Genomic DNA, 115,343 nt, shown 5'->3' with positions numbered 1-115,343 from the left:
CAAAACGTGGGGAACATGTAAATGTGATCCTGCAACCTACCAATGGCTACCACCAGCCCATCCGGCTCGACAGGACCAACGAACCGGTACTGGGCTACGGGTTCATGGCCAAAGACGAATCCCTGCCACCGGTGAAATCCTCCATGACCCTGGAACGGGCCGTGCTGCGACGCCTCATCAACCTGGAAGTGGTGATGCCCGATAAGCCGGGCAAATACCAGCTGAAGTTCTCCGTGTTTGCCGGCGACATGCCGCCCACACACAACAGCCCGGTGATACCCGTGATTGTTGAGAAGTAATGCAGCGGAGGGACCGCCTTCGGCGGTTGTAAATTGTCTTGGAGCAGGATTACGCTGATTTTACTGATTAACTTGATTTGATCACTTTTGATTTTAATAGATTAAGGGAGATATAAGCGGATATATTCGCTCGTATCTCCCTTAATTATTTCTAAAATCTAATAAAATCCAAAGAATAAAAATCAAGCTAATCAGTAAAATCAGCGTAATCCTGCTCCAAGACAATTTACAACCGCCGAAGGCGGTCCCTCCGCTTACTGCTGGAACGCGTTCCAGCCCTGTGCCACCAGTTTGTACTTGTTGCCTCCTTTGGTGAGGATGTGCGCTCCTTCGGTGATATCGGTCATGTAGCCGATCACACTGATCTGCTCATTGAGTACAATTTTGTCGTAGTCTGCTTGCTTCATGGTAAAGAGCAGTTCGTAATCTTCGCCACCACTTAGCGCGCAGGCAGTGGGGTCCAGGCCAAATTTCATGGCTATTTCCTTGCTTTCCTGGGCGATAGGGATCTTTTCTTCATACACGATAACGCCCAGGTTACTCTGTTTGGCGATATGCAGTATTTCAGAGCTGAGACCATCGCTTACATCCATCATGGAAGAAGGCTTAATGTCTTCCTGCTGCAGGAATTCGATAATATCCTTACGGGCTTCCGGCTTCAGCTGGCGGCCAATGATGTAGGTCTGGTCTTCCAGGTCGGGCTTTACTTCCGGGCTTTCCAGGTATATCTTCTTCTCTCTTTCCAGGAGTGTAAGACCGAGGTAGGCCGCGCCAAGGTCGCCGGTAACGCAGAGCAGGTCGCCCTTTTCTGCGGTCGACCGTTTTACGAACTGGTCGGGGGTTACTTCGCCGATGGCGGTAACGCTGATAATAAAACCTTTTTGGGAGTTGCTGGTATCGCCGCCAACCAGGTCTACGCCGTATTTTTCGCAGGCAGCATACACGCCTTCGTAGAATTCATTGAGCGCTTCCAGGGAGAAACGGTTGGAGAAAGCAATGCTCACCGTGATCTGCGTAGGCGTGGCGTTCATCGCGTAGATGTCCGACAGGTTCACTACTACCGATTTATACCCGAGATGTTTCAGTGGCGTATACATCAGGTCGAAGTGAATGCCTTCCACCAGCATATCGGTGCTGATTACCGTTTGTTTGCCGAAGTGATCGATCACGGCGGCATCATCGCCCACACCTAATACGGTGCTGGCGTTTTGTATTTCTATGTTCCTGGTGAGATACTCGATTAATCCGAATTCTCCCAGGTCCTGTATTTCAGTTCTTTCCTGTTCCATCTTCCCAATACTTATTTACCGTTAACAAGATCTTGTAATGCGCTATGGATATGACCGTTGGTGGCCAGTATTTCTTTCTGATAGGGGGAGTAACGGTTGCCTGAAAAGTCTGTTACCTTTCCACCCGCTTCTTCTACAATGAGATAGCCGGCGGCAGAATCCCATGCCTGGAGATGGTGTTCATAAAATCCATCAAAGCGGCCGCAGGCCACCCAGCAGAGATCTATGGCTGCAGACCCCAGCCTGCGAACAGGAATGCCCTCCTTAATAACGCGCTCAAGTACCTGTAAGGGATTGTTGGCACTATCCTGCCATTGATAGGCAAAACCTGTTACCAGGCAGGAGGTTGACACATCGGCTTTGGTAGAAACCTGGATCGGTTTACCATTTAGCGTAGCTCCCTGCCCTTTTTCTGCCAGGAAAAACTCGTTCATAAAAGGGTTGTATACCGCTCCCAGTATCATTTCCCCGTCTTTTTCCACGCCTATGGATACACAACAAATGGGAATACCATTGGCGTAGTTAACGGTTCCGTCGATCGGGTCAATGATCCATTTCACGGAAGAATCCGTCTTCATCTCGCCCACTTCTTCACTCAGGATAAAATGATCAGGATAAGTTTCCCTGATAATATTGATGATAGCGGTTTCAGACTTTTTATCCACTTCTGTTACCAGGTCGTTAACCGTACTTTTACTGCTCACCTCGAAAGGACCGTTGAAATATTGTTGCAGTATTTTTCCGCTGGCTTCAGTAGCTTTGAGTAAAGTTGTTTTTAACATGCCGCAAAGGTAATTACGAATTACGAATTATGAATTGCGAATTATAACCTACATGTTTTGGATATTTTATATGTATAGATGACTTAATGATACTACATAATCTGTAATTCCGAATTATCAGTCAACTTATATTCAATATTCCACTTATTTTTGTAGTTCAATTAAAGAGAGGGAAAGTTAATGGCCATCATAGGTAATCTTATTTCCAGGTCACTACGCATCAGGAAGAAGTTCACATTTAAATTAGGAACACCGCGCCAATACCAGCTGCAGGTGCTGCATCGTTTGCTGGAAAAGGCCAAGGATACAGAGTTTGGCCGCCACTACCAATTTCAGGAAGTATTGGATAGCGCTAATTTTATTAGTCATTACCGCGATAAAGTCCCCGTGCATAACTACACTAAAATGCATGCGGAGTGGTGGTACCGCTGCCTGGAAGGTGAAGCAAACGTGAGCTGGCCTGAGAAGATCAAGTACTTTGCGCTGAGTTCAGGTACTTCGGAATCTGCGAGCAAACATATACCTGTTACCAAAGCCATGCTGAGAACGGTGAAGAAAGTGGGGGTGAAGCAGCTGTATTCCATGGCTAACTTTAACATCCCGCCACGCTCTTTTGAAAAAGGCATCCTGATGCTGGGCGGCACTACCTCGTTGTATGAAAAAGGCGACTATTATGAAGGTGATATGAGCGGCATTCAAGCCAAAAATATCCCGAAATGGTTCCGCCGTTTCTATAAGCCGGGAGGCAAAATATCCCGCAAACCCAACTGGGAGCAGCGTATCAAGTTAATCGTGCGCAAAGCGAAGGAGTGGGATGTAGGTACTGTTTGCGGTGTACCTGCCTGGGTACAGATCGTACTGGAAGAAATCATCAAATATCACGGCGTTAAAAATATTCATGAAATATGGCCCAACCTGGCGGTATATATTCACGGCGGGGTATCTTTTGAGCCGTACCGCGATAGCTTCCAGAAGCTGCTCGGAAAGCCCATTGCGTTCATTGAAACCTATATGGCTTCTGAAGGTTCTTTTGGCTTCCAGGCCCGTCCGGGTACAAAGGGCATTAAGCTGGTCCTGAATGCAGGGATCTTCTATGAATTCATTCCTTTTAATGAAGAAAACTTTGATGCAGAAGGAGAAGTAAAACCGAATCCTAAATCTTACATGATCCACGAGGTAGTGGAAGATGTGGAATATGCAGTGATGTTGTCGACTTGTGCAGGAGCCTGGCGTTACCTGATCGGCGATGTGGTGAAATTTACTTCAGTAAAAGAACATGAAATAGTGATTGTTGGCCGTACCAAACAGTTCCTCAGCCTCTGCGGGGAGCACATGAGTATCGACAACATGAACAAGGCGATAGATAATGTGCAGAAGAAACTGGGTATTAACGTCCGTGAGTTTACGGTAGCGGGGTTCCCTTATCAGAACCTGTTTGCACACCGCTGGTATGTGGGCACGGATACACCTGGTGTGGATGCGGAAAAAGTGCGCGAAATCATCGATCAAACCCTCGCGGAGGTAAATGATGATTATGCCGTAGAACGCTCTGCAGCACTGAAGGAAGTATTTGTAGAGATATTACCGAATGATGCGTTTATAGATTACCTCCGTTGCAAAGGCAAGGAAGGCGCCATGAATAAATTTCCCCGTGTAATGAAAGGAGAGAAACTGAAAGACTGGGAGAAATTTCTTGCGGGAAAAACCGTTAAGAGTTAAGTTGCACCTGTGACACGGAAATTATACGCATGATAGCATCAATTGTAGCGGGACTGGGACTGGGATTATTTCTTTCTTTATCAGTAGGCCCGGTAATATTCGCAATTATAAAATACAGCATCAATAACGGCTTTAAGGCAGGGATCAGTTTCGCACTGGGCGTGTCTTTCAGCGATATTATTTTTGTGTTGACAGGTAACCTGACTACCTCTTTTATCAGTGGCCTGGAAGAATATAAAAGGTCGATAGGTATTGTAGGAGGAGCGTTACTGATATGCATGGGAGTATACGGACTGTTGTTTAAAAAAGTAAAGATCAGTACGGGAGAAGAAAAACCGGAAATGTTCCGCACCCATGACTATCTTAAAATATGGCTTGCGGGTTTTTTGATGAATACCCTCAATCCCGGTGTTATTATCTTCTGGTTAGGGGTTTGTGTGGCGAACAGCGCCACCACAGCTGGTCACCGGATTATTATGTATACAGTTTGCCTAAGCCTGGTGTTATCGGCGGATATCCTGAAGGTATTTGTATCTGATAAGATCCGTCACAAATTAACGCTTGCCAATGTAGAGTGGCTGAACCGTATTGCCGGTGCCAGCATGATCATTTTTGGCGTGGTGTTGCTTTATAAAGTATTGTTCGACGTAGGCGCCATGGGACATTAAAAATAGTTGGATATAAAAAAGCCTTCCGTCATACACGGAAGGCTTTTTCTTTTATTGGAGGTGTTTATTATCCTTTGATAGTCCAGGTTTCGCTGCCAGCCAGCAATTTATCCAGGTCGCCGGGGCCTTTTTTAGCCAGCGCTTCTGTTAACTGGAAGCCCATGATATCTTCATAAGTAGGGCGGAAAGCCTCGTAGAAGAGGCCGAACGGACGGGGTAAATGCCCTTCAATACGTACATCATCAAACATACGGGTGAGCAGCTGTGCCTTGTAGAAATCATTTTCATCATGGATCCACAGGTCGCTTTCTGCATACTCACTGCCCAGTTCCACTACTACCGGTCTTAAACCATCGAGGCGGATTCCTTTGTTTTTGGTGGCGCCAAATACCAGCGGTTTACCGTGCTCCACAAAAATGGTTTCATCGGCTTTGCTGCTTTTTTCGGTAAAAGCTTCAAAGGCGCCATCATTGAAGATGTTACAGTTCTGGTATATTTCCAGGAAGGAAGCGCCTTTATGTGCATGGCTTCGTTTCAGCATTTCCTGCAGGTGTTTCGGGTCGCGGTCCATACTGCGGGCAATAAAAGTAGCATCAGCGCCCAGGGCCAGGGCCATTGGGTTAAACGGATGGTCAATACTACCCATTGGGGTAGATTTGGTCACTTTATTTTCTTCTGAAGTAGGAGAGTACTGTCCTTTTGTTAAACCGTAGATCTGGTTGTTGAACAACATGATGTTCACATCAAAGTTACGGCGCAGCAGGTGAATAGTATGGTTACCGCCAATGGATAAGCCATCGCCGTCGCCTGTTACGATCCACACGCTCAGCTCCGGGCGGGCTGCTTTCAAACCGGACGCAATCGCCGTAGCACGGCCGTGGATAGAGTGCATACCATAGGTATTCATATAGTATGGAAAGCGCGAAGAACAACCGATACCGGAAACGATCACAATGTTTTCGCGGGGCACGCCCAGCGTAGGCATAATAGTTTGTACCTGCTTAAGTATAGAGTAGTCGCCGCAGCCAGGACACCAGCGGACTTCCTGGTCCGTTGTAAAGTCTTTTGACGTAAGTGGCGCCTGCGGGGCTATAGTTGCTGTTGACATTAGTATGAGTTAAAATAATATATTATAGAGTCCGTAAAGTTACGATAGATAGCTGTAATTCTCAGCTCACTGTGCCTGTAATTCTTCCCAAAATTCTGCCGCCCGGCGGGTATGCGGGATCACAATCGTGCCACCTACTATATTGGCTACTGCAAAAATTTCATACATTTCTTCGGTGGTAACGCCCTGCTGAAACGATTTCTCCAGGTGATATTTGATACAATCGTCGCAACGGAGTACCATTGAAGCCACCAGTCCAAGCATTTCCTTCGTTTTGGTGCTCAGCGCCCCCTCTGCATAGGTATTGGTGTCCAGGTTGAAAAGCCTGTTAATCACTTTGTTCTGCTTTCCAAGTATTACCTCGTTCATCTTAGCCCGGTAGTTGTTAAACTCCTGAATCGCATTGGCCATATAACTGCTGTTTATGTGTTTTGTTTATCGTTTCACCCAATAAAGCTATGAAAGGATTTACAAATATAGATTAATCTACTGGTTAAGTAGACTATTTGGCCTATAACCTATATTTATGGATCATAACCAAAAGTTATTGCATCAAAAACATCCGTTAAATTAGTCTATTGATATAATAGACTATTTGTATATTGAGCAGATAAACCCTCTTTTTCAACAAGATCTGGATCGAAATTATGACAACAACCAACTTCTCCCTGCTCATAGCACTGCTATTGTGCACAGGCGGGGCAGCACGGGCGCAGGATAAAAAGCTCACCGGGTATGCCGGGAACGCCGCCGCCCAGCAGCTGGAACTGGAAAGCCGCTTCGATAAGCAGTTAAGCAGCAGTCACATTGGTGAAACTATCAAAGCACTCTCTTCCCAACCACATCACATTGGCTCCGCCCGCGGCAAAGCAGTAGCGGAAGACATCCTGCAACGCTTCAAAAGTTACGGCTGGGACGCGGAAATAGTGACCTACCAGGTACTTTTTCCCACTCCCAAAGAACGCCTCGTGGAACTTACAGGTCCTACCACCTATAAAGCACTGCTGAAAGAACCTGCCCTGAAGGAAGACGCTACCTCCGGCCAGGAAGGCCAGTTGCCTACTTATAACGCCTGGAGCGCCGATGGCGACGTGGAAGGGGAACTGGTATACGTGAATTACGGTCTCCCGGAAGATTACGAGTACCTCGACCGGGCAGGCATCAACGTAAAAGGTAAAATTGTAATCGCCAAATACGGCCGCTCCTGGCGCGGCAGCAAGCCGAAAGTAGCACAGGAACACGGCGCCGCCGGTTGCATCATCTACTCCGATCCGAAAGATGATGGCTACTACAGCGGCGATGTATACCCTAAAGGAGCGTTCAAAAATGAGTATGGCGTACAGCGCGGCTCCGTGATGGATATCGTCATCTATCCCGGCGACCCGCTTACCCCTAACACCGGCGCTACCACCAATGCCCAACGGCTCGATCGCCTGCAGGCGCCCAATCTCCTGAAAATACCGGTATTGCCCATCAGCTACCACGATGCCACGCCACTGCTGCAGGCCCTGGAAGGTCCCGTAGCACCGGACGAATGGAAGGGCGCACTACCGTTTACTTATCATATCGGTAGCGGCAAAGCGAGGGTACACCTGAAGCTGTCGTTCGACTGGCAGATACGCCCCTGCTATAACGTGATCGCCAAACTGAAAGGCAGTGAGCAACCCGACCAATGGGTGATCCGTGGCAATCACCACGATGCGTGGGTGAACGGCGCCGCCGATCCCATCAGCGGACTGGCAGCCCTCCTGGAAGAAGCCAAAGCCATCGGCGCGCTGCATAAGCAAGGCTACCAGCCAAAACGCACACTGGTGTACTGCGCCTGGGATGGTGAAGAACCCGGCTTACTCGGTTCTACCGAATGGGTGGAAGATCACGCTGCCGAATTGAAAGAAAAAGCAGTGGTGTATATCAACTCAGATAACAATGGCCGCGGATTCCTCAATGCCAGCGGTTCCCATGCCCTGGAAACCCTCGTGAATGAAGTAGCCCGTGATATTACCGACCCGCAAACGCAGGTCAGCATCCTTGCCCGTAAACAGGCGGCAGAGGTATTGAAGGCAACTACTCCCAAGCTGAAAAAGGAAAAGCTGGCCAAACAAGGCATCGCTATCGGGGCTATGGGTTCCGGTTCCGATTACTCTTCCTTCCTTCAGCACCTGGGCGTGCCCTCTCTTGATTTTGGTTTTGGGGGAGAAGATGCAGGCGGTGAATACCACTCCATCTACGATTCCTACGACGATTATACCCGGTTTAAAGACCCCGGATTTAATTACGGCGTAGCACTTTCTCAAACTGCCGGTCATACCGCTTTGCGTGTAGCCAACACCGTTACACTGCCATTTGATTACCGCAAACTCTATGAAACAGTAAACGGTTATGTGAATGAGTTAACGGAGCTCACCAGCAGCCTGCGCGAGTCTACTGCCATCGACAATCAACTGATCCGCGATCGTAAATACCAGCTCACCACAGATACCGCCAAACATTTGTCGCCTCCACTTCCCAAAACAGAAGTGCCGTATCTCGACTTTTCTCCATTGCAGAACGCCCTCACCGGTTTAGACACCGTTACCGCATCGCTCGCCACCAGGAAACTCTCCTCCACAGCCAACAAAGCGCTGTACCAGGGCGAGCAACAACTGCTGAACGATGCCGGCCTGCCGGCCCGCAACTGGTATAAACATACCCTGTATGCTCCCGGATTTTATACCGGCTATGGCGTTAAAACCATTCCCGGCGTAAGAGAAGCCATCGAGCAACGCCGCTGGAAGGAAGCCCAGGAACAGATAACGGTGGCGGCAGCTGCCATCAACCGGCTGTCTGCTTACTTAGGGAACATTCATTAGTATGGGCCGCCTTTGGCGGCGGAAATTGTCTTGGAGCACTGATTACGCTGATTATACTGATTAGCTTGATTTTTATTCTTTGGATTTTATTAAGATTTTAGAAAAGAAGGGAGATACGAGCGAATATATCCGCTTATATCTCCCTTAATCTATTAAAATCAAAAATGATCAAATCAAGCTAATCAGTATAATCAGCGTAATCAGTGCTCCAAGACAATTTCCACCGCCGAAGGCGGTCCTCCACTCACCGCGTCTTCACCGCCTCGCGAAGGTAATCCCTCACGCCTTCCACGATGCCGGTTACCAGTTCCCGCTGAAACGCGGGGTCCAGCACCTTTTCTTCGTCGCCGGGATTGCTTAGGAAAAGTGTTTCCACCAGTGCGTCAGGGAATTCGGTGGGGTTGTTGAGGATGAAGTTGAAGCCGGAGTTATTGCCGAAATCGTAAAGGCCGGTTTGCAGCAAACGTTCATGGATGGCTGCATTGAGCGGTTCGCAGAAAGGCTGTTTGTAATAGGTGGCGGTGCCGTATACATCTACAGGATTGCCGGAAGCATTGAGGTGGATACTCAGCAGCAGATCAGGATCGGCCCTGCGGAAAAAAGACAAACGGTCTTCGTTGGCAACAAATTTCTCGGTTGTGCGCGACATGATCACTGTAGCGCCTTCTTTTTCCAGCAACGCTTTCAGTTGCAGCGAAAGTACCAGGGTCATGTTTTTTTCCACGGCGCCGGTAAGACCGGTAGCGCCCGGGTTACTGCCGCCATGGCCCGGGTCCAGGCCAATCACCATATTTTTCAGCGATAAGTTTTGTGGTACACGTTTAACCTTCACCGTTATACGGTTATTGTCGTAGTACACCTGGTAGCCCCATGGCGCATGTTGCAGGGAAATTACCATGCGGCATACATCGGGCGATGGCTGCCCCCAGGCTACAGACGTGATTTCTTTGGTGTTTTGCAGCAGGGAGTTCAATCCTTTCTCTGCATAGGCGCCATGTATGTCGATGATGATCTTTTTGGAAGAAACCAGTTGCGTGGAAGTGTATGGCATTTTATCCGACAAGGCCACCGACACGTAATCATATTTTTCATCTCCCCATATTTTGGCATCGTCTGCAATGCTTACGGGAAGCTCTTCCTGTGGAATGTCGGTGTCTACCAGCGGCTCCGGAATAAAGGCGGTGGTGCGGGACGACAGCCTTACTTTGTAATAGTCGCCCTGTCTGCCTACAATATGTAAAAGCACATCTTTATCCAGGTAACCGATTTTATCGGGGCCCAGCCGGTCGCCATGCGGACTGGCAGTGAGGTAGGTCATATTATCGATCGTGCGGCCGGTGAATGGTATTTCATTGTGCATCATGCTGTAGCGGTAGGTGCTGCCGAGGATAGCGGTTTCGCCGCTTTGTTTGCGGAGGCGTACCATAATTTTTCCATTCAGCAGGGAGTCGCGTGGTTGTATAATATAGCTGCCGCTGTAAAAGCCAGGTACGCCACCTGTTTGCGAAACAGGCATTTCCTTCAGTGGTACATCATTGAACCAGCTGGCGCTTTGACCGGGATAACCTTTCATCTTTATCCGCAGCGTGTCGCCTTCCGAGAGTTGAACATTCCCCGAGGGGGATATTTCCATATAATCTATCCGGAAAACAGTAGTAGCAACCGGCGCTGGCGGTTGGTTATAGTAGTAGGTGATGTTCTTCGTGTATGTTTCTCCGTTAGGTGTGGTAGCGGTAACGGAAAAGGAATTCCTGCCGGTGGTCAGTTCATATTTTGCAGCAAAAGTGCCGGTGTTATAAACGTGTATAGTATCGTTATTGATCCTTACCGTACAGCCGGTACAGGTGCGGCCGGCGATAAATTGCCGGGAGGTGTTCACATTATTCTGATCCCTTGAAGGCTGACTGATACGCAGTGTTGCCTGACTGATTGCAAAAAAGGGGACACAAATAGTAATAAGAAACGTAGAAAAAAACTTTGCTGTTAGCGTCATACCCTGTCATCAATATCTTTGAAAGATGGTAAAGATAAGCAGGTGAGGGGAATAGGAAAAAAAGCATTTAGAAAAAATGCAGCGGGATAGTGTACCTGCTGTATTTTTTCTAAATGCCAGGCGCTGGTTGTTACCAGCTGTATTTATTATCTGCAATCAGTTTGTCCGCAATTCTTCTGCGGGCATCTTTAGCATTAAATGGTTCTGCTTTGGTAAAGCGTTTGAGGCCTAACAGCATCATACGTTGTTCATCGCCTTCTGCAAAGGCATTGATGGCATCTTTCCCGGATTTATTGATACGGTCGGCCGCATCATAAATGAAGGTGCGTACAATATCTGCCTGCAGGGAAGCGGCGCTTTCGCCTTTGTTGTTGGTGAGTTTAATTAAGCGCAGCAGGGCGCTTTCAGCCACAAAGGTTTCAATGGCCATATCGGCAATATCCATCAGGATTTCCTGTTCGTTTTCCAGCTTTACCATCAGCTTCTGCGCGGCAGCGCCGGCAGCCATCAGGATGGCTTTTTTGAAGTTAACGATCATTTTCCTTTCCTTGCTGAAGGCACTTTCATCATCGTTGCCGAAGTCGGGAATGCTCATCAGCTCCTTCATTACATTCATGGCCGGTGTCATCAGGTCCAGTTTACCTTTCAGGGCACGTTTCAGTGTCATGTCCAGTGTCAGCAACCGGTTGATTTCATTGGTACCTTCAAAGATGCGGTTGATGCGGGAATCGCGGTAAGCTTTTGAAATGATGTATTCATCGCTGAAGCCGTTGCCACCGTGAATTTGTACACCCTCATCCACTACATAGTCCAGTACTTCGGAGCCATTTACTTTCAGGATGGCGCATTCCACGGCATATTCTTCCGCGGCGCCCAGTAAGGCTTCGTTGAAAGGCTTGCCTTCTGCCAGCAGTTCCCTTTCCTTGTCATCGATCAGCTGCGCAGTACGGAACAGGGCTGATTCCGATGTCCAGGTGCGGATAGCCATTTCCGCCAGTTTATGTTTGATGGCGCCAAAGTTGGCGATTGGTTGTTTAAACTGCGTGCGGGTATTGGCGTATTGTACGGAGGTATTGATACATTTTTTGGAGGCGCCCAGTGCAGCCGCACAAAGTTTCAAGCGACCTATGTTCAGGATGTTGAAGGCAATGAGGTGGCCTTTGCCAATTACGCCGAGTACATTTTCTGCCGGTACTTTGGCGTCCTGGAAATAGATCTGGCGGGTAGAGGATCCTTTGATTCCCATTTTGTGTTCTTCCGCACCCAGTGTAAATCCGGGTGTGCCTTTGTCCACAATAAAAGCGGTGAATTTATCCCCGTCAATTTTTGCAAATACAGTAAACACATCAGCGAAACCGGAGTTGGTGATCCAGCTTTTTTGCCCGTTTAAGATATAGTACTTACCATCGTCGGTTAATTTGGCGGTGGTTTTAGCGCCCAGTGCATCGGAGCCGGAATCAGGCTCTGTAAGGGCATAAGCGCCTTTCATTTCACCGGTAGCCAGTTTGGGTATATATTTTTGTTTTTGTTCTGCGGTACCAAAATAAAGGATAGGTAAAGAGCCAATGCCCGTATGGGCGGCCATGGCAACGGAGAAAGAGTGACCTGCACCCAGTCCCTCGTTGATGATCGTTGCTGTCACAAAATCTTTACCTAAACCACCATACTCCTCCGGGAAGGAAGCGCCCAGCAGTCCCTGCTCGCCCGCTTTTTCCAGCAATGAGGGCATCAATCCTTCTTCCAGCTTATCTATCCGCTCTACTATCGGTGTTATTTCCTTACTGATGAACTGATCTGCCATGTCTTTAATCATCAGCTGCTCTTCCGAAAAATCTTCGGGAGTAAACACTTCCTCAGGAGCACTCTCCTTAACCAGGAACTCTGCGCCTTTTAACGCAGTCTTATTTTCAACTGTTGCGTCCATGTTACTGTATTTTTGGTAGTTCTGTAATTTACTGAAAAAAGCATTAGGCAAAACCGGTCACCGGGGGGCTAAACTGATTTCCCTGCTACCTGCCATATTAACTTACTGAATGTAAGTTAAATGCGGCACTCCTGTTGAGAGGCCGCTATTTTTAACAAAAAATAAATAGGACTGCCGGAGTAGATTACCTGGTCCTGGTTGAAGATATGCTCCCTTATCCACAGGTCACTGCCCCCTCGATAATCATATCCATCGTCATTAGGCATTTATTCTGTATCATTGTTGCCCTTTATGCCTGATTTTTATCTGTCATATTTGAAAAGCCGGTTTCATGGCACCGTAGAAGGTGCCGGGGAGGAACTATTGATCTGTTTACACGGGTTTGGCGAAAGTGCGGCTCATTTTCAGCCGTTAACCGCCACATTGGGCGATACTTTCACTTTAGTGGCGCTGGACATGCCCCTGCACGGAGGTACCCAATGGGAGGAAAACCGGGTGCTGGAGAAAGACGACCTGGTAGCGCTGGTGGAACTGATACTACAGCAGCACGGGAAGGAGCGTTTTTCCCTGCTGGGCTACAGCATGGGCGGACGCCTGTCGCTTTGCCTCGTGGAAAAGATGGCCAGCCGGATAAACCACCTGGTCATCGCCGCCGGGGATGGCCTGAGAAATAACCCCTGGCATATGTTTGTAACCCAAACCACTGCCGGAAACAGGCTGTTTAAATATAATACTTACCACCCAAGGCTGTTTTTTACGTTATTGCATACCTGGAGAAGACTAGGACTGCTGAACCAGAGCGTATACAAATTTGCGCTGCACCGTATGAATGAAACGGAGAAAAGGGAACTGGTATACAACGTATGGACCAATTTACGCCGGATGATGCCGGATAAAAAGCGGTGTAAACAATTATTAGGCAGATATAACGTTTTAACACTCCTGATATTCGGGAAATACGACCGTGTAATTCCACCTGTGCTGGGTACCCGCTTTGCAGATGGGTCTTTTCCCTGCAAAATACTGGTAATGGAAAAAGGCCACCAGTTGATTTCCGCCCAACTGGGGCTTATCATCAAAACAAACCTTTAACCCGGATGTATCTTTTTGTAATTATATTATTGGTGCTGGCTTTAGGATATGGTATACTGATGTTATGGTATAGCCTGGGCTGGAAGCGCCTGAAGAGTTTTTCACCGGCAGCGCCATCGGTTGGTCATACTGCGGTTACCGTGATCATTCCTGCCAGGAATGAAGCCGCCAATTTGCCCGCCTTGCTGGAGGCATTGAAGAAGCAAACGTACAACCCGGCCTTACTGGAAGTGATTGTAATAGATGATTTTTCTACAGATGAAACAGCCGCAGTGGTGCGCAATTTCGCAGCAGCAAATATTCACCTGCTGGAGTTAAAGCAGTATCTCAATGAAGAGGAGCGGCTGAATTCTTTCAAGAAGAAAGCAATAGAAATTGCTATTTCAAAAGCTGCGGGCGACCTTATTGTAACCACAGACGCTGATTGCGTAATGGGGCCGCGCTGGATTGAAACGCTGGTGCAGTTTTACGAACATCATCAACCTAAATTTATAGCCGCACCAGTCAGCTTCTATAAAGAACATAATTTTTTTAAGCGGTTACAGTCGCTCGATTTCATGACCATGCAGGGCATTACCGGCGCTGCAGCCCAACTGGCCTCCGGTACCATGTGTAACGGTGCTAACCTGGCCTATGAAAAAAAGGCCTTCCTGGAAGTGGGCGGTTTTAATGGCATCGATAATATCGCCTCCGGCGACGATATGCTGCTGATGTACAAAATTTACAGCGCATACCCGGATAAGGTCAGCTACCTGAAATGTGAAGAAGCCGTAGTGCGTACACTCGCGGTAGATACGCTCAGGGACTTTATGAACCAGCGGATCCGGTGGTCATCGAAAGCAGATAAGTATGAAGATAAACGACTGACCTGGGTATTACTGCTGGTTTACCTGTTCAATGCCGGCTTGCTGGCGCTGGCGGTAATGGCCTTGTTCCTGCCGGTATGGTGGCCCTGGTTCCTCATCATTTTACTGTTTAAAATAACCCTGGAACTTTATTTCCTGCTTCCTGTAGCCAGGTTTTTTAATAAAACAGAACTCTTGCTATGGTTTATTCCGGGACAGATATTTCATATTCCTTATATTGTTGTTGCCGGGTGGCTTGGGAAGTTTGGCAGTTATCAGTGGAAAGGCCGGCAGGTAAATTAAATCCTGGTTCTTTTGTCAGATATGCAGCCTTATTGGAAAAAGTTATACCGGAATAAAGGTGCGGTGGCCGGTTTGCTGGTGATTGCCGTGGCGGTGTTTATCAGCATAACCGCTTATTTTATTGCGCCGGATCATACACCCAACGCCAACAGGATGGTGCTGGAAATAGAGGGGCAGCATCCCGGCTTCCGCATCAATATGCTGGCCATGCGGAAAGAACAGCCCATCCAAAAGGTGTCTGTTTTTCACCGGTTGTTATACGGCCAGGAGTCTGATGTAAACTGGATCCCTGTCCGGTCGTGGCAATTCAGGGACAGCGTGCTGGTGGTACAACGGTACGTGGATGAATCTACCAGCAGGGAGGAAACCTACTCCCTGGAGCAGGTGTGGTACGGCCATCCGCCGGACCGCCCGATGTCATCGAAATCGTTACATGAAAAGATATTGGCAGAACGGATTTTCTCCCGCACTTACTGGCTGGGCACCGACAAATTTGGCAGGGATATCCTGAGCCGGCTGCTGATTGGCACCCGCGTGAGCTTAGGTGTGGGTTGTATTGCCGTAGTTATTTCGCTGAGCATCGGCGTATTGCTGGGCGCCATAGCGGGTTACTTCAAGGGCCGGACGGATGATTTGGTGATGTGGCTGGTAAACGTGGTATGGTCCATGCCTACGCTGCTGTTGGTGTTTGCGCTTACCCTGGCGCTGGGCAAGGGATTCTGGCAGGTGTTTATTGCCGTGGGGCTCACGATGTGGGTGGGCGTTGCCCGCATTATCCGTGGGCAGGTACTGGGCATCCGGGAGCTGGAATATGTGGAAGCCGCGAGGGCGCTGGGCTACGGGCATGTGCGGATTATAGTAAAACATATTTTGCCCAATATCATGGGACCGGTGATGGTAGTAGCCGCCGGCAATTTTGCCACCGCTATTGTGGTGGAGGCGGGACTCAGCTTCCTGGGCGTGGGGGTACAACCGCCGCAGCCGTCGTGGGGACTGATGATCAAAGAAAACTACAACTTCATCATCACCCATAATCCTTTACTGGCGTTGGCGCCCGGAGTGGCCATCATGCTACTGGTACTGGCTTTCAACCTGTTAGGTAACGGATTACGGGATGCGCTGGATGTAAGAAGTAAAATTTGATTTGCATATTAAAAAAAGCTAATTTCATGCTCCTATATAACTGGAAATATGTTATTGAAAACCTTTCTCCCTGCCTTCTTAGCTATTGCATTGCTTACTTTTTCTTCCTGTAAAAAGAAGAAGAAAGATAATCCTGCACCCAGTACGCAGGAAGAAACACTCGCTTTCGCGCTGCCTGAAGTACAGGTGGGAAAATATAATATGGCGCAGGACAGCACCTATGCCCTGAAGGTGAACATCACCAGCAAGTTGCCTGATAAAGGCGTGAAAGTTACGCTGAACGTAGCCACAGAAACGGGGCTTATTCCGCTGCCCCAGGACGATATAGCAGATATTAAAGCAAGCCCCTTTACCATTACGCTCCGTCACCTGAAGCCGTTGAAAACATACGAGGTAACTGTCAGGCTGGCGTCCCTTGGCAATACCGGCAATGTAACTCCTCCGCAGGTATTTTTCCTTACCAATAAGTCCGGAGAATAGCCGGGTCATTAAAATCCGGCAGTCCCGAATCTAAAATTGTGTAGGTTTGCAAGCTCGCAGACAAAGGAATCGTTTATGCAAATTGCTGTTAATGCCGCTTGTTTACGACAGGACATGCCTGCCGATACCGGGAATGTGGCAACGGAGATAATACTGGCGATGTGCCGGCAGCAGCTAGGCCATCAGTTCACATTTTTTTTTGACGGAAAGGTACCCGCCGGCCTGAAAGTACCGGCCAATGTGACCAATGTGGTGTTGCCCCTGAAAGGCAATAAACCCTGGCATTTGTACTGGTGGCAGGAGTGGCAGCTGGTACGGGCCATGAAGCCTTTCCGCCCGGACCTGTTCCTGGGGCTGGATGGCACGCTGCCGTTGCGTAGCAAAATTCCTGCGGGACTGTTGCTGAGAGACCTTTCGTTTTTGCGCAATGCCGGCCTGCAGCCAGGTGTGCAACAGCGGTCGCTTAAAAATAACATTACGAAATACCTCGACCGGGCGCGGCGTATAGCCGTGCTGTCTGATGCCGCACAGGAAGAATTGCTGCGTTATGCACCGGGCGTAAAAGATAAGCTGATCCGCCTGGAAACCGGTATCAGTGAGCAGTACAAACCCCTGGAGTGGGAGCAGCGCGAAACGGTGAAGCGGGCTTTTTCCGGTGGGGCGGAGTATTTCCTGGTAACAGGCAGTATGCATCCCCGGAACAATATTATACCGGTGCTGAAAGCTTTTTCAGCATTGAAGAAGCGGCAGCGGAGCAATATCAAGCTGGTGCTGGCTGGGAGTGTAACCCCGGCGGGAGCGGATATTGCCACGGCCCTGCAGAGCTACAAGTTCCGGCAGGATGTGGTATGTATAGAAGATGCCGATGAAGATACCCTTGCCCGGCTCACCGGGGGCGCTTATGCCCTCGTATATCCGTCGAGGTTGGAAGGGCTTGCATTGCCGGTATACGCGGCGCAGCGGTGTGAGGTGCCGGTGATTGCGCTGGACAGCGCTGCTGCCAGGGAGGCAGGTGGAGACGCGGTATTATATGCTGATCCGGCGAGTTTGGACGATTTATCAGAAAAAATGAGTCTTTTATATAAAGATGAACAATTAAGATCCCGTTTGCTGGCCAAGATCCCTGCGGCAAAGCCTTTCAGCAGCTGGGAGCATGCTGCGGAGCAGCTGTGGAGTCATCTCACCGGGACGGGTTTTTCCAAAATCAGCAAATGATGGCTATTTTTGCGCTTTAATTGAAAATCATGAGTAAAGTATCTACCATAAAGATCCAGGTTGGACTGGATGATCAAAAGGTGCCCGAGTCGATAGAGTGGAGCGCTACAGATAACAAGGAAGAAAGAATGATTAAGGCCAAGGGCATGATCGTATCTTTCTGGGATCCGGCTGAAAAGGTGGCGCTGCGCATCGACCTGTGGACAAAGGACATGATGGTGGATGAAATGGCGGACTTCTTTTTCCAGACCATGATGACCATGGCTGACACTTACGGAAGAGCCACTCCTTATAAAGACCAGGCAGACGACATGCGCGCTTTTGCAAAGGATTTCTTTAAGAAATTCCAGGACAGGCAGGCTGCCGAAGAAGCAGGAAAATAATCCATTAAACCTAACCATATGTCATTAGAACTAAATATCAACGCAGAAATCAAAGCTGCGATGCTGGGTAAAAAGGAAGCTGACCTGCGTGCGCTGCGTGCTATCAAAGCGGCTATCCTGGTGGCCAAAACAGCAGAAGGCGCCAGCGGAGAGCTCACAGAAGCGGATGAGTCCAAATTGTTGCAGAAGCTCGCCAAGCAAAGAAAGGATTCCCTTGAAATTTTCCGCGCCCAGAACCGTGAAGACCTTGCCGTGAAAGAAGAAGAGGAACTGGTGGTGATTGAACGCTTCCTGCCTAAACAAATGGATGAAGCAGAATTACGTACAGCCATTACTGATATCATCGCTTCCACCGGCGCCAGCTCACCCGCTGATATGGGTAAAGTAATGGGCGTTGCCACCAAACAACTGGCCGGTAAAGCTGATGGGAAGGCAATTTCCGCCCTGGTGAAAGAATTGCTTACTAAATAGTGCTGTCTGGTATTTAACCGGCTGATAAGCGGAAACCGGGCAGATAACATCTCCCGGAAACAAAAAAAATCAGCGAGTTAAATACCGGATTCCCTATATTTCAACCATGCCTATAGACATTATTTTTGCTATCATCATGGTTTTTGCCATCTACCGGGGATACACCCGGGGTCTGATAGTAGCCTTATTTTCTTTGGTAGCCGCCATATTGGGATTAGCGGCAGCCCTGAAATTAACAGCCATTACTGCATTATATGTACAGGAACACTGGGATATGCATTCCCGCTGGGTGCCTGTAATTTGTTTCGTGTGCCTTTTCCTGGGAGTAATATTGCTCGTGAGGTTGGGAGCAGGAGCTTTGCAGAAGTTGGTAGAGCTGGTAATGTTGGGCTGGCTGAATAAACTGGGTGGAATACTGCTGTATAGCGTTATATTTATAATAATTTACAGTGTAGTGCTGTGGATGGCTAACCAGGTATACTGGCTGAGTCCTGAAACAAAGCTGCAATCTGTGGTATATCCTTATATAGAGAATATTGGCCCGTGGGTATTGGATCATATGGGAAGTGTGATCCCGGTTTTTAAGAATATGTTCACCGAGTTACAGTCTTTTTTTGAGCAGGCAGCCCGGCATATTCAACCTGGATAACTCGTTCCAAAGATTATTTAGATTAATAAAAAGAATTATTTTAGCGTAAAATTGACTTTCAAGATTTGGCAATGGATTACGAAATCAAAACACAGGGTAAGTTTAATTTTATAGAAGAAGGAGAAGGAGAACCACTGGTATTATTGCATGGACTTTTTGGTGCTTTGAGCAATTTCTCGCACATGATCGAATATTTCCGGCAGTATAACAAGGTTGTGATCCCGATGTTACCCCTGTACGATTTAAACATCCTGGAAACATCGGTAGGCGGTTTGGCCAAATATGTGCACAAGTTTATTGAAGCCAGGGGGTACAAAAATGTACACCTGCTGGGCAATTCACTCGGAGGTCACGTAGCCATCGTATACCTGTTAAAACACCCTGAAGCACCCGTAAAATCCCTGATCCTAACCGGCAGCTCCGGCTTGTTTGAGAATGGAATGGGCGAAACCTATCCTAAACGCGGCGACTATGAATACATCCGCAAAAAAGCAGAACTTACTTTCTATGATCCGAAAATAGCTACCAAAGAACTGGTAGATGAAATGTTTGAGATAGTGAACAACCGCCTGAAAGTGATCAAGATCATTACGCTGGCAAAATCAGCCATCCGCCACAACCTGGGAGATGAACTGAAAGATATCCAGCAACCAACCTTACTGATCTGGGGCCAGAACGATACCGTTACTCCTCCTATGGTGGGCGAAGAATTTAAAAAGCTGATACCTAATTCTGAACTGCAGTTTATTGATAAATGCGGACACGCTCCCATGATGGAGGTGCCGGAAGAATTCAACAAAATTCTGCACGCTTTCCTGGAGAAACTGAAGTTTCAACCTGCCACTTAAACCGGCACTTTACCGGCAGCCCGACGACTGTACCAACCGGTGCAGCGATTTCGCGTACATGTAATTTCTTTTTCTGTTGGCATATTCTTTACTATTATTGTATCAGAATACGCTAACATGATCGCCAGAGAACTCATATCTTCAGTACCTGTTCTGCATCCCTCGGATTCAGGAACAAAGGCACTGCGCCTGATGAACGAATATCATCTCACGCAGCTCCCGATGGTAGTAGATAGCAAATACCTGGCCCTGGTGGAAGAAGACGATATCATGGATCTCGAAGATCCGGATGTACCCCTGGAATCTATGGAGTACAGCAGTACCCGCCCGGCTGTCATGGAATACGCTCATCTATTCGAAGCACTCAAACTTTTTTACGACTTTAAATTGTCTGCCCTCCCGGTAGTAACAAAGGAAAATGAATACCTCGGTATCATTACCAAAGATAACCTGCTGGCAGCTTTAGCAAGATATAACGGGGTAAAGGAACCCGGCGGTATCATCGCGTTTGAAGTAGACCCGCGCGATTACGCCCTCAGCGAAATTGCCCGTATCGCTGAATCAAATGATGTTACGCTCCTGAGCGTAAACACCATCACCAACCCCGTTACCGGTAAACTCGAGGTGGTACTCAAAACAAACCGGCAGGAACTGCAAGGTCTGGTAGCTACTTTCGAACGCTTCAATTATGTAATCAAATACATCTTTGCGGAAGAACCGGAAGAAGAGCTGCTGAAGAAAAACTACGACCTGCTGATGAATTATATCGGCATGTAAGCGGATTTTGTCTTTCTCGCTGATTACGTTGATTATACTGATTACCTTGATTTTACTTTTTGGATTTTATAAATGATTAAAAAAAGATTTGGGGAGACATAAGCGAATATCTTCGCTTGTATCTCCCCAAATCAGAAAAAAAATCACAAAGGTTCAAATCAAAAAAATCAGTATAATCAGCGTAATCAGCGAGAAAGACAAAATCCGCGCTATTGTCAACTTTTAAAATGTTTTAGGGACCTACATGCTGAGATGCTGTTACTACCTGCTGGCCTTAGTCTGCCTGTTTGGAATGGTGATACCGGAAAATGCGGAAGGACAGTCGGCGCCTGCAACGGATACCAACTACCTGGTAGTGCGCAACATCCTGGTTTCCGGTAACAAGAAAACCCGGACCTCCATCATTCTCCGGGAAATAAGCACTGTACCCGGAGATACCATCTATCTCCGCGATCTCTCCAATACCCTGGAAGAAAGACGAAAACAATTACTCAATACCTCCCTCTTTCTCAACGTTACCGCCAATGTGAAAAACTGGACCGGTAACGAAGCCGACGTGGTATTTGAAGTATGGGAACGCTGGTACACCTTCGCTTATCCCATTTTCAAGCTGGCAGACCGTAACTTTAACCAGTGGTGGGTGGAAAAGAACCATAGCCTTAGCCGTATCAACCTCGGTGTAAGCGGTACCCAGGAAAACCTCACCGGCCGCAATGATGCGCTGAACGCCGCGCTGCAGTTCGGCTATACCCAGCGATTCGCATTACAGTATAATATACCGTATATCGATAAACGTTTCCGTCACGGCCTGGGTATCATCGCTTCCTATAACCGTAACCGTGAGGTGAACGACAGCACCAGCAATAATAAACAGCAGTTTTTCCGGAAAGACGATTTTCTGCGCCAGGTATATATGATCGGGCTTAACTACAGCTACCGTAAGGCCATTAACACCCGGCACCAGGTATTTGTAAATTATAATTATGAAAAAGTGGCGGATTCGGTGGCTATCATCAACCCCAACTACCTGGGGAAAGGCCGCACCAATGTACGTTACATAGATATCACCTACCGTCTCACTTATATTAAGGCAGATAGCTGGGTATATCCTCTCAAAGGATTCCGGTTACTGGCAGAAGTTGGCAAAAAGGGGATAGGTCCTCTCAATGATGTGGATGATGTTCACTTCCGGCTTAACATGGCCAAATACTGGCAGCTACGGCCCAAAACCTATGCTGCATTAGGTATCCGCAGCGCGGCCAAGCTCTCCAATGAACAGCCATATATCAATCAGCAGGCGCTGGGTTACCGGGATGATTACCTGCGCGGACTGGAATATTACGTGATAGATGGCACCAGCTTCGCCATCCTGAAATCAACCCTCCGGCAGGAACTCCTTTCCTTTAAAGTAAAGTTGCCTATTGTTCCAAAGAAATTTAATACCGTTCCGGTGCGCATCTTCGCCAAAGCCTTTGGCGACGCCGGTTACGCCTACAATAAATTCCCCGGCAACAGCTTCCTGAATAACCGTTTCCTGTATACCGGCGGCATAGGACTGGACATCGTTTCCTTCTATGATACCTGCCTCAGGATTGAATACAGCTTTAACCAGTTAGGGCAAAAAGGACTATTTTTACACACGAGCGTGGATATGTAGCACTTCAGAGCCGATCGTTAAAAGCTTAAAAATTATGCAGGTAGCACTTTATAGCAGGGGATTTATTACAGAAGATATTTCAAACATCCGCTTATTGCTGGAGGAATTAAAGCGGGCAGAGATAGAGGCCATCATCTATGAACCTTTTTTTCATACGCTGCAGCAACACATTCCTTTCGATAACGTACCAACGCTGTTTTCCTGTGCGGAAGATCTGCCGGGAAAAATCGACTTCCTGGTAAGTCTTGGTGGAGACGGTACCCTGCTGGATACCGTTTGTTATGTGCGTGATACCAACATCCCGGTAATAGGGATCAATTTTGGCCGCCTCGGGTTCCTGGCCAGCATCGGTAAAAACGAGATTCATGCACTGGTGGAGGCGCTGCTGAACCGCACCTACGTGGTAGACCAGCGGTCGCTGCTTCACCTGGATGCCAACATCCCCTTATTTGGTGATGTTCCATACGCACTCAACGAATTCACCATCCATAAGAAGGATACTTCCGCGATGGTGAAAATACATACTTACCTGAACGGCGAATTCCTGAACACTTACTGGGCCGATGGATTAATTGTAGCCACCCCCACCGGCTCCACCGGTTATTCCCTGAGCTGCGGCGGTCCCATTGTGTTCCCGGACGCCGGCAACTTCGTGATTACGCCTGTGGCGCCGCATAACCTGAACGTACGGCCCATCATTGTGCCCAACAATAATATCATTTCCTTTGAAGTGGAAGGCCGCAGCGACCAGTTCCTTTGTACCCTCGACAGCCGTATGGAAACCATCGATAACCGGGTGCAGCTGGCTATTAAGAAAGAGGAGTTCAAACTGAGCCTGCTTCGGCTGGACGACAGCAATTTCCTGCATACGCTCCGGAATAAATTGCTCTGGGGAATTGACGCCCGGAATACGATTAAAATATAGAAATGTAAAATATATTGTTACATTTACAAATACATTCCATGCTGATTGTAATAGAAATTATGCCCCGTGAGGAAAGCAAACGCCAAATAAGTAAGCATAATCATCAGCCATACATTAAATAAATCCGGCATTTTAGCGTTTAAGTAGAACTGATTTATGCTGAAACCTTTTCTATATTCCAAATACATCGTTTTTATATGGCTGGTATCGGCCGGTTGTTTGTTCGCGGAACGTGCTTCGGCGCAAAATGAGCTGGAATATGTAGGAGAGTTGGGTTTTTCTGTGGGAGGCGCGCAGTATTTCGGGGATCTGAACACCCGGGGAGCATTAAATACCCTGAAGCCTGCAGTTGGCATTTACTACCGTAAATATATGAACGACTACGTGGGCCTCCGCGCCCATGGCCGGTTTATGCAACTCGGCTATTCGGATACCTACAATAAAAATGAATTCCAGAACCGCCGGAACCTCAGCTTTAATACTAATTTATGGGAGTTGTCCCTCCAGGGGGACTTTAATTTTTTCCGGTTTGAACCGGGCAGCTTATATGAGCGTTTTTCCCCCTATCTGACTGGTGGCGCCAGTATTTTTTATTACAATCCATATGCTTACCTTAACGGCGTCAAATATTTTTTACAACCCCTGGGTACGGAAGGGCAGGGTACCGCCCTTTATCCGGAGCGCAAGCCCTATAGCCTGGTTTCTTATGCCTGGTTGATCGGGGGAGGTTTTAAATATAATATTTCCAAAAAAGTAAATGTGGGCCTGGAAGCGCTATACCGGTTCACTCAAACGGATTACCTGGATGATGTAAGCACTACATATGCCGGCCCTGCCGCATTCCCGGCGCTTCCTGACGGTCAGCCTACGGTGGCGGCCCAGTTGCAGGACAGGTCGGCGGTGAAAGGCAGTCCTATCGGGGTGATAGGGAGGCAAAGAGGAAACAGCAGGGATAAGGATCAGTTCGTAACAATCGAATTAACCATTAGTATTCTTTTCACTTCTTACAATTGTAAATTTTAATTTACAATAAAAAATACTTTCTGCGGGTGGGCTTTCCGTACCTGCCAACCGCCCCGATAAGCCTCCCAATTTGCTAAAATCCCCACTGGTATTGAATTCGCTGTTAAAACTACGTTAAAACACCTTCTTAGGCTTTGCCAAAAAAGTCATTACTCTATTTTTGTATCTTTGCACCCTTTTAGTAAATCTGTTATAATCTGTTATAATACGCCTGACACAAATGAGCTTGAAGGAAAAATTGGACTTACAACGGTTGCCGCGCCATATAGCCATTATTATGGACGGGAACGGCCGTTGGGCAAAGGAGCGGGGACAAGACAGGCTGTACGGGCACCACGAAGGGGTAGAAAGTGTGCGTAATATAGTGACGACCTGTGCAGAACTGGGAATAGGTTATCTGACCCTATACGCGTTTTCTACTGAAAACTGGGACCGCCCGGTTTATGAAGTTAATGGCATTATGGAACTACTCGTAAACACTATCCGCATGGAAGTGAATACGTTATCGAAAAATAATATCCGGCTGAGCGTAATAGGTGACATGGGAATGTTACCTCCCCAATGCCAGCGGGAAATGGAGGAGGCCATTGCCCTTACCAGCCAAAATACCGGCCTCAATCTCATTATGGCTCTTAGCTACAGTGCAAGGTGGGAAATCGTGAATGCAGCCAGGAAAATAGCCCTGGATGTGAAAAGTGGAGCCCTGGACCCGGTAGCTGTGACGCCAGAGGTATGGGAAAAATATCTCTGTACCGCCGGCCTGCCGGACCCTGAATTAATGATTCGTACCAGTGGAGAATGCAGGATCAGTAACTTCCTACTATATCAACTGGCCTATGCGGAACTGTATTTTACAGATACCCGCTGGCCGGACTTCCGCAATGAACATCTTTACCAAGCCATCTTAAATTACCAAACCAGAGAACGGCGCTTTGGCAAAACAAGCGAACAAATTCAGCAGAATGAAGAAATTATTTCCTAAGGGCCTTCTGGCTATAGCATTATGTTGCAGTGCAGGCATTCGTGTATCCGCTCAGCAAAAAGATACCGTGCCTCCTACGCAGCCCCCTGCTAATCCGCCGGCCGTTTCTCCTATCAACACAGGTATTCCGCAACAGTATGAAATTGCCGATATCACCGTTGCCGGTACCCAATACCTGGATAAATCACTGCTGCTGTCGCTTTCCGGCCTCACTGTGGGCGATAAGGTTACTTATCCCGGCGGTGACCAGTTTACAAAGGCAATCCAGAGTCTCTGGTCACAAAGACTGTTTGCCGACGTAACCATTTATGTAACCAAGATAGAAGATAATAAAATCTGGCTGGAAATAGGATTAACGGAAATGCCCCGCATGTCCTCCTTCGTTTTCAGGGGAATCAAAAAAACAGAAGCAGACGATATTACCACCAAAGCCGGTTTACGTAAAGGAAATGTGATCACACAGGCCCTGAAACAAAACGTAATCGGGGTAGTACATAAATTTTATGCAGATAAAGGATTCGGAAATGCTACCGTTAAAATCGAGGAAAGAGGGGATACCGGCCAGGTAAACTCCAAACACCTGATCTTTAATGTTACCAAAGGTAGTAAGGTACGTATCCAGGATATCAACATCGTAGGTAATGAAAGTATAGCCGACTCCAAGATCAAGAAGAAGATGAAAGGAACCAAAGAGCGTTCCCGCTTCACGCTTCATCCGGATCTGGAACAGGTGTACGTGGATTCCCTGGCCCAACCGGATGATTTCTGGCAAACCTATGGCTTCCTGCAACCCACCCGCGCATTTGAGAAACTAGACCCTTATTTCCGCTTTAAACTGTTCAGCTCTGCTAAATTCAACGAAAACAAATACTTCGAGGATAAAGGTAAAGTGATCGGGCTCTATAACTCCAAAGGTTATCGTGATGCGGTGATTGTAAGAGATACCACCTATAAAACCCACTCACAGAATCTGAATGTGGATATGCAGATCTCTGAGGGTAAAAAATATTATTTCGGGGATATTACCTGGAAAGGAAATACCCGTTATTCCGACTCCGTACTGACCCGTATTCTCGGTATCAAAAAAGGAGATATCTATAACCTGGAACTGCTGGAAAAAAGAATCGGTAAACAAATGTCACAGGAAGGGGGCGATATCAGCGGCTACTACATGGACTATGGCTACCTCTTCTTCCAGATTGACCCGGTGGAAGTTGGTATCCGCGGCGATACTATCGATTACGAAATCCGTTTACGTGAAGGACCGCAGGCAACCATCAAGGAAGTACGTATAGCCGGTAACGAAAAAACCAATGAACACGTTATCCGCCGTGAACTGCGCACGATCCCGGGTGAAAAATTCAGCCGCCAGGATCTGATCCGTTCTAACCGTGAAATCGCCAACCTCGGCTTCTTCAACCCGGAAAAGATCGGCATGAACCCGGTGCCGAACGTACAGGATGGTACCGTGGATATTGATTATACCGTGGAAGAAAAAGCCAATGACCAGCTGGAACTGTCGGCAGGTTGGGGTGGTTATATCGGTTTAACCGGTACCCTCGGCGTTACCTTCAACAACTTCTCCCTGCGTAATATCTTCAAAAAAGAAACCTGGGATCCATTGCCAAGTGGCGACGGACAGAAATTGTCTGTACGTGTATCTTCCAATGGTAAAGCTTACCGTTCCTATAACTTCTCCTTCACGGAGCCGTGGCTGGGAGGTAAAAAAAGGAACCAGTTTTCTGTAAGTCTTTACAGCAGTTACCAGAACCCATACGCATACAACGATTATTATAAGCTGCCGGGTGATACCACTACTTCTACAAATGGTCACTTTAAAGTGTTGGGAGCCTCTGTATCACTGGGTAAACAGCTGAAATGGCCGGATGACTATTTCACCCTGATCTATTCCGTGAACTATCAGCAGTATAAGCTGAAGAACTACAACTACTTTGGTATTCCCGGATTTGAAAGCGGTACGTCCAATAACGTTAACATCAAGCTGACGTTGTCGCGTTCTTCTGTGGATCAGCAGATCTTCCCGCGCAGTGGTTCCAACTTCATGGTATCTGCGCAGTATACGCCGCCATACTCCCTGTTTAATCCCGACAAGGATTACTCCAAAGAGCCGGCTTCTGAACAGTTTAAATTTATTGAGTACCAGAAATACCGCTTTAACGCAGAATGGTACGTGCCTTTGAGCCGTCCGATGGGTAGCGATAACAAAACATTTGTATTGAAGGTAGCCGCGAAATTTGGTTATATCGGCCGTTACAACAACCGTACAACCCTGTCGCCTTTCGGCAGGTTTGAAATGGGGGGTGATGGTTTGAGTAACTTCGCGATCTACGACCGTGATATCATCTCCCAGAGAGGTTACCCGGTGTATTATACTTCCGATCCGAGCATCAATCCTGAAAACGGTCAGCCTGCCAACTATTCCGGCTTCACCGTATTTAATAAGTACGTGATGGAACTGCGGTATCCGTTCAGTTTGAATCCCAGCTCCACCATCTTTGGTTTGGCGTTCCTGGAAGCAGCTAACGGTTATAAAGACCTGAATGAATACAACCCGTTCAGATTACGCCGTTCTGCCGGTATCGGTATGCGTTTCTACCTGCCGATGTTTGGATTGCTTGGATTTGACTATGGTATCGGGTTTGACCGTCTCCAGCCAGGGGGTGGTTTGAAAGACGCTGCTAAGTTTACATTTATGCTCGGCTTCGAACCAGAATAATGTGGAAAATAATTATATATTGCAAGTTTAACCGTCATTTGGTTTTGCGAAAAATTATTGTAGCATGAAAAAATTATTTATTACAGCCGCCATTGTGCTGGCTATGGGCGGTGCAGCAAGTGCACAGCGCTATTGCGTGATAGATACAAAATATATCCTGGAAAGCATTCCGGAATACAAGGAGTCACAGAAAAAGCTGGATGCAGTTGCAGAGCAATGGCAGAAGGAAATTGACGCTAAGTTCCAGGAAGTGGATAAGATGTATAAGTCTTACCAGGCAGAACAGGTAATGCTCACCGAGGAATTGAAACGTAAGCGGGAAGATGAAATCGTAGCCCGGGAAAAAGAGGCAAAGGATTTGCAGAAGAAGCGTTTCGGTTACGAAGGTGATCTTTTCAAAAAAAGGGAAGAACTGGTAAAGCCCATTCAGGATAAGATCTATAATGCAGTGCAGAAGCTTTCTGCCGGCAGGATGTATGATTTTGTACTGGATAAGGCTGCAGGCGCCACCGTTATATTTTCTGATCCAAAGCTGGATAAAAGCGAAGAAATCCTGAAATCTTTGGGAGTCAAGAAATAAACCCGTACCTATTTTTTAACTATAAGTATTTAAATTTTTTTAAACACAGACAACATCATGAAGAAGTACGTAATTATTGCTTTTGTGGCGGTTACCGGTTTGTTCAGCGTGAATGCAATGGCACAATCCAAAGTAGCGCATATCAATGCACAGGCACTGGTAGCAAGCATGCCAGAAGCTAAAAAGGCAGAAACTGATCTGCAAACTTTTGCACAAGGACTGGAAGGTGATGGTAAAGCACTGGTAGATGAGTATACGAAGAAAATGAAGGAATTCGATGATAAAGCGGCCACTATGACCGACAACATGAAAGAAATCAAAGGCCGTGAAATCCAGGACGCACAGAAACGTATCCAGGACTACCGTGAAGGCGCTGAACAGAAAGTACAGGCTAAACAACAGGAGCTGCTGAAACCCATCTACGATAAAGCCCGTAAGGCAATTGAAGATGTAGCAAAGGAAAAAGGTTACAACTACGTAATCGACAGCTCTGCCGGTATGCTGCTGGTTTCTCCTGCTGCAGACGATATCCTGACTGCTGTAAAGACTAAACTGGGAGTTAAATAGTTAATAAGTTTAATACTTAAAGGTGGAATGTGGTGAAAACTGCATTCCACCTTTACATTTAAGAATTCGTATTTTAATTTTACTTTTCAAATATTTTCTGCTACCTTTGCCTTCCGTTTTAAAAACCACAATCCTTTAACACGGGAGTTTTAGTATAGTACAGGTAAAAACAAAAAAAAGAAATGAAACGTACTTTTCAACCGCATAACAGACGCAGAAAGAGCGTTCACGGCTTCAGAAAGAGAATGGAAACTGCTAATGGCCGTAAGGTATTGGCTTCCCGTAGAGCAAAAGGTCGTAAGAAGCTGACTGTTTCTGACGAGCGTAAGCTGAAATAATTATAGTAGCTAAATACTATTTGCCATAAAAACTTATTCTTTTACAAAGGAAGAAAGGTTAAAAAGCAGAAAACTTATTGAAACGCTTTTTCGTGAAGGAAAAGCGTTTTCTGTTTTTCCCTACCGGGTTGTTTACATGCCGTTGAAAGAACCGGGTAAATACCCCGTGCAGGTAGGCTTTAGCGCCGCTACCCGCCGGTTTCCCCATGCGGTGGACCGTAACCGCATCAAACGCCTGGGCCGGGAGGCCTGGCGTCTGCAAAAGCAGGAACTCTACGACCATCTCCGGTCCGAATCAAGGCAGATCGCCGTTTTCCTCATCTACACCGACAAAAAAATCGCCGGTTTTTCTACCCTGAAAGACAAAATTTCGGTAATTTTAAAGAAGCTGCAAACCAGTATTTAGCACTCAGTGGTTAGCTTTTAGCTGATTGCAGCAAACCCGGCATTCAACATGCTGTTAAATGCTCTGCTTATTTTTTACTGCTAAAAGCTGCTTATGAATCGTGTTGTGCGCTGGCTTAGTTTTCCTTTTATCTTCCTGATAAAAATTTATCAATGGTTTATCTCGCCCCTCCTGGGCAGTAAATGCCGTTATACCCCCACCTGCTCACAATACGGGCTGGAAGCATTTAAAAAATATGGCCCTTTCAAAGGTGGCTATCTCACCATAAAGCGTATCTTGTCGTGTCACCCCTGGGGCGGACACGGATATGATCCGGTGCCATAAATAGTCACCACCGGTTGCCAACTAATATCTTTCATCTTATACACTCGTTGCATGCGTGCGTTTTTTAATAAAAGAAGGAAACTGACAGCAGCCCTGCTCCTGGTTATTACTACAGCAGGGATCTTCGCTTTCAATGAAAACGATAAATATTTCCAGATTGCCAAAAACCTGGACATATTCGCCGCTTTCTACCGGGAACTGAATACGTATTACGTAGATGACCTTCCTCCTGAAAAGGTGATGCGAAAAGGCATTGAAGCCATGCTGGAGGAAACCGATCCTTTTACTGATTTCGTTTCCGAAGAAAACCTGGACGATCTTAAATTCATGGCTACCGGCAAATACGGCGGGGTAGGCGCCTCCATCAATACCAGCGGCGAATGGACCGCCATCACCGATGTATATGAAGGCAGCCCGATGGACAGGGCCGGCGTGAAACCAGGCGATATCATCGTGAGCATGGATGGCAAGTCCAGTAAAAATGTAGCCCAGGAAGAAATCAGCAGACAGCTTAAAGGCGCTGCCGGTACCCCGTTGGATATGGTGTTCCGCAACCCGGTAACCGGCGTGGAAACTCCGAAAAAAATCATCCGCGAAGAAATTAATGTAAAAGCGGTGAGCTATGCCGGCATCCTGAAAAATGATATCGGCTATATCAAAATGACCCAGTTCACAGAGAACAGCGGCGCCATGGTACGCACGGCAGTACAACAACTGAAACAAACCAACCCCGCGCTGAAAGGATTGATCCTCGACCTGCGCGGCAACCCCGGCGGATTATTGGATGAAGCCGTTGTAGTTGCCAACATTTTTGTAGATAAAAATAAACTCATCGTCAGCACCAAAGGAAAAGTAAAGAACTGGGACCGCAACTACGAAACATCCGAACAGCCGGTAGACCTGCATCTCCCGTTAACCGTGCTCACCAACCACTCCTCCGCTTCTGCTGCTGAAATAGTGGCCGGCAGCATACAGGATCTCGACCGAGGCCTGGTGATAGGACAACGCTCCTACGGCAAAGGCCTGGTGCAAACCACCCGCCAGCTGCCTTATAATACCAAACTGAAAGTAACCACCGCTAAATATTATACGCCAAGTGGCCGCTGTATCCAGGCCATCGACTACTCCCACCGTAACGACGACGGCAGCGTGGATTATGTACCGGATTCCCTGCGTAAATCATTTACCACCACAGGCGGCCGTGCCGTAAAAGATGGCGGCGGTATTGAACCCGATGCAAAGGTCGATCCCACCTATATCAGCCAGGTGGCCATTACCCTTATCCGTAAACAATTTATTTTCGACTACGCTACCAATTATTACTACAGCCATCCTAAAATAGCCGCTGCAGGCTCTTTTGCACTGTCTGAAAGCGACTTCGAAGATTTTGAGCGCTATCTCGATAACAAAGATTACAGCTACAAAACACGCAGTGAAGAAGCCCTGGATTCTTTCAAAAGCACCGCAAGAAAAGAAAAGTACTATGATGCGATCGCTAAAGAACTGGAAACGCTTGAAACGAAAATGAAGCACGATAAAAAGCAGGATCTGCTGAAAAATAAAACAGAAATAAAACGGTTACTGGAAGAAGAAATCGTGAACCGTTATTATTTGCAGAGAGGCCGTATTATCAGGTCGCTCGAGTGGGATAATGATGTAAATGCCGCCATCGATTTATTACATAGCCCATCAAAATATAAGCAGCTGCTTACCGCAGCGAAGTAACCGCTTTTAGCCCTGGTAATAATGAAGCCTGCAAATAAGCCCCGGTTGTCACCGGAGTTTGTTTGCAGGCTTCATTATTCCTCCTTTTCCAATTCTCATATAAATTATGAATTCCGGTAGAATAATTATATTTTGAGAGTCCAGTGAATAATAAACTTATATCATTTCTCAATCTAAAAGGGTTATCATGCCAGTAAATTCCAATGAAGACTCTCGCCGGAGTTTCATCAGTAAATTTGCCAAAGGAGTAGTAGGAGCATCGCTGCTGCCAAGTATCCTGACCGCAGCTGATAAGCAAAGAAACATTCAGTCACTTTCCCGCCTGAAAGAAAAATACAGTGCAAACGACCAGATACAGATAGCGCTGATAGGCGCGGGTGGTATGGGAACAGCAGATGCCAATACGGCAATCACCGTGCCCGGTGTAAAGCTGATAGCCGCCTGTGATTTGTATGATGGCCGTTTGGCAGATGCAAAAAAGAAATGGGGGAATGATATTTACACTACCCGCAATTACCAGGAAATCCTGGAGAGAAAAGACATTGATGCCGTGATCATCGCTGTGCCGGATTTCTGGCATAAAGATATTTCCGTGGCAGCCATGAATAAAGGCAAATCCGTGTATTGCGAAAAACCAATGGTACATGATATCAGCGAAGGACCCGCAGTAGTGGAAGCCCAGCAACGCAACGGAAAAGTAGTATACCAGGTAGGTAGCCAGGGTATGAGTTCCCTGGGTAATGAAAAAGCCAGGCAGCTCCTGAAAGATGGCGCTATCGGTAAACTTAATTATGCCGAAGGCTTCTGGGCACGTATGTCGCCCACCGGCGCATGGCAATACCCTATTCCTGCGGATGCCTCCACTAAAACAGTTGATTGGACCACTTACCTCAAAAACGCGCCCAAGCGCGATTTTGACCCATTGCGTTTCTTTCGCTGGCGTAATTATAAAGATTATGGCACCGGCGTTTCCGGCGACCTGTTCGTTCACCTGTTTTCCAGTCTGCACCTGGTAACCGGTTCACTCGGTCCCAATAAAGTAATGGCCACCGGCGGATTACGTTACTGGAAAGATGGCAGGGAAGTACCCGATATTATGCTGGGCATGTTTGATTATCCTGAAACCGAAATACACCCTGCGTTTAACCTGTCGCTCCGCGTGAACTTCGTGGATGGTACCGGTGGCACCAACTACCTGCGCATGGTGGGCAGTGAGGGCTCTATGACCGTAGAATGGGATAAGGTAACGCTGTTCCGCAATAATGTACAGGTAGATGAAAACGATCCGCTGGCTGCTGCCAATGCTGCTGCATCCAATAACGGAAAATCGTATGCCTATCACCGTGCGAACATGCTGGATCCTGAAAAGATGATCTATGAGGCAGAGAAAGGATACAAAGGAGCGCACTTCGATCACTTCTACAACCTGTTTAACGCCATGCGTACCAACGGTAAAGTAGCGGAAGATCCCACATTCGGTTTCCGTGCAGCGGCGCCGGCGCTGTTGTGCAACGAAAGCTATTTCGATAATAAGATCATCCACTGGGATCCTAAGAATCTGAAAGTAGTGAACAAGTAATTAAACACGTGTACATATGAAGCACCTTTTGGTTCCTGCGTTGTCCGTGATAACTATTGTGGTGGCGTCTTGCGGAGGTAATACGGTAAATAACGAGAACAAGAATGCCATTGCGGTGGCGGATTCTCTTGTAAGCACTGCGCTTGCAGATTCTACGGGAGCTGTGTTAAGTGAAGCGGAAAAGGCAGCAGGCTGGCAACTGTTATTTAACGGCCATACAATGGAGGGCTGGCGGACTTACAAAAATAAACCGGCCGACTCCTGGGTAGCGGAGAAAGGGATCCTGCATTGCCTGGGTAATAAAACAGACAAGTCTGATAAACGGGGGAACCTGATCACAGATAAGCAGTTTGAGAATTTTGAGCTGACGGCGGACTGGAAGCTGTCGCCGCAAGGCAACAGCGGCATCATGTATATGGTATCGGAAGAATTTGAAACGCCTCAGTTGAGTGGGCCGGAATACCAGATCATTGATGATAAAAATTTCCCGGAGAAGCTGGAGCCCTGGCAGAAAACAGGCGCCAATTATGCCATGAATCCTCCTTTGGCAGATGCTGCGAATCCCATCGGCGAATGGAACACTACCAAGATCATTGTAAACAAGGGTCATGTAGAGCATTGGCTGAATGGAAAGAAAACGGCCGATTACGAACTGTGGACGCCTGAATGGAAGAAGCACAAGGAGGACGGCAAATGGAAGGATGCCAAAGGCTACGGGATGTCTAAAAAAGGCCATATTGCATTGCAGGACCATGGCAGTGAAATATGGTTCAAAAATTTAAAGATCAGGGAACTATAAACAATTGGTCAAGCATATAAAAAATCCCGTCAAGGTTTACCTGACGGGATTTTTTTATGCAGTTCCATGAACTGGTGATAGCTTATACAGCTGCTTCGTAGCGTTTGCTGATGGCGTTCCAGTCTACCACATTCCAGAATGCTTTCAGGTATTCCGGACGGCGGTTCTGGTATTTCAGGTAGTAAGCATGTTCCCATACGTCTACACCGAGGATAGGTGTGCCTTTTACTTCAGCAACATCCATCAGTGGATTGTCCTGGTTAGGCGTGGAAGAAACTTCCAGTTTACCATCTTTTACGGTTAACCATGCCCAACCGGAGCCGAAGCGGGTAGCGCCGGCGGTGTTGAATTTTTCCTGGAAGGCTTCAAAAGAACCAAAAGTGCTGTTGATAGCATCTGCCAGTTTACCGGTTGGAGCGCCGCCGGCATTTGGTGCCAGGCTGGTCCAGAAGAAACTGTGATTCCAGTGACCACCGCCATTGTTTCTTACAGCCGGGCTGATTTTACCGGCATTAGCTACCAGTTCTTCCAGCGATTTGTTCTCGTTTTCTGTGCCTGCTACCGCTTTGTTCAGATTGTCTACATAAGCCTGGTGGTGCTTACCATGATGAATTTCCATTGTCAGTTTATCGAAATTCGGCTCTAACGCGTCTGGTGCGTAGGGTAAGCTCGGAAGTGTAAATGCCATAACTCAAAGTTTTATGGGTTTTAAAATATGATTTCTTGATAGTCGCCAAATTTACTGCCAATCCGTTAAAATTTAGACATTTAATTATTAAGTTAATGAGATAACCGGTTTAGTGATCAACGGGCAACCTTGTTAATTAGGTGAAATCAATCAACGCCAGGGCTTGGTCATATGGAAAATTATTTTATATTTACGGATACTCGGTTTAACAGAACATAACGTCAGGCATATTTTTTCAGCTGCGCCTGGCAGTTGTTTACCTATTGTTTGTTTAAAACTTATAGTATGCAGACAGGCTCGGACTCGGGGCTACATTTTTCCCTCAATGCCTTACAGAAGGAAAATGAGCATTTAAAAAATCGTATCCATTGGTTGGAGAGCGTTTTACATCATGTACCCGCCATGATTTACAGTTACGATAACAATAATAAATCTGTGACGTGGTGCAACGACCGTCTCGCAGAAACCGTTGGTTTTTCTGCTGATGAGATGACGGGTATGGGCATTGAATTTTTCCGGCACATCATGCATCCTGACGACTTTAAGCTGGCTGCGGTAGCGCAGCAATCGTTTATTAATAACAAGGCACAATTTGGCGGATTGGCCCGCATCCGTAAAAAAGGAGAAATTGATTACCGGTGGTTGCTTGGGCTGGAAGTGCCGTTTACGCACGATAAAAACGGAAGGGTGGTGGAAATTATCTGTGCCTTCCTGGATCTTACCAATGCTGTTGATACCAATGCCCAACTGTCTGAAGCGCTGGCTGCTATTATGCGCCGGCAAAATGAAACCCTTTTCAACAAACTGACCCCGCGGGAGAAAGATGTGTTGGGGATGGCCGTAAAAGGACTGAACAACAAGGAAATAGCCCAATCGTTGAACCTTAGCCGTTATACAGTGGAAACCCACCGGAAAAATATCCGGCTGAAACTGAAAGTACGTAACACCTCAGAATTGGTGGCCATTGCCCGTAAGATAGGATTTGAATAAAAATACCCAACATTGGGTATTTGCTCGTTTTTCAAACTCGACTAATTTAGTGGATTAAATATTACGTGTGTTTTTTAAACATCCGGGATGATTACTATCTGAAACACCCCTATAACTACTATGATAACCGAGGAAAGAGCATTTGACATCTTACAACTGGAGGAATCTGCCACTGCAGAAGAAATTGTTGCCCGCTACGAAATCCTTAAAGATCAATACAGAAGGATAAAAGATGAAACCGAGGACCTGAGAACACGGTTGGCGTACCAGTTGAAACAAATAGAGCTGGACGACGTATTTATATATTTCAGAAGAAAACAAAGAATATAGAGACTGCGACTAATCGCAGTTTTCGTCCACATCTGCCGTTGGCTTTAATTCATTATATTTACCAGCCTAAACCCTACCTAAACAATCATTCTATGAATGTTATCTTGATCGTTTTGATAGTACTGGCTTTAGTCGTCATACTATCATCGTTTGTAACGGTGCAGCAGGGAAACATTGCTGTTACCACTATATTCGGGAAATACAACCGGGTACTTTTTCCCGGGCTGAACTGGAAAATACCCATCATTGAAAAGGTATTTAAAAGGGTATCCATCCAGAACAGGTCTGTGGAACTGGAATTCCAGGCTATTACCATTGACCAGGCGAATGTGTACTTTAAAGCCATGCTGCTGTATGCCGTATGGAACCAGGAAGAAGAAACGCTTAAGAACGTAGCGTTCAAATTTATGGATGAAAGAAGCTTCATGCAGGCGCTGGTACGCACCATTGAAGGCTCTATCCGTGGATTTGTAGCTACTAAAAGACAGGCGGAGGTATTAGGTCTGCGTAAAGATATTACGGAACACGTAAAAGAACAGATCGACAAAACCCTGGAAGAATGGGGTTTCCACCTGTTGGATCTGCAGATGAATGATATCACTTTTGATGAAGTGATCATGAAGTCTATGGCGCAGGTAGTGGCTTCCAATAACCTGAAAGCGGCTGCTGAAAATGAAGGTCAGGCATTACTGATCACTAAAACCAAAGCGGCGGAAGCAGATGGTAATGCTATTAAAATTGCAGCAGAAGCTGAGCGCCAGGCTGCCCAGCTGCGTGGTATGGGTGTAGCCCTGTTCCGTGAAGAAGTAGCCAAGGGTATGAGTATGGCCGCCAAAGAAATGCAGCAGGCCAACCTGGATACCTCCGTGATCCTCTTCTCCATGTGGACCGAAGCCATTAAGCACTTTGCTGAAAACTCAAAAGGAAACGTCATCTTCCTGGATGGTTCTTCCGAAGGGATGGATCATACCATGAAACAAATGATGGGTATGAATAAGCTGATGGATTCCACCAAAAAATAATTATCTCCTTTGTTCAAAGAAGGTTTTCATCAGCTGTAAACTTTCTTCGCTGCACGGACCGGCCTCCAGTTTTGTTTTGGGATGAAATGGGGACCGGTCACCGGTGGCTCTCCGGTAGCTGTTCTTGTCATCTGCCGCTGCATAAACAATCCTGCCTATCTTACTCCAATACAGTGCTCCCGCACACATCAGGCAAGGTTCTACGGTTACATATAAAGTAGCTTCCATCAGGTACTTACTGCCGAGCGTATTGAACGCAGCTGTTAACGCAATCATTTCTGCGTGCGCGGTACAGTCGTTCAATCTTTCTACATGATTATAGCCACGGCCAATAATGCGGTTGTTTAATACCACTACGGCGCCAATAGGCACTTCTCCGTCTTCAAAGGCTTTGCGTGCTTCCTGCATCGCCTGCCGCATAAAATGTTCGTCTGTCATAACCGCTGTTGGTATTCAGCCTTTAATTGCAAAGCAACCAAAGGCTGATAATTATTTGTTGATCATTGCCAGGAACTCATCTTCCGACAGGATCTTAATCGTATTAATTTTCTTGGCCTTTTCCAGTTTACTGCCGGCATCATCGCCTACTACCAGGTAGTTGAGTTTGCTGCTCACGCCGCTCACTATTTTACCGCCTTCCTGTTCTACCATTTCCTCTGCCTCGGTGCGTTTCAGCTTATGAAGGGTGCCGGTAAACAAAAACGTTTGTCCGTTGAGGTGACCCGGCGCATGCGCTTCCTTTTTCGTATTGGTCATGCTGATACCCAACGCTGCCAGCCTGTTCAGCATTTCGATGTTATCATTGTTGGCGAAGAACAACCGGATGGAGCCCGCTACTTTAGGTCCTATATCTTCCAGCGCCAGGATCTGTTCTTCTGTCCAGTTTTGGAGGTCCATGATATGGTTCACTGCATTGGCCAGTGTTTTAGCGGTTGTTTCTCCAACGTACCGGATGCCGAGCCCGAATATCAGGCGGTGCAGCGGCTGTGTTTTGGATTGCTCAATAGCGGATTGGAGGTTGGTCAGTGATTTTTTACCAAAGCCTTCCAGCGCGCCTATCTTCTCAAAATCCAATTCATAAATACCGGGTATATCTTTCAGGAGTCCTAATAAAAAGAATTTGCGCACATTACTTTCGCCGAAGCTTTTAATATCCATGGCGTCTTTGCTCACAAAGTGGATCATTCTTTCTACCACCTGTGCTTCGCAGTTGATATTGGTGCAGCGCCAAACGGCTTCGCCTTCCGGCTTTACGAGTTTATCATGACATACGGGGCAGCGGGTAGGGAAAATGATTTCCTGTTCGCTGCCGTCGCGCAGGTCGGCTACGGACTTCACGATGTAAGGAATTACGTCTCCGGCTCTTTCTACCAGCACGGTATCCCCGAGTTTGAGATCTTTCTCTTTAATTACTTCCTCATTGAAAAGGGAAATAGATCCAACGGTTACCCCACCAATGGGTACGGGGTCAATTTTTGCCACGGGAGTAACAGAGCCGGTACGGCCTACCTGGAACTCCACGCTGCGGAGCTTACTGGTGGCCTGCCGTGCTTTAAATTTATAGGCGATGGCCCAACGCGGGTGATGGGTGGTCATACCCAGCCTGTCCTGCAGGTCATAGTCATTTACTTTGATCACCATGCCATCTATTTCATAAGGCAGGTTATCCCGTTCGGTTTCAAATTTTAATACGTAGTCGATAACACCTTGTATGCCTTTTATCACTTTCTTTTCTTTGGCAGGACTGCGGAAACCGAGTGTGGATAACAGCTCCAGTGTGCCGCTATGTGTTTTGAGCGCATCCGGTTCTGTTGTCCCGGTATTCATGTTATGATAGCTCATGTGATACAGGAAGGCTTCCAGTCCGCGTTTGGCCACTTCATTGGGATCTACCATCCGCAGTGAGCCGGAGGCCGCATTGCGCGGGTTGGCCAGCGGGGGGAGGTTGTCAGCAATACGTTTATCGTTAAAGGCTTTGAAAGTGTTTTTATTAATGAGTACTTCCCCGCGTATTTCTATCTGGTGAATGCCATATTTTGAGAAGGAGGCAGACAACGGGATGGAGCGGATCTGTTTGATATTGGTGGTGATGTCTTCTCCTGCTACGCCATCGCCGCGGGTGGCGCCACGTGTCAGCCGGTCGTCTTCATAAATGAGTGAAATACTGGCGCCATCGAACTTGGGTTCAACGCAATATTCAATTTCGGTAAGGCGGGCGCTTTCACGAGCTTTACGGTCCCAGTCCAGCAGGTCGTCTGCATTGTAGGAGTTTTCGAGGCTGAGCATGGGTACCAGGTGAGGTACCGTAATGAATTCTTTGGTGAGGCCTTGTGCTACCCGCTGGGTGGGGGAGTCTGATGTAACGAGGTCAGGATTTTCCAGTTCGAGTTTTTTCAGCCAGGCGTACAACTGGTCGTATTCATAGTCGCTGATCACGGGTTCACTTTCCACGTAGTAACGCCAGTCGTTATAACTGATTACACGGCGAAGGGCATCCAGGGTTTCATCAATGGATTGCAGCAGTTGTTCCTGCTTTAAATGGCTGAGCAGTTGTTTGGCCAGCTGCGTCAGGGTTATTTCTATCTCCTTTGTGTACATAATTGATATAACTGAGCCGTAAATTTAAACTTATCTTTCAGGTTAGAGATATCTGTTGAAAAAAATCCGGGCACTTTTGTTTTAAATGTGATATTTTTTTCTTTCATTTGGATATAGTTCCGCGTGTTATTGATAAACTGAGTTTTACTGTAATTCCACGTCTTTATGATGTCTATGTACACCAAGAACATCAACACGCACCTTGTTGAAATAAAGGATTATTTCAAGGTAGCCATTTCTGTCGACTGCGTCATTTTCGGGTTCAACAACGACGAGTTGAAAGTACTGTTGATAGAATCGGATCTCAAAGAGTTTAAGGGTAAGTGGTCGTTGCTGGGCGACATTGTACGGCCGGAGGAAGAGCTGGATGAAGCAGCTTACCGGGTGCTTAAGGCGCGCACCGGGCTGGATAACGTATACATGGAGCAGGTACAAACCTTTGGGGCGGTGGAGCGTCATCCTGCAGGCAGGGTGATTACTGTCGCCTACTATTCACTGGTGAATATTGAGCATGTGGAATTGAAGATGAGTAATAACGAATTGCACTGGCACAGTGTAAAGGAACTGCGTGAAATGGCCTTTGATCATAAGCAGATCCTGGATACCTGCCATGAGCGGCTGAAGCAGCAGGTGCTGGTGCAGCCTATCGGCTTTAACCTGTTGCCCCGCAAGTTTTCCCTCCGCGAATTGCAGAACCTGTACGAGGCGATCCTGGATATGGAACTGGACCGCCGTAATTTCAGAAAAAAGTTTTTGTCGATGGACTTACTGATGGATTTGAATGAAGAAGAGGAAGATGTGCCTCATCGTCCGGCAAAGCTCTATAAATTCAATTTCGACAAATATGACCAAAGAAAGAAGCGCTATCTAGGAATAGGCTTCTAATGATGACGATCTGGTATTTTTTTCTCCTTCACTTTTGCATTCTCTTGTATTCCTGTTAATTTGAATGAGGTTGAAATCCTTTGTCACGAAGGATTTGCGATGGCCTGTGTCTGTCAAAAAACAGCCAGGTTAATTTTCTATCTAAATAGAAAAAAAAGTTGGTTTTTAACAAAACTTTAAGTAAGATTGTGTAAGATATACACATCTTAGAAGCAAACAATAATCGTTATAAAACCAAAATTTAACTTGTTCGCCAAAAGCAATTTTTCGTTTGTTTATTTCCGTATGTAGAAGTTCCATTTAATAAGTTTGAAAAGCTATAAATCATTTATCATTAGTTTGATTTTATAGTTCCACGTTATGAAACAGAAGACCGCTAAGCATTAATGCCTTGTGTCTTACTTTATGCTTTCCCTTGTACAGGTAATGTACAGGGGAAAGTTGTTTTAGGGAAATACTAACCCGATCGGGGATCGGTTAAATATTTTGCAATAAGATCCGGTAGCTGTTCAATCAATTCTAATTCTGGGTAAACCCGCGCTATACCGGCAGTTCAGCTGCTTTTTCCGTAACTTGCATTCTTCGTGGATTTCATGCAGGAAGCATGAAACCCTGGTCAAAAATCCGGTAATTGATATGTCTTATACACCACAACATAAGGTTCGCATTGTAACAGCGGCAGCTTTATTCGACGGGCATGATGCGGCCATTAATATTATGCGGCGCATTATGCAGGCAAAGGGAGCCGAGGTAATTCACCTGGGGCATAACCGTTCTGCAGCTGAAATTGTAGACTGTGCCATCCAGGAAGACGCGCAGGGAATCGCCGTCACCTCCTACCAGGGAGGCCACGTGGAATTTTTTAAATACATGTACGACCTGCTCCAGGAAAAAGGTTGCGGCCATATCAAAATCTTTGGCGGCGGCGGTGGTACCATTCTCCCGGTAGAAATAGCCGAACTGCATGCCTATGGCATTGCACGCCTTTATTCACCGGACGATGGCCGGCAAATGGGATTGGAAGGTATGATTGAGGATCTGATTAGTCAGTGCGATTTCGCTATCAAGCCATTAACTGCCGGCGCCGGTGTGGAAGATATCCCGCAGCTGCAGGCAGATAAAAATCCTAAGATCATCGCGAGGGCCATCAGCCTGGCAGAAAACGATATGCCGGTAGCTATGCTCACCGGGCAAAAAACAAGAACCGCTGTTACTGTAGATGAAACTGCCGGCACACACATTACCCACACAGCGGCAGATCCGGAAAAATCTCCTGTACTCGGTATCACCGGAACAGGTGGCGCCGGGAAAAGTAGCGTAACAGATGAACTGGTGCGCCGCTACCTGAATCACACTACCGATAAAACGGTGGCTGTAATTTCCGTAGACCCTTCCAAGAAGAAGACCGGCGGCGCATTGCTGGGCGACAGGATCCGGATGAATGCCATCCACCATCCGCGTGCCTATATGCGCTCACTGGCAACCCGTGAAAGCGATAAAGCCATCAGCGAACATATCCAGGAAGCCATCGATATCTGCAAACTGGCCGCCTACGATTTTATTATCCTCGAAACATCCGGTATTGGCCAGAGCGATACGGCTATCACCGATTACTGCGATGTATCGCTGTATGTGATGACACCAGAGTACGGCGCCGCTTCCCAGCTGGAGAAGATCAACATGCTGGACTATGCCGACGTGATTGCCATCAACAAATTTGATAAAGCCGGCGCACTGGATGCCCTGCACGATGTGCGTAAACAATATAAGCGTAACCATAACCTCTGGAACGCCAAGGAAGAAGAATTGCCGGTAGTAGGCTCTATTGCTTCCCAGTTCAACGACGCAGGCATCAACCTGCTGTTTGAAAAAGTAATGGAAAAAGTGGAAGAGAAAACCGGGGCCAGCTTTGGCCCTATGGCGCATGAAAGCATTAAATCCACTTCTACCAAATCACAGATCATCCCCCCGGCAAGGGTACGCTACCTGGCAGAGATTTCAGAAGCCATCGGCGATTACAGCAAATGGGTGGATGAACAATGTACACTCGCTACACAACTATACCAGGTACAAGGCGTGATGGCGCTGCAGCCGGCATCAGCCGCTGCACTGGCCGACATTAAAGCCCACCTGGAAAAATCATTACATCCCGGGTGTAAAAAACTCGTGGAGGAATGGCCTGCGCTGGTAGAGAAATATACCGCCGATTTTTACGAATTCCAGGTAAGGGACAAAGTAATCAAACTGCCGCTGTACAGCGAAAGCCTCAGCCACAGCCGTATTCCGAAGGTGTCGCTGCCTAAATATAAAGACTGGGGCGATATTCTCCGCTGGCAGCTCACAGAAAACCTGCCTGGTGAATTTCCATACGCAGCGGGTGTGTTCCCGCTGAAACGCGAAGGAGAGGATCCTACGCGCATGTTTGCCGGGGAAGGCGGTCCGGAAAGGACGAATAAACGATTCCATTACGTATCACTCGACCAGCCGGCAAAGCGGCTGTCTACTGCATTCGACAGCGTTACCCTTTACGGTGAAGATCCGGCAATACGCCCCGATATTTATGGTAAAGTGGGTAACTCCGGTGTGAGCATTGCCACAGTAGACGACGCTAAAAAATTATACAGCGGTTTCGATCTCTGCGATCCGAAAACGTCGGTATCCATGACCATCAACGGCCCGGCGCCCATACTGCTGGCGTTTTTCATGAATGCCGCCATTGATCAGCAATGTGAAAAATATATCAAGGAGCAGGGGCTTGCAGAAAAAGTAAAGGCCCTCATTAAAACTAAATTCAAAGATCATCCGCTGCCGCATTACAGCGGCGACCTGCCCGCCGGTAACGATGGTTTGGGTTTGCAGCTGTTGGGAATTTCGGGAGAAGAGGTACTGGATAAAGACGTGTATGAAAAGATCAGGGCACATGCCCTCAGCACTGTTCGTGGCACCGTGCAGGCGGATATCCTGAAGGAAGACCAGGCACAAAACACCTGTATCTTCTCTACAGAATTTGCATTAAAACTGATGGGCGATGTACAGGAATATTTTATTACCCAAAAGGTACGCAACTTCTATTCCGTCAGCATTTCCGGCTACCACATTGCAGAAGCCGGCGCCAATCCTATCACCCAGCTGGCGTTTACCCTGGCAAACGGTTTTACCTATGTGGAGTATTACCTGAGCCGCGGCATGAACATCGATGACTTCGCGCCTAATCTGTCGTTCTTCTTCAGCAATGGGATGGACCCTGAGTATGCGGTGATTGGCCGTGTGGCCCGCCGTATCTGGGCTAAGGCTATCAAGTATAAATACAAAGGAAACGACCGCTCCCAGAAACTGAAGTATCACATTCAAACTTCCGGTCGCAGTTTACACGCGCAGGAAATTGATTTTAACGATATCCGTACCACCTTGCAGGCGCTGTACGCGATTTACGATAACTGTAATTCCCTGCATACCAACGCCTATGATGAAGCCATCACCACACCTACAGAAGAAAGTGTGAGAAGGGCAATGGCTATACAGCTCATCATTAACCGTGAACTAGGTACTGCTAAAAACGAAAACCCCGTACAGGGAGCATTTTTTATTGAGGAACTCACCGATCTGGTGGAAGAAGCCGTGCTAACGGAATTCAACCGCATCACCGAACGTGGCGGCGTATTAGGCGCCATGGAAAGAATGTACCAGCGCAACAAAATACAGGAAGAAAGCCTGTACTATGAATCGCTGAAGCATACCGGCGAATTCCCGATCGTCGGCGTAAATACCTTCCTGAATAAAAACGGCTCCCCTACCATTATTCCGGCAGAAGTGATCCGCTCTACTACAGAAGAAAAGGAATTCCAGATCCATACCCTCGAAGCTTTCCAGCAAAGGCACCAGCATAAGAGCGCTGCTGCACTTAAGCAATTGCAGCAGGTAGCGGTCAGCAATGGCAACCTCTTTGCAGAGCTGATGGAAACAGTGAAGCATTGCTCATTGGGGCAAATCACGCATGCACTGTATGAAGTAGGAGGGCAGTACAGAAGAAATATGTAATACGGATGCCGGCGCCGGGAAGAGCGCTTTTTTGAGTTGCCGGCTGCCGAAGATGAGGACGATTGATAAATCGATTAAGCAAATCCACAAAACTTTTCTATTTTAGGGTTTCCTAAATTCAAAAACGTTATGGTTGCAAGGAGAGATTTTCTTAAGAACGGCGCCCTGGTAGCAGGCGTTGTTGGGCTTGGATTGCCCAAAACCGTATTTGGCTGGAATGGGTATACCTCCCAACGTCCGCCCCTGGCAAAGCGGAAATTCACCAGCGAAGCGGTGGAAAAGACAATTATCAAGGTAAAGTCCCAGATTGCGGATACCAAATTGGGATGGCTGTTCGAAAACTGTTTCCCTAACACGCTCGATACAACGGTTAACTTTAAGAAAGAAAACGGCCGGCCCGATACTTTCGTGATCACCGGTGATATCAACGCCATGTGGCTGCGCGACTCTTCTGCCCAGGTATGGCCTTACCTGCCACTGGTAAAGGATGATGCGAAACTGAAAGAAATGGTGGTGGGCGTTATCAACCGTCAAACGAAATGTATCCTCATTGATCCGTATGCCAACGCCTTTAATGAAGGCCCTACCGGCAGCGAATGGGATAAAGATCTGACCACCATGAAGCCGGAGCTGCATGAACGCAAATGGGAGATTGATTCCCTGTGTTACCCGGTGCGATTGTCTTATAATTACTGGAAAATCAGCGGGGATAATACCCCCTTCGATGATAAATACAAACAGGCGGCGCAGCTCATCGTGAAAACATTTAAGGAGCAGCAGCGTAAAGACGGCCACGGTCCTTACAAATTTCAGCGTAATTCACCTGTACAATCAGATACTGTTGCCAACGGAGGCTGGGGGAATCCTATTTCTCCGGTGGGACTGATCGTTTCTATATTCCGTCCTTCAGACGATGCTACAGTATTTCCTTTCCTGATTCCGTCCAACATGTTTGCCGTGGTATCCCTGCGTCAGCTGGCGGAAATCAGTGAAACAATATATAAAGATGCGGCCTTTGCGCACGAATGTACGGCGCTGGCTGATGAGGTAGACCGTGCTATTAAGGCGCATGCCATTGTGGAGCATCCTAAGTTAGGTATGATGTATGGTTTTGAGGTAGATGGTTTCGGAAACCGTTTATTCCTCGATGATACCAATGTGCCCAGTCTCCTGTCTATTCCTTACCTGGGATATACCGGCATTGACGATCCGTTGTACCAGGCATCCCGGCACTTTGTATGGAGTAATTTCCAGCCCTGGTTTTACAGGGGTAAATATGGCGATGGGGTAGGCAGCCCGCATACCGGCAACGACTATATCTGGCCAATGAGTATTATCATGCGGGCGTTGACCAGTCATGATAAGGAGGAAATAGCTTCCTGTATTAAAACCTTGCGCAATACCGACGGTGAAACCGGCTTTATTCATGAATCTTATCACAAGGATGATCCCTCTAAATTTACCCGTCCGTGGTTTGCCTGGGTGAATACACTCTTTGGTGAACTGATCCTGAAGGTAAGCCAGGAGTATCCTGATCTGCTGAAGAGACAATACGCATAAATAATCCAGTTATTTCTACCAGGGATTTTGTGGTTTATGTTCAATATATTGCGAACATACATCATGAAATCCCTGATTTTTTTAGTTATTAATACCAGATAAATGACGCCAGCAGATATTTACCAGCAAAGGATTCACCAGTTCCGGGAAGCGATAAAAAAAGAGAAGCGATTAACCGCCAGCCTTTCATGGGCCCGGCTGGCCAGTTTCCTGGTGATGGTAGCCGGCATCGTGTTTTTTATCCGGAGCGGCTGGGAAGCGCCATGGCTGCTGGTAACAGCTGCCGGTATGCTTGCGTTTATAGTGTTGCTGATATGGTATTCCAAAGCGCAGCAGAAGCTGCAGCTTTTTAAATCCCTGCTGGAGTTGAATGAGAAGGAGTGGCAGTTGGTCACTACCGGGCAATCGGCTTTTGACGACGGGAATGAGTTCGTGGACGACAGCCATGATTTCAGCAGCGACCTCGATGTTTTTGGGCCATCTTCTGTTTTTCAGCATATTAACCGCACGGGTACATTGTCCGGCAGACGCCAGCTGGCGGCTGCGCTGCGTGACCCGCTTGAAGATGCCCCGGCTATTCTGGCCACACAGGAGGCTTTGCAGGTACTTACACCGGAACTGGAGTTCCGGCAGCTGCTTACTGCCAATGCCATGCTGGCGAAAGAAGAGGAAAGCGATCGTCGCGAGATCCGTGCATGGCTGGAAATGCCTTTCCACTTTCTGCACAACAAATTTATAAATGTGGTTATCTGGCTGAGTCCTTTGCTGGTAACCGGCTCCATTGTGTATTATGCTATCACCGGGAAATATTACCTGTTGTTGATACTGATCATGTTAAACTGGTTGCTGCTGGGCGCTAGTCAGAAAAAGATCATGACGCAATATGTATTGATTTCGCATAAGGAAAGGATACTGGATAAGTTTTCTGTCTTATTACATCTTATAAAAAACGGCAGTTTCAGGAAATCCGCTTTACTGCAGCAACAGCAGGATAAGGCGAAAGAGGCCGATGTAGCATTGCGGCAGCTATCCAAAATATGTAATGCCTTTGATCAGCGGCTGAACCTTTTGGTTGCGCTGGGGCTTAACTCCCTGATGCTGTACGACCTCCATTGCATCCTGCGTTTGGAACGGTGGAAGAAACAGCATAAGCAGCACATTACCGGGTGGTTTGATGTGATTACCCAGCTGGAAGTGTGGAACAGCCTGGCTACCTACGCCTTTAATCATCCGGAATTTTCGTGGCCGGCGCCGCAGGCGGAAGGTCGTGTCCTGGAGGCTACGGCACTGGGGCATCCGTTGATCCCGGCCAATGAATGCGTAAAGAATGACGGCGCCACTGGCCGTAAAGATCATTTCCTGATCATTACCGGGTCCAATATGTCCGGTAAAAGTACCTTCCTGCGGAGCGTAGGCTCCAACCTGTTGCTGGCTATGTGCGGCGCTCCAGTGTGTGCGGACCGTTTTGTATTCAGCCCTATGCGTATCATGACTTCCATGCGAATCAAGGATTCGATTGCCAGTCATACTTCCTATTTCCAGGCAGAGTTGCTGCGGTTACAGCATATTATCCATCACCTGAAAACCGGTGCGCGGGTTTTTATTTTGTTAGATGAAATTCTCAAAGGCACCAATTCTGAAGATAAATTATCGGGCTCGCGCAGCCTGATTGAGCATTTCCTGCAATATAACTGCCTGGGCATGATTGCTACGCACGACCTGGAACTGGGGCAGCTGGAATCGGCTTATCCGCACCAGATCAGGAATTATTGTTTTGAAAGCACTATACAGGACAACCGTTTGTTTTTCGACTACCGCATCCGGGAGGGTATTGCAAGGAATAAAAATGCCACTTTCCTGATGAAGCAAATGGAAATTATTTAAATCCTAAATATTTTAGTATTTTTACTAAAATATTTAGTCTATGACTTTGCCATTCCAGGAGGGCGCACCGGAAAATCCATACTATAAAGGGCGCGGAGCACAGATTAATCCCAAGAATAAATACCTGGCAGATGAATATGCGCAGGAGCATGCCGAAGGCATTGATGAATGGTGGCAGGCAGATGTACCTACCCAGGTGTTCGAGGAACATGCGAAAAATCTCGTGAATAAGGTGGACAGTCCGGATGTGGGGATGTGGTATTCCATGAACCCCTACCAGGGCTGCGAACATGGCTGCATTTACTGTTATGCCCGTAACTCCCACCAGTATTGGGGTTTGAGCGCGGGTTTGGATTTTGAAAGAAAGATTATTGTAAAACATAACGCCCCGGAACTGCTGCGCAGGTTCCTGGATAATAAAAAGTGGGACCCCAAGCCGATTTCCCTTTCGGGGAATACGGACTGCTATCAGCCGGTAGAACGCAAGATGTGGCTTACCCGGCAGTTGCTGGAGGTGGCGCTGGAATACAAACAGCCCATAGGGATCATTACTAAAAACTCGCTGGTATTACGGGATCGTTACCTGTTACAGCAGCTGGCACAGGATAACCTGGTATGCGTGTACCTGTCTATCACCACGTTGCAGGAAGACCTGCGGCAGAAAATGGAGCCCCGTACCGCTACGGCGGCGCAACGGCTAAAGGTGGTGAAGGAGCTGAGTGATCTTGGGATACCCGTTGGCGTTATGACGGCCCCGCTCATCCCGGGACTCAATGACCATGAAATTCCCCGCCTGCTGGAAGCTGCAGCAGCCAATGGCGCTAAATATGCAGGGTATACGGTAGTGCGGCTCAACGATGCGGTGAAGATCATTTTCAACGACTGGCTCTATAAAAACTTCCCCGACCGGGCAGATAAAGTATGGCACCATATAGAAAGTATGCACGGGGGAAAGGTGAATGACAGCGACTTTGGACGGAGAATGAGGGGAGAAGGCAACATTGCGGACCTCATAAAGCAGCAGTTTAAAATTCATACAAAGAAGAATGGCTTGAACCAGGAACGCTTCGAATTCAATACAGCAGCCTTCCGCCGGCCGAATTCACAATTAAGCCTGTTCTGATTATCAATGATATGTAGTTGCACTTTAAACTAATTGTTAAGTCTGGGAAAAAAGTAGGGTGTTTTTTTGTGTAATAAAAAAAATAAAAATTACCTTTGCTTCAAGAACAAAAATAACTGTGCAACTTATATCAACATACGAGATTTCAGCGATGGCCTGCCAACACAAGCAGGTCAAGGCCAGAATGCGGGCATGTTGCACCGATTGTTAACGAACGAAAAGTTATCAAACGATATAAACAAGAGTCCCGCACTAGAGAAAAGTGTGGGACTTTTTGCTTTTGAAGCAGTAATGAAATGACGACATTGAAAGAATTTCAAGCGATAACTGTAATGCAAGAAAAATGCGCCTCATGGCGTAAACGGAATGGCTTTGCCTTAAAAAAGCCATACGGACAAGGTATGCGATAATGTGAGATAACCCCTCTACATTATTTATCCCGGTCCGTAAATACGGCCGGGTTTTTTTGTGGCCAAATCCGGCATAAAAATGGCAAACAAAATATTTATTCAAAGATGTTATGCGCTAACCCGTTTGATTAGCAAAGAAGTAAAGTGCATAATCCCAAAAACGTTAGATGATGAGAAACGTTATTCAAGTTGTAAGAGAGGCCTTACTCACCAATTTCAGGGAGTTGGATCAGTGGTTTGAAAAAGAACCGGCATTACTGGATTTCAAACCAGACCGTGATCAATGGAGCATACGGGAAGTACTGGAGCATATTACGCTCACCAATTACTTTTTGCTGCTGATCATCAATAAGAGTACCCGCCGGGCGCTGGAACGTAAGAAAACCGGCCACTCCGTGATACTCCCGGCAGATTATGCCAATAAATTAGAACAAATAGATGTCATCGGCAGCAAATCCTTTGGTTGGGTAAGACCTGAACATATGGAACCTACCGGACTTAAAAATATGCAGGAAGTAAAAGCCCTCCTGAAGCAACAGTATGCACAGTGCATGTACAACCTGTCTTTACTGAAAAACGGTGAAGGAGTGCTGGTGTTCACTAACATGTCTGTAAATCAACTGGGCAAGCTGGACATCTATCAGTATATCTATTTCCTCACCAAGCATATCGAACGGCATATCCGTCAGATGCAGCGCCTTCAGAAGGAATTCGAAGAAAGCGCGGTGTTAATATAACTTAGGTCGACCACCACCATCTGTTTTTGTTAATCCTGATCATAACTACAGCCGGAAGTTTATCACTTCCGGCTTTTTATTGCGCTTATATTTTGTGACCTGCTGCAGATCATTGACATTGCTTCAGATTTCGAAAATCAAAAAAACATAAATAAAATAGTTGAAAATATTTTGTTAAAAATTTGCAAATTCAAAATATATCCTGTTATCTTTGCATCGTTAAAATTGATAATAAACAAATTGATAAACATGAAACGCATTAATCTATATATGGACAACGCAACACCTTGCTCAGAGCAAGATGGCAGCGGATTCCGGGCGTTTTATGATTACAGGTAGATAAAAAATATTTGTAAGTATAACAGCAGCCCGGGTCCTTGGATCCGGGCTTTTTTGTTATCGATTTATTGGAATGATGAATTTACCGGGAATGACAGAACGGATTCAAATCCGCCGCAGTAAATGGTTTAGAGATAGCATTAATTCAATTAATGCTAAACGGACGAGGTATGTCTTGACGTAGTGTATACGTTAACGTTATATGACCCGGTCCGTTTTAAACAGACCGGGTTTTTTTATGCGGCAGTATAAAGATTATTTGAGGAGGTACATAAAAAACAGGCAGGCGGAGTAATCCTGCTCCGCTTTCATCTCCTTTTTAAGATATTTTTTTTCGTCTCTGTTTGCATTTTTAACCCCTTATCATCAGGTTATCAGAAGGATAACCTGTAATTTACCCCATGATAAATACGATTTACCCGGGCCCGGCCTGGTCCCGGGAAATCTTTATCATCAGGACAACATCACATTAAAGAGAACAAGCAGCTATGAAGCAGATAGTTAATAATAATATAGATATCACAGATGGTGAACATTTTGATCCGAAGGGAGTGTATACCGTTCATTTTAGTGCTATCCCCGATATCAATAACATTTACGAAGTAGATGGTGATAAAGCCGCCGCAGCCTTTGCCAAGAAATATGAAAGTATTATTGTTCATACGCACCGCTATACCGATTATGACAACAAGAAGAAAAAGTATAAGCATAATCAAACGCTGTTTGTATTAAGTAATAACAGCGTGGTAGCGTTCTGGCAATCGTGGTGCGAGATATTGCATAATGGTGCTATTCCTGCCTTTGTATCAGAGGTAACGGAAACGGTTACACGATATAAAGAAAAGCAACGCAGGGAACCGCATGAAATTAACCTGATCACCAGCGGACGTAAAGGACTGGAGCTGAAAAGCCTGGAAATAAAACGTACCAAGCTGGATATAAGTATGTTTTATGAAGATGATTTTAAAGAGATAGACAAGGTAATCCAGCAGCGGCTGAAGAAGGATAAAGACAAGGGGATCGTATTGCTGCATGGCTTGCCGGGAACAGGTAAAACTACTTATCTGCGTTACCTGATTGGCCGGATAAAGAAGCGGGTGCTTTTTGTTTCGCCGGACCTGGCAAACAACATTATGAATCCTGAGTTCATGGAACTGCTGATCGATAATCCTAATTGTGTAGTGATCATTGAAGATGCTGAAAATGTAATTATGGATCGTAAGTTTTCCGGTAACTCATCTGTTTCAAATTTGTTGAACCTGTCGGATGGATTATTGGCAGATTGTTTGAATATACAGCTGGTTTGTTCTTTCAACAGCGACTTATCCGCTATCGACAATGCGTTGCTGCGTAAAGGCAGACTGATTGCAAAGTACGAGTTCAAACGGCTGCCGGTGGCTAAGGCACAGGCATTATCAAAGCACATGGGTTTTGATACGGTGATCAATAAGGCAATGACTATTGCAGAAATTGCTAATCAGCATGAACCCTCTTTTGAAACAAAACAACATGTGATCGGGTTCAGGCGGGAAATGCTGGAAGAGATCGCGTAAATAGTATTTATTCATCTTGAAAAATTAATAAAAATGAAAAAAAATCAATTGTCCATATATATCAGCGGAGTAAACAATATTGAACATTTAATGACTGATGATGGACAATCAGGAAATCGAAAATTATATGGCAGCCTCACGGATAAGAACGTGCAGGCGCAGGAAGCGCGATGCGCTTAAACAATACGACAAGCAGTTATTGCAATACAGCAGAAGGCGGAAGGAATTGCGGCAGGCATGGAATCAACGTGGTTATACGGAGCTGGATCCGCCGGTAATGAAAGGTTACAAGCGGTACTTTGTTTTACGGGAAGATGTGGCCAGGAGCCGCGATGGTGAGTTTTTCCAGGAGCTGTTGAAAAAGATCAATACGTATGATTATAGTCACCGGAAAGATTTTAAAGTAAAGAAGCGACAGAGAGGAAGGAAGATACATGTGCTGAGGGAGCAACATTTACTGCAACCGGTGGCTTATCATTTTAAGAAGATGAAACTCTCCCCAAAAGAGATCAACTGTTTTGAAGAACGGGTCCGTTATTGTAAGAACGGTATTGATCAGATAAAGTATTTTGTTGTAAAAGAACCCTGGCGATTTGTGTTGCAGGTACGCCCCAATATGATCACCAAACAGCGGGTAGCAGCGCCCGAACTGCAATCAGAGATGGACCGGTTGGATGACTTTCTGAAGCAGCATCAATTGGAACACAGGATATGGAGCCTTACGAGGAGCCAGCAATCCAGCCGGAGAAAATGGTTACCGGAGTATAAGAAGAAATATCAATTTAAGCAATTTACCCTGCAGCAGCTGTTGCAGGAAGAATGGTACGAATAAATTAACCCTTTATGTCAAGTTTAAAAATCAATGGTAAAAAATTACTGGAGATAGGTTACCCCCAAACTCCTGTTTTCCGTATAGCCATGAATGTTATAGAACAACATTATGGACACTTAACGGAAGAAGCAGCAATTGAATTATTAACCAAGGTATTGGCGGATCCTGCTGCCTATGCAGAGGATGCGGCACTGGGCGAAATAGCCCGTGAACTACTGGTGCCAGCAGCGCCGGCGGTGATTGCCTTGCGTGAAACGCCGGTACCTTATTCCGTTTACGGGGAGTCCTATATAGAGGAGGGCGCGGTGAAGCAATTAAATAACGCGGTTCGTTTGCCCGTTGCCGTTGCCGGTTCGTTGATGCCTGATGCCCACCAGGGATACGGGTTACCGATAGGTGGTGTGTTGGCGGCGGATAATGCAGTGATACCGTATGGAGTGGGCGTGGATATTGGTTGCCGTATGTGTTTGAGTGTATTGGATTTGCCGGTGCAAACGTTGTTAATGAATGAAACATCGTATGCTAAGCAGCTGATGACTTTCACAAAATTCGGAGCCGGCGCAGAGTGGAAAAAGCGGGAGGCGGACCCGGTGCTGGAGAGAAGTGAATTTAAGGAGATAAAGTTTGTCAGAAACCTGTTTGATAAAGCGGCGGGGCAGCTTGGAACCTCCGGATCCGGTAACCATTTCGTGGAATGGGGAATTGCCACAATTACGGATCCGGAGAATGAATGGCAGCTGGCGCCTGGTGAGTATGTGGCATTGCTGTCGCACTCCGGTTCACGTGGAATGGGTGCGCAGATAGCGGGGCACTACACCCAGCTTGCCAAAGAGATCTGCCCGTTGCCGGAGCAGGCAAAGCACCTGGCTTACCTGGACCTGGATACAGCGGAAGGGCAGGAGTATTGGCTGGCGATGAACCTGGCGGGTGACTATGCGTCTGCCTGTCACCACCTGATTCATAAGCGGTTGATTGCCGCTACGGGCGCCACTTTGCTGGCGAGGGTGGAGAATCATCATAATTTTGCCTGGAAAGAAATATACCGGGGAAAAGAGGTGATTGTGCACCGGAAAGGGGCTACGCCGGCAGGTAAAGGAGTACTGGGTGTAATCCCGGGATCCATGACAGCGCCCGGATTTATTGTGCGTGGAAAGGGTGAAGAGGAAAGTTTACAATCTGCATCGCATGGCGCCGGAAGGCTCATGTCGCGTACACGGGCAAAGTCATCTATCACTGAACAGGTGTTAAGGCAACAATTGCAGGAACATGGTGTAACACTGATTGGAGGTGGTTTGGATGAGGCGCCGGGTGCGTATAAGAATATTGATACGGTGATGGCGGCGCAAACAGCGCTGGTGGAAGTAATTGGCCGGTTTGTACCGAAGGTGGTAAGGATGGCTGATGGCGGACCTCCGGAGGACTGATAAAAATATATGCAATGAAGCGAAGGCGGATAACGACGAAAGTTGTTTCCGCCTTTCGTTTTTATTAGTCTATTAAAATAGTAGGATAATTAAATTTTATTCCTTATCATTGTGGTAATTTACCACCACCAGTTTTACCAGTTAAACCTATGCATGGGCTGGCACCGTGTATTAGCCTATGTCTTACTATTTGGATTTCCGGATTTAAAATTATATCAAGTGCATTTAAACTACCTGGCATTGGCAGTTCCTTTTTTCCTGACTTTTATTGGGTTAGAATACCTGGTGGCGCGAAAAAACGGAAAGACTTATTTCAAGTTTAATGATTCTATTACCAACTTGAGTGTGGGTATTGCGGAACGCTTACTGGATACTTTTACAGTAGGGCTTTTTTATTTTGTATACGACTACTTGTATCGTCATTTTGCCATTTTTGATATTAAATCCAGTGTGTTGTTATGGGTGGCGTTGTTGATCTGTACAGATTTTATCTGGTACTGGTATCACCGGTTGGCGCATGAAGTTACCGTGTTCTGGTGCGCGCATGTGGTGCATCACCAGAGTGAAGAGTTTAATTATACGGTATCTGCGCGGATTACAGTGTTCCAGGCGTTCATACGTACGGGTTTCTGGGCTATACTTCCTGTAATCGGTTTTCCTCCGGCTATGATTACCAGTATGCTCCTGGTGCATGGACTGTATCCATTTTTTATTCACACGCGTACCATTGGGAAGTTGGGGATACTGGAATATATATTGGTAACGCCTTCGCATCACCGGGTGCATCACGCGAGTAACCCCCAGTATCTTGATAAAAATTATGGTGATGTATTTATAATATGGGATAAGTTATTTGGCACTTTTGTAAAAGAAGAAGAAGAGCCGGTGTATGGTTTAACCAAGCCACTGGAAAGCAATAGTTTTTTGTGGCAGCATTTCCATTTTATCCTGGAGATGTTGTATTCTGCCCGGGAGGCCAAGGGCTGGCGGAATAAGCTGCGCGTGGTTTTTGGTAAACCGGACAATGTAGATCCGGGGGCGCGGAAGATCCTGGAGGAAAAGTTCCTGCTGCGTAATCCCCATATCACGGAGGCGCCTAAACTGTTTAATTATGTTTTGTGGCAAATTGTGGCCACATTGGTTGTATTGTTTTCCTTTCTGTTGCTGGAGCACTATGTGCCGGTATTTATACAGGTATGTGTAGCGCTGCTCATCCTGCTTACGCTGATTAACTGCGGCGCTATTATGGAGCAGAAGAAATGGGTGTTTTACCTGGAGTATGCGCGTTACCTGGTATTGTGCCTGGCAGGTTATTATTGCTGGCCTCATCCTGCATTTCTCTGTGCAGCTGCTATTATTATGATTACTGCTTTTTATTTCCAGTCGCACCTCAAGGAGCATTACCTGCGCCTGGTGTACGGTTATCCCCGTTCATAGCAATGCTTATCCGGCGTTTGGGCCGGACGGATGCGTGTGGGATTTTCGGTAAGGGTAAGGGATTATTGTCTTGGAACCTGTGATTTGAGAATTTTGCGGGCGAAATGTATTCTGCTTTTAATGGTGCCCAATGGTTCTTGCAGCATATTTGCAATCTCGAAATATTTGTAACCCTCGTAGTAAAGCATAAAGGGTTTTTTGAAGATGCCCGGCAGATGGTAAACTGCCACATGGATATCTTTCATCTGTAAGTTAGAGGCCGCTTTATTGCTGACGATGTTCTCATGATGGTTTATAAAGAATTCACTGGCACTTGGTTCTGCGACGGTGCGATGTTTTAATTTTTTCCGGTAATGATTTATAAAGATATTCCGCATGATGGTGAATAGCCAGGCGCGGATGTTTGTGCCTTCCAGGTATTTTTCCCGGTTGGACAGGGCTCTGAAAAGCGTTTCCTGGTAAAGATCTTTTGCCTGTTCGGCATCTTTGGTGAGGGTAAAAGCAAAGGGTTTCAGGAAATCAGCGTTTCCGACAAGCAAGGTGTTAAATTCAACAGACGACATAATGTTTAAGTTTTGCCTTAACTAATTTAAACAAGAAAACAGGGTAAATAGTTTTCAAAGGATACCGCGGGGCGGTTAATACATGATTTTTCCGTTATATTTTATTGATTATCAAGCAATTTGTCTTATGCCTAATATTTAGATCGGTAAAACAGCTGGTAGTTTAAGTAGTGATCCAAATTTTCTCAAACAGGTAAATACAGGTGACTCTCTATATGCATTAACGTAAAAGAGAGGGAAAAGGATTTGATTTATTGTATTAACAATATTTACATATTATAAATAACTTAAAATTAATAGATAGGTGATATTTGGATGCATATTTGCAGCGGGGTGTGCCCAACACCCGGGAAGATGTTTAAACGTATATCAGACAGCACATAAGGTTTTCAGGTTAAAAGTGTTAGGAACTAACATTTATATGTTATTTTTAATAGATTTGCACCTTATTTGGCCGGCGCCGGATAAGATTGTTTCCAAAAAAGGTATTCGAGAAAGTTTTAGATCCTATTATACATGTTAAGAAAAATACTGTTGGTCCAACTGTTCCTGTTTGTAGGGTTTTGTGTAATGGCACAGGTACCGTCCCCAGCTCAGATAAAACAAGTAAACGTAGATAATTTATCAGATGATCAGATCAGGCGTATCGTTGCTGAGATGAAACAGAATAATATGTCTATGGATGATATTGACTCGTATGCGGAGCAGAAAGGGGTGCCTCCGGCCGAGGCGGCGAAATTGAAAACGAGGATACAGGCAATGGGACTGGATAAATCACTGGAAAAAAAGAAAAGCGGTGAGATTTTTCAGCAGGACACGCAATATTCAGGAAGGTCATTCAATGATTCGGATACCACTCAGGTTGATTTATTCAGGCAAAATGCGAGTCCGTCGGAAATTAAACGAAAGAAGATATTTGGCGCTGAATTGTTTACAAATAAGAATCTGACTTTTGAACCTAACCTGAGAATACCAACTCCCTCTAATTACAGACTAGCTGCAGATGATCAGGTAATGATAGATGTGTATGGCTACTCTGAGGTGCAGTATAAATTGACGGTCACTTCGGAGGGGTATATCCGTGTTCCTAATCTGGGACCGGTATATGTGAATGGCCTGACAATGGATGAGGCTAAGAACAGAATAACAAAGCAGTTGTCTACAATATACTCTACTATTTCCAGTGGTAAAACCTTTGTACAGGTATCACTGGGTAACATTCGTAGTATAAGGGTGTTGCTTATAGGTGAGATTCAGCGGCCGGGAACGTACACCTTGCCGTCATTGGCTACTGTAGCCAATGCCTTGTATGTGTCGGGAGGTCCGGATGAAAATGGTTCCTTTCGAAGTATTCAGGTGATCCGTAATGGTCATGTAGCTGCAACATTTGATTTGTATGATTTTCTTACGCAAGGTGATCTCACCAATAACATTGTGTTACAGGATCAGGATATTGTGAAAGTGAATCCGTATAAGACCCGTGTTGAATTAGTCGGGGAAGTTAAGCGGCCCGCAATTTTTGAGGCAAAGGAAAATGAGACATTGCAGAATATACTGGATTATGCGGGCGGATATACGGATGGTTCGTTTAAGGAGAACATAACAGGGTATCGCATTAATAATAAGGAAAGAGAGGTCATCAATGTCCCTGCTGATCAGATTGCCACGTTTAAGCTCAAGTCGGGAGATCAGTTTTTTGTAGATTCTATTTTGAACCGGTTTAGTAACCGCGTGACTATCAGCGGTGCTGTTTTTCATCCGGGAAATTATGGTTTGGAGCCAGGAATGACGGTGGCCGATTTGATTAAAAAAGCAGATGGCATAAGAGAAGAGGCTTCTTTGAACAGAGGTATTATACGGCGTTTGCAGGATGACTTTACGCCAGCTATCATTAGCTTTAATGTACAGGATATTGTCAGTGGTAAATCCAGCATTCCTATTAAGAAAGAAGACAGTGTAATTGTATTCTCTAAGCTAGATCTGAGACAGCAATATTTTGTATCAATAGGAGGTGAGGTTAACAAACCAGGGGCGTTTCCTTATGCTGATAGTATGCGGCTGGAAGATCTGATTTTGTTATCCGGAGGGCTCAGGGATGCAGCATCATTGAAACGTGTAGAAATATCAAGGAGAATCAGGAAGGGTGATTACAATGGCAAGGACAGTGCAAAGGCTATCATTAAACAATTTGATATCAATGCAGATTTGAATGCTATTGCGGGTGAACAAGTATTACTGGAGCCGTTTGACGAGGTTAGTATTCGTAAATCTCCGGTTTACAGTGAGCAGGCTAATATTTTAATTGATGGAGAAGTAGTTTATCCAGGACAATATTCCATTGTTAATAAAGGAGAACATATTTCTAATCTTATTGAGAGATCTGGAGGCCTTAAGCCAGAAGCTTTTCCTGAAGGAGCGGTATTGTTGCGTAAAACCTACATAAATGGTTCAGATTCGGCTCTGCTTACGAACAAGCTTGCTTTATTCTACAATAAGCTGGAAGACAGCTCAAGTATTAATAGCGTTAAGAGTATGATGGAGCGGAAGTATCAACTATTAGGGATTAATCTGGCAGATATCATAAAGAAGCCGGGATCGAAATATGATATTCTGTTAGAAGAGGGGGATGTATTAAAAATTCCTAAAAAATTACAAACTGTTCAATTATTTGGAGAGATTTATTTTCCGAAGAAAATTCGTTTCGATAAAGCTTATGCATTTAGGGATTATATAAGAGGAGCAGGTGGGTATACATCGGCGGCTTTGAAAAGAAGAAGTTACGTTGTATACGCAAATGGGGAAGTAAAAAGTACCAGGAAGATATTCTTCTTTAATAAGTATCCCAAAGTAAAGCCAGGTGCAGAAGTATATGTTCCGAGCAAGAGAGAGAGGAAAGGTTTATCAGGACAGGAAGTAGTTGGACTAAGTAGTGGTATTGCGTCCATTGCATTAATAATTGTTACAATCCTGACAAGAGTTAAATAAACACCGTATAAAAAACAGGAATTGCAATTAAATATAACCAAATGGAGATTTCTAATATAAATACGAATGTTAGTGATAAAAATAATGATGAAATTTCTGTCAGAGAACTTGTTATAAAATTGGGCATTTGGTGGAAATACTTCCTTAAGAACTGGTATATTATTTTGCTGTTTGGTATTTTAGGTGGAGCTACGGGATTAATATTATCGTTTATTTTAAAAACCAAATACGTCGCTGAACTTACCTTCGTTGTGGAGGACAATAGCGGCAGTCCGTTAGGAGCTTATGCCGGACTTGCCAGCCAGTTTGGGATTGATCTTGGTGGTTCGGGGAGTAATGGTGTTTTTCAGGGTGATAATATCATGACTTTTCTTAAGTCAAGGTTAATGATTGAAAAGGCTTTGCTTTCTACTGTGATGATAAATGGTAAAAAGCAAACGCTCGCTGAGAGATATATAGATTTTAATGAGCTTCGTTTAGGGTGGGCCGCCAAACCTTCGTTGAAAGGCATTTCTTTCCCACCGGGTGGCGATAGAAGACGATTTTCCCTGCTTCAGGACAGTATTCTGCAAACATTGCAGGAGTCAATTGGAAAGTCGGTATTGAAAGTAGAAAAGGTTGACAAGAAACTTAACTTTATTGTAGTCAGGAGTACAACCAGAGATGAGCTTTTCGCGAAAGCATTCACAGAGCGTTTAATGACTGAGGCAACCAATTTTTATATTGACACAAGGACACAGCGGTCCAAAACGAATGTTGACCGTTTACAGGCAGAAGCGGATTCGTTGGAAAAAATGTTGAATCGGAAAACGTATTCCGTAGCACTTGCCCAGGATATTAATATGAATCCGGCCCGTCAGGTAGCGAGTATAAATACACAACTGGCGAGTAGAGATAAAATGGTACTTGAAACAATGTATGGTGAAGTTGTCAAAAATCTTGAGTTAGGTAAAATTGCTATGGCGCAGGAAACTCCGATCATCCAGGTTATTGATACGCCCATTCTGCCGTTGAAAAAAGAAAAACTGGGAAAAACGAAGGGTGTGATTATTGGAGGTTTGATGGGTGGTTTCTTCATTGTTATTTTTCTTACGCTGAGGAAGGTACTCAAAGATATACTGGCATAATTATACTATTCAGAGTGGATTGAAATCAGGAAATAATTTAGAATAATCATGGAACTAAAGAATAAAAGGGTTTTAATAACAGGTGCAGATGGCTTTATAGGAAGTCATTTGACAGAACGTTTACTAGAAGAGGGTTGTAAAGTGAAGGCTTTTGTATATTATAACTCTTTTAATAGTTGGGGTTGGCTCGATACATTATCGCAGGATCAGCTGTCCCAACTCGAAATATTTTCAGGAGATATCCGGGATCCTAACGGTGTAAGAACCGCCATGAAAGACATTGATGTGGTGTTTCACCTGGCGGCATTAATTGCAATTCCCTTTAGTTATCATTCTCCTGACTCTTATATTGATACGAACATCAAAGGAACATTAAATATTATACAGGCGGCTAAAGATCTCAATATAGAGAGGGTACTTGTCACCTCTACCTCGGAGGTATATGGTACTGCCCAATATATTCCTATTGATGAAAAGCATCCGAGGCAGCCGCAATCACCGTATTCCGCCTCAAAGATTGGTGCTGACTGTATTGCAGAATCGTTTTACAGGAGCTTTAATTTACCGGTAACAATTGTAAGACCCTTCAATACTTTTGGGCCGCGGCAATCGGCGAGGGCAGTAATACCAACTATTATTTCACAATTACTAAATGGTAAAACTGAAATAAGTCTGGGAGACCTTACGCCTACCAGGGATCTTTTATACGTGAAAGATACCGCAAATGGATTTATTGAGATTGCTAAAGCGGATTCCCTGATCGGACAGGATTGTAATATTGCAACTCAATCTGAAGTGAGCATCGGTGATCTTGCTGCCAATCTGGTGAAACTCCTGAATCCAGCTGCAAGAATCGTTCAGGATGAAAACAGATTGAGACCTGAAAAAAGTGAAGTGTTTCGCTTGTATGGATCCAGAGAGAAGATTAGTCAGCATACAGCCTGGAAGCAAAAGTATACATTGGAAGAAGGGCTAAAAGAAACGATCGAATGGTTTTCTATCCCTGGTAACCTCAGTAGCTATAAGGCAAACATATACAACATTTAAAGAATGGTTATGGATTTTGAGCCCATTATAAATTTCATCAGGACAGTTTTTAACCAGCAAGATACTTTTATACCATTACATGCTCCCCGTTTTACAGGTAACGAGAAAAAGTATGTTTTAGATACAATAGATTCCACTTTTGTTTCCTCTGTAGGTGCTTATGTTACGCAGTTTGAGAAGATGATGACTGAGATTACAGGCGCAAAATATGCTGTTGCTACCGTAAATGGCACAACAGCCCTGCATCTGGCACTTTTGCTGGCTGGTGTGAAAAATGGAGATGAGGTGATTACGCAGCCGCTTACATTTGTAGCTACGGCCAATGCCATTGTTCACGCAGGTGGAATACCTGTATTTGTAGATGTGGACAGGGATACAATGGGGATGTCGCCAATAAGCCTGGAACAGTTTTTACACGATCACACTTATATTGATAGTAGCGGAAATTGCATCAACAAAGTATCCGGGAAGCGGATCGCAGCGTGCGTGCCGATGCACACTTTTGGGTTTCCATTGAGGATCCAGGATATTTCAAATATTTGCAGGAAATACAATATTGCTTTGGTTGAAGATGCTGCGGAGTCACTCGGTAGCTATTATAATGGCAAGCATACAGGTACAATCGGAAAAATAGGCACCTTCAGTTTTAATGGCAATAAAACCGTAACCTGTGGTGCGGGAGGAGCAATTGTTACTGATGATGAATCCATAGCATTGCATGCGAAGCATTTATCCACAACAGCAAAGCAGCCCCATGCCTGGGAGTTTGTACACGATGAGGTAGGCTATAACTACCGAATGTCGAATCTTAATGCAGCTTTGGCCTGTGCACAGCTGGAACAACTGGAAATGATGTTGCAGAACAAACGGGAACTCGCTGATTTATATGCTGAATTCTTTACGGGAACGGACATAAAGTTTGTAAGGGAAATTGAGAACACAAAGGCTAATTACTGGTTAAATGCAATCATTTTGCCGGATCATACGGCCCAGCATTTGTTTCTTAAAGAAACGAACGAGCAGAAGGTAATGACAAGGCCAATCTGGAGATTGATGAATAAATTGCAGATGTATGCTGCATGCCAATCTACAGATCTCACAAATGCTTTATGGCTGGAAGAAAGAGTCGTTAATCTGCCAAGCAGTGTTAGATAATTATATTAAATACTAATAAATGGGAATACAAGAGTTTATTACAAAATTTGAGCAGCAGCTTGAAGATGTTGAGCCAGGCACAATCACAGCCGCCACTAACTATCGTGAATTAGAGGAGTGGGATTCAATGACCAGTCTCGTTATAATTGCTATGGTCGACAGGGAATATAATAAACAGATCTCAGGAAATGATATTATGAATGCTGCTACTGTTGAGGAGTTGTATAATATCATTGCGAAATAGAAGATAGTTTTCAACTATATAGTAATTGCATAATAATAGTTTGATTGATGCCAGAATCCCCGTTTAATCTTCAAGAGAAAACAATACTTATTACCGGAGCATCGTCCGGTATCGGTAAGCAAATTGCGATCTCGATTGCGTCGATGGGCGCGAAAGTTATTTTAGTGGCAAGAAACGCTGAGAAACTAACGAACGTTAAGGAGCTGCTTGATGGGGCCGGCCATGTTGTGTTATCATTAGATATTACAGATGAAATTGCAATTGCTGCGGCTGTTGATAAGATACCTCCTCTAGATGGAATTGTTCATGCAGCTGGTATATTGAAGCTTGCTCCAATAAAAATACTGGACTTCGATCAGTTAAAGCAGATTACTGAAACCAATTACCTGGCTCCTGTTAATCTTACACGCCTTTTGTTGAATAAAAAAAAGATTCAATCAGCCGCCTCGGTGGTTTTTCTGACTTCTGTGAATGGAGTCTATACTGCAGTTAAAGGTTTTGGAGCCTATGCCGGTTCAAAAAGTGCACTTAACAGCATAAGTAAAGTAATGGCGCTGGAATACGCCTCCCGGAAGATCAGGTTTAATACCATCGCTCCTGGCATGATAAAAACAGAGATGTATCATGAGATGATAAAACAAGTGTCTGACGAGAGCGTGAAAGAAGATAAATTGAAGTATCCTTTAGGCGATTATGGTGAGCCGGAAGATGTTGCGAATGCAGCTATCTTTCTGCTTTCAGCTGCCAGCAAATGGATTACCGGAACAACTTTGGTTGTGGATGGAGGTTTAACAATTATATGAGGTTAAAGATGATAACACTTGATGCAATTTCATATTATTTACCGGAGGAAACATTGACCAATGATGACCTTCATGAATTATTTCCTGATTGGTCAGTAAATAAAATAGCTGCCAAAACCGGTGTGATAGAGCGTCGGATTGCAGCAAAAGATGAGTTTGCTTCGTCGATGGCTATTAAGGCAGCAAGCAAGTTGTTTGAGGAACATAAAATAACTCCTTCGGAGATACAATTTATTTTACTGTGCACGCAGAGCCCGGATTATTTTTTACCTACAACGGCTTGTATTGTGCAGCACGCTTTAGGTATTCCAACCACGGCAGGTGCCCTCGATTTTAATCTTGGTTGTTCCGGCTACGTATATGGCTTGAGCCTCGCTAAAGGATTAATTTGTTCCGGAGACGTGGAGAACGTTTTATTGATAACTTCAGAAACATACAGTAAGCATATTCATGATCACGATAAAAGTGTAAGAACTATTTTTGGAGATGCTGCCAGTGCAACTTTCATTAAAAGAAACGGTCACGGGGCAGACATACGGGCCATTACTTTTGGTACTGACGGTAGCGGTGCGGAAAACCTCATAGTGAAAGGAGGTGGTATGCGCCATCCCCGTGTTTCGGATTCTGAAGGTACCATTCCCAGTCCTAATGGCTTATCTGGTACCACCTTATTCATGAATGGCGCCGAGATATTTTCGTTTACCCTCAGATCTGTGCCGGTGATGGTGAAACAGGTATTACAAAAGAATAGTCTGGAACAAGAGGATATTGATCTGTTTGTTTTTCACCAGGCCAACAAGTATATGCTTGATCATTTACGACTTAAACTTGGAATCCCGGAAGAGAAGTTTTTTGTTAGCATGGCCAATTGTGGAAATACGGTTTCATCTACCATTCCCATAGCCCTTAAACAGGCGGAGGAGCAGAAGAAGATTAAATCAGGTATGAAGGTTTTGGTGGCTGGTTTCGGTGTGGGATATTCCTGGGGCGCAGGAATTATACAGTATTAACAGCTTAAATAGTCCTTTGTCGGAAAAAATAATGATATGGGGAAACCACTGATTTTAATAGGAGGAGGAGGACATGCAAAATCATGTATCGATGTAATTGAGGAATCAGGGAACTTTACAATTGAAGGAATTATTGATGTTCCGGATAAATTGGATTCGCAGGTATTGGGTTACAGGGTTATTGGAAATGACAATGATATTGCCGGACTGATAAAGCAGGGCTACTGGTTTCTCATAACCATTGGCCAGATTAAATCAGCACTGCCACGAACAAAGACGTGGCAATTATTGTCATCAAATAATGCAAATATAGCCACTGTGATTTCTCCATTGTCGCATGTTTCAAAATATGCTATTGTAAACAAAGGCAGTATCATCATGCATGGAGCTTATATCAATGCGGGAGCAGTAATCGGATGCAATGCTATCATCAATACAAGGGCTGTGATTGAGCATGACTCCACCATCGGTGATCATTGTCATATTTCTACCGGTGTATTGGTGAATGGGAGTTGTAAAATCGGCGAAGAAGTATTTGTGGGAAGTGGTGCAACAATTAACCATGGTGTAAATATTGTCAATGATGTCAGGATAGGTTCCGGCTCATTAGTCCATAAAAATATTAAAGAACCGGGCACTTACATAGGTGTTCCATTTACAAGAATTGCATGAGCATGAATAGTACGATTATAATTGCAGAAGCAGGTGTTAATCACAATGGCAGCATTGAACTGGCAAAGGCGCTCATCGATGCGGCTTCCGATGCAGGAGTTGATTACGTGAAGTTTCAAACATTTAAAGCGGAAAATATAGCCAGTAAGCATGCACGTAAAGCGGATTACCAACTGAGAAATACCGGAATACAGGCCGAAGATCAGGTGAGTATGTTAAAGAAGCTTGAACTGACCCCCGAAGCCCATGACGAGCTTATTTTATACTGCAACGAAAAGAATATCAGTTTCCTTTCTACCCCATTTGATCTCGAAAGCATTGATTTACTCAAGTCAATGGGAATTAAGTTAGGAAAGATCCCATCAGGAGAAATTACCAATATTGCCATATCTGAGAAAAATGGCGCAAAGTTTTAAGGAGCTTATTCTCTCTACGGGTATGGCCACGATAGAGGAAGTAGCAGCGGCATTGGATGTTATATTTGCCGAAGGTAAAACCGCGAAAGAAGTTACTGTACTGCATTGTACCAGCGAATATCCGGCACCGGTTGAAGATATCAATCTTAAAGCTATGCTTCAAATGAAAGAGAAATTTGATATTGCTGTTGGATATTCTGATCATACCCTGGGAATAGAAGTGCCTGTTGCTGCTGTTGCATTAGGTGCCACTCTTGTGGAAAAACACTTCACGTTGGATAAGACTATGGAGGGACCAGATCATGCAGCCTCGCTCGATCCTACTGAGTTGAAGCAGATGGTAGCTGCCATCCGGAATATTGAAAAAGCACTTGGTACAGGAAATAAGGCTCCTACTGCTATCGAAGAGAAGAACAAATTGGTGGCAAGAAAAAGTATTGTGGCCGCTGCTGATATAAAGAAAGGGGAACTGTTTTCCGAAAAAAACCTCACTGTTAAACGACCGGGGAATGGTATCAGCCCCATGGAATGGGATCATGTTATTGGCAAAATAGCCGTGAAGGATTTTGAAGCAGATGAACTGATCACACTTTAAATAAGATAACTATGGAAATCCGTGATTATACAGGTGGAGATGAGAATGAGATAATAAAACTGTTCGAACTGGTTTTTGGGAAACCAATGCCTATAGCATACTGGCGCTGGCGGTTTAAAGATAATCCATGTAATAAGTACGCAATAAAATTGATGTGGAATGAACAGAAACTGATTGGTCATTATGCTGTTTCCCCCGTGTTATTGGATGTCGCAGGAAAACAACAGCTAACAGGTCTTTCCATGACCACCATGACACATCCGGAGTACACAGGATTAGGAATATTCCAGCAATTATCTGAGGCACTATACAAGGATATGATGCAGATTCACGGGATGACGGCAGTATGGGGATTTCCTAACAATAATTCCCATAGAGGATTTATTAAAAATCTGGACTGGAAAGATATAACAACCATACCAATGATGTCTTGCGATGTAGCCGTTATAACAGCTAAAAAGTCGGCATCGCTTAGTATCGTTACTAAGTTTACAACTCAGCATGAAGATTTGCACACAGGAATATTTAATAACTACAGTGTAAAAGTGAAGAGAAGCACGGAATATTTGAACTGGAGATATATTAATAATCCCTCCAATAAATATGTGATTCTGGAAAACACTTCCGGGGATGAAGGATTTGTGGTGCTAAAAGAATTCCAGCTTTCCGGTAAGAAAAAGCAATTAGATATTGTCGAATGGTGCTTCGCAGGTAATGAGAGAATTACAAAAGTAGTACTTCAGCATCTTGCAGCATTATTTCCTGCGGAAGAGTATGAAAAATTTAATATTTGGATACCGCTGAAAGATGGCAGGCATTTATCTTTTGAGAAGCTAGGATTTAGCAACGGTCTGCCGGTAACTTATTTCGGAATCCGGAGCTTTGCTTCCCAGACGGTGGAATCCGCAGATAATTGGTGGTTCCAGCTTGGAGATTCAGATGTTTATTAATAACCCCCACTGCAAATGATTCAAAAACGTAAAATATTATTTGTCACAGGCGCAAGATCGGAGTATGATATTATGCAGCCGGTACTTGAACAGTTAAATAACTGTAATGATATTGAACTGAAGTTAATAGTAACGGGAGCTCATCTTTCCGAGACATTTGGCAAAACAGTTAAGAATATAGAAAACGATGGATATGAAATTGCTGACAGGATCTATAATCTAGTTAGTAGTGAAGATAAAGTAGGAAGAGTGGTAGGAATAGGTACCCAGATTACGGGCCTGGCTCATGCTTTTGCACGGGAGCAACCGGACATTATTGTGGTGGTTGGTGACCGTGAGGAGGCTATTACCGTGTCTATGACAGCTGCGTATTTAAGTATTCCGGTAGCTCACCTGGCTGGTGGCGATATTGCTAATGATGGCAATATCGATAACGCTGTCCGATATGCAACTTCCAAGTTTGCGCACATCCATTTTACTTTTCTTGAACAGCATGCCCAGGTATTAAGATTGCTGGGAGAAGATGACTTCAGGATTTTTAATACAGGGAATCCTGCATTGGATAAATTTGTTCATTGCCCGGTGATTCCAAAAAATGAAATTGCGCCGCTAAAGGTATTGAAAACAGGCGACGAGCCATATTTGGTTTTAATACAGCACCCAATTATAACCGAAGCCACTGATGCGGGTAAGCAGATAGTGGAAACGTTGGAGGCAGTCGTTGATCTGGGCATAAAGTGTTTTATTAATTATCCCAATTCTGATGCAGGGAACTTCGCCATCATAGAGATGATAGGTAAATATGCCGGTGAGTATCCTGAAATTTTTTACCTGTTTAAAAATCTGGACCGGGTCAATTATATTAACTTACTCAGAAATGCCGCTGTGCTGATTGGAAATTCAAGTTCCGGTATATTGGAAGCGCCTTCCATTGGCCTGCCGGTTGTAAATATTGGTAGCCGTCAACGCGAACGGTTTAGTGCCGGAAATGTAATTTATGTTGACTATAACAGAGTGGAAATTGCAACAGCCATCCGGGAATCGATTTATAACCCTGTTTACCGTGCTGCCGTAAAAGGCATAGTGAATCCTTACGGAGATGGCAATAGTGCAAAGAAAATAAGTGATGTGCTGAGAAGTATTTCTATAAATGATAAGTTGATATATAAAAATATCACTTATAAGGTTTAGTGATTTTATCTGATATAGCCAATTGGTTATATTTTAATATCTATAGTATTATGGCAAATATTATTATTATATCTGCACATCCTGATGACGAGGTAATAGGTGCTGGAGGTACATTACTGAAGCATACGAAGAATGGCGATAACATTTTTTGGCTGATTGTTACCAAACTGTTTGAAGAGTATGGATTCAGTCAGGAAAGAATTCATAGCCGTCAACAGGAGATTGAAAAAGTTGCCAGCTTATTGGGGATAAAAGAGACCTTTCAACTCGACTATCCTACAATGCATTTACATGGCGCCTCGCTAATAGAAATGGTTCCGAAGATCTCAGATATTTTTAAACAAGTGGACCCGGAATATGTATATGTTATGAATCGGTCGGATGCACATAGTGATCACAGGGTTGTTTTTGACGCGGTTGTGGCATGTACTAAATCATTCCGGTATCCCGGAATCAAAAGAGTGCTAATGTATGAGTGTCTCTCGGAAACAGAGTTTGCACCTGCCTTGCCAGAGAAAGTATTTATGCCTAATTATTATGTGGATATTTCTGCATTTATAGAAGATAAACTCTCCATAATGGAAATATATGAATCAGAATTAGGAGAACATCCGTTTCCCAGAAGTCTGGAAAATATCAGAGCACTAGCGCATTTCCGGGGTGCGAGTGTGGGTGTAAGATACGCGGAAGCTTTTCAATTGATCAAATTTATTGATAAGGTCTAATGGAATTTACTAAACATCTTATATCAGGGAATGCCAGTATTAAAGATGCGCTTAATAAACTGAATTTATTGGCGATTGATGCTGTACTGTTTGTCGTAGATGATAGCAATAGACTGATCGGATCACTTACTGATGGTGACATCAGGAGAGGATTTATCAAGGGCCTTACATTTGATACTCCCATAATGGAGTATATCCAACCAGATCCTATATTCATTTATAAGGATAACTATTCTATTGATCAACTGGAAATATTCGCAAAAAAGAATTTAAAAATAATCCCGATAATAGATAACAGCCGTAGGATTATTGACATTCTGAACCTGCGTATTAAGTCATCGTTGTTGCCGCTGGATACTGTATTGATGGCAGGGGGAAGAGGAGAACGTTTGATCCCGCTGACAGACAAATGTCCCAAGCCGTTGTTGAAAGTTGGGAATAAACCTATTATTGAACACAATATAGACAGATTAGCCAGTTACGGAATAAACCGTATCATCATAAGTATCAGGTATCTGGGTGATCAGATAAAAGAGTATTTCAATGATGGCTCTTCCAAAGATGTGAATATTCAATATGTTGAGGAAGATGTTCCTTTAGGCACCTTTGGGGCGCTAAGCCTGGTCGAGTCGTTCAATACAGAGAATATTTTATTAATGAACTCTGACATTCTGACCAACATTGATTTTGCTGATTTTTACAAATCGTTTATTGATGCCGACGCAGATTTAATGGTGGCGAGCATTCCATACCAGGTGAAAGTTCCTTATGCCGTATTAGAAATAGATAATGGCCAGGTAATTTCATTTGATGAAAAGCCTACCTACAGCTATTACTCGAATGGGGGAATCTATCTATTTAAAAGAAGCCTGCTTGAGTTCCTGCCAGTAGGTTCTTTCTATAATGCTACCGATTTTATGGAAATGCTGATTTCAAAAAAACGGAAAGTGGTTCATTATCCAATTCTTGGCTATTGGTTGGATATAGGAAGACATGAGGATTTTGAGAAGGCCCAGAATGACATTAAACATATCAAATTCTAAAATGAGTATATTAATTACCATATGTGCCAGGGGAGGGTCCAAAGGAATACCAGGAAAGAATATACGTTCCATGGCAGGTAAACCCTTGATCGGTTATACCATTGAGATGGCGAAGAATTTTGCATCAACAAAGAACTGTGTAATAGCTCTTTCTACGGACTCGGAGGAGATTATTAGCACCGCGGCGGGTTTCGGACTGGCTACCGATTATAAAAGGAGCGCTGAACTTGCAACAGATACTATTGGTAAAATGCCGGTGATTATCGATTTGATGCATTTTGAGGAGAAGAAAAGGGGAGTAACATTTGACTATCTGATTGATCTTGATATAACTTCTCCTTTCAGAACAGCCAACGATCTCGACATAGCGCTGCGGATGCTGACGGCTGATGAGGAAGCAGTGAATATTTTTTCTGTTAGTCCAGCTAAACGGAATCCGTATTTCAACATGGTAGAAGCGAATAAAAACGGGTATTTTGAACTGGCAAAAAAGGGAGAATTTGTAACGAGGCAGTCAGCACCCAAGGTTTACGACATGAACGCTTCATTCTATATCTATAAGAGAAGATTTTTTGATGGCGGGTTTCATACGGCTGTTACGAATAGATCGCTTGTATATGAAATTCCTCATATGTGCTTTGATCTTGATGATGAGGTTGACTTTGACTTTATGGAATACTTGTTGGTCAATAATAAACTGGATTTCATATTATGAAAGTACTGATCATTGGCCTCGGATCAATTGCTCAAAAGCATATTCAGGCATTAACAAACATCAGTAGCGGTGAAATTTCGTTATATGCCCTTCGTAGTAGCGCGTTACCCAATCAAGTTCCTAACATTACCAATATTTCTTCTATCGGGGAGGCGGGAGTCTCTTTCGATTTTGTTATAGTTTCCAATCCTACTTTTTCTCATTACGATACGCTCCGCAAATTACTGGATTACAACATTCCGCTTTTTATTGAAAAACCACTTTTTCATACACTTGACCGTGGGCAGCAGTTGGTTGACCAGATCATTAGTAGTAAAGTAAAAACTTATATAGCCTGCAATCTGCGATTCCATCCATGTATTGTATTTATTAAAGATCTGCTCCGCCAAAAGAGTCAACGGATAAACGAAGTGAACATCTATGCTGGTTCGTATTTACCAGACTGGAGGCCGGGAATTGATTACAGACAGGTTTACAGCGCAAATGAAAAAATGGGAGGCGGAGTACATCTTGACCTGATCCATGAACTCGACTATGTGACCTGGCTTTGGGGAACACCTAATTCATCAGCCGCTACCCTTAGAAGCACTTCTTCATTGAATATCGATGCCGTTGATTACGCTAATTATCTCCTTCAGTATGAGCAATTCACCGTTAATATTGTACTGAATTATTATAGAAGAGATACAAAAAGGACCTGTGAAATATTATTTGAAGACAATACTGTTTCTATAGATTTGATAAAGCAAAAGGTCTGGTGTAATGAGGAATTGATATTTTCATCAGACATAGATCCACTATATACATATAAAGAACAGATGAAGTATTTCATTTCAGCTATAAAAGAGGATAACGGTTATATAATGAATGATATCCAATCTGCTTTTAATGTTTTAAAAATTTGTTTGAATGATGAGCAAGTTAAAAGATAAGGTGATTGCTGTTACAGGAGGAAACGGGCAATTGGGCAGCAATTTTGTTACATATCTGCGTGGCCATGGTGCAAAGGTAATTGCTATTGATAAGGTAATTACCACTGAAGATGACTTTAACCTGTGCGCTGACGTGACAGATGAGCAATCCATCAAACAGGCTTTGCAGATAATTCTGGACAGGTTTGGCGCTATTGATGGATGGGTGAATAATGCTTATCCAAGAACCGACGATTGGGGTAGACTTCCTTTTAACGAGGAATCAATGGAATCGTTTGAGAAGAATGTTAACTGGCATTTAGTCGGCTACGTAAAATGCTGCCAGATTGTACTGAATCAGATGATGAAGCAAAAAAAGGGCTCCCTGGTAAATGTTGCATCTATTTATGGTATTACCGGACCGGATTTTACCATATATGAAGGAACACCAATAATAAACCCTTCTGCATATGCAGCTATAAAAGGTGGGGTCATTAATTTTACCAGATATCTTGCAGCCTTTTATGGTCCTCATAATGTTAGGGTAAACTGTATTTCCCCGGGCGGCATATTTAATCATCAGCCAGAGAAATTCATTGAACAATATGAACATAAAGTTCCTCTAAGAAGACTTGGCACACCTGCAGATATTTCGCCTTCTGTTGGATTTTTGCTAAGTGATGATGCCGTATATATCACGGGGCATAATCTGGTTGTTGATGGCGGGTGGACTGTCATTTAATGACCTAATACTAAAAACGTAATTCAAACGATCCGCGTAATGTTGGGTAAGTACATCAAAATATATTTGTGGCAGTTTATTTCTATCCTGCTGAATTTCGGAACTTTATTCGTAGTAACACCTTTTTTGTCTTCAAATAAATCGTTATTTGGTATCTATACCATTATAGTTTCATTGAACATTTTCCTGTCTTACGCGGATTTTGGCTTCATTTCCGCCGGGTTAAAATATGCAAGTGAATCATACGCCAGAAACGACAGGAAAGGAGAAATAAAGATTGTGGGATTTGTTGCATTTATCTTCACCGTATTTGTGGGATTATTCCTGGTTATTATGCTGGGCATTTCTTTTCGTCCTGATTTAATTGTTAATGGTCTGAAACCTGACGAAACAAAAACTGCCAGTACCTTACTGGTTTTATTGGCTTTGTTTTCTCCAACCTTTATCCTGCAGCGTATGTTGCAGGTCATTTTTTCGGTAAGGATGGAGGATTATCATTTTCAGCGCCTGCTGATAGTATCCAATTTGTGCAAAATATTGTCTACTTTTTATTTCTTTGGAAGAGGAGAATATTCGCTGGTGGGGTATTTTCTATTTACCCAAATATGTAATGCGGTAGCAATGATAGCCGGATTGTGGCAGGTGAAAAAGCGACTGAATTATGATCTGTTTTTTTTACTTGGCTCGTTTAAATATTCCAGGGAGTTATTTGATAAAACAAAGAAGCTAGCCTTTAGCTCCGTTTTTCTCACAGTCTGCTGGATACTTTATTATCAGCTTGATCCTTTTGTAATTGGGAAAATGATAGGCGCGGATGCGGTAGCGGTGTATGCAATTGGTCTTACTATGCTGACCTATATCAGGTCGTTGTATGGGATCTTGTTTTCGCCATTTACAGCAAGATTTAATCACTATCTCGGAGCCAATGATATTGAGGGGCTGAAGCGGGTTTTTGTGAATGTCCTGGTAATAACCCTACCATTAACGCTTTTTCCCGTTATTTGCCTTTCCATCACTTCTGAGGCGTTAGTTATTAACTGGGTGGGACATGGCTATGCTTCCTCTGTATTTATCACACAATTGCTGATACTTTGTTATAGTTTAAGTTTTATCTCGTCTCCGGCGGGTATCCTCATTATGGCGTATGAAAAGGTGAAGATGATATATGTTACAAGTGCTATGTTGCCAGTTATTTTCTGGGTTGGTATCGCCGTTACCTATTCATTCTGGGGACTTACTTCCTTTGCGATATTCAAGTTGTTGTCGTTTGTTTTGTCGGCACTGGCGTATTTTTTTATGAGTTGTAAATTATTACAATTCAATGTGAAGGATACAATAAGAACCGTATTATTACCGGCAGTTTTACCAGCTCTGGCGGTAATAATATCATGTATATTTGTTAAATCGTACATACCGATAGGACATAACAGGTTAAACCTGTTCTGGTATTTACTTATCATTGGTACTATTTGTCTGATGGGATTATTTTTATATTACATCTGTTCCCGTATTTTCAGAAAGTATGTATTAGAGATGATAAGCCAGCTAAAACCAAAACTTTTTTTTAAATAGGACTAAATGGAACGTGCATTTGTTGGTATTCCTGAAAGGGATTTTAACAGGGTCTTTATTGTGGAAGACAGGAACCACTGGAATTCTTGTAAACCATTGTTTAATGAAGAAACAGATCTCGTGTTGGTAATAGATCTGGGCTTGATGAAAATGCTGGAAAAGGAAAAAATAGAAGTTTTTTATTTAGATAATATACTTGACAGAAATTACCTTGAAGAGAGAAACTATGAATTGCATCATTTTCTGAATAAGTGGTATCTCGACAAAGATGGAAATGACATTATTGTTTATAAAGGAGTGCCGGTTGGAAGCGCTTATCTTTTAAACATACTTAATGATGTGACCTATAACTTTCACTTCTTTATTTATTTGAGTGCAGTCAAGGTTGTATCATGCAGGGAAATCATTTGTGCGGTAACGGATGAAGTAATCAAAAAGTGGGTGAAGATACTTCTCCCCGCGGCAAGATTTATAGAAGAAGTGGATGGCAGCGAAGTGCCCGCTTATTATTTCCCGATATCTGCCTGGATGGAGGAGAAAATGAAAACGGACACATTTGTAAAAAAAATAAAGCGTTGGGGGGTAGGCCTATTCGAGTATATAGGCAGGGTAAGAGAAACCTTAATGAGAAACGACGCTCCCGCCATTTACCTGCAAAATTATCATCCAACTTTTCCTATCATTGATGAATTAAAAAAGAATCGTGATGTCAAAGTCATCATGGCAAATTATTCGAGCCCGGTTAACGCGTTGAAAGAACGGAGGGTATTTTACCGTAACAGAACGATACCCGCTGATATAATAGAATCCAGCCTGACCGCTTTCAAAAACAGGTCATTTTACGACTGGAAAATTGATGGCTTTGATATAGGCGCCAATTTGCTGGAATTGATTGTTCCCAAATTGCCCAAACTTCTGCAAAGTGCTTTTTCGCGGATTGAGGATATTGAGAATTATTTTGGTCCGCAAGATGTGCGGCTAATGGTACCTGTAACAGAGCTGTGGCTTGAGAATAACCTCATTATCAATTATTGTAAGTTAAAAGGTATCCCGGTTTATATGATCATCAATGGCTTATTGGTGAATAACTTTTCCTATGATGCGAGAAGAGTCGATTGGGTAAATAGTTATAGTGAGGCGATTAAGGAAGATTACTTTGGAGGAATGGATAATGCAATCTGTCTTGGCGACCCGAGAATGGACCATTATAGCAATCAGCAGCCTAAGGTTATTGACAGGGAGAATCCTGTTATTATTATTGGTGCGGGAGGTTATAATCTTATTGATATGAACTCCTATTTAGCCTACGAATTTGACTTCCTATATGATTTACTGGAGGTTTTATCGGATCTTGAAGGGGAGGGCTACAAACATAGTATTGTGTTGAAAGTCAGGGAGAATGGCTATGTTTCACAGTATAGTCGTTTTTTGGATGAGTACTTCCCACATATGAAAGTGCGGATTGAACAGCAAAAACCATTTAAAGAGGTAATAGCAGAAGCTGACTTTTATCTTTCTTTTTTATTCACAAACATTGTTTGAGGCATCTATCCTTGGAATACCAGCATTGTACTATAAGAAAGACCAGCATATCATCAACAAACCATTTGATGGTAAATCAGAACTTGTAACGGCGTTTGATAAAACGTCCCTTAAAGAGAAGATCATTGCGTTCTATAAAAAAGACCCGATTTATGATGTTTTTCTTAAGAAATCAGTTCTTGAGAAATATATTGGTAAGCTTGATGGAAAAAACCTTGACAGAAATCTTCAGTTTATCAACAGATTTTTGAGTAAGAACAGAAAGGAAAATAACTAATCTGTTCACCTGACTATTTAACACAGAAGAAGTATTCCAATGAGAAAAGTTCTGATTTACAGTGATTGTTTTGTTTATAGTGGAAGTGAAAATGTCATTGAAAACATTTTGCGCTCAGAAGAAATCCAGGAGGAGTTCTTGTTGAATTTCTATTATGCCTATAATAAGGAATACGAGAAGGGGATCAAAAGAAAGTTTGGCGGAGCCGAAAATGTAAAGTCAGTAAAAAAACTTATCAATCCGTATCCGCAATGGGGACATCCATTGCAATCCGGAGAAATAAAAGGAAAGGCAAAGCGCGTTTATACGAGGGTGTTATATACATTAGGACTGGTTTTTAATAAGATAGGGCTTCTTCAGTTGCATAACGGCCTAGTGTTATTCAGGCTTTTCAAAAGGGAACGGCCTGATATATTATTGATCAATAATGGGGGGTATCCCGCAGCTGAAACATGCAGGATAGCTGCAATTGCCGCCAGGATGGCAGGGATCAGAAGTGTGCTTTTTGTAGTCAATAATATGGCATATCCGCAAAAGAATATTTGGGATAAATGGAAGGACAGATATATTAACAAGTATGTCAGTTACTTTATAACAGCTTCAAAAGCTGCGAGTGACCGGCTGGCTGAGGCCAGGAATTTTGATCAGCAAAAGTGCTTCAATATTCCCAATACTTTATTAACCCAGACAGAAGAAACGAGTATTGCCGGATCAGGGATTTTAAGGCGTGAGTTTGGTGTTGATGATGATAGTATCGTAATGGGGGCCGTGGGGCTGTTGACCCGTAGAAAAGGCTATCACGTTTTAATTACAGCAGTGGCCATGTTAAGACAAAAACAACCATTGGCCAGGTATAAGCTGGTAATATTTGGTGAAGGAGAGGAAAGGTCAGCACTCGAGAAGCTCATAAAGGATTATAATCTGGATGATGTCGTTATTTTGCCGGGCTTCAGGCCAAATGTGATGGAGTATGTGAGGGATATGGATATATTCATAACGCCTTCAATTGCCAATGAGGACTTCCCGTATGTCATCATAGAAGCAATGATGATGGGTAAACCAGTAGTTGGCTCAAGGGTAGCCGGTATCCCGGAGCAGATTGATAACGGGGTGACTGGCTATGTTGTTGCTCCCGATGCTCCGGACGAATTGGTAAATGCTATTCAAAAGATGTTGGACAAAGAAAAAATAGCAACCATGGGGCGTAGCAGTCGGGAGCGATATTTCGAAAAATTCAGCAATCGTCTGATAATGAAACGTTATCTGGAAGTTTTTCGATCAATTTAAACTTTACTGGCGGTTAGCCGTTTTTTTCGCATAAAACAATGTTGTTCAGATATAGGGTTTTCCGCTTAGGCAGGATCTTACTGAGCAGCAGGGCAGAAAGATTCATCCAGATAACCACCACCCTCCAGTAGATACCATTGATGATTCTTATCCTGGATTTGTAGGAAACCATATGGATAATCTGAAGTTGCATGATGGCCTGAATACTGTCACCGGTTTTCTCAATAGATAACACATTAAAACCATGTTTACCCAGCAGCTCCTTTAGTGCGAAAACAGTGTAACGGGCATAGTCATAAGGCTCTTCGTGTTCGGGGAAGGCAAAAGGACAGGTGATCAGCATTTTTCCACCTTTTTTCATCACCCGGTTAATCTCTTTAAGTATATCATCCAGGTTGAAAACATGTTCAAAAACCTCACTACTGAACACTGCATCAAAATGCTCATCAGGAAAAGGAATGGTTTTCCCGTCATAGAATACGTCTACCGGCTCGTCATCATGCAAGTGTGCGGGGTTGTACAGGTCAACACCAACATATTCTTTTACATCGAATAAGCTTCGATATGGTTTGGATCCGCAACCAAAATCCATTAAGGTGCCTTTCAATTGCGGACAGTATTTCTTTACAGCCTTTAGGATGCCATTACGGACAAGATAAATAGGGTAACGGATATCCGGATTAAAATTATACGGTACTTTATCAGCAGACATAATATAGCGAAGTTATTATTGCTTAATGGCGATTCTTCCGGTATCATCAATACGACTCAGGAAAACAGGAAATTGATATTCATCGAAATACTCGTCTACAGCTTTTCTGGCGCCCTTCCAAAAGCCGTAGTCGTCAATAATAAGAATTCCCCCTCTTTGAAGAAGAGGGAAAAGGTGAATTAATTCATGCTTGGTTGATTCATACCAATCTGTATCCAACCGGAGTAAGGCAATTTTTTGAGGCATCCTGGCAGGAATAGTGTCTTCTACCTTTCCGGCTATATAGTTTATTTTTTCAGGGTTGTATTGGCTCAGGGCCATAGTTTGCTTTACGGTGTCCAATGCAGAGTAAGCCCATATAAGTCCTTTTTTCGCCTGATCCTGTTGCAAAAGGTCAGAGGCATCTTCTCCATTAAAGGTTTCGTCTTCGGCTGAGGGGGCAGACATTCCTTCAAACGTATCGTACAGAAACAATTCCCTGTCGGTATCATTTACGGCCTTCAGTGTCTCAGCAATAGCCAACATACTGCCACCTTTCCAGACACCACACTCCACAATATCCCCCTGAATTTTATATTTATGTATATACTTTACTGCTTCAATAAGACTAAAAACCCTTTCCTGGCTGGTCATTGTAAATGGGGCAACCTTGGCGCAGATACGTTGGTGCTCAGCTTCAAAATCTGCTGGAAACTTCGGTGAAGAATCAAGACGGTTAATAATTTTTCGATAGATTTTCTTTATCATAGTCGTAAACAAATATTATATGCTGAAATAATGAAACATAAATTGGCTTTAAGCCGGTTTTATGTACTATATGCTTATTAAAATAGTTGTATAAATGCAATGGCCTATATTTGTCAGCACATCTCGATTTCCGGGCATCTAATTATCTTTGGCAGACGTTGCTCATCCTTTCGACGGGAACCTCAACGATATAATATACAGAGATATCGTTTTCATAAGATTTAAAGATATTGAAAAAAAATGATCTCTTCTTGTTTATCCCTGTTTTTTGCTGTAAACTTGCGCTAGCAAGGTATTTTGTCTCTGCTGAGAGCGTTTTATTAATTGTAAACAATTTCACCCTGACTTGTTTCCTTTTAAGGAACGGAATCCGGAATTCTCAGTATAGTTGCCGGACTAGTTGCACAAGGTATGGGAAGGACGTCAAGCTTTAAAATCATCAAAACAAGCACGCTTAGATATTTATCATGTTCATCAAAGAATTGAGCGATAAACTGAAATTTTGGAGGCTAGCCGACAGGATAGGGCCTGACATACCTTCTACACATTGGAAGCTACATTTTCAGTCGACCATGTTGAAACTTTGCCAGAAAAAGTTTTATCATTTTGATAAAACCGCCCAGTTCCGGGCCGGAGCATATGCTGTGGGTTGTTCACAGATATCGATAGGGAAGCGGGTGGTTATCCGGCCATGTTCACACTTACATGGGGCGTCTGCCAATCTTGACGTTAGTATCACTATTGAAGATGATGTGCTGATAGGGAGTGGTGTTCATATTTATGTAACAAATCATAATTTTGACAATCCTGAAATACCAATTTATTACCAGGGACATTATCCGTCCAGGCCTGTAGTGCTGAAAAAAGGATGTTGGATAGGAGCTAATGCAATTATTCTTCCCGGGGTAACTGTCGGGGAAAACAGCGTGATTGGGGCCGGATCAGTTGTAACCAGATCTGTACCCGATAGAGTGGTTGCCGGGGGAATTCCTGCCAAAGTAATAAAATCGCTGGAAGATGCAGCTAAGAAAAGCTGAGGTACGGAACGGTTTTCAAGGCCTTTTGCCATTATCGATTGGATATCAGCAGTTTGTGCCAGGGGCACAGGGCTTTCCGACCTTTTATAATTGGTTAATCCAAATATTTTTATGAACCGTCAGCAGGCGAATATATCAGTAGTATCGGCTAATTACAATAATGGAAAATATCTCCGTCAGTTTATTGACTCATTGATGAACTCCTCGTTGCTACCGAGGGAGATCATAGTAGTTGACGATGGATCTAAAGATGATTCTGTAAGGATCCTGACAGAAATTGCAGAAGAAACTGAGATACTAAAACCGGTATTCCTGAACAAAAACCAGGGTTTTGCCAATGCACTTAATGCAGGATTAAAAATAGCCTCTGGTGATTATATCTTAAGGCTTGATCCGGATGATTTCGTACACGAAGATCGCATCAGGTTACAATATGAGTTGTTGGAGCGTAACCGGGAACTGGATGTGGTGGGTAGCAATGCTGCTTATTTTGATAGTGATACAGGTAAAATTATTTTCAAAACCAACTTTCCAGCTACTTACGAAGAAATAAAAAAACGCTACCATACTGCTATGCATGGAGTATTGCATGGAACCGTAATGGGTAAAACGGCGCTTTTCCAAAAATATGGTTATCAACAGGAATATGTCCCTGCCGAGGATTATGCTATCTTTGCCAGGATGATTGCGGATGGTGCTGTTATGCAAAACCTGACAGCACCACTTACATTTGTTCGCATACACGCAGGAAGCGTTTCAAACGACCTTAAATACAAAGCAATCCGCGAACCTTATGCTATTTGTAATGAATTGTTTCACACCAGCTATGGGCCGTTGAGATCAAAGCTTACATATTATCATCTGAAATTTTATCGCAGGTTTCTCTTTCAGAAAAATCTTTTGAAACGGATGTGGTATCTTTTCCTGGCAATTAGCCTTAATCCGGCTAAATTAGTGGCTAGAATAAAACGCCAGTAACAAGTAAGTTAAAAGTATGCAGCATCTAATTTCAGTCATAGTACCTGTTTATAACGCGGAGGCATATATTGCTGATACTATTGATTCAGTATTGCAACAAACATATACTAACTGGGAATTGTTATTAGTGGATGATTGTTCTACTGATAATAGCGCATCAATTATCAGGGCATACGTGGAAAAGGATAACAGGATTAAGTACTTTAAACCTGCACAGAACTTTGGAGGCCCCGCCGGACCGCGTAACATGGGAATCAGAGCGTCAGCCGGCACTTATCTGGCTTTTTTAGATGCAGACGACATTTGGCTTAGCGATAAACTGGAACGCCAGTATCAGGTAATTACTACAGAGAATGTGGACCTGGTGTCTACTAACATTTTCTTTTTCGGAGATCGTGTAAAAACCTGGTCTCCAAAGTTGCCGGCATTACCTACACTTGAGGAGATGTTGCTGCATAATAAAATCTGTACCTCATCGGTAATGGTACGAAAAACGCCGGATGTTATATTTGAAGAAGAGAAAAGGCTTATCAGTGTAGAAGATTATTATCTCTGGCTAACTTTGTTTTTTAAAGGATATAAAGTCAGGATCATTACGGAGCCATTAGTCAAATACAGGGTAACAGCCAACTCGCTGATACATAAAAATGAATTTATTTCAATTCTGAAGGCCAATTATGTCGTATCCAGACTGGTAGTTGATTTCAAGTATACCAACTGGATAATGATGAGGGTGTTTTTTAGAGCAGTTAAGGATCTTGCAAAGTTGCGGGTAAAAAAAGTAATCGGTAAATGAATACAATACAGATCAATAAGGAGCTCTCTGGCGGAATAGTGTGGTCGAAGCAAAAGCTCCGGGAAAAGATCCTGCTCTCTTTATTGACTTTTCAATTATTACTGCCGGTCATCTGTCTTTTAGTATTTATTTATCTGGGCAAATTTTTTAAACCCGTTCGGGGCATATTTTCTTATTTCGGTATCCGTTCTTGTATTTACATTTATTTGCATTTCAAGAGCGGCGAGTCCCGCAATTTATACTCATTTCATTGGCTTTTTGTTGTTGCAGGCGGTTACAGTGCTCGGTCATATTGCAGCTTTAGGAGTTGCCGATGGTGCACTGGAAGGCCTGAGAACAATTTCTAATTTTTATTTTTACTGGTATCTCGGTTATGCCTGCTATTTCACGTTTTACAGAACCGGTAGAATGGAAGTTTTGCTCAGGTGGATTATCAGTGCAGGACTTTTTATAGCAGCAGTAAATATTATTCACTTTTTCTTCAATACGATATTGGGTAATTATGCGGCTGTAAAATCATACCTGGAAATACTGAACCAGAATCTCGCTGATTACCTGGATATGGAAGGAACTAATGGTTTTTTGAGGCATGCAGGGTATTTTCTGGATACGCACAGCCAGTTTTATATCCCTCTTGCCACACTTATTATCCTGCAGATAGAGAAATTCCCCGTTAAAATGAAGGGATGGAAGATTGCCCTGATCGTTGTGTCTATCTTACTGTCGGGAGTAAAAACTGCCTATCTTATCATGCTGCTGATGTGGCTTATTATATTGATGAGAACCAATGTTAAAGCCGCTGTTAATTTTTTTCTGGCATTGATTGTGCTCAGTATTGCGGTCATGTTGTTTTTTAATGAAATGATAGTGAATATGGTTGTAATGATCTTCACGCATGATATGGATATTTTGGTGGAGCATATTTATCACAACCCTATCCGTTTGTTTAATGACTATACGCTGGTTTTTTTTCTGGGGGGAAACCCGGGACTTGTTGAAAAAATCTATTCAGAAGTATATCTGATCACTACTATGTACTTCATTGGATTGGCGGGACTTCTTTTATATTTGTCACCTTTAATTGTGTTGCTTTTTAATAGGAATAAAAAATATTTTCTGGGTTTAATCATTTTTGTTTATTTCATTTTTACGTTGTCGCATTACCCTGTCTTTAAGGTAGGGATTAACAATATTGTGAGTGCACTGCCAGTGGTGTACTTATTAGCCGCGATTAATGATTTTAAAATTAAGAAATGATAAATAGTAGAGTAAGATGAAAATAGCCATATTAGGCACAAGGGGGATTCCCAATAATTACGGAGGATTTGAACAGTTTGCCGAGTATATTTCTGTGGGCCTTGTTGAGTTAGGACACGATGTAACTGTATATAATCCGCATTTTCACGGTTATCAGGAAGATACTTTTAAAGGGGTAAAGATTGAGAAAGTGAAAAGCCCCGAGCAGAGTATCGGAGCTGTTGGGAACTTTATTTATGATTACAGATCCCTTAAGCATGCGCTGACAAAAGACTTTGATCTCATTTATGAGGCAGGATATGGTACGGCATCTCCATCTTACTTTCTACTGAAGAACAGTAAAATTCCGGTGTTAACCAATATGGATGGACTGGAATGGAAGCGTTCTAAATGGAATTTTATTACCCGCCGGCTGATGCGGTATTTTGAGACGTTGGCTATAAAAAAATCTCATTACCTGATTTCCGATAATCTGGGAATTCAGCAATATTATAAGGAGTTTCATAATACGGATACGATTTATTTGCCATACGGTGCAGATGCAGTTTATGATTTTGAGGAGAAACTGTTGACAGAGTATGATCTCAAGGCTAATGAATACTTCCTTCTGGTTGCCAGGCTCGAGCCTGAAAACAGTATTGCTATGATATTGGATGGATACCTTGAATCAGGGCATTCTTCTCCATTTATTGTTATCGGAAACCATCAGAACAAATATGGAAATTATCTGAAAGAAAAATATAAAAATAAGAATATAAGATTTCTCGGAGGGGTATATGATAAACAAAAGCTGGATTCGCTCAGGTGTTATTGTAAGGCCTATCTGCATGGGCATACCGTGGGAGGAACCAATCCTTCATTATTAGAAGCAATGGCTTCAAATGCTTTTATTTTTGCGCATGGTAATAACTTTAACAGAGGGGTATTGGGCGCAAACGCGCTTTATTTTACTAATAGCCGCGAGCTTGCAGTATGTATTTCAGAAGTAGATATGCTCGCTGCAAAAAATAAAGATGGTTTTCTGTCGGGTAATAATAGCAAGATTAACAACTATTATAATTGGAAACGTGTTATTAAGCTTCATGAAGAAGTTTTTGCTGATGTAATAGCGGGAAATAGAAAAACTTTTTCCCGGCGTAAAAGTTAGAAAAATGAATCATATGAAAATTAGATCTTTTCAGCTGCTCCTGCTTTTGATGAGTGCGATAGTCGCCATTCCTGTTTCAGGCCAAAGAACAAAAAAGAAAAAGAAAATAACCCAAACTACTAAGTCTGCGGCTACTGCCCCGTTTAGAATCATTGGGTATTTCTCAAATTGGGGACCGGTAACAAAAATTAAATATGATAACATTACCTGCGTAAATTTTGCTTTCCTAAAGCCAATGCCAGATGGTACAATTGCCAATGATAAGACCTATGACAAGCTATATGATATTGTAGCCAATGCAAGGCCTAAAAAAGTGAAAGTAATTGCGGCGCTTGGCGGACAATACACAGATAAGACATTCTCAAAGATTGCCGAAAGTGACGCGCTGATGGATAAGTTTGTTGATAATGTAATGGCTATCGTGGACAAATATCAACTGGATGGTATCGATTTAGACTGGGAATATCCAAAATTTAATTCAGATGAGCCTCAGAAGTTGGTACAGTTAGCTAAAAAGTTTTCTGTGAGGCTTCACCAGAAGGGGAAATTATTAACCATGGCTGTATCAGGTAAGCCTAAGTGGGGCGCTTTAGCGCCAGATGAACTATATCCGGTGGTAGACTATTTTAATATTATGGCTTACGATGATATGGAACAAGCTTCGCACTCAAGCTATGATTTCGCTGTAAATTGCCTGAACTATTGGATTATTGACCGCAAGCTTCCCCGGGAGAAGGCGAATCTAGGTTTACCTACTTACGGCCGTAACCCTAAGGTAGTGCCGCCGTATTACAAAGACCTGATAAGTAAAGGTGCTGATCCCAACGCAGATTCTTTTAATGGAGTCTATTATAATGGCATAAACACCATCAAGAAGAAAGTTGATCTTGCCATGAGAAATGTGGGTGGGATTATGATATGGGAGATAAATGGTGACACCGACGATGACAAAACTTCACTCATCAGGGCCATGAAAGAGGAGACCAAAAGTAAACCAAGCTCACAAATTAATAAAAGTAAAAATATGAAGGTTATTCAATAACAATAACCATATCTTGTGAGTATTTTTGCGGAGAATTAATATCAATAATGAAAAAAGCTATTATAACTGGAATTACTGGCCAGGATGGAGCCTACCTGGCACAGTTACTTTTGGATAAGGGATATGAGGTTCATGGTATTAAAAGAAGGAGTTCCCTTTTTAATACAGACAGGATCGACCATATCTATCAGGACCCACATGAAAGAGGGGTCAGGCTTAAACTGCATTATGGGGATCTTACCGATTCCACCAATCTTATCCGTATCATCCAGGAAGTACAACCTGATGAAATTTACAACCTCGGCGCCATGAGCCATGTACAGGTTAGTTTTGAATCACCCGAATATACGGCAGATGCAGATGGGATTGGTACACTGCGGGTACTTGAGGCTGTTCGTTTGCTCGGCCTTACTAAAAAGACAAGGGTATACCAGGCATCCACCTCAGAATTATACGGGCTGGTTCAGGAAGTACCGCAATCTGAGAGAACACCCTTCTATCCCCGTTCTCCCTACGCCGTAGCTAAAATGTATGCATATTGGATTACTGTCAATTACCGCGAGGCTTATGATATGTTTGCCTGTAACGGTATATTGTTTAATCATGAAAGCCCTTTGAGAGGGGAAACTTTTGTGACCAGGAAAATAACCAGAGGCGTTGCCAAAATATCTCTCGGTATGCAGGAGAAGTTGTATATGGGAAATCTGGATGCTAAAAGAGATTGGGGACACGCTAAGGATTATGTGGAAGCGATGTACTTAATCCTTCAGCAAGACAGACCGGAAGATTTTGTGATAGCTACAGGAGTTACTAATACAGTGCGTGATTTTATTAAAATGGCCTTTTTAGAAGTAGGGATAGAAGTGGAATTTAAAGGTGCAGGTGTTGATGAGAAGGGAATAGTGAAACATGTTAACTCATCCGGTTCACTGCTTAAACCTGGCCAGGAAGTTATTGCCATTGACGAGCGCTATTTCAGACCCACAGAAGTGGAGCTGTTAATAGGAGATCCGGCAAAAGCGAAAAGACAGCTTAATTGGGAGCCCAAATATAACCTGGCTGCACTGGTAAAAGAAATGGTGGAAGCGGATGTTGAGCTGTTCAAACGTGAGAAATTATTAAAAGATTCGGGTTATAAAGTATTAAACCAGTTTGAGTAAGAAGATGCAAAAGGATAGTAAAATATATGTTGCAGGACATCGTGGTATGGTAGGCTCAGCAATCATGAGAAGATTGGCAGCTGCCGGATTTCACCATTTTATTACACGAACGTCTTCTGAATTGGATCTTCGTAATCAGCAGGCTGTAGCCACATTTTTTGAAAACGAGAAGCCCGAATACGTATTTCTTGCAGCAGCAAAGGTCGGTGGTATCGTAGCTAATAACACCTACCGGGGAGATTTTATTTATGAAAATCTGATGATCCAGAACAACGTGATCCATCATTCTTTTAAGGCAGGGGTAAAGAAGCTGATGTTCCTGGGATCTTCCTGTATTTACCCAAAAATGGCACCGCAGCCATTAAAGGAAGAATATTTGCTAACCGGTCCGTTGGAACCAACCAACGAGCCTTATGCCATAGCCAAGATTGCAGGCATTGAGATGTGTGACGCATACAGGGCGCAATATGGATGCAATTTTATCTCGGTAATGCCGACCAACCTATACGGCCCCAATGATAATTACGATTTGAATAATTCACATGTTTTACCTGCGCTGCTTCGAAAAATTCATGAAGCACACGTTAAGAGCGTACCGGAAGTAGTTATATGGGGAACCGGAACACCGAGACGGGAGTTTCTTCACGCGGATGATATGGCGGATGCTTGTTTCTACCTTATGGAGAACTATGATGAAAAAGGATTGGTTAATATTGGTGTTGGAGAAGATATCAGTATTGTAGATCTGGCAAAGCTGATTTGCGGGATTGTTGGCTACGAAGGTCAACTGAAATTTGACCATACCAAACCTGACGGCACTCCACGTAAATTGATGGATGTAAGTAAACTTCATTCTTATGGCTGGAAGGCAAATATAGAGCTGGAAACAGGTATAAAGAATGTTTACAGACAATTATTAGAAACCGGCTGGTCCTGACCGGCGGCTTTAACGGGATTTTTTTTGCTTAAAAAGTATTCCCTGTTAAATTTTGACAACAGTTTATGACCACCATCTTCCTTCCCGCTAAAATATGTTACCTATACCTGTAACTTTTCCTTTCCCAGGGCGTTTTAAATTTTAGCTGAGACGCTATGCCGTGAAAAAAGCGGGGTCTGGTTTAATATATCCTTTATCCTGAGGGTTGTATTGTTATTTCAGGAATCCAATATTTATGAATTTATCCCTAAAAGTAAGCTGCCTGTTGCTGTTTTCTTTTTTGCAGGCGTGTAACTGCGGTACCGGCACCATTGTAAAAACTGAAGAGGTACAATATTATTACCTCGAACACCTTAAGGGTACAGATGCAAAAGTAAAGGAATTGGATAGAGCAGTCAGAAATAAGGCTTCCCTTCCTCAGATCCGGGAACTATTCAGACAAGCCAGGCTGCACTATAAAAAGGTGGAGTTTCTAACAGCGTACTTAAATCCTGAATTGGCCAAAGTAATTAATGGCGCTCCAGTTCCTGAAGTGGAAGAAGAAGATAATGCCAATACCATTCAGCCCCCTGAGGGTTTTCAGGTGATAGAAGCATTATTGTACCCTGAATATAACAGTAAGGATAGCACTGAATTGTCGGGGCTGACAAAAGAACTTATTATAAGCTTACGACAAGCTATTTATATTTCTGAAAAAAAGCAACTCACAGACACTATAGTTTTTAAGGCACTTAGAAAGGAATTATTCCGGTCTTCTGTACTTGGACTTGCTGGATATGACACTCCGTTGAGCGGAAATGCTATACAGGAAGTTGCTTCGGTTTGGTCGTCATTCCATGATATTATTGCTATTTACAACGACGAGTTAGGTAAATCTGATCCTGCGGCGTGTAAGAAGATGAATAATCTTGTAGACAGTGGCATTGCTTATTTACAGCATAACCAGGATTTTGATTCATTCGATCGGCTGCATTTTTTTACGACGTATGCAAACCCTCTGGGGACAATGCTTGTAGGTGTGTTAAAGCAGGCAGGGATAGTGATAAGCGGTTCAAAAGAACTTGTGAGTACCTCAGCAGGGAGTCTCTTTGATAAGAATGCTTTCTCTTTTGATTTTTATATCAGTGATGAAGAAGAATATCCCGGTGAAGAAAAAGAGGCGCTTGGGCGCTATCTGTTTTTTGACCCGGCTCTTTCCGGAAATGGCAAACGTTCATGCGCCACCTGCCATCAGCCGGGGAAAGCATTTACAGATGGCTTTGCAAAAAGCCCGGCTATCAGTGGCCAGGTTTTCATAAACAGAAACACCATTACCTTGTTGAATGCAGGTATACAACCGGCACTATTCTATGATGCACGGGTAACTTACCTGGAGGACCAGATCTCCGACGTGTTGTCCAACCCCAACGAAATGCACGGTTCTATTGCAAAAACAATGGATGTAATACGTGGAAGTAAGGCATATACCGCACTTTTTAAGAAAGCTTTTCCCCGGTCGGCAGAGGCACTTACGCCATATCATCTGCAAAATGTAATTGCCACTTATATTAGATCCCTGACCAGCTTTAATTCGCCATTTGACAAATATATGCGCGGTGATCATTCGCAGTTAAACCCTGAGGAAATACATGGTTTTAATCTCTTTATGGGGAAAGCTAAATGTGGCACATGCCATTTTGCACCTTTATTTAATGGCTCGCTTCCTCCTGATTTTGCCAAGGCAGAGGTGGAAGTCATAGGTGTTCCCCGGTTTCCGGGATCAAGAGAGGTTGACGAAGACCGGGGACGCTACAACCTTTACCCGGCGGCCCCATACCTATATGCCTTCCGTACACCAACACTTAGAAATATTGCGCTTACTGCACCATACATGCATAACGGAATCTATTATACTTTGAAAGAAGTACTGGATTTTTATAATGATGGTGGAGGGATTGGACAGGGTATTGCGTTAGTAAATCAGACGCTCCCTCCGGAAAAGTTAAATCTTACAGAGGAAGAAAAACAAAGTATAATCTCTTTTCTAAAGAAATTAACAGATACCACTGCAGCCCATAAGTTACCAGTCGCGTTGCCTCCCCTGGATAGTGAACAGGCTGTATTCAGAAAAGTAAATCTGTATAATTGATATCCTTTGATGTCCGATTTTAAGTTTAGCTATTAGTAATCAAATTTCCTAACCCAAGCAATTGTTGCTTCATGTATCATCTGAAAATTAAGCAGGTAGCCGTGCTGGCTCTACTTACTGTTACTGCTGTTATTTATTCCTGTAAAAAGTCTTCCAACAACGAATCAGTAGCGCCACCAATACAACCCGGCGCAGATTCAGTTATTAGTGACGGTGCTATACTAAATGGTTATCCCGATAAGATGTCTTATTTCCCCGGAGATAGCGCTGCGCTCTTTATATCCACAGATAGTGTACATAAAAAGAAATCAGTTAACGTATATGACATGGCTGGTGACGTGAGTTTTGTTGTAAAAGTTGAGCAGTCATATCACCAAAGTCCTAAGGGAGAACTCCCATCAGAAGATGGTTTCCAATATGAACATCCCATTCGCTTCAGGATTCCAGCCAACGCGAAGACGGGCGTCTACCTGGTTGGTAAGAAAATTCCCTTTGTAATTAAATCAAAAGATGCTGCGGACTTTACAGTAGTATACCCATCCAACACCGAGAACGCCTACTCGGAATCCGGCAGGAGAAGTCTTTACACGCTTCCTGTAGCAAAGAAAGTTTCCTTTCTTCGACCTATCCGTTTTTCCGAATATGGTGGCCCCGGCTTCCTTAAATGGATGTTAACGCAAAACTATAAATACACGGTTATCTGCGACCAGGATCTGGAAAACTTCGATAACATAAAAGGCAAAATCCTGATCATTATTGGGCACAGTGAATACTGGTCAAGGCCAGCCAGACGGAACTTTGACAGGTTTGTAGCCGAAGGGAAGCATGCGTTGGTACTTTCCGGTAATGTAATGTGGTGGCAGGTTAGAGTGGACAGCCTGCAACATCAGCTTGTTTGTTATAAAGGATTGGGTGAACCCCCTATTGCCGATAGTCTGAAGACAATTTACTGGAAAGAATCAAAATTAAAATATCCTATTATCGCAAGTATTGGATGCGATTTTGACGGAGGTGGCTATGGCACTATTGCTAAGAATGATGGTTGGGAAGGATTTAAGGTAACCAGTCCCAATTCCCCTCTTTTTGCCGGTTTGGGTCTTAAAAAGGGGGATATTATCAGATGTCCCAGCAGAGAGTATGATGGCGCCCCTCTGACTGGTTTCGAGGCGGATGGCACACCGATTCTTAATACTAAACTGCTCAAATTTGAAAAAGTAGAATTATTGGGATATGATTTTGCTTTCAGAACAATAAAAACGGTGCCTACGGCTATTGTGTTTAAAAAAACGCCCGCATCCGGAACGGTTATCAATATACCGACCACCGACTGGTGTACCATGTATTCCTTTACACTGCCACGGATACCGCAAATCACTACCAATGCCATAAATGGGTTACTAAAAGACCAAAACATGTTTTCAAGGTAGTTTTCCTGTATCGGATTTATGAACAAAGACAGCCGGGTCCATTAGCGCTTCCGGCTGTCTTTGCTTTTCAGAAAGGTGGCTGCTAACTTAATTCTCATTTATAGTAGTGATACTAATGTGCTTAAAAGCATATATTTGCGTCTTGCAAGCACACATTAATACATGTTACATACAAAGATTGTTAAAGCCCTTTTCACTTTAAGTTGTCTCGCTATTAGTTTTGGATCATTTGCGCAGAGTGCCGGCAGACAGTTTTCCTTAGGCTTTTATAAAGCCACCGCTGATACCAATAGTTTCAGCTATCATTCTTCCCAACGGGACTACATGATACAACCAGAGTTTCAACTCCCCCAGGAAGATTCCACCAAGAAGAGAAGCTGGTTTCACCGTAAGCTCTTCAACGAACACCTGCTCCAGTATAGTACGGCAGACTATGATTTTTATGCCAGTTTTTTACCTGATCTGCTTATTGGGAATAGTTCTGATAATGGCACTACGTGGTTGAATACACGAGGTGTGATTGCCGGAGGACGTTTGGGGAAAAACTTTACATTTCGTACAGAGTTTTACGAGAACCAGGGCAAGTTTCCAGAGTACATTGATCGCTACGGTCGTCAAACGATGATTGTTCCGGGGCAGGGGCAATGGAAAGACTATAGCAATGGGAAAGCTTTTGACTTTGCGTATTCATCTGCCTTACTCAGTTATAAGGCGGGGAAATTTCTCGATTTCCAATTGGGATATGACAAAAATTTCATAGGCGACGGATACAGGTCCATGCTCCTTTCTGATAATTCGTTTAACTATCCCTTCCTTAAGGTAATAGCTAATGTAGGAAGAGTACAGTATACCACAATGTGGGCACAGTTTATTGATATGAAATATCCGAGGGCCTCATACGACAATGGCTATCGGAAAAAGTGGGGGGTGTTTAACTACCTCGACTGGAATGTATCAAAGAAAGTTACGATTGGCTTTTTCGAGGCTGTTATTTGGCAGGACTCCGATTCAACAGGAAAAAGAGGGTTTGATATGAGTTATCTCAATCCTATTGTTTTTCTGCGCCCGGTGGAATTCTCAGTAGGCTCTCCGGATAATGCACTCATGGGGCTGAATGTAAAATATGCACCTTCGGTTAATTCTACCATATATGGGCAGTTTTTGCTTGATGAATTTAAATTCAGTGAAATGACCAGTGGAAAAGGCTGGTGGGCAAATAAATTTGGAGGACAAATAGGGTTCCGTTCAAACAATATCTTTAAGGTGCCCAGGCTGAATGTTCTGACTGAAGTAAATGCAGCACGACCATATACTTACTCACAGCGGTCTACGTTAAACAACTACGGACATTATAATCAACCACTGGCACACCCAATGGGCGCTAATTTCATCGAGTGGGTTAATATCGCAGACTATCAATACCGTAGATGGTTCTTTAAAGGCGAATTAATGGTGGCAAAATATGGCCTGGATACTGCGGGTATAAATTATGGGAAAGATATTTTTAAGTCTTATAATACACGTAACGAAGATTACGGAAACCATATTGGTCAGGGCTTGAAAACTAATTTAACGTATGTTCAGGGCTCAGTAGCCTTTTTGCTCAATCCAAAATATAACTTGCGTTTGGAACTGTCTGTAACAGGTCGAAGAGAAAAAAATAGCCTGTACGACAACAAAGAGCTGATATTTCAGTTTGGCCTACGCAGTAGCTTCAGACAACTTTATTACGACTTCTGATGAAATTATATACAGACACAAGCCCTTCCGCACCAGCGCAAGGGCTTTTTTTATTTTTCATCGCAAAGAGGGGAGGATAATAATGGACAAAGGCCGAAATAACAATTTGTCGAAAAAAATGTCAGGTACAGGAAACCCTGATTATCCTGTAATGAATATACGAAAAAAATCATAATATCAAATACATAATCCCTGTTCCCTTCCAGTGTTGCCGATAATTTATAACTTCGCACCATGCATTACGTTACAGTAGAAGGGCTTACCAAATCTTTTGGAACCAAACCATTATTCAGGGATATTTCTTTTCATATCGAAGAAGGAGATAAAATAGCGCTGGTGGCGCTTAACGGAACAGGAAAATCCACCTTGCTCCGCATTTTATGCGGAAAGGATGTGCCCGACAGTGGGAAAGTCTGGATTCATAAAGACGTAACCGTTGTAATGTTGGAGCAACAATCCGACTTTGATCTCTCCAAAACCGTAATCGAAAACATCTTCAATCATAATAACCCGGTACTAAACGCTATCAAAGAGTATGAACTGCTTACAGAGGAAGGACACGAGCCTGATCTGGATAAGTTGACCGACTCCATTGCTAAAATGGACGAGTTGAACGCCTGGCATTTCGATACCAAAGTGAAACAGATATTAGGAAAACTTAATATCCATAACCTGGATCAACCAGTCGGCTCCCTTTCAGGCGGCCAGCAAAAAAGGGTAGCACTGGCTAAGGTGTTGATCGAGATTGGCTTCGAGCATAAACACGTATTGCTTATCATGGATGAGCCCACCAACCACCTGGACGTATCTATGATTGAGTGGCTGGAGAATTACCTGGATCAGGAAAAGGTAACGCTGCTGCTTGTTACGCACGACCGGTACTTCCTGGATAGCGTTTGTAACGAAGTCATGGAACTGGACCAGGAACAGCTTTTTATCTACAAAGGAGATTATGAAAATTATCTCGAAAAGAAGGCTGCCAGGGAAGAAAGCGAAAAATCAAGTGTGGACAAAGCCCGTAACCTTTACCGTAAGGAACTGGAATGGATGCGTAAACAGCCTAAAGCCCGTACCACCAAATCCAAATCCCGCCAGGATGCTTTTTATGAGGTAAAGGAAAAAGCCAGCACCAAAGTAGCTGACCAGCAACTGGAACTAAATGTGAAGATGACCCGCCTGGGCGGAAAAATCCTGGAGCTAAAGAAAGTCTATAAATCTTTTGGAGATCTGAAGATCCTGAAAGGGATGGATTATACCTTCAAAAAAGGAGAACGGGTAGGCATTGTTGGTAAAAACGGAGTTGGTAAATCTACCTTCCTGAATATGTTGTTGGGTACAGAACAGCCCGATTCCGGGAAGATCAATATCGGGGAAACCATTGTGTTTGGTAATTATTCCCAAACGGGTCTGGTGGTAAAAGAAGATATGCGGGTGATAGAGTTCGTAAAGAATATTGCCGAGAACTTCCCATTAGCAGATGGCACTAAAGTAAGCGCCGCACAATTCCTGGAGCTATTTCTGTTCCCGGCGGAAAAGCAATACACCTACATCTCAAAACTGAGCGGTGGTGAGAAAAGAAGGTTGCACCTGTTATCGATCTTATTCCGCAATCCAAACTTCCTGGTATTGGATGAACCTACCAATGATCTCGATTTACCAACCCTTAGCATCCTGGAAAGTTTCTTACAGGAATTTCAGGGTTGTGTAATCATTGTGAGCCACGACCGGTATTTTATGGATAAACTGGTGGAGCACTTGTTTGTTTTTGAAGGAGATGGCGAAATCCGCGATTATCCTGGCAACTATACTCAGTACCGTGAATGGCAGAAGGAAGAAGACAAGAAAAAGACCATTGTACCTAAAAAAGAAGCGGTACCAGAACCCATGGTAACAGTGACTCCTGTTGTAGAGAACAAAGGCCGCAAGATGTCTTTTAAGGAGAGACGGGAACTGGAGCTGCTGGAGAAAGAGATGGAGCAACTGGAAACAGAAAAGAAAAGAATTGAAGCCTCTTTGTCAAGTGGAGAATTGCCCTTTGATAAGATGGAACCCCTGACCCACCGGATTGGTGAAATTATTCAATTACTGGATGAGAAGGGAATGCGTTGGCTGGAGCTGAGTGAAATAAATGGATAATAGCGCCATTATCTATAGAGGAGGACTGATATCTTCCTCTATAGATAAAATAAAGGTCATCAGATCGAATCAATAAGTGCTGAAAGAACATCTCCCAATATGCTTATCCTTTGTGCTGTTTCTTCTTCCAGTTTATTAACGTCTAATTTCCAATGGCTGCTTTTATGTTGTTCAAGCACCGTTTTCATTTTATCTGCGAGGTCAGCATGATTATTTACCTGGAAAAAAGTTACCAGCGGATCATTGATTTCTTTATTAATATCTATATCAGAGATGATGGCTGGCTTTGAAAAGGCAATAGCGTCATAGGTAGCTCCGCCACCGGGTCCACCTTCGAAAAGAGTGGGCTGTATCAGCGCTACTGAATGCAATAACAGCTGGATCTGATCGGGCTTTGAAATGTACCCCAGGAAAAATACGTTGTCTTCAATTCCTAAATCCCGGATTTCTTTTTTCAGCGAGTCAAAATAATCAGCGCGCCTGGAATCACCGGTATCACCTGTGCAGACAATAGCAATCCGGTCATTCGATATGGAATGTAAAATGTGCAGGGCACGGAAAGCTGTAATATGTGATTTGTGTATCCAGAACTGGTTGGAGATGATGAAATACTTATCAGGTAAGGCATACCGTTGCTTTATCTCCGTAAAATCACTGCTAAGTAATTGCCTGTTGAACAAAGGCGTAAAAGGAAGATTGGTGACTTTGGCAGTACTGTCCGGATAAAACTTTTCAATATCTTTTTTTACTGCGTATGAGTTTACAATTACATTTTTGGCGGTGTGTACAGTGTTGCCAAATTGTACTTGCCGGTGTTTAATTTCTTCAGGGGTGAAAAACTGTGTAAGATATTCATGCTGGAAATCGTAGATGTAGCCCACCCAGGGAATATCAATATCCGGGTTTACAGCCTCTATGCAGGGAATGAGCAGGTCAATACGGTGTTGCTTTACGGCTTTCTTTAAGCTTTTCTTATAGGTAACACTTTTCGCTTCCTGGCTAAACTCCTTAAATAAATTCCGGTGATCGCTGAATTGCCTGGGGGCATTATTTTTTTTATTTGCGGTTAAACTGAAATGTGACAAACTTCTTCTTACTCTATCCCTGAAGCTTAAATGATCAGGTAGTAATATGACTACCTCATATTTCTTTGTAGCAAGAATACTTCGAATGATCATCCTGAGAAAATCAATTCCACCTCCCCATCCGATAAAGCCTGCAGCATGTATGCCTATTTTCCTTTTCTGCATAACCTCAAACGGTTTCCCTGTTTTTATAATAGTCAAGAATGAGATTAGAGATGTAGGTGATCTCTTCAAAAGTCAGTTCAGGGAAGCTTGGAAGATTGATACCTCTCCAGCCTAAGTCTTCGGCTATGATATGTCGTTCATATTTACCGGAGTACATCGGCATGGTGTGGGCGGGATAAAAGAGTGGTCTTGTTTCAACGCCGGCCTTTTTAAGGACGTCCCGCAATTCGTCCCGTTCATCGGCATTTTTTACCAGGATGGAGCACATCCAATAGGAATGAAAAGCATTTTCAGCTTCGGCATGAAAAGTAACACTGCTGCCGTTAAAGACATTTTGGTATGCTTTTGCAATTTCTCTTTTTCGGGTGATGATTTCTTCCACCCTTGATAGCTGTGCCACTCCGATAGCCGCACAGATGTTTGTCATGCGGTAATTATAGCCGATCACATCGTGCCAATACTCCCGGTGCTTAGCCAGCCCTTGCCCTTTGAAATGCACCATGCGGTCGTAAAGGGTCTGGTCGTTTGTTACTACCATGCCACCTTCGCCTGTCGTGATTGTTTTATTACCGAAGAAACTGAAGGTAGAAATATCGCCAAAGGTGCCGGCATACTTGTTTTTGTATTTACTGCCAATGGCTTCTGCGCAGTCTTCTATGAGAAAAAGGTCATGCGCTTTACATATAGCAGCCAGTGTATCCATTTCACAGGGATGTCCGTACAAATGAACCGCAATCACTGCTTTGGTTTTGCTGGTGATCTTTTTCTTCACGTCTGCCGGGCTGATCTGCCAGGTTTCCGCTACTGAATCAACGAAAACGGGTGTGGCGCCGGTATAGGCGATGGCGTTTACAGATGCGATGTAGGTTAAAGTAGGTACTATCACTTCATCTCCGCTGCCAATACCCAATGCTACCAATGCCAGGTGCAGCGCAACGGTGCCGTTACAAACAGCTGCTGCATGATCCATACCTAAATAGTCAGCAAACCCCTTTTCAAATTCGGTGATGAATTTTCCTTTTGATGAAATCCAGGTAGAGTCCAAACACTCGAGCACATTTTTCTTTTCCAGTTCTCCTAAAGAAGGTCGGTAAACAGGTATTTTATAATTATTCATGGATAATTATTATCAGGATGAATGATTTTAACCGGCATTCAGCGCCCAATTAGCGCTTTATGGATTTCCGCGGCTTAATGAAATTCAGGATATACATTTACTTCTAAAAATCCCCTGAAAATCGCTTGCAAAGCTAAACATTAACATACAAATAAACGCTTTCCTGCTGTAAAAATCGCTTTGTTGAATATGTTTTTTATTATATGCAATGCTTCACGAATGCAGTGGCAAGTCTCGATTTTCAGCACCGGGCATAGAGAGGTAAGACTTTCCGTTATGGAAGGGTTATAAAAATAAACTACCGGCAATCCTGGAAGTTGCCGGTAGCTTACAGATTAATAGTATGTCCTGGTAATTATGGATGAACAGGGAGTTTTTCCTGCTGCTTCTTCCATTCTTCCAACGCCGTGATCTTCTTATTCTGTTCTATCAGGTACAACGTTAATTCCTCTACTTTCGCCAGTAACTTCTTATTCATCTCTCCTACATCTATACCTTCTTTTTCTACTTCGGCTGCAGAAGGAATGCCTTCCAGGTGCTGGTTAGAGCGCACATAGCGTTCTACTTCCGCTAAAGAAGGAAGCTGATAACTTTGATGGAATACATAATCTGCCCAACCAGCCTGGGTTACTTTTACCCGCTGGGCGGTAATGGTGCCTTTAACGGAAAGCTCCGACTGTGGAGTATATGTTCCGATGCCAACGCCAACATCGGTAATAATGAGCGTTTTTTGATTATTTGCTGTGGTACCTCCAACAAGCAGCACGGGTAGATATTTCGTGGCTCCGGGTGTCCGGTCAAATCCAATGAAGGATGCCCGTCCGCCAGACATCCCTATTTCTGCAGCAGGGCCGGTTCCGTTGGCGGTATACCAACCTTTAAACCTGCCTTGTCCTTCCCAATCGGTTGCTCCCATGCCATCAATTCTGCCAATCTGCGTAATACCTCCATAAAATTTAAAGCCCTGGGTGTTTAAAGCTGCAGGGATGCCAAACCACATATGACTATTTTCCATCCCGATGTCCCAGCCGGAAGTAGTAGCATTCAATGGGGAATTCCACAAAATAACTTTACTGCCAATGCTCCTCGTGGTAAAAGAGGGTCCGGCCAAGCCCACTGCATTGAAGCTTATATTATTGGAAGTTGCATTATTCAACAACAAGCCGTATCCCATCGTAACTAATCCATTGGCATTAATACGCATTCTCTCCGGCTGTGATGTACCACCACCGCCTATCCCTGTATGGAATGACATTTCACCGGGAGTGGTGCTGTATCCGCCACCACGAAGATCTATTTCTGCGCCGCGAAGGCTGTTAACGCTGGCCGCGCCGGCGAAAATGCTTAACGCCCCGGCACTATTATTCGTATTAATAATGTTGGTGGCGAGAAAACCAGGGATGGTTACATTTCCGGTTGCCCTTTCTATAGCCAATCCGGTTCCCAGGAAAGCACCGGTGTTTGAATACCGGAATATTCTGAAGTCGGCCCCCGCATCAGAAGCCCCCTCAGCCCCAATAAAGGCTTGGGTCCATCTGAGATTAGCAGGCGTATTGCCGTCGCCGGTGAACATATGGAAGTGGGCCGTTCCTGTGGCACTTGTACCCGCCGTTGTTTTCAAGGTGTTAGATTGCGCTGTTCCGGAAATGTAAAAATTTGACGAAGGCTGCAGCGTAGTCTGATTGTTAATATAGGTTTGCGCGTGACCTATAGACACGATACCTGTTAGCAATAACAGCGATGATAATGTTTTCATAGATTAAATCAGGGATGGGTTAATCGTTAAATCCGGTACTTTAATTTTTCAGGTGACCGGTGTCGTCCGAAGTTAATAAATGATTCAGATATTGCAAACTTCAAAAAGCTGCTGGGATCAAATGAAAAACGCCCAATTCCAGTTATACTGCAATTGGGCGTTGATGTGGTAGCCTCGTCAAGAATCGAACTTGAATCTGGAGCTTCGGAAACTCTTATACTATCCATTGTACTACGAGGCCATAAAACTCGCGCAAATCTACATTTTCTAATGTAGAATCCCAAATTGCATTAAAGATTGATATTACTTTTAAAGATTTTTACGGCAATAGCCAGCAGGATCACCCCGAAAAATTTACGGAGGACCATCAGCCCGGCCTTGCCCAGCAAGCGTTCTATATAGTTCAGGCTACGGAGCACGAGGTATATGATCACCAGGTTGAGGCAGATGCCTGCCAGGATATTATATTGTCCGAAGTTGGCCTTGAGCGACATAATCGTGGTCAGGGTACCGGATCCGGCGATCAGCGGAAAGGCTATAGGTACCACGCTGCCGGCTTTGGCATCAGGGTCTGTTTTAAAAAACTCCAGCCCCAGGATCATTTCCAGCCCGATTACAAATATTACGATAGAACCCGCTACAGCAAAGGAGTGTACGTCTACGCTCAAAAGTTTAAGGAAAGGTTCCCCTACCAGCAGGAATAGAATCATCAGGAAACCCGATGCCAGCGTGGCTTTGCCGGCATCTATATGTCCGAGCTTTTCCTTCAGGGACACCAGTACCGGGATAGAGCCAACAATATCAATCACTGCAAATAACGTAAAGGTAATGGCCAGAATTTGGTCGATGCTGAACATGAATGCTATTTTGTGTAAATATAGGGAGATTGATGAACGTTTTTATCCTGGCCGCTTTCTGCTTATATTTGTTTTAATTACGTTTAGTATGACAGAGGATATCATCATTCAGATCAGTAATAAGATCAAAGAAAAGAGAAAGGCAAAAGGAATTACCATCCAGGAGCTGGCCGACAGGGCCGAGGTGAGTAAAGGGCTGATATCCCAGATAGAGAATAACAGAACAGTACCCTCCCTGCTGGTACTCATTAATATTATCAAGGCCCTCCGGCTGGATATGAACGAGTTCTTCAACGAAATCGATCAGCAAACCCAAAGCGCAAAAGTCATCATCAAACAAAAAGCCGCCTACCAGGAGTTTGAAAAAGAACCCGCCAAAGGATTTGTTTATAAAAGGGTGCTCACCAAAAATGTAAAGAATTTCCCGGTAGATATCGTGCTGCTGGAACTGAAAAAAGGCGCCCACCGCTCACAGACAGTAAAAACTGATGCCTATGAGTATAAATATATTATCAAAGGCACCGTTGAATACCTCATCGATAACGAAAAATACGTGCTGGAAGAAGGCGACTCCCTCTTCTTCGACGGCCGCCTCGGACACAAACCCCGCAACATAGGCCAGGACAATGCACAGATCCTGGTCGTATATTTCTTCCTCGACAACGACAAATAAGGATTACAAATACTTAACATTAAATTTAGTATAGGTTAACATTCCGGTCACATAGGATTTTGAGCTTTGCATGTAAAATAAAATTATCCAAACCTACATTTACATGCAATCAAATCTACATCGGGCGCTCAAAAGGCAGCTATGCGCCATGTTATTGCTGCTGTTTATCACCCTATCTGTACATGCCCAGCAGGCAGTTACAGGAAAAGTTATTGCAGGCGACGACCGCCAGCCGGTAATAGGAGCTACAGTTAAAGTAAAAGGCGCCAACCGCGGCGCTGTTACCGACGCCTCCGGCAGCTTCACTATCTCCGCCACCAGCACCGATGTACTCCAGGTCAGCTTTATTGGCTTCCTCCCTGAACAGTACGCACTGAAAGGCGCTTCAGATGTAACTATCATCCTTCAGCCGGATAAAAAGGCCCTCGACGAAGTGGTGGTAACGGCCCTGGGTATACGAAAAGAAGTAAAACGGGTAGGTTATGCTGTACAGGAAGTAAAAGGAGCGGACCTGATCAAAGCCAGAGAACCCAACCCGGTAAATGGTTTGGCTGGTAAGGTAGCCGGTCTCACCGTAGGCGCTTCTGCTGAATTGCTGTCGGCCCCGCTGGTATTGCTCCGCGGTAATAATATAGGTTTGTATGTAGTAGATGGCGTACCCATTAATTCTGATACCTGGAATATTTCTCCCGATGATATTGAAAGCTATACCGTACTGAAAGGGGTAACTGCTTCCGCATTATATGGCTCCCGTGGCCTCAATGGCGCCATCATGATCACCACCAAAAAAGGAACAAAAGATAAGCGCGGCCTTTCTATTGATTTTAACTCCAGTACCATGTTCGAAAAAGGATTCAATGCCATCCCAAAAGTACAGGATGAATACGGTCCCGGCGATCATGGTAAATATGCTTTTGTAGATGGTAAAGGTGGTGGAACCAACGATGGCGACTACGACGTGTGGGGCCCTAAATTCGAAGGGCAGCTCATCCCTCAGTACGATAGCCCGGTAGACCCGGCAACAGGTAAACGTACCGGCACACCATGGATTGCCCGCGGTAAAAACAACCTGCAACGCTTCCTGCAAACAGGTATGCTGAGCACCAACAACATCGCGGTATCTTCCCACACAGAAAAAGCCGATCTGCGCTTCTCCCTGTCGCATTCCTATCAGAAAGGAATTGTTCCCAACACCTCATTGAACATTACCAATTTCAATATCTCCGCAGGTTATAACTTCAACCCCCGGTTACGACTGGATGCCTACATGAACTATAACCGCCAGTATTCCAACAATTTCCCGGATGTAACCTATGGCCCCAACAGTATCATCTATAACACCCTGATATGGGCGGGCGCCGACTGGAGCATGGACGATATGCGCAACTACTGGCAGCCAGGCAAAGAAGGTATCCAATCTATTTACGCGGAATATCAACGTTATCATAACCCCTGGTTCATGACCTACGAATGGTTACGCGGCCACTATAAAACAGACGTAAACGGGTATGCAAAACTGAACTATAAGTTCAGCGATAAGCTGGAACTGCTCGCCCGCACACAAATCACTACCTACGACCTGATGAGGAATGAAAAAGTGCCTTTCTCCGCACACCCTTATGGTCGTGAAGAAGGAAAAGGCGATTACCGGGAAGACAAACGCAGCATGTTTGAAAACAACACCGATGTACTGTTGTCTTACACCAATGCCTTTCCCCATAAAATAGGCATCCACGCTTCTGTAGGCGGTAATGCACGTTCTTACAGGTATAACTCCAGCTACGTGTCTACCGGTTACCTCAATGCGCCGGGATGGTACGGATTTGCCAACAGCCGCGATCCATTGTTTGCTACCAACTACTACGCACCTATGCTGGTATTGAGCGCTTATGGTTATATAGATATAGACCTGGGGAAATATGCTACCATCTCCCTCACAGACCGTATCGATAAAGCCTCTAACCTGCCCATACAAAATAACGTATACTCTTATCCATCTGTTGCAGTCAGCACCGTATTGTCGGATTATATCCAGCTGCCGGAAGTGGTTTCCTTCCTGAAGCTGCGCGGCTCCTATGCTAACGTAAAAGGCGGCTTTACGCAGGCCACCATCGGCGCTACACCGCTGGCTACCTACCCGCTCGGATATGGTTCTGAATACCAGTCGTCTTATGACGGCCCTATCTACAATACTTCTTTCTATAATGTGGCCCCGGTTTACCAGAACCAGGCAGGCGCCTATATTTCACAAACGATCGCTAATCCCGACCTGAAACCATTTGCCAGCAAGGTGGTGGAAACAGGCGTGGATATCCGTTTCCTGAAAAATCGTATAGGCATAGACGGTACCTATTTCACCAGTGAGAATGGCCCGCAGATCTACGATGTAATTATTCCAAGTGCAACCGGCTATGCAAAGAACCGTATCAATGGCGTAAACACCCGTAAAACAGGCTACGAGGTATCACTGAATGGCAGTCCGCTCAGAAACCCGAATGGTCTTAACTGGAACGTAACCGCCAACTGGTCTACCTTTCAGGAAAAGTATACTAAGATCTACGACGGGGAAGATAAGCTGAACGCCTTTGTAGGCGTGGGCGACCGGGTAGATAAAATCTACGGTACCACTTTCGTGAGAGCAGCCGACGGACAAATCATTAACGGTTCGGATGGCCGCCCGGTGGTGAATCCAACACAGCAGTTCCTCGGTAACGCCAGCGCCGATTGGGTTTGGGGTATCAACAATAGTTTCAGTTATAAGGGCATCAGCCTCAGCTTCCAGTTCGATGGCCGCGTAGGTGGAAACATGATCGATTATATCCAGCAGCAAACTTTCCGTGGCGGACGTAATATCCTTACCACAGAAGGCGCAATGGGAGAGGCTCGCTACCAGGATTATAAAGGTGTAAAATCTTACCTGGGCCAGGGCGTAGTGGTGAGCAACAACGTACCTATCCAGTATGATAACAACGGTAATGTTACCAACTACGATAAGCTGAAGTATGAAGGCAATACCACCAAAACATTCCTGCAGGATTATATCAGCGTATACTACAGAACCAACGAAGCTAACCTGATCAGCAAAACATTTGCAAAACTCCGTGAGGTAACCATCGGTTATGCACTGCCGCAAACCATACTGAGAGGCACTTTTATCAGATCAGCCAATATATCTTTTGTAGGCAGGAACCTGCTCTATTTTGCAAAGAACAAAGATGTGGATCTCGATCAGTATCCGGGTGCGGACCAGGGTGCTTCTACCCTGCAAACACCTACTACGAAGAGATATGGCTTTAATATCAATCTCAGCTTCTGATCTGTCACTTTAAAACAATGTATTGTATGAAATCTTTCAAAATATTAACCTTCCTTGCTTTAACAGGTGCTGTACTCAGCAGCTGTAACAAGAAGTACGATGACTATGCCATCAACAGCAACAAGCCTGCACAAACGCCTCCCAGCCTGGTATTGGGCGGTGTACTGGCAGATATGAATACAGATAAACCATGGAGCAATGTGATGCGCTGGAACCAGTTCGATTGCTGTAATTACAACTATTACGGCGATCAGCGTTACGACTGGGGTGGTGCAGACCTCAACAGTTATTACAGCATGACCAACGTGCAGAAAATGGAAGTGGAAGCTACCCGTTTAGGCGGACAGGCAGTGAATCCATATTCTGCTTTGGGTAAGTTTTTCCGGGCCTGGTTCTTTTATCGTATGACCAACCTGGTAGGGGATTTACCAATGAAAGATGCCCTACAGGGGAAAGATAACCTGACGCCGGCATATGATGAACAGAAGAAAGTGTTTGTTCAGATCCTGCAATGGCTCGATGAAGCCAACACACAGCTGGGACAGCAGATTGCCAACCCGGATAAAAGCAATACCGCCGAAGGACAGTTGCTGAAAGGTGATTTTTATTATGGCAATGACCTCGGCAAATGGCAGCGCGCTGTAAACACTTTCCGTTTACGGGTGCTCATCACTTTAAGTAAGAAAACAGCCGATGCTGATCTGAAAGTAGCCCAGCAGTTTAAAGATATTGTTAGCAATCCTGCTAAATATCCGCTGATGGAATCGGCCGATCAGAACCTGCAATTTATCTACAACAACATCAACAAGTATCCATCCAACCCGGATAACCTGGGTTTTGATGCTACGAGGTATAATATGTCTGCCACCTACCTGAATACACTGGTAGCGCTCAATGATCCGCGGGCATATATAACCGCAGAACCAGCCACAGAACAGGTGAATAAGCTGGGTAAGTCACCAGCTGATATCACTGCTTATGTGGGCGCCGCTTCCGGTGAAAGCCTGGATAACATGTCTTCAAAAATGTCTGATGTAAATAATGCAGTATATTCCGTTCGAAGCCGCAGCCGCTATTACAGCAGCTATGCCGCTGAGCCGGGCGTATTGCTTGGTTTTCCGGAGTTATGCTTTAACCTGGCCGAAGCGGCCAACCGTGGCTGGATTCAGGCAGATGCAGAAGCCTGGTATAAAAAAGGAATCAAAGCCTCTCTCAGCTTTTATAGCATTCCGGCCGAAGCTGCCGGCTCCATCATTAAAACGTATGGTGGTCAACGTTATGAAGTACCATTCGATTTTGAAAATAGCTATTATAAACAAGCGAACGTGCAATACAAAGGCAACAATGCACAGGGACTTGCGCAAATCCTGACCCAGAAATACCTCGCCTTTTTTGAAAACTCCGGCTGGGAAGCTTATATCAACTGGAGAAGAACCGGTATCCCCACTTTCAGCGTAGGCTCCGGTACGGGCAACAGCGGCATTATCCCCAAACGTTTCAAGTATCCTGATTCCGACCGCTCTTCCAATACCATCAACTGGACCGCCTCCCTGAAAAACCAGTTTGGCGGTACCACAGATGACATCAACGCGGATATGTGGCTGCTGAAATAGGAGTGTGACGCGGATTTTGTCTTTCTCGCTGATTACGCTGATTATACTGATTAGTTTGATTTTTACTTTTGGATTTTTTTAGATTTTTAGATTAATAATTTAGGGAGATGAAAGCGAATATATTCGCTTCTATTTCCCTTAATCCTTTAAAATCCAAAAGTAAAAATCAAACTAATCAGTATAATCAGCGTAATCAGCGAGAAAGACAAAATTCGCACCTGTGTTTAATAATACTTAACATTAAGGTTAGCATTTGTTAACAATGGGTTTACATTGGACCCGCACCTTTGTCCCAAACCATTTGTTTACGATGTTGAATATTACCTGGATACAGAAGCGGTTGCAACAGGCGCATCATCTTACATTTTCATTGTATGCAGCCCTGGTGGCCTTTGGTACTTATTCCTGCATGTATGCTTTCCGTAAGCCTTTTACGGCGGGGATTTTCGAGGGCGTTACTTTCCTGGGTATTGATTACAAGATCTGGTTGGTAATTACCCAAACAATTGGTTATGCCTGCAGTAAATTTTATGGTATCCGTTTTATTGCGGAAATGAGGGGGAACAAGCGCGCGCAGAGTATTATGGTGTTGATAGGGATAGCGTGGATAGCGCTGTTTTGTTTTGCGGTGGTACCGGCGCCTTATAATATCGTATTTCTTTTTCTCAATGGGTTTCCGCTGGGCATGATCTGGGGGCTGGTGTTCAGTTACCTGGAAGGCCGGCGCAGCACAGAGTTTATGGGTGCGGTGTTGTCTGTCAGCTTTATTTTTTCTTCCGGATTTGTAAAGTCGGTAGGTAAAATGACGGTGGTGAACTGGCATGTAACAGAGTATTGGATGCCTTTTATCACGGGCCTTATTTTTATAGTGCCTATCATGATCTGCATATTGCTGCTGGAACAGATACCGTCTCCTACAGCAGCAGATGAGCAATTGAGAACACGCCGCGCGCCTATGAATAAACCGGAGAGAAAGGCGTTTCTCCAGGCTTTTTTACCGGGGCTGGTGCTATTGATTGCCAGCTATGTGTTGCTCACCGTATTAAGGGATATGCGGGATAATTTTGCGGCAGATATCTGGAAAGATCTTGGTTATGGGGCCCAGGCGGGCATCTTCACCCAAACCGAAATTCCTGTGTCAGTGGCTATCATTGTGATTATGGGGTTGCTGGTATTTGTGAAGAATAATTTCCATGCCTTTATGCTGAATCACTTTATTGTGATCACGGGATTTCTGGCGGCATTGATCAGTACCCTGTTATACAAGCAGCACCGGCTTGACCCGGTATGGTGGATGACTTTAACCGGATTGGGTCTGTATATGGGTTATATTCCGTTTAACTGTATTTTCTTTGAACGCCTTATCGCAGTGTTTAAATACGTCAGCAATGTGGGCTTTATCATTTATGTGGCCGATTCTTTTGGCTACCTGGGAAGTGTGCTGGTGATGCTGTTTAAAAACTTCAGCGGCATGGCTTTGTCGTGGAGCCAGTTTTTTATGGATGCAGTACTGGGTGTATCCGTTACCGGCATAGTAATGATGATAGCCTCTGCCTGGTATTTTAAAAAAAGATATGAATCAGTGAACAATAAAGGTACTTCAAACCTCGGGGGAGAAGTACAGATTGCAGCCTGACCAATGGCGGGGATGCATAAAAAAACGGCAAATCGTGCATGCTGAATGCGCAATTTGCCGTTCGTTTTTATAACAGGAATTTAATTCGCTTTGGCGTCTGTCGCGTCAGCTTTAGTTCCTTTTTTGCCTGGTTCATCTTTGGCATCTTTAAATTCACGTATGCCGCTACCCAAACCACGCATCAGCTCAGGTATCTTCTTACCACCAAACAATAACAATACTACTAATGCTATCAGCAGTAATTCTTTGATACCTATTTCCTGCAAAAACAAAAGCGGGATGTTCAGAAAAGATGTTGTCATTATAACAGATTTTATTATGTGCTTTTATATACGGTATATGCAAACATAAAGTTAGCACGAATTACCAGTTTTTTTGTTTTTTAGGAAGATATTTAAAAATATTAATATAATTGGCTTAAAGACAGTTGTTTACAGATTAGAAAATATCACTTTTACCTCCCCGTTCTCCACTTGCAAATGCGAAATATGCCCATAATCCACCGAAATATCGAACGCATCCACGAGCGGCGTATCGGTCACATGCGCCACTATACAGCGGATCACCCCGCCGTGTGTAATTAACACGGTATCCCTTCCGGTGGCGGTTATTTCTTCCAAAACCTGTATACTACGGTTATATAATTCTTCATAGCTTTCCCCGCCCGGAATGTGCTCAAATACTACGTTATCGGCCCACTTGCTTAACGCATTTTTGCTGATGTTATCCCAGGGCAACATTTCCCAGTTGCCAAAATTCATTTCCTTTAGCCGGTCGTCTTTAATGTAATGGCTGCCATACAAGGCGGCTGCCAGCTTTTCACAACGCTGCAAAGGGCTGGTGTATACATCTACAGGGCCGGCTGGCAGGAGTGGCTTTATACGGGCTGCTTCGGTATCAAAACTGCCTGCTACATCCACGTCCGAGGCGCCATAACAAATACCACTTTCTATTGCCGGTGTGGTATGCCGGATCAGATATATTTCCATGTAAGAATACAAAAGCATAAATAAATAACAGTTTCCGATACCTGCTGTACGGCGCCCAGGCAATCGCCGGTATAGCCGCCTATCCATTTCTGCATGAGCCGCACCATATACCAGCGGGCCAGTAGCAGGGTGGGGAGGGTAAGCAGCAGGGTATAGTTATGCAGGTAAATCATGGCTGCAATAAAAGGAATAAAACCCCATATGGCGGCTATTCCCAGGTCCGGTAAAGAAATGCCCTGGGCAATGGGCTTCGCTTTGCTGTCTTCGTTTTCACGGACATATTTGTGGGTATACACCACCGTTACCGCAACAAAGCGGCTCAGTGGCTGCGCACTTGCAATCGTGAGCATTACTTTATAAAGCGACAGTTCGCGGAGCGACAGGTATTTAAGAGTCATGATCAGCAACAGCCCCAGCATCCCGTAAGTGCCAATGCGGCTGTCTTTCATGATCTCCAGGATCTTCTCTTTGGTCCAACCGCCGCCAAAACCATCACACATGTCGGCAAATCCGTCTTCATGAAAAGCGCCGGTTACCCATACGCCCACAATGATCGCCAGCAAAATGCTCACCATTGGCGGAGCAATGCCCCCCAGGATGTACAATACGCCTATCATAATTGCGCCGGTTATCCATCCTATCAACGGGAGATAGCGGGTAGCTTTGCTGAGCATCTCCGGGGAGTAGGGGATATTAACGGGAACGTGTATACGCGTATAATACATGATAGCGGTTAGCAATAGCTGCCACTGTTTTTTCATATCGTACGGTTTGATACCTGCGCACTGTTAAAACTGGCCATTTCTTCCAAAAAAGCGACCGCACTTCGAATCAGCGGGATTGCCAGGGCCGCGCCGGTGCCTTCTCCCAAACGCATGTCCATTTGTAATAACGGCGTTACTTCAAGATGCTGCAGCATGGCTTTATGCCCTTTTTCTTCGGAGCAATGGGCGAAGATGCAATAGTCTTTCACCGCAGGTTGCATTTTTACGGCTGCCAGCAAAGCGGCGGTTACAATAAAGCCATCTATTACTATCAGCATTTTCAAGGCAGCAGCCTGCTGGATGGCGCCGCAGATCATGGCAATTTCAAAGCCGCCAAATGTAGCGAGGGCCTGCTCCGGCGATGCCGGCGAGGCATGTTTAGCCATTACCTGTTGCAGAATAGCTCTTTTTTGCGCCAGTTGCTGCGTGTTGCTGCCGGTGCCGGCGCCGGTACATTCGGCCACCGCTATCCCGGTAAAGTGGCTCATCAGCAACGATGCCGCGGAGGTATTACCGATGCCCATTTCTCCAAAACCAACCACATTGCAACCTTTTTCATGGAGCAGCTTTACCTCGGCGGCGCCTGCCTGCATGGCCAGTTTACATTGGTCCAGCGACATGGCCGGCATATGCAAAAAGTTTTGCGTACCCATACCCATCTTACGGTCTTTCAATTGCGGATGCGGCGCAAACTCATGGTTTACCCCGGCATCTACTACTGTCAGGTCTAGTTGATGCTGCCTGCAAAACACGTTGATGGCTGCGCCGCCATTCAGAAAATTATACACCATCTGCGCGGTAACGGCTTGTGGAAAAGGATTTACCTGTCCATCTGCAGCGATGCCATGATCGCCTGCAAATACAATGATAGCCGGGTTCTTCACGGAAGGCGCCAGCGTATTTTGCACCAGGCCGGCCTGCAAGGCAATTTGTTCCAGTCTGCCGAGTGATCCGGGCGGCTTGGTCTTCTGATCTATCTTGTCCTGTAAGGCAGTTCTCAGCTCGGGTGATACAGGTGTTATCCGGATATCATTCATCATGAGGAATTTTTTTACGCGTCTTTTTTAATTACAACCGGAATGCCGGAAACCATCAGGGTAACGGTGCCGGCTATACGGGCAATGTACTGGTTCACCCAGCCCTGTAAGTCTGTAAACTTGCGCCCCGCTTCCGTTTCGGCATGCACGCCCATTCCAATTTCATTGGTCACAATAATAAAAGTACCCGCTTTCTGGTGAAGTGCGTGTATTTCTGCCTGGATGGCCTGGAGGGTATTATCGGTATGGTAATGATGTTCAGTAAAGAAGTTGGTGAGCCACAGGGTAATACAGTCGATCACTACGGTATGGCCGTCCAGCGGGAGCCGGCTTACATACAGCTCTTCTTCATAGTTCACCCATGCGGATCCTCTTTCTGCTTTATGCCGTTGTATGCGTTGTGCAAAATCATCGTCCCATACTTTGGCGGTAGCCACATATACCGGGTGAGCGCTTTGTGATAAGGCCAGCTCCTGTGCGTACCTGCTTTTACCCGAACGGGCGCCGCCTGTAATTAAGTGAAGCATAGAAAAGCTTTTAGCCTTTCCCGGGGCTGGCTTTCTATAAAAGCCAGCCACCGGAAGTTATTAGTTAAATAACGGCATTGCCGGAAAGAAGAAGCCCATGAAGTTCACGCTTTTCTTCAGGCTGCCGCTGCTGGCATCATAGATGTACAGCGTATTATCTTTATAGTTATCGCCGTAACCGGATTTTACGTCAGTTACTATGATGGTATTGTTACCTGGATTATATCTTACACCTGCGCCATACATTTCACGGCCGGTCGGAATGGTTACAAACGGCGTATTCAGGGAGTTAGGGTTCCCTACTGCATATTTGTATACTTCCCTGCCACCGGCGCCCCAGGCATTGGTTTTGCCAATGAATACGGCGTTTTCAATAGTTGATGCGCTGAGCATACCTGCATTCCATGCGCCCCATGCGCCATATACGGGGAACGGAACGGTAACGGTATCTATTTTCAGGTTGTTGGCATTAATAGCAAACAGCATGTTATTGCGGGCGGCCCAAACGGTACCATCCGGTGTGCGGGTGAAACCTACATCGGCAGGACCTAATACTTTTGACACGCTTAAATCGGTTTTGTTCAATGCCACCATACCCTGTGATTCCGACATAACGATGATGTAGCCTTCTGCTGCTACCATACCACCTACCTGTCCGGTTACGCCGGCCAGTTTACTGCCCAGGGCCAGTGTTTGCAGATTTACGGGGTATACACCATCCGCAGTGCTTATTAAACCGGTATTGCTGTTCACGCCGCAGAAGGCATTGGCAAAAGCCGGCAGCTGATCAATGCGGCCGGTTTCTTTCATGGTGCCGGGATCTGCTACCACAAAGGCGCCTTCTTTGGATACGAGGTACATTTTATTGTTGTAAATGGCGCCGTAGTCGGTGGTGCCGCCGAGTTGTTTGCCGGGGTTATTGCGTTTAAAAACGTACTGGTAAACGGAATCTTCCCCATTGCGGTAAAAATTCACATCGCCGCTTTCCTTACCATACTGGCCTTCATTTACCAGGAAAAAACCATTTTCAAATTTGCCCAGCACCTTGATGCGGTAATAGTAGGTGGCGAGTGCGTTACCGGAAATTATTTTATAAGAGATGGTATAATCACCCCTTTCTGCTGCGGTGAAAGTATAGGTAGAATCGGTGCTTACCTGTACGCCATTTACCAGCCAGAGAAAAGTAGGGTTCTTCACCTCTGCCAGTTGCGGGCTTAACACCCGGGTGTCGCCAATATAGATGGTGTCTTTGCCGTCTTTTAAGCCCGGAGCTACAATCTGTGGTACAATTACTTCTGCCTCATTATCTTTGGAACAGGAGGCTAATCCTGCAATAGCGAATACTGCTGCAATAAAGGAAACCTGAAATTTGCGTGAAATGCTGCGCATGTGTTGTGATTTATTTTCGTATGTCTTGTTTTCGTATGGGTATTACAGTTAAACTGTAGCCAGGGTGCTAATACAGAAATGCTATGCAGAAGAGAGAAATAGTGAATCCCTATAATAATTTAGAGATTTAGAGTCAGACAAATGTGTTCATCTGCCTGAGCCCAAATCTCTAAAAAACAAATGTAAAAATATTATTGAGCAAAACGCAATCTGCGTTTAACCAGTTCGAAGCTGCCAAAGAAAATGCCTGCTGTAAACGATATTGCCTACCAGCACATACCACATGTAAGGGATCGCCTGGATATAGCAGCTGGCTAATCCGGCGGCATCTTTGGTGTACGGTAATCCGGTGAGCAGGTTGGTAGAACCGCTTACCCACACGCCGAAGTTGGACACCAGGAAGTGCAGCAGCGCTGCGCCTGCAGAACCCATCAGGATGTTGGCCACGCTTGCTTTCTTGATTAAAAGCTGACCCAGTAATACGATCAGCACAAAGCTGGCGTAGTTCCATACCCAGCCCCTGTACAGCAAGCCTTCTGCATATTGCTTATGGAAAACCTGCATCAGGATAATGTCGCTCACAAACAGCGTCAATAAAGGAAAGGCGTATGATTTCCACTTCTGCGAAAAAGAAGCGCCGCCAAATAAAGCCATTGCGCCTACCGGCGTAAACATGGCGATTGGTTGCATGGTGGCATCTGATCCCAACACGATACGTATTACACCAGCTGCCAGTATAAACAGCAGCAGTACGCCAAACCGTGGATTAAGATTCTTTAAAGACATTATGTTGGTTTTAATGTTTACAAATTAAATACAATACCGGTATTAAAATTGAACCGGCGTGAATTATAACCCGAGATATCAAAATACTGATAATCTGTAATATTTCTGAAACCGGCGAAAATTTTAAGCAAGTTACCAAATTTATATTCACCATATAAATCCAGGGTATAATAATCCCCCATCGGTTTGGCGCCTTCAAACCGCTTATCTATGTATTTACCGGTGGCCGCCACGTACAGCGACCGGGTTGCCTGGTAGCCTAAAGTGGCGTTCACCGCGTGTTTGGGTATCCGGTACAGGTTGTAGTAGGAAGAATCCTTGCCGTTCTGGTTCACCGTAACACGGCCATCCACATAGGCGTAATTGGCGGTTAGCTGCAGGGTCCTGGTAATTCTCCAGGTAGCTTCCACTTCAGCGCCATATGCCTTTTGTTTATTGGCATTACGGTACTGGCTGAAAAAGGTGACAGGATCAAAATAAAAGATCACCAGGTCGCGGGTATTACGGGCAAAACCGGTTACCCGGAAATCTATTTTGCCATCAGCCACATTGGCCTGGTAGCCGGCTTCGTAATTGGTAGTGGTTTCCGGCTTCAGATCCCGGTTGCCATAGCCATTTGCATACAGCTGGTATAAAGTTGGAACGCTGTAGGCAGAAGATATATTGATAAATACCTTATGATTCGGATTAATCAGATAAGATGGATTAATGGAGAAGGTTTCGTTATTACCATACAGGTTGTGATGATTAAACCGGCCGCCCACTTCGAGATTAAAGCCACCCATGTTACGCAGCAGGAATGAGGCGTATACGCTGATCTGGCTGGTGTGCGAGCTATCCGGCGATAACGTGGTGTTAACGATCCCCGGCATGAAGGTGCTTTCCAGGAAGTCTTTTTGATCGGTGGCGGAACGGTTATAGGCGGCGCCTCCGATCAGCCTGATCCGGCTGCTCAGGTCCAGGTTCACATAACTTTCCACCTGGTGGGTGTTGGCGGTAAACAGGGAGCTGTCGTACCGGGCATAAGCGCCCACGCCTACATAGCCGGAATCGTTTAAAATATCCCGTTTGGTATGCTGGTAGCTGTATAATACATGCCAGGAGCCGTTTTTAAAGCGGTATTCACTGTTAAACCCGTTGAGCAGGTACTTTGATTTGCCGTTATAATCCGTTTCGTCTTTATAGCCGCCTTCATCGAGGTCGTGGCGGTAATTGCTGTAGTTCAGCAGGTAGCCGAAGTTCCAGCGTTTTCCTGCTGCCAGACCCAGTTTGGCAAAAACGCTGTTTTGCCGGAAGCCGTCTTTATCAAATCCGGCTTTATAGGTAGAGTCATAAGCATCGGAGAAGCCCCTGGTTTTTTCGTGTTTATAGCTTACCAGGTAAGAGAAGCGGTTAACATTGCCATGCACATTTACATTGCCCTGGAAATCGTGATAGCTGCCATAGCTGGCACTGGCGCCTACACCAAACTTTTTACTGCCGGTTTTGCGGGTAATGATGTTGATCACGCCTGCTACTGCATTGGAGCCGTACAGGGTGGACTGGCTGCCCCGGAGTATTTCTATCCGTTCTACCTGGTCGGGGGAAATGAAGTTGAGATCAAAGGTATTATTGATCTGGGAGGCGTCGCTTACCGGCAGCCCGTCCACAAGGATCAGGGTATTACCGTTGGAGGCCCCACGCATATACACATTGGGTACTGTACCCGGGTTGTTTTCAGCACCGTTGATGATCAGGCCGGTTTGCTGGTTGAGGATGCCGGCAATGCTTCTGCCGCTATTGCGCTCCAGGTATTCGTGTGAAAGGATGGTAACCACCTTGCCGGTTTCCCCGGCCTTTTGCGGACCTTTAGCGGCGGTAACGGTAATTTCATTCAGCTGGCTGATACGGCTGGTATCCTGTGCGGCAGCAGCAGTATACAGCGCGGTAGATAAAAATAAGGAAGTGTAAAGTTTTAATTGCATCCGCGAAATATTAGTTGAAGGTTTATCAAAATAAAAATGCAGCTGGGACAAAGGTTAGGTTACTTTATCTCCGCTGCATTTTCAAAGGTAAATTGCCTGGGGCAATTTACTTATCCCGGCATCCGGGAAATATATTTATCCATTTCTTTGATCTGGCTTACGATCTGCGCAGTGGTAGGCTTTTGAGCTTTGGCCCTGCGGAAATATTCCTTGGCAGATTTGAAGTCGCGGCGGCTCATGGCAATAGAAGCCAGTGTTAACAGGGCTGCTGCCGTGTTTTCCTTATCCGGCAAGCCTTTCCGCATCGCAATTTTCAGGTTCTGATCGGCTGTTTTCAGGTCATTTTTCTGATAGGCGATAGTGCCCAGCTGAAAATACTGCATCCCCTCGTATTCTTTCATCGGGCTGCCGGAGTTAATGCTCTGGCGGATGGTGGATTCAGCTTTATCAAGATCATTGGAATACATGGCCATGTTGCTTTGCATAAAATAGTACACAGAGCGGATGGGTTTGTACAACAGTTT

102 protein-coding genes and 1 tRNA gene (2 of these 103 only partly in view) are annotated in these 115,343 nt (G+C 44.5%); 77 read left to right on the top strand and 26 right to left on the bottom strand.

Annotation, left to right across the window (positions count from 1 at the left end):
- Window positions 1–299: the 3' portion of an ArnT family glycosyltransferase gene (locus QFZ51_RS01885; RefSeq protein ID WP_429042608.1), read on the top strand. 1,381 nt of this gene lie to the left of the window's left edge; the window shows 299 of its 1,680 coding nt (coding positions 1,382–1,680); the start codon falls outside the window, past its left edge; the stop codon is at window positions 297–299.
- Between the two features lie 254 nt (window positions 300–553).
- Here QFZ51_RS01885 and thiL read toward each other — a convergent pair whose 3' ends face one another.
- Together thiL and QFZ51_RS01875 are read right to left on the bottom strand one after the other, a co-directional pair.
- Window positions 554–1,588 (bottom strand): thiamine-phosphate kinase, encoded by a 1,035-nt coding sequence (gene thiL / locus QFZ51_RS01880; RefSeq protein ID WP_370908609.1) that lies wholly within the window; start codon window positions 1,586–1,588, stop codon window positions 554–556.
- 11 nt (window positions 1,589–1,599) lie between these two features.
- A complete protein-coding gene (locus QFZ51_RS01875) occupies window positions 1,600–2,370 on the bottom strand; it encodes an inositol monophosphatase family protein (RefSeq protein ID WP_429042606.1) in 771 nt (256 codons plus the stop codon).
- A gap of 180 nt (window positions 2,371–2,550) precedes the next feature.
- Here QFZ51_RS01875 and QFZ51_RS01870 point away from each other — a divergent pair, with 180 nt between their 5' ends.
- Window positions 2,551–4,089, top strand: coding sequence for a GH3 family domain-containing protein (locus tag QFZ51_RS01870; protein ID WP_370908607.1), 1,539 nt, complete (start codon window positions 2,551–2,553; stop codon window positions 4,087–4,089).
- Between the two features lie 29 nt (window positions 4,090–4,118).
- On the top strand, window positions 4,119–4,757 hold the full coding sequence (locus QFZ51_RS01865) for a LysE family translocator (RefSeq protein WP_429042604.1): 639 nt from the start codon (window positions 4,119–4,121) through the stop codon (window positions 4,755–4,757).
- 67 nt (window positions 4,758–4,824) lie between these two features.
- Here the strand turns inward: QFZ51_RS01865 and QFZ51_RS01860 are convergent, their stop codons facing one another.
- Together QFZ51_RS01860 and QFZ51_RS01855 are read right to left on the bottom strand one after the other, a co-directional pair.
- Window positions 4,825–5,865: a 2-oxoacid:ferredoxin oxidoreductase subunit beta gene (locus tag QFZ51_RS01860; RefSeq protein ID WP_429042602.1), complete on the bottom strand. Its 1,041-nt coding sequence runs from the start codon at window positions 5,863–5,865 to the stop codon at window positions 4,825–4,827.
- Window positions 5,866–5,931: 66 nt separating this feature from the next.
- Window positions 5,932–6,276: a carboxymuconolactone decarboxylase family protein gene (locus tag QFZ51_RS01855; protein ID WP_429042600.1), complete on the bottom strand. Its 345-nt coding sequence runs from the start codon at window positions 6,274–6,276 to the stop codon at window positions 5,932–5,934.
- A gap of 236 nt (window positions 6,277–6,512) precedes the next feature.
- Here QFZ51_RS01855 and QFZ51_RS01850 point away from each other — a divergent pair, with 236 nt between their 5' ends.
- Window positions 6,513–8,714 carry a transferrin receptor-like dimerization domain-containing protein gene (locus tag QFZ51_RS01850; RefSeq protein WP_429042598.1) on the top strand — a complete coding sequence of 734 codons (2,202 nt, stop codon included), beginning with the start codon at window positions 6,513–6,515 and terminating at the stop codon, window positions 8,712–8,714.
- Window positions 8,715–8,958: 244 nt separating this feature from the next.
- On the opposite strand, the gene QFZ51_RS01845 is transcribed toward QFZ51_RS01850, so the two are convergent.
- Both QFZ51_RS01845 and QFZ51_RS01840 read right to left on the bottom strand, forming a co-directional pair.
- Window positions 8,959–10,707 (bottom strand): N-acetylmuramoyl-L-alanine amidase, encoded by a 1,749-nt coding sequence (locus tag QFZ51_RS01845; RefSeq protein WP_429042596.1) that lies wholly within the window; start codon window positions 10,705–10,707, stop codon window positions 8,959–8,961.
- 130 nt (window positions 10,708–10,837) lie between these two features.
- Complete coding sequence (locus QFZ51_RS01840) at window positions 10,838–12,631, bottom strand: acyl-CoA dehydrogenase family protein (RefSeq protein ID WP_429042594.1); 1,794 nt, start codon at window positions 12,629–12,631, stop codon at window positions 10,838–10,840.
- Window positions 12,632–12,946: 315 nt separating this feature from the next.
- Between QFZ51_RS01840 and QFZ51_RS01835 the strand changes: the two genes are divergently transcribed.
- The 23 genes from QFZ51_RS01835 to QFZ51_RS01725 all read left to right on the top strand — a co-directional run bounded on the left by QFZ51_RS01835 (window position 12,947) and on the right by QFZ51_RS01725 (window position 34,479).
- Complete coding sequence (locus QFZ51_RS01835) at window positions 12,947–13,723, top strand: alpha/beta fold hydrolase (protein WP_429042593.1); 777 nt, start codon at window positions 12,947–12,949, stop codon at window positions 13,721–13,723.
- Window positions 13,724–13,728: 5 nt separating this feature from the next.
- A complete protein-coding gene (locus QFZ51_RS01830) occupies window positions 13,729–14,871 on the top strand; it encodes a glycosyltransferase (RefSeq protein ID WP_429042591.1) in 1,143 nt (380 codons plus the stop codon).
- A 21-nt stretch (window positions 14,872–14,892) separates the two neighbouring features.
- Window positions 14,893–16,014, top strand: a complete 1,122-nt coding sequence (locus QFZ51_RS01825) for an ABC transporter permease (protein WP_429051559.1) — start codon at window positions 14,893–14,895, stop codon at window positions 16,012–16,014.
- 48 nt (window positions 16,015–16,062) lie between these two features.
- Entirely contained in the window at window positions 16,063–16,494 is a 432-nt protein-coding gene (locus tag QFZ51_RS01820; RefSeq protein ID WP_429042590.1) for a hypothetical protein, read from the top strand.
- Window positions 16,495–16,569: 75 nt separating this feature from the next.
- Entirely contained in the window at window positions 16,570–17,709 is a 1,140-nt protein-coding gene (locus QFZ51_RS01815) for a glycosyltransferase family 4 protein (RefSeq protein ID WP_429042588.1), read from the top strand.
- Window positions 17,710–17,738: 29 nt separating this feature from the next.
- Window positions 17,739–18,092, top strand: coding sequence for a gliding motility protein GldC (gene gldC, locus QFZ51_RS01810; protein WP_370908596.1), 354 nt, complete (start codon window positions 17,739–17,741; stop codon window positions 18,090–18,092).
- Between the two features lie 18 nt (window positions 18,093–18,110).
- Window positions 18,111–18,563 carry a GatB/YqeY domain-containing protein gene (locus tag QFZ51_RS01805; protein ID WP_370908595.1) on the top strand — a complete coding sequence of 151 codons (453 nt, stop codon included), beginning with the start codon at window positions 18,111–18,113 and terminating at the stop codon, window positions 18,561–18,563.
- A 106-nt stretch (window positions 18,564–18,669) separates the two neighbouring features.
- Window positions 18,670–19,212, top strand: a complete 543-nt coding sequence (locus QFZ51_RS01800; protein WP_370908594.1) for a CvpA family protein — start codon at window positions 18,670–18,672, stop codon at window positions 19,210–19,212.
- Window positions 19,213–19,283: 71 nt separating this feature from the next.
- Window positions 19,284–20,060: an alpha/beta fold hydrolase gene (locus QFZ51_RS01795; RefSeq protein ID WP_370908593.1), complete on the top strand. Its 777-nt coding sequence runs from the start codon at window positions 19,284–19,286 to the stop codon at window positions 20,058–20,060.
- A gap of 117 nt (window positions 20,061–20,177) precedes the next feature.
- Window positions 20,178–20,837: a CBS domain-containing protein gene (locus QFZ51_RS01790; RefSeq protein WP_079471185.1), complete on the top strand. Its 660-nt coding sequence runs from the start codon at window positions 20,178–20,180 to the stop codon at window positions 20,835–20,837.
- A gap of 244 nt (window positions 20,838–21,081) precedes the next feature.
- Window positions 21,082–22,494: a POTRA domain-containing protein gene (locus QFZ51_RS01785; protein ID WP_429042584.1), complete on the top strand. Its 1,413-nt coding sequence runs from the start codon at window positions 21,082–21,084 to the stop codon at window positions 22,492–22,494.
- Window positions 22,495–22,528: 34 nt separating this feature from the next.
- A complete protein-coding gene (locus QFZ51_RS01780) occupies window positions 22,529–23,419 on the top strand; it encodes an NAD kinase (RefSeq protein ID WP_429042582.1) in 891 nt (296 codons plus the stop codon).
- Window positions 23,420–23,575: 156 nt separating this feature from the next.
- The gene (locus tag QFZ51_RS01775) at window positions 23,576–24,442 is read left to right on the top strand and encodes a DUF6089 family protein (RefSeq protein WP_370908590.1); all 867 of its coding nucleotides are present in this window, start codon (window positions 23,576–23,578) and stop codon (window positions 24,440–24,442) included.
- 220 nt (window positions 24,443–24,662) lie between these two features.
- Complete coding sequence (locus QFZ51_RS01770; RefSeq protein ID WP_429042581.1) at window positions 24,663–25,424, top strand: isoprenyl transferase; 762 nt, start codon at window positions 24,663–24,665, stop codon at window positions 25,422–25,424.
- The gene (locus QFZ51_RS01765; protein ID WP_370908588.1) at window positions 25,405–28,161 is read left to right on the top strand and encodes a BamA/OMP85 family outer membrane protein; all 2,757 of its coding nucleotides are present in this window, start codon (window positions 25,405–25,407) and stop codon (window positions 28,159–28,161) included. The genes QFZ51_RS01770 and QFZ51_RS01765 overlap by 20 nt, the downstream gene beginning before the upstream one ends.
- A gap of 64 nt (window positions 28,162–28,225) precedes the next feature.
- A complete protein-coding gene (locus QFZ51_RS01760) occupies window positions 28,226–28,741 on the top strand; it encodes an OmpH family outer membrane protein (RefSeq protein WP_079471180.1) in 516 nt (171 codons plus the stop codon).
- A gap of 57 nt (window positions 28,742–28,798) precedes the next feature.
- Complete coding sequence (locus QFZ51_RS01755) at window positions 28,799–29,308, top strand: OmpH family outer membrane protein (protein ID WP_429042578.1); 510 nt, start codon at window positions 28,799–28,801, stop codon at window positions 29,306–29,308.
- Between the two features lie 182 nt (window positions 29,309–29,490).
- The gene (gene rpmH, locus QFZ51_RS01750) at window positions 29,491–29,646 is read left to right on the top strand and encodes a 50S ribosomal protein L34 (RefSeq protein WP_012788729.1); all 156 of its coding nucleotides are present in this window, start codon (window positions 29,491–29,493) and stop codon (window positions 29,644–29,646) included.
- A gap of 13 nt (window positions 29,647–29,659) precedes the next feature.
- Window positions 29,660–30,052, top strand: coding sequence for a ribonuclease P protein component (locus QFZ51_RS01745; RefSeq protein ID WP_370909245.1), 393 nt, complete (start codon window positions 29,660–29,662; stop codon window positions 30,050–30,052).
- A gap of 93 nt (window positions 30,053–30,145) precedes the next feature.
- On the top strand, window positions 30,146–30,376 hold the full coding sequence (gene yidD / locus QFZ51_RS01740) for a membrane protein insertion efficiency factor YidD (protein ID WP_079471177.1): 231 nt from the start codon (window positions 30,146–30,148) through the stop codon (window positions 30,374–30,376).
- 51 nt (window positions 30,377–30,427) lie between these two features.
- Window positions 30,428–32,101: a S41 family peptidase gene (locus QFZ51_RS01735; RefSeq protein ID WP_429042572.1), complete on the top strand. Its 1,674-nt coding sequence runs from the start codon at window positions 30,428–30,430 to the stop codon at window positions 32,099–32,101.
- Between the two features lie 187 nt (window positions 32,102–32,288).
- Window positions 32,289–33,680: a Gfo/Idh/MocA family protein gene (locus QFZ51_RS01730; RefSeq protein WP_429042569.1), complete on the top strand. Its 1,392-nt coding sequence runs from the start codon at window positions 32,289–32,291 to the stop codon at window positions 33,678–33,680.
- A gap of 16 nt (window positions 33,681–33,696) precedes the next feature.
- The gene (locus QFZ51_RS01725; RefSeq protein ID WP_429042566.1) at window positions 33,697–34,479 is read left to right on the top strand and encodes a 3-keto-disaccharide hydrolase; all 783 of its coding nucleotides are present in this window, start codon (window positions 33,697–33,699) and stop codon (window positions 34,477–34,479) included.
- A gap of 82 nt (window positions 34,480–34,561) precedes the next feature.
- Here QFZ51_RS01725 and QFZ51_RS01720 read toward each other — a convergent pair whose 3' ends face one another.
- A complete protein-coding gene (locus tag QFZ51_RS01720) occupies window positions 34,562–35,167 on the bottom strand; it encodes a superoxide dismutase (protein ID WP_370908584.1) in 606 nt (201 codons plus the stop codon).
- A gap of 285 nt (window positions 35,168–35,452) precedes the next feature.
- On the opposite strand from QFZ51_RS01720, the gene QFZ51_RS01715 reads away from it, so the two are divergent.
- The 3 genes from QFZ51_RS01715 (at window position 35,453) to QFZ51_RS01705 (ending at window position 37,509) form a co-directional block, all read left to right on the top strand.
- Window positions 35,453–36,157 carry a LuxR C-terminal-related transcriptional regulator gene (locus QFZ51_RS01715; protein WP_370908583.1) on the top strand — a complete coding sequence of 235 codons (705 nt, stop codon included), beginning with the start codon at window positions 35,453–35,455 and terminating at the stop codon, window positions 36,155–36,157.
- A 120-nt stretch (window positions 36,158–36,277) separates the two neighbouring features.
- Entirely contained in the window at window positions 36,278–36,487 is a 210-nt protein-coding gene (locus QFZ51_RS01710) for a hypothetical protein (protein ID WP_370908582.1), read from the top strand.
- Window positions 36,488–36,579: 92 nt separating this feature from the next.
- Entirely contained in the window at window positions 36,580–37,509 is a 930-nt protein-coding gene (locus tag QFZ51_RS01705; protein ID WP_142684834.1) for an SPFH domain-containing protein, read from the top strand.
- Here the strand turns inward: QFZ51_RS01705 and QFZ51_RS01700 are convergent, their stop codons facing one another.
- Window positions 37,510–37,947 (bottom strand): nucleoside deaminase, encoded by a 438-nt coding sequence (locus QFZ51_RS01700; protein WP_079471170.1) that lies wholly within the window; start codon window positions 37,945–37,947, stop codon window positions 37,510–37,512.
- Window positions 37,948–37,998: 51 nt separating this feature from the next.
- On the bottom strand, window positions 37,999–40,107 hold the full coding sequence (ligA, locus tag QFZ51_RS01695) for an NAD-dependent DNA ligase LigA (RefSeq protein ID WP_429042561.1): 2,109 nt from the start codon (window positions 40,105–40,107) through the stop codon (window positions 37,999–38,001).
- 165 nt (window positions 40,108–40,272) lie between these two features.
- Between ligA and QFZ51_RS01690 the strand changes: the two genes are divergently transcribed.
- The 10 genes from QFZ51_RS01690 (at window position 40,273) to QFZ51_RS01645 (ending at window position 56,329) form a co-directional block, all read left to right on the top strand.
- The gene (locus QFZ51_RS01690) at window positions 40,273–40,992 is read left to right on the top strand and encodes an NUDIX hydrolase (RefSeq protein WP_370908580.1); all 720 of its coding nucleotides are present in this window, start codon (window positions 40,273–40,275) and stop codon (window positions 40,990–40,992) included.
- A 636-nt stretch (window positions 40,993–41,628) separates the two neighbouring features.
- Window positions 41,629–45,030 carry a methylmalonyl-CoA mutase family protein gene (locus QFZ51_RS01685; protein ID WP_429042559.1) on the top strand — a complete coding sequence of 1,134 codons (3,402 nt, stop codon included), beginning with the start codon at window positions 41,629–41,631 and terminating at the stop codon, window positions 45,028–45,030.
- Between the two features lie 129 nt (window positions 45,031–45,159).
- A complete protein-coding gene (locus QFZ51_RS01680; protein ID WP_370908577.1) occupies window positions 45,160–46,590 on the top strand; it encodes a glycoside hydrolase family 125 protein in 1,431 nt (476 codons plus the stop codon).
- 102 nt (window positions 46,591–46,692) lie between these two features.
- Entirely contained in the window at window positions 46,693–48,474 is a 1,782-nt protein-coding gene (locus QFZ51_RS01675; protein ID WP_429042556.1) for a MutS-related protein, read from the top strand.
- 40 nt (window positions 48,475–48,514) lie between these two features.
- Window positions 48,515–49,597, top strand: coding sequence for a PA0069 family radical SAM protein (locus QFZ51_RS01670; protein WP_429042553.1), 1,083 nt, complete (start codon window positions 48,515–48,517; stop codon window positions 49,595–49,597).
- Between the two features lie 580 nt (window positions 49,598–50,177).
- Window positions 50,178–50,744 (top strand): DinB family protein, encoded by a 567-nt coding sequence (locus QFZ51_RS01665; RefSeq protein ID WP_200817306.1) that lies wholly within the window; start codon window positions 50,178–50,180, stop codon window positions 50,742–50,744.
- Between the two features lie 827 nt (window positions 50,745–51,571).
- The gene (locus QFZ51_RS01660) at window positions 51,572–52,636 is read left to right on the top strand and encodes an AAA family ATPase (protein WP_429042550.1); all 1,065 of its coding nucleotides are present in this window, start codon (window positions 51,572–51,574) and stop codon (window positions 52,634–52,636) included.
- A 127-nt stretch (window positions 52,637–52,763) separates the two neighbouring features.
- Window positions 52,764–53,468 carry a hypothetical protein gene (locus tag QFZ51_RS01655; RefSeq protein ID WP_429042547.1) on the top strand — a complete coding sequence of 235 codons (705 nt, stop codon included), beginning with the start codon at window positions 52,764–52,766 and terminating at the stop codon, window positions 53,466–53,468.
- A gap of 11 nt (window positions 53,469–53,479) precedes the next feature.
- A complete protein-coding gene (locus tag QFZ51_RS01650; RefSeq protein ID WP_429042545.1) occupies window positions 53,480–54,892 on the top strand; it encodes an RtcB family protein in 1,413 nt (470 codons plus the stop codon).
- A gap of 219 nt (window positions 54,893–55,111) precedes the next feature.
- On the top strand, window positions 55,112–56,329 hold the full coding sequence (locus tag QFZ51_RS01645) for a sterol desaturase family protein (protein WP_429042543.1): 1,218 nt from the start codon (window positions 55,112–55,114) through the stop codon (window positions 56,327–56,329).
- 62 nt (window positions 56,330–56,391) lie between these two features.
- Here the strand turns inward: QFZ51_RS01645 and QFZ51_RS01640 are convergent, their stop codons facing one another.
- Window positions 56,392–56,892, bottom strand: coding sequence for an RNA polymerase sigma factor (locus tag QFZ51_RS01640; RefSeq protein WP_370908570.1), 501 nt, complete (start codon window positions 56,890–56,892; stop codon window positions 56,392–56,394).
- A gap of 516 nt (window positions 56,893–57,408) precedes the next feature.
- Between QFZ51_RS01640 and QFZ51_RS01635 the strand changes: the two genes are divergently transcribed.
- The 21 genes from QFZ51_RS01635 (at window position 57,409) to QFZ51_RS01535 (ending at window position 77,901) form a co-directional block, all read left to right on the top strand.
- Window positions 57,409–59,877 (top strand): SLBB domain-containing protein, encoded by a 2,469-nt coding sequence (locus tag QFZ51_RS01635; RefSeq protein WP_429042540.1) that lies wholly within the window; start codon window positions 57,409–57,411, stop codon window positions 59,875–59,877.
- Between the two features lie 41 nt (window positions 59,878–59,918).
- On the top strand, window positions 59,919–61,004 hold the full coding sequence (locus QFZ51_RS01630; RefSeq protein ID WP_370908568.1) for a lipopolysaccharide biosynthesis protein: 1,086 nt from the start codon (window positions 59,919–59,921) through the stop codon (window positions 61,002–61,004).
- Between the two features lie 48 nt (window positions 61,005–61,052).
- The gene (locus QFZ51_RS01625) at window positions 61,053–62,051 is read left to right on the top strand and encodes an NAD-dependent 4,6-dehydratase LegB (RefSeq protein WP_429042536.1); all 999 of its coding nucleotides are present in this window, start codon (window positions 61,053–61,055) and stop codon (window positions 62,049–62,051) included.
- A 9-nt stretch (window positions 62,052–62,060) separates the two neighbouring features.
- A complete protein-coding gene (locus QFZ51_RS01620; RefSeq protein ID WP_429042534.1) occupies window positions 62,061–63,206 on the top strand; it encodes a LegC family aminotransferase in 1,146 nt (381 codons plus the stop codon).
- Window positions 63,207–63,225: 19 nt separating this feature from the next.
- On the top strand, window positions 63,226–63,450 hold the full coding sequence (locus QFZ51_RS01615) for an acyl carrier protein (protein ID WP_370908565.1): 225 nt from the start codon (window positions 63,226–63,228) through the stop codon (window positions 63,448–63,450).
- 47 nt (window positions 63,451–63,497) lie between these two features.
- Window positions 63,498–64,253: an SDR family NAD(P)-dependent oxidoreductase gene (locus QFZ51_RS01610; RefSeq protein WP_429042531.1), complete on the top strand. Its 756-nt coding sequence runs from the start codon at window positions 63,498–63,500 to the stop codon at window positions 64,251–64,253.
- An 8-nt stretch (window positions 64,254–64,261) separates the two neighbouring features.
- Window positions 64,262–65,263, top strand: coding sequence for a 3-oxoacyl-ACP synthase III family protein (locus QFZ51_RS01605; protein WP_429042528.1), 1,002 nt, complete (start codon window positions 64,262–64,264; stop codon window positions 65,261–65,263).
- Window positions 65,264–65,299: 36 nt separating this feature from the next.
- Window positions 65,300–65,935: an acetyltransferase gene (locus tag QFZ51_RS01600; protein WP_429042526.1), complete on the top strand. Its 636-nt coding sequence runs from the start codon at window positions 65,300–65,302 to the stop codon at window positions 65,933–65,935.
- Window positions 65,936–65,937: 2 nt separating this feature from the next.
- Complete coding sequence (locus QFZ51_RS01595) at window positions 65,938–66,351, top strand: N-acetylneuraminate synthase family protein (RefSeq protein ID WP_429042523.1); 414 nt, start codon at window positions 65,938–65,940, stop codon at window positions 66,349–66,351.
- Entirely contained in the window at window positions 66,335–66,946 is a 612-nt protein-coding gene (locus tag QFZ51_RS01590) for an N-acetylneuraminate synthase family protein (protein WP_429042521.1), read from the top strand. The genes QFZ51_RS01595 and QFZ51_RS01590 overlap by 17 nt, the downstream gene beginning before the upstream one ends.
- An 11-nt stretch (window positions 66,947–66,957) precedes the next feature.
- Window positions 66,958–67,896 (top strand): GNAT family N-acetyltransferase, encoded by a 939-nt coding sequence (locus QFZ51_RS01585; RefSeq protein WP_429042520.1) that lies wholly within the window; start codon window positions 66,958–66,960, stop codon window positions 67,894–67,896.
- 15 nt (window positions 67,897–67,911) lie between these two features.
- A complete protein-coding gene (gene neuC / locus QFZ51_RS01580) occupies window positions 67,912–69,087 on the top strand; it encodes a UDP-N-acetylglucosamine 2-epimerase (protein ID WP_429042517.1) in 1,176 nt (391 codons plus the stop codon).
- A 50-nt stretch (window positions 69,088–69,137) separates the two neighbouring features.
- The gene (locus QFZ51_RS01575; RefSeq protein WP_370908558.1) at window positions 69,138–69,812 is read left to right on the top strand and encodes a PIG-L deacetylase family protein; all 675 of its coding nucleotides are present in this window, start codon (window positions 69,138–69,140) and stop codon (window positions 69,810–69,812) included.
- Window positions 69,812–70,855 carry a nucleotidyltransferase family protein gene (locus tag QFZ51_RS01570; RefSeq protein WP_429042513.1) on the top strand — a complete coding sequence of 348 codons (1,044 nt, stop codon included), beginning with the start codon at window positions 69,812–69,814 and terminating at the stop codon, window positions 70,853–70,855. Before QFZ51_RS01575 ends, QFZ51_RS01570 begins: the two co-directional genes overlap by 1 nt.
- Window positions 70,806–71,570, top strand: coding sequence for a cytidylyltransferase domain-containing protein (locus tag QFZ51_RS01565; RefSeq protein ID WP_429042510.1), 765 nt, complete (start codon window positions 70,806–70,808; stop codon window positions 71,568–71,570). The genes QFZ51_RS01570 and QFZ51_RS01565 overlap by 50 nt, the downstream gene beginning before the upstream one ends.
- Window positions 71,567–72,502 carry a Gfo/Idh/MocA family protein gene (locus QFZ51_RS01560; protein WP_429042507.1) on the top strand — a complete coding sequence of 312 codons (936 nt, stop codon included), beginning with the start codon at window positions 71,567–71,569 and terminating at the stop codon, window positions 72,500–72,502. Before QFZ51_RS01565 ends, QFZ51_RS01560 begins: the two co-directional genes overlap by 4 nt.
- Window positions 72,480–73,223, top strand: coding sequence for an SDR family oxidoreductase (locus QFZ51_RS01555; RefSeq protein ID WP_429042505.1), 744 nt, complete (start codon window positions 72,480–72,482; stop codon window positions 73,221–73,223). Before QFZ51_RS01560 ends, QFZ51_RS01555 begins: the two co-directional genes overlap by 23 nt.
- A gap of 333 nt (window positions 73,224–73,556) precedes the next feature.
- A complete protein-coding gene (locus QFZ51_RS01550; RefSeq protein ID WP_429042502.1) occupies window positions 73,557–74,795 on the top strand; it encodes a hypothetical protein in 1,239 nt (412 codons plus the stop codon).
- Window positions 74,796–74,801: 6 nt separating this feature from the next.
- Window positions 74,802–76,337 carry a hypothetical protein gene (locus tag QFZ51_RS01545; RefSeq protein WP_429042500.1) on the top strand — a complete coding sequence of 512 codons (1,536 nt, stop codon included), beginning with the start codon at window positions 74,802–74,804 and terminating at the stop codon, window positions 76,335–76,337.
- Window positions 76,330–76,614, top strand: a complete 285-nt coding sequence (locus tag QFZ51_RS01540; protein WP_429042498.1) for a hypothetical protein — start codon at window positions 76,330–76,332, stop codon at window positions 76,612–76,614. The genes QFZ51_RS01545 and QFZ51_RS01540 overlap by 8 nt, the downstream gene beginning before the upstream one ends.
- A gap of 39 nt (window positions 76,615–76,653) precedes the next feature.
- A complete protein-coding gene (locus QFZ51_RS01535) occupies window positions 76,654–77,901 on the top strand; it encodes a glycosyltransferase family 4 protein (RefSeq protein ID WP_429042496.1) in 1,248 nt (415 codons plus the stop codon).
- 13 nt (window positions 77,902–77,914) lie between these two features.
- On the opposite strand, the gene QFZ51_RS01530 is transcribed toward QFZ51_RS01535, so the two are convergent.
- Both QFZ51_RS01530 and QFZ51_RS01525 read right to left on the bottom strand, forming a co-directional pair.
- Window positions 77,915–78,613: a class I SAM-dependent methyltransferase gene (locus QFZ51_RS01530; protein ID WP_370908550.1), complete on the bottom strand. Its 699-nt coding sequence runs from the start codon at window positions 78,611–78,613 to the stop codon at window positions 77,915–77,917.
- 15 nt (window positions 78,614–78,628) lie between these two features.
- Window positions 78,629–79,360 (bottom strand): TylF/MycF/NovP-related O-methyltransferase, encoded by a 732-nt coding sequence (locus QFZ51_RS01525; RefSeq protein WP_429042493.1) that lies wholly within the window; start codon window positions 79,358–79,360, stop codon window positions 78,629–78,631.
- A 467-nt stretch (window positions 79,361–79,827) separates the two neighbouring features.
- Between QFZ51_RS01525 and QFZ51_RS01520 the strand changes: the two genes are divergently transcribed.
- The 12 genes from QFZ51_RS01520 to QFZ51_RS01465 all read left to right on the top strand — a co-directional run bounded on the left by QFZ51_RS01520 (window position 79,828) and on the right by QFZ51_RS01465 (window position 95,145).
- Window positions 79,828–80,397: an acyltransferase gene (locus tag QFZ51_RS01520; RefSeq protein WP_429042490.1), complete on the top strand. Its 570-nt coding sequence runs from the start codon at window positions 79,828–79,830 to the stop codon at window positions 80,395–80,397.
- Between the two features lie 111 nt (window positions 80,398–80,508).
- A complete protein-coding gene (locus QFZ51_RS01515; RefSeq protein ID WP_429042488.1) occupies window positions 80,509–81,375 on the top strand; it encodes a glycosyltransferase family 2 protein in 867 nt (288 codons plus the stop codon).
- A 16-nt stretch (window positions 81,376–81,391) separates the two neighbouring features.
- Complete coding sequence (locus QFZ51_RS01510) at window positions 81,392–82,171, top strand: glycosyltransferase family 2 protein (RefSeq protein WP_429042485.1); 780 nt, start codon at window positions 81,392–81,394, stop codon at window positions 82,169–82,171.
- A 561-nt stretch (window positions 82,172–82,732) separates the two neighbouring features.
- Window positions 82,733–83,428: a hypothetical protein gene (locus QFZ51_RS01505; protein WP_429042482.1), complete on the top strand. Its 696-nt coding sequence runs from the start codon at window positions 82,733–82,735 to the stop codon at window positions 83,426–83,428.
- Window positions 83,429–83,444: 16 nt separating this feature from the next.
- Window positions 83,445–84,575, top strand: a complete 1,131-nt coding sequence (locus QFZ51_RS01500) for a DUF1972 domain-containing protein (protein ID WP_429042480.1) — start codon at window positions 83,445–83,447, stop codon at window positions 84,573–84,575.
- 13 nt (window positions 84,576–84,588) lie between these two features.
- A complete protein-coding gene (locus QFZ51_RS01495) occupies window positions 84,589–85,617 on the top strand; it encodes a glycosyl hydrolase family 18 protein (RefSeq protein WP_429042478.1) in 1,029 nt (342 codons plus the stop codon).
- 47 nt (window positions 85,618–85,664) lie between these two features.
- Window positions 85,665–86,777, top strand: coding sequence for a GDP-mannose 4,6-dehydratase (gene gmd / locus QFZ51_RS01490; protein ID WP_429042476.1), 1,113 nt, complete (start codon window positions 85,665–85,667; stop codon window positions 86,775–86,777).
- Window positions 86,770–87,714 carry a GDP-L-fucose synthase gene (fcl, locus tag QFZ51_RS01485; RefSeq protein ID WP_429042474.1) on the top strand — a complete coding sequence of 315 codons (945 nt, stop codon included), beginning with the start codon at window positions 86,770–86,772 and terminating at the stop codon, window positions 87,712–87,714. Before gmd ends, fcl begins: the two co-directional genes overlap by 8 nt.
- 235 nt (window positions 87,715–87,949) lie before the next feature.
- The gene (locus QFZ51_RS01480; RefSeq protein WP_429042471.1) at window positions 87,950–89,842 is read left to right on the top strand and encodes a cytochrome-c peroxidase; all 1,893 of its coding nucleotides are present in this window, start codon (window positions 87,950–87,952) and stop codon (window positions 89,840–89,842) included.
- Between the two features lie 71 nt (window positions 89,843–89,913).
- Window positions 89,914–91,269 (top strand): N,N-dimethylformamidase beta subunit family domain-containing protein, encoded by a 1,356-nt coding sequence (locus QFZ51_RS01475; RefSeq protein ID WP_370908540.1) that lies wholly within the window; start codon window positions 89,914–89,916, stop codon window positions 91,267–91,269.
- A 162-nt stretch (window positions 91,270–91,431) separates the two neighbouring features.
- Window positions 91,432–93,009: a hypothetical protein gene (locus QFZ51_RS01470; protein ID WP_370908539.1), complete on the top strand. Its 1,578-nt coding sequence runs from the start codon at window positions 91,432–91,434 to the stop codon at window positions 93,007–93,009.
- 234 nt (window positions 93,010–93,243) lie between these two features.
- Window positions 93,244–95,145: an ABC-F family ATP-binding cassette domain-containing protein gene (locus QFZ51_RS01465; protein ID WP_429042468.1), complete on the top strand. Its 1,902-nt coding sequence runs from the start codon at window positions 93,244–93,246 to the stop codon at window positions 95,143–95,145.
- Window positions 95,146–95,204: 59 nt separating this feature from the next.
- Here QFZ51_RS01465 and QFZ51_RS01460 read toward each other — a convergent pair whose 3' ends face one another.
- From QFZ51_RS01460 to QFZ51_RS01440, 5 genes are all read right to left on the bottom strand, one after another.
- A complete protein-coding gene (locus QFZ51_RS01460) occupies window positions 95,205–96,395 on the bottom strand; it encodes a glycosyltransferase (RefSeq protein ID WP_429042466.1) in 1,191 nt (396 codons plus the stop codon).
- 4 nt (window positions 96,396–96,399) lie between these two features.
- The gene (locus tag QFZ51_RS01455; RefSeq protein ID WP_429042464.1) at window positions 96,400–97,512 is read right to left on the bottom strand and encodes a DegT/DnrJ/EryC1/StrS family aminotransferase; all 1,113 of its coding nucleotides are present in this window, start codon (window positions 97,510–97,512) and stop codon (window positions 96,400–96,402) included.
- Window positions 97,513–97,867: 355 nt separating this feature from the next.
- Complete coding sequence (locus QFZ51_RS01450; protein ID WP_429042461.1) at window positions 97,868–99,268, bottom strand: hypothetical protein; 1,401 nt, start codon at window positions 99,266–99,268, stop codon at window positions 97,868–97,870.
- A 166-nt stretch (window positions 99,269–99,434) separates the two neighbouring features.
- Window positions 99,435–99,509, bottom strand: a tRNA-Arg gene (locus QFZ51_RS01445).
- A 49-nt stretch (window positions 99,510–99,558) separates the two neighbouring features.
- Window positions 99,559–100,125, bottom strand: a complete 567-nt coding sequence (locus tag QFZ51_RS01440) for a MarC family protein (protein ID WP_111579865.1) — start codon at window positions 100,123–100,125, stop codon at window positions 99,559–99,561.
- Window positions 100,126–100,213: 88 nt separating this feature from the next.
- On the opposite strand from QFZ51_RS01440, the gene QFZ51_RS01435 reads away from it, so the two are divergent.
- The 4 genes from QFZ51_RS01435 to QFZ51_RS01420 all read left to right on the top strand — a co-directional run bounded on the left by QFZ51_RS01435 (window position 100,214) and on the right by QFZ51_RS01420 (window position 107,363).
- Window positions 100,214–100,798 (top strand): helix-turn-helix domain-containing protein, encoded by a 585-nt coding sequence (locus QFZ51_RS01435; RefSeq protein WP_429042459.1) that lies wholly within the window; start codon window positions 100,214–100,216, stop codon window positions 100,796–100,798.
- A 103-nt stretch (window positions 100,799–100,901) separates the two neighbouring features.
- A complete protein-coding gene (locus QFZ51_RS01430; RefSeq protein WP_429042458.1) occupies window positions 100,902–104,114 on the top strand; it encodes a SusC/RagA family TonB-linked outer membrane protein in 3,213 nt (1,070 codons plus the stop codon).
- A 26-nt stretch (window positions 104,115–104,140) separates the two neighbouring features.
- The gene (locus QFZ51_RS01425; RefSeq protein ID WP_429042456.1) at window positions 104,141–105,727 is read left to right on the top strand and encodes a SusD/RagB family nutrient-binding outer membrane lipoprotein; all 1,587 of its coding nucleotides are present in this window, start codon (window positions 104,141–104,143) and stop codon (window positions 105,725–105,727) included.
- Between the two features lie 310 nt (window positions 105,728–106,037).
- Window positions 106,038–107,363: a DUF5690 family protein gene (locus QFZ51_RS01420; RefSeq protein WP_429042454.1), complete on the top strand. Its 1,326-nt coding sequence runs from the start codon at window positions 106,038–106,040 to the stop codon at window positions 107,361–107,363.
- An 80-nt stretch (window positions 107,364–107,443) separates the two neighbouring features.
- Here QFZ51_RS01420 and tatA read toward each other — a convergent pair whose 3' ends face one another.
- From tatA to QFZ51_RS01375, 9 genes are all read right to left on the bottom strand, one after another.
- Window positions 107,444–107,665, bottom strand: coding sequence for a twin-arginine translocase TatA/TatE family subunit (tatA, locus tag QFZ51_RS01415; RefSeq protein WP_370908531.1), 222 nt, complete (start codon window positions 107,663–107,665; stop codon window positions 107,444–107,446).
- A 129-nt stretch (window positions 107,666–107,794) separates the two neighbouring features.
- Entirely contained in the window at window positions 107,795–108,352 is a 558-nt protein-coding gene (gene cobC / locus QFZ51_RS01410) for an alpha-ribazole phosphatase (protein ID WP_429042451.1), read from the bottom strand.
- A complete protein-coding gene (locus QFZ51_RS01405) occupies window positions 108,337–109,113 on the bottom strand; it encodes an adenosylcobinamide-GDP ribazoletransferase (protein ID WP_429042448.1) in 777 nt (258 codons plus the stop codon). Before QFZ51_RS01405 ends, cobC begins: the two co-directional genes overlap by 16 nt.
- The gene (gene cobT, locus QFZ51_RS01400) at window positions 109,110–110,156 is read right to left on the bottom strand and encodes a nicotinate-nucleotide--dimethylbenzimidazole phosphoribosyltransferase (RefSeq protein WP_429042445.1); all 1,047 of its coding nucleotides are present in this window, start codon (window positions 110,154–110,156) and stop codon (window positions 109,110–109,112) included. The genes QFZ51_RS01405 and cobT overlap by 4 nt, the downstream gene beginning before the upstream one ends.
- A gap of 11 nt (window positions 110,157–110,167) precedes the next feature.
- Window positions 110,168–110,680 (bottom strand): bifunctional adenosylcobinamide kinase/adenosylcobinamide-phosphate guanylyltransferase, encoded by a 513-nt coding sequence (gene cobU / locus QFZ51_RS01395; protein WP_429042444.1) that lies wholly within the window; start codon window positions 110,678–110,680, stop codon window positions 110,168–110,170.
- A gap of 60 nt (window positions 110,681–110,740) precedes the next feature.
- Window positions 110,741–112,069, bottom strand: coding sequence for a DUF5074 domain-containing protein (locus QFZ51_RS01390; RefSeq protein WP_429042441.1), 1,329 nt, complete (start codon window positions 112,067–112,069; stop codon window positions 110,741–110,743).
- Window positions 112,070–112,285: 216 nt separating this feature from the next.
- A complete protein-coding gene (locus QFZ51_RS01385; protein WP_429042438.1) occupies window positions 112,286–112,855 on the bottom strand; it encodes a DUF6580 family putative transport protein in 570 nt (189 codons plus the stop codon).
- A 17-nt stretch (window positions 112,856–112,872) separates the two neighbouring features.
- Window positions 112,873–114,819 carry a TonB-dependent receptor plug domain-containing protein gene (locus tag QFZ51_RS01380; RefSeq protein ID WP_429042435.1) on the bottom strand — a complete coding sequence of 649 codons (1,947 nt, stop codon included), beginning with the start codon at window positions 114,817–114,819 and terminating at the stop codon, window positions 112,873–112,875.
- A gap of 110 nt (window positions 114,820–114,929) precedes the next feature.
- On the bottom strand, window positions 114,930–115,343 hold the 3' portion of the coding sequence (locus tag QFZ51_RS01375) for a tetratricopeptide repeat protein (protein ID WP_370908523.1). It continues 237 nt past the right edge of the window; the window shows 414 of its 651 coding nt (coding positions 238–651); its start codon lies beyond the right edge, outside the window; its stop codon occupies window positions 114,930–114,932.

The sequence above is a fragment of the Chitinophaga sp. W3I9 genome (assembly GCF_050434025.1).
GTDB lineage: Bacteria > Bacteroidota > Bacteroidia > Chitinophagales > Chitinophagaceae > Chitinophaga.
Note: the sequence above shows the minus strand (reverse complement) of the source record. Positions and strands in the feature narration are given on the sequence as shown.

Excerpts from the sequence above, each read along its gene's own strand:
- thiL (WP_370908609.1), bottom strand. The coding sequence starts at position 1,588 with ATGGAACAGGAAAGAACTGAAATACAGGACCTGGGAGAATTCGGATTA.
- QFZ51_RS01875 (WP_429042606.1), bottom strand. The coding sequence starts at position 2,370 with ATGTTAAAAACAACTTTACTCAAAGCTACTGAAGCCAGCGGAAAAATA.
- QFZ51_RS01870 (WP_370908607.1), top strand. The coding sequence starts at position 2,551 with ATGGCCATCATAGGTAATCTTATTTCCAGGTCACTACGCATCAGGAAG.
- QFZ51_RS01865 (WP_429042604.1), top strand. The coding sequence starts at position 4,119 with ATGATAGCATCAATTGTAGCGGGACTGGGACTGGGATTATTTCTTTCT.
- QFZ51_RS01860 (WP_429042602.1), bottom strand. The coding sequence starts at position 5,865 with ATGTCAACAGCAACTATAGCCCCGCAGGCGCCACTTACGTCAAAAGAC.
- QFZ51_RS01855 (WP_429042600.1), bottom strand. The coding sequence starts at position 6,276 with ATGGCCAATGCGATTCAGGAGTTTAACAACTACCGGGCTAAGATGAAC.
- QFZ51_RS01850 (WP_429042598.1), top strand. The coding sequence starts at position 6,513 with ATGACAACAACCAACTTCTCCCTGCTCATAGCACTGCTATTGTGCACA.
- QFZ51_RS01845 (WP_429042596.1), bottom strand. The coding sequence starts at position 10,707 with ATGACGCTAACAGCAAAGTTTTTTTCTACGTTTCTTATTACTATTTGT.
- QFZ51_RS01840 (WP_429042594.1), bottom strand. The coding sequence starts at position 12,631 with ATGGACGCAACAGTTGAAAATAAGACTGCGTTAAAAGGCGCAGAGTTC.
- QFZ51_RS01830 (WP_429042591.1), top strand. The coding sequence starts at position 13,729 with ATGTATCTTTTTGTAATTATATTATTGGTGCTGGCTTTAGGATATGGT.
- QFZ51_RS01825 (WP_429051559.1), top strand. The coding sequence starts at position 14,893 with ATGCAGCCTTATTGGAAAAAGTTATACCGGAATAAAGGTGCGGTGGCC.
- QFZ51_RS01820 (WP_429042590.1), top strand. The coding sequence starts at position 16,063 with ATGTTATTGAAAACCTTTCTCCCTGCCTTCTTAGCTATTGCATTGCTT.
- QFZ51_RS01815 (WP_429042588.1), top strand. The coding sequence starts at position 16,570 with ATGCAAATTGCTGTTAATGCCGCTTGTTTACGACAGGACATGCCTGCC.
- gldC (WP_370908596.1), top strand. The coding sequence starts at position 17,739 with ATGAGTAAAGTATCTACCATAAAGATCCAGGTTGGACTGGATGATCAA.
- QFZ51_RS01805 (WP_370908595.1), top strand. The coding sequence starts at position 18,111 with ATGTCATTAGAACTAAATATCAACGCAGAAATCAAAGCTGCGATGCTG.
- QFZ51_RS01800 (WP_370908594.1), top strand. The coding sequence starts at position 18,670 with ATGCCTATAGACATTATTTTTGCTATCATCATGGTTTTTGCCATCTAC.
- QFZ51_RS01795 (WP_370908593.1), top strand. The coding sequence starts at position 19,284 with ATGGATTACGAAATCAAAACACAGGGTAAGTTTAATTTTATAGAAGAA.
- QFZ51_RS01790 (WP_079471185.1), top strand. The coding sequence starts at position 20,178 with ATGATCGCCAGAGAACTCATATCTTCAGTACCTGTTCTGCATCCCTCG.
- QFZ51_RS01785 (WP_429042584.1), top strand. The coding sequence starts at position 21,082 with ATGCTGAGATGCTGTTACTACCTGCTGGCCTTAGTCTGCCTGTTTGGA.
- QFZ51_RS01780 (WP_429042582.1), top strand. The coding sequence starts at position 22,529 with ATGCAGGTAGCACTTTATAGCAGGGGATTTATTACAGAAGATATTTCA.
- QFZ51_RS01775 (WP_370908590.1), top strand. The coding sequence starts at position 23,576 with ATGCTGAAACCTTTTCTATATTCCAAATACATCGTTTTTATATGGCTG.
- QFZ51_RS01770 (WP_429042581.1), top strand. The coding sequence starts at position 24,663 with ATGAGCTTGAAGGAAAAATTGGACTTACAACGGTTGCCGCGCCATATA.
- QFZ51_RS01765 (WP_370908588.1), top strand. The coding sequence starts at position 25,405 with ATGAAGAAATTATTTCCTAAGGGCCTTCTGGCTATAGCATTATGTTGC.
- QFZ51_RS01760 (WP_079471180.1), top strand. The coding sequence starts at position 28,226 with ATGAAAAAATTATTTATTACAGCCGCCATTGTGCTGGCTATGGGCGGT.
- QFZ51_RS01755 (WP_429042578.1), top strand. The coding sequence starts at position 28,799 with ATGAAGAAGTACGTAATTATTGCTTTTGTGGCGGTTACCGGTTTGTTC.
- rpmH (WP_012788729.1), top strand. The coding sequence starts at position 29,491 with ATGAAACGTACTTTTCAACCGCATAACAGACGCAGAAAGAGCGTTCAC.
- yidD (WP_079471177.1), top strand. The coding sequence starts at position 30,146 with ATGAATCGTGTTGTGCGCTGGCTTAGTTTTCCTTTTATCTTCCTGATA.
- QFZ51_RS01735 (WP_429042572.1), top strand. The coding sequence starts at position 30,428 with ATGCGTGCGTTTTTTAATAAAAGAAGGAAACTGACAGCAGCCCTGCTC.
- QFZ51_RS01730 (WP_429042569.1), top strand. The coding sequence starts at position 32,289 with ATGCCAGTAAATTCCAATGAAGACTCTCGCCGGAGTTTCATCAGTAAA.
- QFZ51_RS01725 (WP_429042566.1), top strand. The coding sequence starts at position 33,697 with ATGAAGCACCTTTTGGTTCCTGCGTTGTCCGTGATAACTATTGTGGTG.
- QFZ51_RS01720 (WP_370908584.1), bottom strand. The coding sequence starts at position 35,167 with ATGGCATTTACACTTCCGAGCTTACCCTACGCACCAGACGCGTTAGAG.
- QFZ51_RS01715 (WP_370908583.1), top strand. The coding sequence starts at position 35,453 with ATGCAGACAGGCTCGGACTCGGGGCTACATTTTTCCCTCAATGCCTTA.
- QFZ51_RS01710 (WP_370908582.1), top strand. The coding sequence starts at position 36,278 with ATGATAACCGAGGAAAGAGCATTTGACATCTTACAACTGGAGGAATCT.
- QFZ51_RS01705 (WP_142684834.1), top strand. The coding sequence starts at position 36,580 with ATGAATGTTATCTTGATCGTTTTGATAGTACTGGCTTTAGTCGTCATA.
- QFZ51_RS01700 (WP_079471170.1), bottom strand. The coding sequence starts at position 37,947 with ATGACAGACGAACATTTTATGCGGCAGGCGATGCAGGAAGCACGCAAA.
- ligA (WP_429042561.1), bottom strand. The coding sequence starts at position 40,107 with ATGTACACAAAGGAGATAGAAATAACCCTGACGCAGCTGGCCAAACAA.
- QFZ51_RS01690 (WP_370908580.1), top strand. The coding sequence starts at position 40,273 with ATGATGTCTATGTACACCAAGAACATCAACACGCACCTTGTTGAAATA.
- QFZ51_RS01685 (WP_429042559.1), top strand. The coding sequence starts at position 41,629 with ATGTCTTATACACCACAACATAAGGTTCGCATTGTAACAGCGGCAGCT.
- QFZ51_RS01680 (WP_370908577.1), top strand. The coding sequence starts at position 45,160 with ATGGTTGCAAGGAGAGATTTTCTTAAGAACGGCGCCCTGGTAGCAGGC.
- QFZ51_RS01675 (WP_429042556.1), top strand. The coding sequence starts at position 46,693 with ATGACGCCAGCAGATATTTACCAGCAAAGGATTCACCAGTTCCGGGAA.
- QFZ51_RS01670 (WP_429042553.1), top strand. The coding sequence starts at position 48,515 with ATGACTTTGCCATTCCAGGAGGGCGCACCGGAAAATCCATACTATAAA.
- QFZ51_RS01665 (WP_200817306.1), top strand. The coding sequence starts at position 50,178 with ATGAGAAACGTTATTCAAGTTGTAAGAGAGGCCTTACTCACCAATTTC.
- QFZ51_RS01660 (WP_429042550.1), top strand. The coding sequence starts at position 51,572 with ATGAAGCAGATAGTTAATAATAATATAGATATCACAGATGGTGAACAT.
- QFZ51_RS01655 (WP_429042547.1), top strand. The coding sequence starts at position 52,764 with ATGGCAGCCTCACGGATAAGAACGTGCAGGCGCAGGAAGCGCGATGCG.
- QFZ51_RS01650 (WP_429042545.1), top strand. The coding sequence starts at position 53,480 with ATGTCAAGTTTAAAAATCAATGGTAAAAAATTACTGGAGATAGGTTAC.
- QFZ51_RS01640 (WP_370908570.1), bottom strand. The coding sequence starts at position 56,892 with ATGTCGTCTGTTGAATTTAACACCTTGCTTGTCGGAAACGCTGATTTC.
- QFZ51_RS01635 (WP_429042540.1), top strand. The coding sequence starts at position 57,409 with ATGTTAAGAAAAATACTGTTGGTCCAACTGTTCCTGTTTGTAGGGTTT.
- QFZ51_RS01630 (WP_370908568.1), top strand. The coding sequence starts at position 59,919 with ATGGAGATTTCTAATATAAATACGAATGTTAGTGATAAAAATAATGAT.
- QFZ51_RS01625 (WP_429042536.1), top strand. The coding sequence starts at position 61,053 with ATGGAACTAAAGAATAAAAGGGTTTTAATAACAGGTGCAGATGGCTTT.
- QFZ51_RS01620 (WP_429042534.1), top strand. The coding sequence starts at position 62,061 with ATGGATTTTGAGCCCATTATAAATTTCATCAGGACAGTTTTTAACCAG.
- QFZ51_RS01615 (WP_370908565.1), top strand. The coding sequence starts at position 63,226 with ATGGGAATACAAGAGTTTATTACAAAATTTGAGCAGCAGCTTGAAGAT.
- QFZ51_RS01610 (WP_429042531.1), top strand. The coding sequence starts at position 63,498 with ATGCCAGAATCCCCGTTTAATCTTCAAGAGAAAACAATACTTATTACC.
- QFZ51_RS01605 (WP_429042528.1), top strand. The coding sequence starts at position 64,262 with ATGATAACACTTGATGCAATTTCATATTATTTACCGGAGGAAACATTG.
- QFZ51_RS01600 (WP_429042526.1), top strand. The coding sequence starts at position 65,300 with ATGGGGAAACCACTGATTTTAATAGGAGGAGGAGGACATGCAAAATCA.
- QFZ51_RS01595 (WP_429042523.1), top strand. The coding sequence starts at position 65,938 with ATGAATAGTACGATTATAATTGCAGAAGCAGGTGTTAATCACAATGGC.
- QFZ51_RS01590 (WP_429042521.1), top strand. The coding sequence starts at position 66,335 with ATGGCGCAAAGTTTTAAGGAGCTTATTCTCTCTACGGGTATGGCCACG.
- QFZ51_RS01585 (WP_429042520.1), top strand. The coding sequence starts at position 66,958 with ATGGAAATCCGTGATTATACAGGTGGAGATGAGAATGAGATAATAAAA.
- neuC (WP_429042517.1), top strand. The coding sequence starts at position 67,912 with ATGATTCAAAAACGTAAAATATTATTTGTCACAGGCGCAAGATCGGAG.
- QFZ51_RS01575 (WP_370908558.1), top strand. The coding sequence starts at position 69,138 with ATGGCAAATATTATTATTATATCTGCACATCCTGATGACGAGGTAATA.
- QFZ51_RS01570 (WP_429042513.1), top strand. The coding sequence starts at position 69,812 with ATGGAATTTACTAAACATCTTATATCAGGGAATGCCAGTATTAAAGAT.
- QFZ51_RS01565 (WP_429042510.1), top strand. The coding sequence starts at position 70,806 with ATGAGGATTTTGAGAAGGCCCAGAATGACATTAAACATATCAAATTCT.
- QFZ51_RS01560 (WP_429042507.1), top strand. The coding sequence starts at position 71,567 with ATGAAAGTACTGATCATTGGCCTCGGATCAATTGCTCAAAAGCATATT.
- QFZ51_RS01555 (WP_429042505.1), top strand. The coding sequence starts at position 72,480 with ATGATGAGCAAGTTAAAAGATAAGGTGATTGCTGTTACAGGAGGAAAC.
- QFZ51_RS01550 (WP_429042502.1), top strand. The coding sequence starts at position 73,557 with ATGCTGGGCATTTCTTTTCGTCCTGATTTAATTGTTAATGGTCTGAAA.
- QFZ51_RS01545 (WP_429042500.1), top strand. The coding sequence starts at position 74,802 with ATGGAACGTGCATTTGTTGGTATTCCTGAAAGGGATTTTAACAGGGTC.
- QFZ51_RS01535 (WP_429042496.1), top strand. The coding sequence starts at position 76,654 with ATGAGAAAAGTTCTGATTTACAGTGATTGTTTTGTTTATAGTGGAAGT.
- QFZ51_RS01530 (WP_370908550.1), bottom strand. The coding sequence starts at position 78,613 with ATGTCTGCTGATAAAGTACCGTATAATTTTAATCCGGATATCCGTTAC.
- QFZ51_RS01525 (WP_429042493.1), bottom strand. The coding sequence starts at position 79,360 with ATGATAAAGAAAATCTATCGAAAAATTATTAACCGTCTTGATTCTTCA.
- QFZ51_RS01520 (WP_429042490.1), top strand. The coding sequence starts at position 79,828 with ATGTTCATCAAAGAATTGAGCGATAAACTGAAATTTTGGAGGCTAGCC.
- QFZ51_RS01515 (WP_429042488.1), top strand. The coding sequence starts at position 80,509 with ATGAACCGTCAGCAGGCGAATATATCAGTAGTATCGGCTAATTACAAT.
- QFZ51_RS01510 (WP_429042485.1), top strand. The coding sequence starts at position 81,392 with ATGCAGCATCTAATTTCAGTCATAGTACCTGTTTATAACGCGGAGGCA.
- QFZ51_RS01505 (WP_429042482.1), top strand. The coding sequence starts at position 82,733 with ATGGAAGGAACTAATGGTTTTTTGAGGCATGCAGGGTATTTTCTGGAT.
- QFZ51_RS01500 (WP_429042480.1), top strand. The coding sequence starts at position 83,445 with ATGAAAATAGCCATATTAGGCACAAGGGGGATTCCCAATAATTACGGA.
- QFZ51_RS01495 (WP_429042478.1), top strand. The coding sequence starts at position 84,589 with ATGAAAATTAGATCTTTTCAGCTGCTCCTGCTTTTGATGAGTGCGATA.
- gmd (WP_429042476.1), top strand. The coding sequence starts at position 85,665 with ATGAAAAAAGCTATTATAACTGGAATTACTGGCCAGGATGGAGCCTAC.
- QFZ51_RS01480 (WP_429042471.1), top strand. The coding sequence starts at position 87,950 with ATGAATTTATCCCTAAAAGTAAGCTGCCTGTTGCTGTTTTCTTTTTTG.
- QFZ51_RS01475 (WP_370908540.1), top strand. The coding sequence starts at position 89,914 with ATGTATCATCTGAAAATTAAGCAGGTAGCCGTGCTGGCTCTACTTACT.
- QFZ51_RS01470 (WP_370908539.1), top strand. The coding sequence starts at position 91,432 with ATGTTACATACAAAGATTGTTAAAGCCCTTTTCACTTTAAGTTGTCTC.
- QFZ51_RS01465 (WP_429042468.1), top strand. The coding sequence starts at position 93,244 with ATGCATTACGTTACAGTAGAAGGGCTTACCAAATCTTTTGGAACCAAA.
- QFZ51_RS01460 (WP_429042466.1), bottom strand. The coding sequence starts at position 96,395 with ATGCAGAAAAGGAAAATAGGCATACATGCTGCAGGCTTTATCGGATGG.
- QFZ51_RS01455 (WP_429042464.1), bottom strand. The coding sequence starts at position 97,512 with ATGAATAATTATAAAATACCTGTTTACCGACCTTCTTTAGGAGAACTG.
- QFZ51_RS01450 (WP_429042461.1), bottom strand. The coding sequence starts at position 99,268 with ATGAAAACATTATCATCGCTGTTATTGCTAACAGGTATCGTGTCTATA.
- QFZ51_RS01440 (WP_111579865.1), bottom strand. The coding sequence starts at position 100,125 with ATGTTCAGCATCGACCAAATTCTGGCCATTACCTTTACGTTATTTGCA.
- QFZ51_RS01435 (WP_429042459.1), top strand. The coding sequence starts at position 100,214 with ATGACAGAGGATATCATCATTCAGATCAGTAATAAGATCAAAGAAAAG.
- QFZ51_RS01430 (WP_429042458.1), top strand. The coding sequence starts at position 100,902 with ATGCAATCAAATCTACATCGGGCGCTCAAAAGGCAGCTATGCGCCATG.
- QFZ51_RS01425 (WP_429042456.1), top strand. The coding sequence starts at position 104,141 with ATGAAATCTTTCAAAATATTAACCTTCCTTGCTTTAACAGGTGCTGTA.
- QFZ51_RS01420 (WP_429042454.1), top strand. The coding sequence starts at position 106,038 with ATGTTGAATATTACCTGGATACAGAAGCGGTTGCAACAGGCGCATCAT.
- tatA (WP_370908531.1), bottom strand. The coding sequence starts at position 107,665 with ATGACAACATCTTTTCTGAACATCCCGCTTTTGTTTTTGCAGGAAATA.
- cobC (WP_429042451.1), bottom strand. The coding sequence starts at position 108,352 with ATGGAAATATATCTGATCCGGCATACCACACCGGCAATAGAAAGTGGT.
- QFZ51_RS01405 (WP_429042448.1), bottom strand. The coding sequence starts at position 109,113 with ATGAAAAAACAGTGGCAGCTATTGCTAACCGCTATCATGTATTATACG.
- cobT (WP_429042445.1), bottom strand. The coding sequence starts at position 110,156 with ATGATGAATGATATCCGGATAACACCTGTATCACCCGAGCTGAGAACT.
- cobU (WP_429042444.1), bottom strand. The coding sequence starts at position 110,680 with ATGCTTCACTTAATTACAGGCGGCGCCCGTTCGGGTAAAAGCAGGTAC.
- QFZ51_RS01390 (WP_429042441.1), bottom strand. The coding sequence starts at position 112,069 with ATGCGCAGCATTTCACGCAAATTTCAGGTTTCCTTTATTGCAGCAGTA.
- QFZ51_RS01385 (WP_429042438.1), bottom strand. The coding sequence starts at position 112,855 with ATGTCTTTAAAGAATCTTAATCCACGGTTTGGCGTACTGCTGCTGTTT.
- QFZ51_RS01380 (WP_429042435.1), bottom strand. The coding sequence starts at position 114,819 with ATGCAATTAAAACTTTACACTTCCTTATTTTTATCTACCGCGCTGTAT.